This window comes from Clavibacter sp. AC415, from assembly GCF_979252985.1.
The window spans coordinates 1-115343 of the sequence record NZ_CEEDAR010000019.1 but is presented as its reverse complement, the minus strand read 5'-3'; the positions used below and the strand labels follow the sequence as shown (position 1 = coordinate 115343).

At 73.6% G+C, this 115343-nt stretch carries 78 protein-coding genes, 3 tRNA genes, 1 other RNA gene, 25 pseudogenes and 1 riboswitch (1 of these 108 running past the window's edge); of the genes and pseudogenes, 64 read left to right on the top strand and 43 right to left on the bottom strand.

Annotated features, from left to right (window positions below; translation table 11 throughout):
* From ACZ411_RS13460 to ACZ411_RS13450, 3 genes and pseudogenes are all read left to right on the top strand, one after another.
* Positions 1 to 793: pseudogene (locus ACZ411_RS13460) on the top strand (aminotransferase class V-fold PLP-dependent enzyme) (it extends 301 nt beyond the left edge of the window).
* A gap of 128 nt (positions 794 to 921) precedes the next feature.
* Positions 922 to 2157, top strand: a complete 1236-nt coding sequence (locus ACZ411_RS13455) for a multidrug effflux MFS transporter (RefSeq protein ID WP_094115289.1) — start codon at positions 922 to 924, stop codon at positions 2155 to 2157.
* Between the two features lie 40 nt (positions 2158 to 2197).
* Positions 2198 to 2722, top strand: a pseudogene (locus ACZ411_RS13450) (heparan-alpha-glucosaminide N-acetyltransferase domain-containing protein); the annotation flags it as partial.
* Between the two features lie 555 nt (positions 2723 to 3277).
* On the opposite strand, the gene ACZ411_RS13445 reads toward ACZ411_RS13450, so the two are convergent.
* The 6 genes from ACZ411_RS13445 to ACZ411_RS13420 all read right to left on the bottom strand — a co-directional run bounded on the left by ACZ411_RS13445 (position 3278) and on the right by ACZ411_RS13420 (position 9220).
* Positions 3278 to 4108: an aminoglycoside phosphotransferase family protein gene (locus tag ACZ411_RS13445; RefSeq protein ID WP_464171228.1), complete on the bottom strand. Its 831-nt coding sequence runs from the start codon at positions 4106 to 4108 to the stop codon at positions 3278 to 3280.
* Between the two features lie 133 nt (positions 4109 to 4241).
* Positions 4242 to 4913 (bottom strand): hypothetical protein, encoded by a 672-nt coding sequence (locus tag ACZ411_RS13440; protein WP_464171211.1) that lies wholly within the window; start codon positions 4911 to 4913, stop codon positions 4242 to 4244.
* Between the two features lie 272 nt (positions 4914 to 5185).
* Positions 5186 to 5273 (bottom strand) — tRNA-Ser (locus ACZ411_RS13435).
* Positions 5274 to 5321: 48 nt separating this feature from the next.
* Positions 5322 to 6278, bottom strand: coding sequence for a helix-turn-helix transcriptional regulator (locus ACZ411_RS13430; protein WP_464171210.1), 957 nt, complete (start codon positions 6276 to 6278; stop codon positions 5322 to 5324).
* Positions 6167 to 7534, bottom strand: a complete 1368-nt coding sequence (locus tag ACZ411_RS13425) for a hypothetical protein (protein ID WP_464171209.1) — start codon at positions 7532 to 7534, stop codon at positions 6167 to 6169. The genes ACZ411_RS13430 and ACZ411_RS13425 overlap by 112 nt, the downstream gene beginning before the upstream one ends.
* Before the next feature lie 576 nt (positions 7535 to 8110).
* Complete coding sequence (locus ACZ411_RS13420) at positions 8111 to 9220, bottom strand: SDR family oxidoreductase (RefSeq protein ID WP_464171208.1); 1110 nt, start codon at positions 9218 to 9220, stop codon at positions 8111 to 8113.
* Between the two features lie 43 nt (positions 9221 to 9263).
* On the opposite strand from ACZ411_RS13420, the gene ffs reads away from it, so the two are divergent.
* The 21 genes and pseudogenes from ffs (at position 9264) to ACZ411_RS13315 (ending at position 36876) form a co-directional block, all read left to right on the top strand.
* Positions 9264 to 9360: signal recognition particle sRNA small type (ffs, locus tag ACZ411_RS13415), an RNA gene on the top strand.
* Between the two features lie 89 nt (positions 9361 to 9449).
* Positions 9450 to 11566, top strand: a pseudogene (gene pta / locus ACZ411_RS13410) (phosphate acetyltransferase).
* Positions 11567 to 11634: 68 nt separating this feature from the next.
* Positions 11635 to 12825, top strand: a complete 1191-nt coding sequence (locus ACZ411_RS13405) for an acetate/propionate family kinase (protein ID WP_104290669.1) — start codon at positions 11635 to 11637, stop codon at positions 12823 to 12825.
* 203 nt (positions 12826 to 13028) lie between these two features.
* A pseudogene (locus tag ACZ411_RS13400) lies at positions 13029 to 14665 on the top strand (choice-of-anchor G family protein).
* A 257-nt stretch (positions 14666 to 14922) separates the two neighbouring features.
* Entirely contained in the window at positions 14923 to 15621 is a 699-nt protein-coding gene (locus tag ACZ411_RS13395) for a hypothetical protein (protein ID WP_464171207.1), read from the top strand.
* Positions 15545 to 18259, top strand: a complete 2715-nt coding sequence (locus ACZ411_RS13390; protein WP_464171206.1) for a hypothetical protein — start codon at positions 15545 to 15547, stop codon at positions 18257 to 18259. Before ACZ411_RS13395 ends, ACZ411_RS13390 begins: the two co-directional genes overlap by 77 nt.
* Positions 18260 to 18601: 342 nt before the next feature.
* Positions 18602 to 18910 (top strand): DUF5819 family protein, encoded by a 309-nt coding sequence (locus ACZ411_RS13385; protein WP_464171205.1) that lies wholly within the window; start codon positions 18602 to 18604, stop codon positions 18908 to 18910.
* Positions 18868 to 20577, top strand: coding sequence for an HTTM domain-containing protein (locus tag ACZ411_RS13380; protein WP_464171204.1), 1710 nt, complete (start codon positions 18868 to 18870; stop codon positions 20575 to 20577). Before ACZ411_RS13385 ends, ACZ411_RS13380 begins: the two co-directional genes overlap by 43 nt.
* 102 nt (positions 20578 to 20679) lie before the next feature.
* The gene (locus ACZ411_RS13375) at positions 20680 to 23094 is read left to right on the top strand and encodes a DNA polymerase III subunit gamma and tau (protein ID WP_464171203.1); all 2415 of its coding nucleotides are present in this window, start codon (positions 20680 to 20682) and stop codon (positions 23092 to 23094) included.
* A 6-nt stretch (positions 23095 to 23100) separates the two neighbouring features.
* Positions 23101 to 23700, top strand: coding sequence for a recombination mediator RecR (recR, locus tag ACZ411_RS13370; RefSeq protein WP_012297640.1), 600 nt, complete (start codon positions 23101 to 23103; stop codon positions 23698 to 23700).
* A 122-nt stretch (positions 23701 to 23822) separates the two neighbouring features.
* The gene (locus tag ACZ411_RS13365; RefSeq protein WP_464171202.1) at positions 23823 to 25088 is read left to right on the top strand and encodes an aspartate kinase; all 1266 of its coding nucleotides are present in this window, start codon (positions 23823 to 23825) and stop codon (positions 25086 to 25088) included.
* A 34-nt stretch (positions 25089 to 25122) separates the two neighbouring features.
* Entirely contained in the window at positions 25123 to 26217 is a 1095-nt protein-coding gene (locus tag ACZ411_RS13360) for an aspartate-semialdehyde dehydrogenase (protein ID WP_104290659.1), read from the top strand.
* Positions 26218 to 26303: 86 nt separating this feature from the next.
* Positions 26304 to 27782, top strand: a complete 1479-nt coding sequence (locus ACZ411_RS13355; RefSeq protein WP_094115297.1) for a malate:quinone oxidoreductase — start codon at positions 26304 to 26306, stop codon at positions 27780 to 27782.
* Positions 27783 to 27862: 80 nt separating this feature from the next.
* Positions 27863 to 29045 (top strand): annotated as a pseudogene (locus ACZ411_RS13350) (Rv2578c family radical SAM protein); the annotation flags it as partial.
* Between the two features lie 231 nt (positions 29046 to 29276).
* Positions 29277 to 29819, top strand: coding sequence for a helix-turn-helix transcriptional regulator (locus ACZ411_RS13345; protein ID WP_464171201.1), 543 nt, complete (start codon positions 29277 to 29279; stop codon positions 29817 to 29819).
* Complete coding sequence (locus ACZ411_RS13340) at positions 29820 to 30494, top strand: thymidine kinase (RefSeq protein WP_464171200.1); 675 nt, start codon at positions 29820 to 29822, stop codon at positions 30492 to 30494. It abuts the gene before it with no gap.
* 350 nt (positions 30495 to 30844) lie between these two features.
* Entirely contained in the window at positions 30845 to 32239 is a 1395-nt protein-coding gene (locus ACZ411_RS13335) for a tyrosine-protein kinase domain-containing protein (protein WP_464171199.1), read from the top strand.
* Between the two features lie 359 nt (positions 32240 to 32598).
* Complete coding sequence (locus ACZ411_RS13330; protein ID WP_464171198.1) at positions 32599 to 33549, top strand: hypothetical protein; 951 nt, start codon at positions 32599 to 32601, stop codon at positions 33547 to 33549.
* Positions 33432 to 35359: pseudogene (locus tag ACZ411_RS13325) on the top strand (DUF4012 domain-containing protein). The gene ACZ411_RS13330 and the pseudogene ACZ411_RS13325 overlap by 118 nt, the downstream one beginning before the upstream one ends.
* Before the next feature lie 87 nt (positions 35360 to 35446).
* A complete protein-coding gene (locus ACZ411_RS13320) occupies positions 35447 to 36028 on the top strand; it encodes a sortase (protein WP_464171197.1) in 582 nt (193 codons plus the stop codon).
* Positions 36029 to 36333: 305 nt separating this feature from the next.
* The gene (locus tag ACZ411_RS13315; protein WP_094115304.1) at positions 36334 to 36876 is read left to right on the top strand and encodes a sortase; all 543 of its coding nucleotides are present in this window, start codon (positions 36334 to 36336) and stop codon (positions 36874 to 36876) included.
* 39 nt (positions 36877 to 36915) lie between these two features.
* Here ACZ411_RS13315 and ACZ411_RS13310 read toward each other — a convergent pair whose 3' ends face one another.
* Positions 36916 to 37455, bottom strand: coding sequence for a VanZ family protein (locus tag ACZ411_RS13310; RefSeq protein ID WP_464171196.1), 540 nt, complete (start codon positions 37453 to 37455; stop codon positions 36916 to 36918).
* A gap of 234 nt (positions 37456 to 37689) precedes the next feature.
* Here ACZ411_RS13310 and ACZ411_RS13305 point away from each other — a divergent pair, with 234 nt between their 5' ends.
* Both ACZ411_RS13305 and ACZ411_RS13300 read left to right on the top strand, forming a co-directional pair.
* Positions 37690 to 40017 carry a transglycosylase domain-containing protein gene (locus tag ACZ411_RS13305; RefSeq protein WP_464171195.1) on the top strand — a complete coding sequence of 776 codons (2328 nt, stop codon included), beginning with the start codon at positions 37690 to 37692 and terminating at the stop codon, positions 40015 to 40017.
* Positions 40018 to 40056: 39 nt separating this feature from the next.
* Positions 40057 to 41262: an acyltransferase family protein gene (locus ACZ411_RS13300; protein ID WP_464171194.1), complete on the top strand. Its 1206-nt coding sequence runs from the start codon at positions 40057 to 40059 to the stop codon at positions 41260 to 41262.
* A gap of 184 nt (positions 41263 to 41446) precedes the next feature.
* On the opposite strand, the gene ACZ411_RS13295 is transcribed toward ACZ411_RS13300, so the two are convergent.
* From ACZ411_RS13295 to ACZ411_RS13285, 3 genes are all read right to left on the bottom strand, one after another.
* Positions 41447 to 41520, bottom strand: a tRNA-Pro gene (locus tag ACZ411_RS13295).
* Between the two features lie 62 nt (positions 41521 to 41582).
* A complete protein-coding gene (locus tag ACZ411_RS13290) occupies positions 41583 to 42527 on the bottom strand; it encodes a metallophosphoesterase (protein ID WP_094115309.1) in 945 nt (314 codons plus the stop codon).
* Positions 42527 to 45067, bottom strand: coding sequence for a transglycosylase domain-containing protein (locus tag ACZ411_RS13285; protein ID WP_464171193.1), 2541 nt, complete (start codon positions 45065 to 45067; stop codon positions 42527 to 42529). The genes ACZ411_RS13290 and ACZ411_RS13285 overlap by 1 nt, the downstream gene beginning before the upstream one ends.
* A 105-nt stretch (positions 45068 to 45172) precedes the next feature.
* Here ACZ411_RS13285 and ACZ411_RS13280 point away from each other — a divergent pair, with 105 nt between their 5' ends.
* Positions 45173 to 45355 carry a DUF4177 domain-containing protein gene (locus ACZ411_RS13280; RefSeq protein WP_094115311.1) on the top strand — a complete coding sequence of 61 codons (183 nt, stop codon included), beginning with the start codon at positions 45173 to 45175 and terminating at the stop codon, positions 45353 to 45355.
* Positions 45355 to 45819 (top strand): RidA family protein, encoded by a 465-nt coding sequence (locus tag ACZ411_RS13275; protein WP_104290647.1) that lies wholly within the window; start codon positions 45355 to 45357, stop codon positions 45817 to 45819. Before ACZ411_RS13280 ends, ACZ411_RS13275 begins: the two co-directional genes overlap by 1 nt.
* A gap of 78 nt (positions 45820 to 45897) precedes the next feature.
* Here ACZ411_RS13275 and acs read toward each other — a convergent pair whose 3' ends face one another.
* Positions 45898 to 47937 (bottom strand): acetate--CoA ligase, encoded by a 2040-nt coding sequence (gene acs, locus ACZ411_RS13270; protein WP_464171192.1) that lies wholly within the window; start codon positions 47935 to 47937, stop codon positions 45898 to 45900.
* Positions 47938 to 48577: 640 nt separating this feature from the next.
* Here acs and ACZ411_RS13265 point away from each other — a divergent pair.
* The 17 genes and pseudogenes from ACZ411_RS13265 (at position 48578) to ACZ411_RS13185 (ending at position 63973) form a co-directional block, all read left to right on the top strand.
* Entirely contained in the window at positions 48578 to 49654 is a 1077-nt protein-coding gene (locus ACZ411_RS13265) for a TadA family conjugal transfer-associated ATPase (protein WP_464171227.1), read from the top strand.
* Positions 49651 to 50673, top strand: a complete 1023-nt coding sequence (locus tag ACZ411_RS13260; RefSeq protein WP_464171191.1) for a type II secretion system F family protein — start codon at positions 49651 to 49653, stop codon at positions 50671 to 50673. Before ACZ411_RS13265 ends, ACZ411_RS13260 begins: the two co-directional genes overlap by 4 nt.
* A 410-nt stretch (positions 50674 to 51083) precedes the next feature.
* On the top strand, positions 51084 to 51272 hold the full coding sequence (locus ACZ411_RS13255) for a DUF4244 domain-containing protein (RefSeq protein WP_094115313.1): 189 nt from the start codon (positions 51084 to 51086) through the stop codon (positions 51270 to 51272).
* A 17-nt stretch (positions 51273 to 51289) separates the two neighbouring features.
* Positions 51290 to 51670, top strand: coding sequence for a TadE family type IV pilus minor pilin (locus ACZ411_RS13250; RefSeq protein ID WP_464171190.1), 381 nt, complete (start codon positions 51290 to 51292; stop codon positions 51668 to 51670).
* Complete coding sequence (locus tag ACZ411_RS13245; protein WP_104290644.1) at positions 51660 to 52010, top strand: Rv3654c family TadE-like protein; 351 nt, start codon at positions 51660 to 51662, stop codon at positions 52008 to 52010. The genes ACZ411_RS13250 and ACZ411_RS13245 overlap by 11 nt, the downstream gene beginning before the upstream one ends.
* Positions 52011 to 52257: 247 nt before the next feature.
* Complete coding sequence (gene topA, locus ACZ411_RS13240) at positions 52258 to 55215, top strand: type I DNA topoisomerase (protein ID WP_464171189.1); 2958 nt, start codon at positions 52258 to 52260, stop codon at positions 55213 to 55215.
* Positions 55212 to 55846 (top strand): annotated as a pseudogene (gene tmk, locus ACZ411_RS13235) (dTMP kinase). The gene topA and the pseudogene tmk overlap by 4 nt, the downstream one beginning before the upstream one ends.
* Positions 55847 to 55860: 14 nt before the next feature.
* A pseudogene (locus tag ACZ411_RS13230) lies at positions 55861 to 57074 on the top strand (DNA polymerase III subunit delta').
* 103 nt (positions 57075 to 57177) lie between these two features.
* Positions 57178 to 57453 (top strand): hypothetical protein, encoded by a 276-nt coding sequence (locus tag ACZ411_RS13225; RefSeq protein ID WP_464171188.1) that lies wholly within the window; start codon positions 57178 to 57180, stop codon positions 57451 to 57453.
* Positions 57450 to 58505 (top strand): annotated as a pseudogene (locus tag ACZ411_RS13220) (alpha/beta fold hydrolase); the annotation flags it as partial. The gene ACZ411_RS13225 and the pseudogene ACZ411_RS13220, both read left to right, overlap by 4 nt.
* A gap of 94 nt (positions 58506 to 58599) precedes the next feature.
* On the top strand, positions 58600 to 58665 hold the full coding sequence (locus ACZ411_RS13215) for a hypothetical protein (RefSeq protein ID WP_464171226.1): 66 nt from the start codon (positions 58600 to 58602) through the stop codon (positions 58663 to 58665).
* A gap of 76 nt (positions 58666 to 58741) precedes the next feature.
* Positions 58742 to 58817 (top strand) — tRNA-Thr (locus ACZ411_RS13210).
* Positions 58818 to 58956: 139 nt separating this feature from the next.
* Complete coding sequence (gene dacB, locus ACZ411_RS13205) at positions 58957 to 60441, top strand: D-alanyl-D-alanine carboxypeptidase/D-alanyl-D-alanine endopeptidase (protein WP_464171187.1); 1485 nt, start codon at positions 58957 to 58959, stop codon at positions 60439 to 60441.
* 64 nt (positions 60442 to 60505) lie between these two features.
* Complete coding sequence (locus ACZ411_RS13200; protein ID WP_464171186.1) at positions 60506 to 61096, top strand: isochorismatase family protein; 591 nt, start codon at positions 60506 to 60508, stop codon at positions 61094 to 61096.
* Between the two features lie 116 nt (positions 61097 to 61212).
* Entirely contained in the window at positions 61213 to 62694 is a 1482-nt protein-coding gene (locus tag ACZ411_RS13195) for an NAD-dependent succinate-semialdehyde dehydrogenase (RefSeq protein WP_464171185.1), read from the top strand.
* Complete coding sequence (locus tag ACZ411_RS13190; RefSeq protein WP_464171184.1) at positions 62694 to 63506, top strand: TrmH family RNA methyltransferase; 813 nt, start codon at positions 62694 to 62696, stop codon at positions 63504 to 63506. Before ACZ411_RS13195 ends, ACZ411_RS13190 begins: the two co-directional genes overlap by 1 nt.
* A gap of 98 nt (positions 63507 to 63604) precedes the next feature.
* Complete coding sequence (locus ACZ411_RS13185) at positions 63605 to 63973, top strand: DUF2834 domain-containing protein (protein ID WP_104344353.1); 369 nt, start codon at positions 63605 to 63607, stop codon at positions 63971 to 63973.
* Positions 63974 to 64033: 60 nt separating this feature from the next.
* Here ACZ411_RS13185 and ACZ411_RS13180 read toward each other — a convergent pair whose 3' ends face one another.
* Complete coding sequence (locus ACZ411_RS13180; RefSeq protein ID WP_464171183.1) at positions 64034 to 65959, bottom strand: ABC transporter ATP-binding protein; 1926 nt, start codon at positions 65957 to 65959, stop codon at positions 64034 to 64036.
* A 272-nt stretch (positions 65960 to 66231) separates the two neighbouring features.
* Between ACZ411_RS13180 and ACZ411_RS13175 the strand changes: the two genes are divergently transcribed.
* From ACZ411_RS13175 to ACZ411_RS13150, 6 genes are all read left to right on the top strand, one after another.
* Entirely contained in the window at positions 66232 to 67158 is a 927-nt protein-coding gene (locus tag ACZ411_RS13175) for an ABC transporter ATP-binding protein (protein ID WP_464171182.1), read from the top strand.
* Complete coding sequence (locus ACZ411_RS13170) at positions 67155 to 68015, top strand: ABC transporter permease (RefSeq protein ID WP_464171181.1); 861 nt, start codon at positions 67155 to 67157, stop codon at positions 68013 to 68015. The genes ACZ411_RS13175 and ACZ411_RS13170 overlap by 4 nt, the downstream gene beginning before the upstream one ends.
* A gap of 74 nt (positions 68016 to 68089) precedes the next feature.
* Entirely contained in the window at positions 68090 to 68860 is a 771-nt protein-coding gene (locus tag ACZ411_RS13165; protein WP_094116929.1) for an ABC transporter permease, read from the top strand.
* Positions 68861 to 68991: 131 nt separating this feature from the next.
* A complete protein-coding gene (locus ACZ411_RS13160) occupies positions 68992 to 69993 on the top strand; it encodes a trypsin-like serine peptidase (protein WP_104344349.1) in 1002 nt (333 codons plus the stop codon).
* Positions 69994 to 70114: 121 nt separating this feature from the next.
* Positions 70115 to 70945, top strand: a complete 831-nt coding sequence (locus ACZ411_RS13155) for a PfkB family carbohydrate kinase (RefSeq protein ID WP_464171180.1) — start codon at positions 70115 to 70117, stop codon at positions 70943 to 70945.
* Positions 70946 to 71006: 61 nt separating this feature from the next.
* Positions 71007 to 71342 carry a hypothetical protein gene (locus ACZ411_RS13150; RefSeq protein WP_464171179.1) on the top strand — a complete coding sequence of 112 codons (336 nt, stop codon included), beginning with the start codon at positions 71007 to 71009 and terminating at the stop codon, positions 71340 to 71342.
* 11 nt (positions 71343 to 71353) lie between these two features.
* Here the strand turns inward: ACZ411_RS13150 and ACZ411_RS13145 are convergent, their stop codons facing one another.
* From ACZ411_RS13145 to ACZ411_RS13070, 16 genes and pseudogenes are all read right to left on the bottom strand, one after another.
* Positions 71354 to 71908: an MOSC domain-containing protein gene (locus ACZ411_RS13145; RefSeq protein WP_094115326.1), complete on the bottom strand. Its 555-nt coding sequence runs from the start codon at positions 71906 to 71908 to the stop codon at positions 71354 to 71356.
* 110 nt (positions 71909 to 72018) lie between these two features.
* Positions 72019 to 73434 carry an MFS transporter gene (locus ACZ411_RS13140; RefSeq protein ID WP_464171178.1) on the bottom strand — a complete coding sequence of 472 codons (1416 nt, stop codon included), beginning with the start codon at positions 73432 to 73434 and terminating at the stop codon, positions 72019 to 72021.
* Between the two features lie 202 nt (positions 73435 to 73636).
* Positions 73637 to 75437: pseudogene (locus ACZ411_RS13135) on the bottom strand (ABC transporter permease subunit).
* On the bottom strand, positions 75437 to 77029 hold the full coding sequence (locus ACZ411_RS13130) for an ABC transporter substrate-binding protein (protein WP_464171177.1): 1593 nt from the start codon (positions 77027 to 77029) through the stop codon (positions 75437 to 75439). Before ACZ411_RS13130 ends, ACZ411_RS13135 begins: the two are co-directional and overlap by 1 nt.
* On the bottom strand, positions 77019 to 78338 hold the full coding sequence (locus ACZ411_RS13125; protein ID WP_464171176.1) for an MFS transporter: 1320 nt from the start codon (positions 78336 to 78338) through the stop codon (positions 77019 to 77021). Before ACZ411_RS13125 ends, ACZ411_RS13130 begins: the two co-directional genes overlap by 11 nt.
* Before the next feature lie 186 nt (positions 78339 to 78524).
* Complete coding sequence (locus tag ACZ411_RS13120) at positions 78525 to 79427, bottom strand: ABC transporter ATP-binding protein (protein WP_464171175.1); 903 nt, start codon at positions 79425 to 79427, stop codon at positions 78525 to 78527.
* Entirely contained in the window at positions 79424 to 80299 is an 876-nt protein-coding gene (locus tag ACZ411_RS13115) for an ATP-binding cassette domain-containing protein (protein ID WP_464171174.1), read from the bottom strand. Before ACZ411_RS13115 ends, ACZ411_RS13120 begins: the two co-directional genes overlap by 4 nt.
* 116 nt (positions 80300 to 80415) lie before the next feature.
* Complete coding sequence (ribH, locus tag ACZ411_RS13110; RefSeq protein WP_094115330.1) at positions 80416 to 80895, bottom strand: 6,7-dimethyl-8-ribityllumazine synthase; 480 nt, start codon at positions 80893 to 80895, stop codon at positions 80416 to 80418.
* On the bottom strand, positions 80892 to 82307 hold the full coding sequence (ribA, locus tag ACZ411_RS13105) for a GTP cyclohydrolase II (protein WP_464171173.1): 1416 nt from the start codon (positions 82305 to 82307) through the stop codon (positions 80892 to 80894). The genes ribH and ribA overlap by 4 nt, the downstream gene beginning before the upstream one ends.
* Complete coding sequence (locus tag ACZ411_RS13100) at positions 82304 to 82981, bottom strand: riboflavin synthase (protein WP_464171172.1); 678 nt, start codon at positions 82979 to 82981, stop codon at positions 82304 to 82306. The genes ribA and ACZ411_RS13100 overlap by 4 nt, the downstream gene beginning before the upstream one ends.
* A pseudogene (ribD, locus tag ACZ411_RS13095) lies at positions 82981 to 84021 on the bottom strand (bifunctional diaminohydroxyphosphoribosylaminopyrimidine deaminase/5-amino-6-(5-phosphoribosylamino)uracil reductase RibD). The gene ACZ411_RS13100 and the pseudogene ribD overlap by 1 nt, the downstream one beginning before the upstream one ends.
* 70 nt (positions 84022 to 84091) lie before the next feature.
* A riboswitch (FMN riboswitch) is annotated at positions 84092 to 84235 on the bottom strand.
* 375 nt (positions 84236 to 84610) lie between these two features.
* Positions 84611 to 85057: an HAD family hydrolase gene (locus ACZ411_RS13090; RefSeq protein ID WP_464171171.1), complete on the bottom strand. Its 447-nt coding sequence runs from the start codon at positions 85055 to 85057 to the stop codon at positions 84611 to 84613.
* Between the two features lie 142 nt (positions 85058 to 85199).
* Positions 85200 to 86213: a tryptophan--tRNA ligase gene (trpS, locus tag ACZ411_RS13085; RefSeq protein WP_464171170.1), complete on the bottom strand. Its 1014-nt coding sequence runs from the start codon at positions 86211 to 86213 to the stop codon at positions 85200 to 85202.
* 136 nt (positions 86214 to 86349) lie between these two features.
* Positions 86350 to 87024 (bottom strand): annotated as a pseudogene (locus ACZ411_RS13080) (endonuclease/exonuclease/phosphatase family protein); the annotation flags it as partial.
* A 131-nt stretch (positions 87025 to 87155) separates the two neighbouring features.
* Positions 87156 to 87518 (bottom strand): annotated as a pseudogene (locus tag ACZ411_RS13075) (YihY/virulence factor BrkB family protein); the annotation flags it as partial.
* A 103-nt stretch (positions 87519 to 87621) separates the two neighbouring features.
* Positions 87622 to 88089 (bottom strand): annotated as a pseudogene (locus tag ACZ411_RS13070) (YhjD/YihY/BrkB family envelope integrity protein); the annotation flags it as partial.
* A 313-nt stretch (positions 88090 to 88402) separates the two neighbouring features.
* Between ACZ411_RS13070 and ptsP the strand changes: the two are divergent.
* Positions 88403 to 90058, top strand: a pseudogene (gene ptsP / locus ACZ411_RS13065) (phosphoenolpyruvate--protein phosphotransferase).
* A gap of 126 nt (positions 90059 to 90184) precedes the next feature.
* Here the strand turns inward: ptsP and ACZ411_RS13060 are convergent.
* The 9 genes and pseudogenes from ACZ411_RS13060 to ACZ411_RS13020 all read right to left on the bottom strand — a co-directional run.
* Positions 90185 to 90950, bottom strand: a pseudogene (locus ACZ411_RS13060) (succinate dehydrogenase iron-sulfur subunit).
* 55 nt (positions 90951 to 91005) lie between these two features.
* Positions 91006 to 91805: pseudogene (locus ACZ411_RS13055) on the bottom strand (FAD-binding protein).
* A gap of 124 nt (positions 91806 to 91929) precedes the next feature.
* Positions 91930 to 92391, bottom strand: coding sequence for an FAD-binding protein (locus tag ACZ411_RS13050; protein WP_464171233.1), 462 nt, complete (start codon positions 92389 to 92391; stop codon positions 91930 to 91932).
* Positions 92354 to 92716, bottom strand: a pseudogene (locus ACZ411_RS13045) (FAD-binding protein); the annotation flags it as partial. The gene ACZ411_RS13050 and the pseudogene ACZ411_RS13045, both read right to left, overlap by 38 nt.
* Before the next feature lie 107 nt (positions 92717 to 92823).
* Entirely contained in the window at positions 92824 to 93324 is a 501-nt protein-coding gene (locus tag ACZ411_RS13040; RefSeq protein ID WP_464171169.1) for a succinate dehydrogenase hydrophobic membrane anchor subunit, read from the bottom strand.
* Between the two features lie 2 nt (positions 93325 to 93326).
* Positions 93327 to 93677 (bottom strand): annotated as a pseudogene (gene sdhC / locus ACZ411_RS13035) (succinate dehydrogenase, cytochrome b556 subunit).
* 230 nt (positions 93678 to 93907) lie between these two features.
* Positions 93908 to 94141: a hypothetical protein gene (locus ACZ411_RS13030; RefSeq protein ID WP_464171168.1), complete on the bottom strand. Its 234-nt coding sequence runs from the start codon at positions 94139 to 94141 to the stop codon at positions 93908 to 93910.
* Positions 94138 to 94335, bottom strand: coding sequence for a hypothetical protein (locus tag ACZ411_RS13025; protein ID WP_464171167.1), 198 nt, complete (start codon positions 94333 to 94335; stop codon positions 94138 to 94140). The genes ACZ411_RS13030 and ACZ411_RS13025 overlap by 4 nt, the downstream gene beginning before the upstream one ends.
* A 311-nt stretch (positions 94336 to 94646) precedes the next feature.
* Positions 94647 to 95084, bottom strand: a pseudogene (locus tag ACZ411_RS13020) (glycosyltransferase); the annotation flags it as partial.
* A 117-nt stretch (positions 95085 to 95201) separates the two neighbouring features.
* Here ACZ411_RS13020 and ACZ411_RS13015 point away from each other — a divergent pair.
* The 8 genes and pseudogenes from ACZ411_RS13015 to ACZ411_RS12980 all read left to right on the top strand — a co-directional run bounded on the left by ACZ411_RS13015 (position 95202) and on the right by ACZ411_RS12980 (position 104767).
* On the top strand, positions 95202 to 96323 hold the full coding sequence (locus ACZ411_RS13015; protein ID WP_464171166.1) for a mannose-1-phosphate guanylyltransferase: 1122 nt from the start codon (positions 95202 to 95204) through the stop codon (positions 96321 to 96323).
* Positions 96324 to 96397: 74 nt separating this feature from the next.
* On the top strand, positions 96398 to 97474 hold the full coding sequence (locus ACZ411_RS13010) for a BMP family lipoprotein (RefSeq protein ID WP_104290563.1): 1077 nt from the start codon (positions 96398 to 96400) through the stop codon (positions 97472 to 97474).
* 150 nt (positions 97475 to 97624) lie between these two features.
* Positions 97625 to 98719, top strand: a complete 1095-nt coding sequence (locus tag ACZ411_RS13005) for a BMP family lipoprotein (protein WP_104290562.1) — start codon at positions 97625 to 97627, stop codon at positions 98717 to 98719.
* A 101-nt stretch (positions 98720 to 98820) separates the two neighbouring features.
* Entirely contained in the window at positions 98821 to 100362 is a 1542-nt protein-coding gene (locus ACZ411_RS13000) for an ABC transporter ATP-binding protein (RefSeq protein WP_464171165.1), read from the top strand.
* A pseudogene (locus ACZ411_RS12995) lies at positions 100359 to 101743 on the top strand (ABC transporter permease). Before ACZ411_RS13000 ends, ACZ411_RS12995 begins: the two are co-directional and overlap by 4 nt.
* Positions 101740 to 103044: an ABC transporter permease gene (locus ACZ411_RS12990; protein WP_094115346.1), complete on the top strand. Its 1305-nt coding sequence runs from the start codon at positions 101740 to 101742 to the stop codon at positions 103042 to 103044. The pseudogene ACZ411_RS12995 and the gene ACZ411_RS12990 overlap by 4 nt, the downstream one beginning before the upstream one ends.
* Positions 103041 to 103472 (top strand): cytidine deaminase, encoded by a 432-nt coding sequence (locus ACZ411_RS12985; RefSeq protein WP_094115347.1) that lies wholly within the window; start codon positions 103041 to 103043, stop codon positions 103470 to 103472. The genes ACZ411_RS12990 and ACZ411_RS12985 overlap by 4 nt, the downstream gene beginning before the upstream one ends.
* Positions 103469 to 104767 (top strand): thymidine phosphorylase, encoded by a 1299-nt coding sequence (locus ACZ411_RS12980; RefSeq protein WP_464171164.1) that lies wholly within the window; start codon positions 103469 to 103471, stop codon positions 104765 to 104767. Before ACZ411_RS12985 ends, ACZ411_RS12980 begins: the two co-directional genes overlap by 4 nt.
* Positions 104768 to 104845: 78 nt before the next feature.
* Here ACZ411_RS12980 and uriH read toward each other — a convergent pair whose 3' ends face one another.
* Positions 104846 to 105781, bottom strand: a complete 936-nt coding sequence (gene uriH, locus ACZ411_RS12975; RefSeq protein WP_464171163.1) for a uridine-preferring nucleoside hydrolase UriH — start codon at positions 105779 to 105781, stop codon at positions 104846 to 104848.
* A 104-nt stretch (positions 105782 to 105885) separates the two neighbouring features.
* Here uriH and ACZ411_RS12970 point away from each other — a divergent pair, with 104 nt between their 5' ends.
* The 3 genes from ACZ411_RS12970 to ACZ411_RS12960 are packed head-to-tail and all read left to right on the top strand — an operon-like array spanning position 105886 to position 107780.
* Positions 105886 to 107004 (top strand): adenosine deaminase, encoded by a 1119-nt coding sequence (locus tag ACZ411_RS12970; protein WP_464171162.1) that lies wholly within the window; start codon positions 105886 to 105888, stop codon positions 107002 to 107004.
* Positions 107005 to 107061: 57 nt separating this feature from the next.
* Positions 107062 to 107511: a PTS sugar transporter subunit IIA gene (locus ACZ411_RS12965; RefSeq protein WP_104290557.1), complete on the top strand. Its 450-nt coding sequence runs from the start codon at positions 107062 to 107064 to the stop codon at positions 107509 to 107511.
* Positions 107508 to 107780: a PTS sugar transporter subunit IIB gene (locus tag ACZ411_RS12960; RefSeq protein WP_094115352.1), complete on the top strand. Its 273-nt coding sequence runs from the start codon at positions 107508 to 107510 to the stop codon at positions 107778 to 107780. Before ACZ411_RS12965 ends, ACZ411_RS12960 begins: the two co-directional genes overlap by 4 nt.
* Here the strand turns inward: ACZ411_RS12960 and ACZ411_RS12955 are convergent.
* The 4 genes and pseudogenes from ACZ411_RS12955 to ACZ411_RS12940 all read right to left on the bottom strand — a co-directional run bounded on the left by ACZ411_RS12955 (position 107729) and on the right by ACZ411_RS12940 (position 112021).
* Positions 107729 to 108727, bottom strand: a complete 999-nt coding sequence (locus ACZ411_RS12955) for a hypothetical protein (protein ID WP_464171161.1) — start codon at positions 108725 to 108727, stop codon at positions 107729 to 107731. The two genes, ACZ411_RS12960 and ACZ411_RS12955, sit on opposite strands and share 52 nt — an antisense overlap.
* Before the next feature lie 32 nt (positions 108728 to 108759).
* Complete coding sequence (locus ACZ411_RS12950) at positions 108760 to 109401, bottom strand: MerR family transcriptional regulator (protein WP_094115354.1); 642 nt, start codon at positions 109399 to 109401, stop codon at positions 108760 to 108762.
* A gap of 87 nt (positions 109402 to 109488) precedes the next feature.
* A pseudogene (locus ACZ411_RS12945) lies at positions 109489 to 111193 on the bottom strand (phospho-sugar mutase).
* Positions 111190 to 112021 (bottom strand): annotated as a pseudogene (locus tag ACZ411_RS12940) (purine-nucleoside phosphorylase). The pseudogenes ACZ411_RS12945 and ACZ411_RS12940 overlap by 4 nt, the downstream one beginning before the upstream one ends.
* A gap of 71 nt (positions 112022 to 112092) precedes the next feature.
* Between ACZ411_RS12940 and ACZ411_RS12935 the strand changes: the two are divergent.
* Positions 112093 to 113542, top strand: a pseudogene (locus ACZ411_RS12935) (NAD(P)H-quinone dehydrogenase).
* Positions 113543 to 113671: 129 nt separating this feature from the next.
* Here ACZ411_RS12935 and ACZ411_RS12930 read toward each other — a convergent pair.
* A pseudogene (locus ACZ411_RS12930) lies at positions 113672 to 115343 on the bottom strand (acetyl/propionyl/methylcrotonyl-CoA carboxylase subunit alpha); the annotation flags it as partial.

Genomic DNA, 115343 nt, shown 5'->3' with positions numbered 1-115343 from the left:
GCGTGCTCGCCGCCGCCGTGCCCGCGGGCGCCGAGGTGCTCTGCGTCACCGGCGACTTCAGCTCGCTCACCTACCCGTTCGTCGTCGCCGAGGCGCGCGGCGTCGTCGTCCGGCACGTGCCGCTCGAGGAGCTGGCGACGAGCATCGGCCCGCGCACGCACCTGGTCGCGTTCTCGCTCGTGCAGTCGGCGGACGGCCGGGTCGCCGACGTCGCCGCGATCCGGGAGGCGGCCCGGGTGAACGGCGCCTTCACGCTCTGCGACACCACGCAGGCCGCGGGTGCCATGCCCGTCGACGCGAGCCTCTTCGACGCGACCGCCTGCCACGCCTACAAGTGGCTGTGCGCACCCCGGGCGCGGCCTTCCTCACGCTGTCCGACCGCTACCGCCGCACCCTCGTCCCCGTCCAGGCCAACTGGTACGCGGGAGCCGACGTGTGGGCGTCCTGCTACGGGCCGGCGATGGCGCTCGCCGAGGACGCGCGCGCGTTCGACGTGTCGCCCGCCTTCGGCGCCTGGGTGGGTGCCGCCCCGGCCATCGCGCTCTTCGCCCGCCTCGACCTCGACGCGGTCCACCGTCGCAACGCCGAGCTGGGCGACCTGGTGAGCCGGGGCCTCGGCATCGAGGAGCGCGGCCAGGCGATCGTCACCTGGCCCGACGCGGACGGCGCCGACCTGGCGCGCCTGGGCGGCCTGGATCGTCGCGTCCGGCGGGCGGGGCGCGCGCGCATCGCCTTCCACGTCTGGAACGATGAGGACGACGTGGAGCGCGTGGTCGCGGCCCTCCGCGGCTGAGGAACGAAATTCTTCCACCTGGGAATAAGCCGGGGGAGCGGAAGTTGGACCTCCAGGCGGCTCGTGTCCGCCCCCGCACACCGCCCTCCGGCGAGGAGTGCACCACGCCCCATCGAAGGAACGCCTCCGTGTCGTCTGCCGTCATCCACCCCGGCGACGCGCTCTCCCGCCGGGAGCGCATCGTCTACATCCTCGTGCTCGGCGCCCTCGTGGGCCTCGGGCCGTTCACGATCGACCTGTACCTGCCGGCGTTCCCGGTGCTCAAAGACGAGTTCGGCGTCTCGGACGCGGCGATCCAGCTGACCCTCACCGGCACGACTGTGGGCTTCGCGCTCGGCCAGCTCGTCGTCGGCCCGTGGAGCGACCGCGTGGGCCGCCGCCTGCCCCTCATCGTCGCCTCGAGCGGCCACATCCTCGCGTCGCTCGGCGCAGCGCTCTCCACGGACGTGACCATGCTCCTCGTCTTCCGCGTGCTGCAGGGCGCGGGCGCCGCGGCCGGCGCCGTGGTCGCCATGGCGATGGTGCGCGACCTCTTCGGCGGCCGGCCCCTCGTCCGGATGCTCTCGCGCCTCGCCCTCGTCACCGGGCTCGCGCCGATCCTCGCCCCGGTCATCGGCTCGCAGCTGCTCCGCATCGTCGACTGGCGGGGCGTGTTCTACGCGCTCGCCGCGTACGGCGTGCTGGTCGTCGTCGCCGTGGTCTTCCTCATCGTGGAGACGCTGCCCCGCGAGGAGGTCGTGAAGGAGGAGAAGGGCGCGCTGCTGCGCCGCTACCGGAACGTGCTCCGCGACCGCGTGTTCGTCGGCGTCGCCATCATCGGCGGCATGCAGTTCGCGGGCCTGTTCTCCTACCTCTCCAGCTCGTCGTTCCTGTTCCAGGACGTCTACGGGTTCGACGCGCAGCAGTTCGGCATCCTCTTCGGCGTGAACTCGCTGGGCATCGTCATCGGCAACCAGGTCGCCGCGCGCATGACGAAGCTCGTCGGCCCGCAGTGGATCCTGGCGGGCGTCGTCGTCGTGCAGTTCGCGGCGAGCGCCGCCATCGTCCTGCTCGGGACCTTCACCGACGCCGGCCTCCTCGGCACGCTCATCCCGCTGTTCTTCTTCATCCTCGCCTGCGGCTTCGGCTTCCCCTGCGTGCAGGTCCTCGGGCTCGTGAACCACGGCCACGAGGCCGGCACGGCGGCGTCGCTGCTCGGCGCGGTGAACTTCGGCCTGGCGGGCGCGATCTCGCCCATCGTCGGCGTCCTCGGCATCACCTCGGGCGTGCCGATGGCGTCCGTCATGGGCGCCTGCGCGGTCGTGTCGATCCTCGCGATGTGGCTCATCGTGCAGCCGCGGACGGTGCCGGCGCTCACCAGCTGACGCCGTCGGGGCCCCCGGACGCGCTGGGTAGGGTGAGGCCATGAGCCCCGTCCGCGACCCGGCCCGACTCCGCGGCATCGACGCGGCCCGGGGGCTCGCGGTCCTCGGGATGATGGCGGCGCACGTCGCGCTGCCGCGCACGCTCGACCTGGCGGATCCCGCGTCCTGGCTCGCCGTCACCGACGGCCGGTCGTCCATCCTCTTCGCGACGCTCGCGGGCGTGTCCATCGCGCTCATGTCGGGACGGGAGCGGCCGGCGTCGGGCGGCGACCTCGCGCGCGTGCGGCTGCGGATCCTGGTGCGCGCGGCGTGCCTGTTCCTCCTCGGCGGCCTGCTCGCGTCCCTGCAGACGTACGTGGCCGTCATCCTCGAGGTCTACGCCGTCCTCTTCGTCGCGGTGCTGCCGCTTTTACGGTGGCGCGCGTCGCGGCTGCTGGCGCTCGCCGCCGCCGGCGCCGTGGCGCTGCCGGTGCTCACGACCGCTCTCACCATCCACTTCGACGGCTCGCTCATGCGGCCGGACCCGTTCGTGCTGCTGGTCGTCACGGGCCACTACCCGGCGCTCACGTGGGTGGTGTTCGCCGTCGCGGGCCTCGGCATCGGGCGGCTCGCGCTCGGGTCGGCCCGCGTGCAGCTGCTGCTCGTGACGGTCGGGGCGGGCCTCGCCGTGCTCGCGTACGGCGGCTCCGCGCTCCTCGAGGCGGCCGTGCCCGCGCCGCCCCCGGGCTGGGAGTACATCCTCTCGACGACGCCGCACGAGGGGTCGCCGTTCGAGGTGGTGGGCTCCGGCGGGACCGCGATCGCGGTCATCGGCCTGTGCCTCCGCATCGCCGCCCTCCTGCCCGTCGTGCTGGTGCCGCTCGAGGCGGTGGGGCAGCTCGCGCTGACCGTGTACGCCGTGCACATCGTCGCCATCGACCTGCTCGCTCCCGAGGGCGACCTCATCGCGGACGACGGCGCCTACCTCGCGTTCGTCGCGGTCACGGTCGTGCTGTGCCTGCTCTGGACGCGGATCCTCGGGCGCGGCCCGTTCGAGCGCGCGCTGGGGGCCGTGGCGGGCGCACGGCGGACGCCGGCGGCCGCGGTCGCCGTGACCGGGAGCCCGAGGTCGAGCCCGTCGTCAGGCCGACGGCGGGACGCCGGCGGCCGTGCCGTCCGTTGCGCGCCCGCGTCCGCGGCGTGCGCTCCGGGCCGCGGCGCCGATGAGGCCCAGCGCCTCCACCCGGGCGGCCTGCGCGGGCGAGGCCGCGTCCCAGGCGGCGCTGAGGGCGCACCACGCCTCCGTCCACGCGAGCACGGCGTCGAGGTCCGCCGTCTCCTCCGCCACCACACGGGCGCGACGGGCGAGCCGGCCCGGACGCAGGGCGATCCCGGGGGTCGGGTTGCAGAGGATGTTCGCCGTGTCGAAGCCGGGGTCGCCGAGGAGCGCCTTGGGGTCGATCGCGCGCCACGATCCTGCGTCGCCGTCCGCGGAATCCGCGCCGTCCCCGGTGTCCGCGCCCTCCCCGGGGAACCGCAGCACGTTGCCGTGGTGCACGTCGCCGTGCAGCACCGCCCGGGGGTGGGAGCCGGATCCGGCGAGGAGCTCCCGGGCGATCCCGGCGCCGCGGTCCAGGGACCGCGGCAGCGGGCGGACCGGGGCGAGGAGCGCGCGGAACCAGACGTCGAGCGGCACGGCGTCGGCGACGGTCCGCGCATCGAGCGGGATCCCGTGGAGCCGCACGGCGGCGCGTGCGAGGATCCGCGTCGCCCGGTCGTCGCGCGCGTCCGCGCCCGCCCCGCTCGCGTCCGGACCGCTCGCGGACGCCTCGCGCACGAGGATCCCGGGGTCGTCCGAGCGCGCCATGAGCAGGGTGCCGTCGGGGTCCGCCTCCCGCACCGGCGCGGCACCGCGCCCGGCCCAGGCGGCCATGAGGCGGCCGCCCCGGCGCTCCTCCTCGACCGAGGGCACCTTGAGCACCAGGCGGACGCCGTCGCGGCGGACGGGGCGATCACGCTGCTGGGCGTCCGGAGGACGGGGCCGTCCTCCACGAGCCGCCAGCGCGCCAGGATCGACGCGAGCTCCGGGTCCTCAGCGGGACGCATCAGAGGCGGATGGAGAGCGGGACGCCCGTGAGCGCCATGATGCCCACGACGGCGCCGATCGCGCCGACGCCGAGGAGCACGAGCACCGCGGCGAGCGAGATGCGGGACCGCTCGTACCAGGGCAGGATCCCGCGTCGGCTGCCGCGCAGCTCCGCCATCGTCAGCACCTTCGCCTGCTCGATGAGCGGGATGTCGAGCCCGGCCGCCATCGAGCGCATGGTCAGGAGGTCGTACACGTGGCCGCTGAGGCGGAGGAGGAGGCGTCCGTCGACGTCGGTGACGAACAGGCGCGGCTGCGTGTCGAGGGTCAGGCCCTGGTAGACGTGCACCACGAGGAGGCCGTGCACGGCGGTGCGGGCCACGCGCGTGCGGCGCCCCAGGAAGCGCGACTCCACGTCGCCCGTGGCGAGGGTGATGCGCACGTAGGAGGTGAGGTAGAGCACGGCGAGGAGGGATCCGAGCAGCACGACAACGGCGACGCCGAGGATCACCGCCGCCGCGTTGCCGGTCGGGATCGCGAGCACCAGGAGGGCGGCGCCGAGCGGCACGACGAGCGCCAGCGTCGCGAGGCCGACCTGGCGCAGGAGGGCGCGGCGGGGGCGGATGAGGGTGCTGACGCCGTCGGACGGGAGCAGGAGGGGCGGAGGGGCCGGATCGCCGTCGTGGTGCACGTCGCCTCCGGTCGTCGTCCGGCGCCGTCCTCGCGCCCGTGGCCGCCCGGCACGCCGCCCGTCGCGGGCGGTGGCGCCCGCGACGCGGGAGGGACGACCCATCCAGCCTAGGTGCGCGCGCCTCGACGCGCCGTGGGCGCGATGGGGACAGCTGCGCCCGGTCGGGGTACAACCGGGCGCGATCCGCGCAGGGACGGGCCTCGCGGTCGTCTCGCGCCCCGCGACGACGAGAGCCCCGCCGGACCGGGGTCCGTCGGGGCTCTCATCTCGTCTGGCGGAGGATAGGGGATTCGAACCCCTGAGGGCTTTCACCCAACACGCTTTCCAAGCGTGCGCCATAGGCCACTAGGCGAATCCTCCATGACGCGTGCCGTCGGCGTCAGGAACGCGCGGCGGCACCCGTCGATACTACCTGCCCGAGAGCAGCCTCGATGCACCCGGTGTGTCGAGGAGCCCCGCGAGGGCGCGACGCGAGGGCGCGCCGAGCTTCGCGCGCGCCTGGTAGAGGTGCGACTCGACGGTGCGGACGGAGAGGAACAGCCGTCCGGCGATCTCCCGGTTGCTGAGGCCCTGCGCCGCGAGGACGCCGATCTCGAGCTCCCGCCGCGTCAGCATGCTCACGTCGAGGGTGGGGGTCGCGGACGCCGTCGCGGCGGCCGGCGTGCCGCGGTCGATGCGGGCCTGGATCCGCGCGAGCGCCGCCCGCGCGGCGGCGAGGGCCGGTCCGGACTCCTCGCTCGCGAGCATGCGCAGCAGCTCCTCGCCGGCGGTGCGGGCCTCCTGGTGCAGGCCCGCCTCCTCGAGCGTGCGGAGCCCCTGCTCGACGAGTGCGGCGTCGCCCGTGCGGGATCCCTCCACGACCTCGGCCATCCCGTGCAGCGCGGGCACGTCCGTGCGGTCCCGCACCCGGCGGGCGCCGTCGAGGAGCCGCGGTTCGGTGGATCCGAGCATCCAGGCCCGGAACAGGATGCCGGCGCGCAGCGCGTACGCGTCCCCGCTCAGCTCGCCCAGGTCGAGGAGCAGGGCGGCGGCCTCGTCGGGCCGGCCGCGCGCGGCGATGATCTCCACCCGCACGCCCTCGGCGAGCAGCCGCTGGTACGGGTACCGCGGATCGGCTCGGTGGGCGATGTCCGCGGCGATGCGCTCGGCCTCGTCGGTGCGGCCGCGCAACGCCAGCACGCGGGCGCGCTGCATGCCGATCCACAGCCGCCACGTGCCCGTGTCGGGGCCGATGAGCCGGTCGTCGGCGATGCTCAGCTCGGCCTCGGCGCGGTCCAGCCGCCCGAGGTCGAGGGCGACGCCGCCCGTGATGGCCCCGAGGACGGGGATGAACCACTGCGCGTCCTGCGCGATCGCCGACTCCACCCACGTGTCGAGCTCCCGCTCGAGGTCGGGGAGGTCGAGGCGGCACAGGCGCCGGCTGAACGCGCTCGCCGAGAGCAGCTCGAGGCGCGCCTCCTCGAGCAGGATGTCGTCGTAGGTGCCGGCGGCAGGCGGACCGGGTGGACACGAGCCGGAGGCCCGCGTCGATCTCCTCGCCGAGCTCCGCCCCGCGGCCGAGGTGGCCGAGCGCCAGGACGACCGCGCGCTGCGCGCGGATGCGGACGCGCGGGTTCGCGGCGAGCGCTCCGGCCGTCCGTCCGGCCGTCAGCGCCGCCTCCCACTCCATGGTGCCGAGCGACATGACGGCACCGATCACCGCGGCCTGGGCGCGCACGTCGTCGTCGTCCTGGGGGTCCTGACCGTGGGCGAGGCCCTCCAGCACGCGGCGCATGCGCTCGGTGCCCGGGAGGGCGGCGCGGGTGGTGAGCACGCGCCACCGGGAGCACCTCGACGCGCTCGGCGGGCGTGAGCCCCGTCTGGTCCAGCGCCTCGAGGAGGTCCATGGCGCGTCCGGGGTTGCCGAGGACCACGAGCGCGCGCGCGGTCTCGCAGGCCGCGTACGCGGGCGATCCCCCCTCGGCGGCGATGTCCGCGAACGCGAGCGCGTCGTGGGTCATGCCCACGTCGTTCGCGAGCCGGGCCGCCACCAGGTGCACGGCGGCGAGGAGCGGGGCGCCGAAGCGGTCCGCCGCCTCGCGCCGTCCGGACTCGGTGAGCGTGCGCGCGATCAGCAGGCTCTCCTTGGGGCTGAGCGGCACGCCGTTGGCCGCCTCCTGCATGAGCGCGCGGACGACTCGGCAGGTGAGCACGTCGACGGCGTCGGGATCGGTGCGGGCGAGGGCCGCCTCGGCCTCCAGCAGGTCGGCGCGGAGGATCATGTCGCCCTGTCCCTGGACCCGCGCGAGGCCGCGCGCGCCGAGCACCCGGAGCACGGTCTCGCCGAACAGGCGGGCGGCCCGCTGGTAGGGCACGCCGTCCAGCCGGGCCAGCAGGATGAGCGTGCTGCGCTCGTCGTCGCCGAGCATCGACACGCGCGACGACACCAGCTCGAGGATGCGGGCGCGCGGCGCGTGCGGGCTCGGGAACGCGTAGCCGGTGACGGTGCGGGCGCTGCCGTCCGCCTCCAGCGCCTCGAAGGTCAGCTCGCGGACGAGGAACGGGCGGCCGGCGCTGCGGCGCTGGATCTGCACCCGCGTGGCCTTGTCGAGCGCGACCGAGCCCGCGAGGGAGTCGACCATGGCGTCGACCTCGGCCGTGTCGAGCGGGGCGAGGTCGAGGCGCTCGGCGTACCCGTTCCGCCAGAGCCCGAGGACCTCGGCGGCGGCCTGGGCGGTGCGCGTGGCGGCGTCCCCGCCGGCCTCGGCGTCGCGGCTGCGGGCGGCGGGCGTCGCTGCCCGTGTCGTCGACGGTGACGAGGAGGGTGCAGCGCTCGCGCGCGCGTGCGTCCACGAGCGCGGCGCGGAGGTCGGCGGGCATGAGGTGGGCGTCGTCGATCACGACGACGGGGCGGGCGGCCGGCAGCGGACGCGGTGCGCGGATGCCGGGGACCTGGTCGATGACCCGGCGGAGGACCTCCGCGAGGTCGGGCGTGGACGCGTGGGCGCGGATCACGGTGAGGCCCGCCCGGGTGAGGGCGTCGGCGACGCGGCCGGCGACGTGGCTCCGACCCGAGCCGACGCTGCCGGTGACGACGGCGCTGGTGCCCGCGACGAGCCAGCGCTCGAGGGTCTCCAGGTCGCGCGCGCGACTGCCCCGTCCGGCGGAGGTGCTGGCCGGTCGTGCGCTCGCCCGTGGGTAGGTGTGCGTCATCTGCTTCATGTGACCCCCGTCGCGGAAGAGCGGTGGAACGCGCCGCATCCCCCGAGGCTGCGCGGACCCTGAGTTCCCATACTCGCCGGAATACGGGGATCAGGCCAGGCGGACCGACGCTTACTGATCGGATGCGTCACGGAAATAAGTAGTCCGCACTGTGGGGGACATGGGATGCCGCTCCGAGCGTGTTCCACATGTCCGGGCATGGGGATGCTCCGGACGGTGCGCTCCGGCGCACTCGTGCGGCGACGCGCGGGCCGACGACGGCTTCGGGTGCCGTCGGGCCGGCGAGGTCGACCGCGGCACGACCCGGGTGCCTCAGCAGCCCGGAAGCGGATGACGGCCCCCTCCGGGGAGGAGGGGACCGCCATCCGGACGGGCGCTGGTGCGCCGGTCGCGACCGCTAGTAGCGGAGGCCCGCGATGGCCTCGGCGACGGGCTCCTCGCCCGAGACCGCCTCGAACTGCACGCGCACGCCCGTGCCGTCGATGAGGGCGGTCGCCACGATCTCCGCGACGTCGGCGCGGGGGATGGTGCCCCGGCCCGCTGGAGGTGCCGACCTGGATCAGGCCGGTGCCGGGGTCGTCGGTGAGGCCGCCGGGGCGGACGATGGTCCAGTCGAGGTCCCGGGCGCGGAGGTCGGCGTCCGCCTCCGACTTGGCGCGCTGGTAGATCTCGTAGGTGTCGTCGCTGTCGGGGTCGAACCCGTCGACCGCCATGGCCGAGATCATCACGTAGCGGCCGACCCCGGCGCGCTCGGCGGCGTCGGCGAGCAGGATCGCGCCGTCCCGGTCGATGGTGAGCTTCCGCTCGGGGCCCGAGTCGGTCTCGCCGCCCGCGGCGAAGACCACGGCGTCGGCACCCTGGAGCGCCTCCGCGACCGCCTCGACGCCGCTCTCCTCCAGGTCGAGCACGAGGGCCTCCGCGCCGGCCTCGGCGAGGTCGGCGGAGTGGTCGGGGTTGCGGACGATGCCGACGGGCTGGTGGCCCGCGTCGGCGAGGCGTCGTTCGAGCAGGCGGGCGATCTGGCCGTGTCCGCCGTTGCGATGACTATGCGCATGGGTCCACGGTACGCTGCTCCGTGACCGGCCGCTGGGCGCGGCGGGGACCACGGCACGCTCGACCGGAGGGCCCGCCCGGTCGGGTACACTCGGTGTCGGCTCCTCGCGTGGTGCCATCCAGGTGAACTCCCCCAGGGCGGAGACGCAGCAAGGGCAGCCGGGCTCTGGCAGGTGCGCGAGGGGTCTTCTTCCTTTAACGCTCCCTGATGCGTTCCGCAGGTCGCGCGCGGCCCAGGATCCGTCCGGCCGCCGTGCAGGCGACGCCCATAGGCTTGCGGGCATGGCTCGGAGCATCTACATCACGTCCGCCGAAGGGCACTCGGGCAAGTCGACGGTCGCGCTGGGCGTGCTCGACACCCTCACCCACCAGATCCAGCGGGTGGGCGTGTTCCGGCCCATCGCCCGCTCCATCGTGGAGCGCGACTACGTGCTCGAGGCGCTTCTCTCGCACGACGGGGTCGACCTCGACTACGACGAGTGCGTGGGCGTCACCTACGACGACGTGCACGCGGACCCCGAGGCCGCCCTCTCCCGCATCGTCGAGCGCTACAAGGCCGTCGAGGCGAAGTGCGACGCGGTCGTCATCGTCGGCAGCGACTACACCGACGTCGGCAGCCCCACCGAGCTGTCGTTCAACGCGCGGATCGCCGCGAACCTCGGCGCGCCCGTGCTGCTGGTGCTCACCGGGCGCCGCTCCGACGAGTCCGGCGGCCGCAGCCCCGACGAGATGCGCCAGATCGCCGACCTCGCCGTCCCGGAGCTCGTCACCGCGCACGCGGGACTCCTCGGGATCGTCGTCAACCGCGCCGACCCGGACCAGCTCGACGCCATCACGGCCGCCATCCCCGCCGCGATCCCCGCCTCCCTCCAGGCGCGCACCCCGCACGTGCCCGTGTGGGCGATCCCGGAGGACGCCTTCCTCGTGGCCCCGACGGTCGCGGAGCTCCTCGACGCGGTCGACGGCACGCTGGTGAAGGGCGACGCGGCCCTCCTCAGCCGCGAGGCGCTCGGCGTCGTGGTGTCCGCCATGTCGATGGAGAACGTGCTCGCCCGCCTCACCGAGGGCGCGATCGTCGTGATCCCCGGCGACCGCAGCGAGGTGCTCCTCGGCGTCCTCACCGCGCACGCCTCGGAGACCTTCCCCACGGTGGCGGGGATCGTCCTCAACGGCGGCTTCGCCCTGTCGCCCACCATCGAGACCCTCGTCTCGGGCCTCGACCAGACCCTGCCCATCATCTCCACCGAGCTCGGCACCTACGAGACGGCCAAGCGCATCACGCAGACCCGCGGCCGGCTCTCGCCCGAGTCCGCCCGGAAGATGGACATCGCGCTCGCCGCGTTCGAGCAGCACGTGGACACCTCGCGCCTTCTCGAGCTCCTCGACGTCAGCCGCTCCGACGTGGTCACTCCGCTCATGTTCGAGTTCGGCCTCATCGAGCGCGCGCGGAAGGCGGGCAAGCGCATCGTGCTGCCCGAGGGCACCGACGACCGGGTCCTCCGCGCCGCGGGCACCATCCTCAGCCGCGGCATCGCCGACGTGACGATCCTCGGCGAGGAGATCGAGGTGCGCTCGCGGGCCATCGGGCTCGGCATCGACATCGGCCGCGCCACCGTCCTCAGCCCGTTCGACGCCGTCCTCCGCGAGCGCTTCGCCGAGGAGTACGTGCGCCTGCGCGCCCACAAGGGCATGGTGCTCGACATCGCGCGCGAGACCGTCACCGACGTCTCCTACTTCGGCACGATGATGGTGCAGCTCGGCCTCGCCGACGGCATGGTCTCGGGTGCCGCGCACACCACCGCGCACACCATCCGCCCGGGCTTCGAGATCATCAAGACCACCGACGGCGTCTCCGTCGTCTCGAGCGTGTTCCTCATGGCGCTCGCCGACCGCGTCCTCGTCTACGGCGACTGCGCCGTGAACCCGGACCCGACGGCCGACCAGCTCGCCGACATCGCCATCTCCTCCGCCGCGACCGCCGCCCAGTTCGGCATCGAGCCGCGGATCGCGATGCTCTCCTACTCGACGGGGAGTCCGGCGCCGGCGCCGACGTGGAGAAGGTCCGCCAGGCCACCGCCCGGGTGCGGGAGCTGCGGCCCGACCTCGCGGTCGAGGGGCCCATCCAGTACGACGCGGCGGCGGACGCGGCCGTCGCGGCCACGAAGATGCCCGACTCCCAGGTCGCCGGCCGGGCGACGGTGTTCATCTTCCCGGACCTCAACACCGGCAACAACACGTACAAGGCGGTGCAGCGGTCCGCCGGCGCCGTCGCGATCGGACCCGTGCTGCAGGGCCTCCGGAAGCCCATCAACGACCTGTCCCGCGGGGCGCTCGTGCAGGACATCGTCAACACCGTCGCCATCACCGCCATCCAGGCCGAGGGGATCGACGCGGGCTGAGCGCCCGTCCGCCCCGTCCCCGCTCGCCCCGTCCGCCCCGCATCCGCCGCCCCCGTCAGGAGAACACCGTGCCCGTCGTCCTCGTCGTCAACTCCGGTTCGTCGTCCTTCAAGTACCAGCTCATCGAGATGGGCACGGAGACCGTGCTCGCCTCGGGACTCGTCGAGCGCATCGGCGAGGACGCCGGGTCCACCCGGCACCGGGCCGGCGGCGGCTCCTGGGAGCGCGAGCTGCCCATCGCCGACCACACGGCCGGGTTCCAGGCCATGCTCGACGCCTTCGCGGAGCACGGACCGTCGCTCGACGAGGAGCCGCCGGTCGCGGTCGGCCACCGGGTCGTGCACGGCGGGGACGTGTTCGTGGAGCCGACCGTGGTCACCGACCGGGTGAAGGCCGACATCGACGACCTCTCCGCGCTGGCACCGCTGCACAACCCGGGCGCGCTGCAGGGGATCGAGGCGGCGCAGACCGCCTTCCCCGACGTCCCGCACGTGGCCGTGTTCGACACCGCCTTCCACCAGACCCTGCCGGCCGAGGCGTACACGTACGCGATCGACCGGGAGCTCGCGGCCGCGCACCGCATCCGCCGCTACGGGTTCCACGGCACGAGCCACAAGTACGTCTCCGAGGCCGCCGCCCGACTCCTCGGGAAGCCGCTCGAGGAGACGCGGATCATCGTGCTGCACCTCGGGAACGGCGCCTCGGCGGCCGCCGTGCAGGGCGGCCGCTCCATCGACACCTCCATGGGCCTCACGCCGCTCGAGGGCCTCGTGATGGGGACCCGCTCCGGCGACATCGACCCCGCGATCCTGTTCCACCTCGCCCGGCACACCGACCTCGGCCTCGACGAGCTCGAGACCCTGCTCAACCGGAGGAGCGGGCTGCTCGGCCTCACGGGCCTCGGCGACATGCGCGACGTGCAGCGCGCCGCCGCGGACGGCGACGAGGCAGCGCAGACGGCCCTCGGCGTGTACCGGCACCGGATCCGCCACTACGTGGGCGCGTACGCGGCGCAGCTCGGCGGCGTCGACGCGGTCGTGTTCACGGCCGGCGTCGGCGAGAACAACCCGCTCGTCCGCCGCCGGTCGCTGGCGGGACTGGAGTTCATGGGCATCGCGATCGACGACGACCGCAACGAGCTCATCTCCTCCGAGCCCCGGTACGTGAGCCCCGAGGGGTCGCCCGTCGCGGTGCTCGTGATCCCCACGGACGAGGAGCTGGAGATCGCCCGGCAGTCGCTCGCGGCGACGGCGGGCTGAGCCGCAGCTCCTTCCCCCACGCCGCGCCGGCGCAGCTTCCCGAGGCCCGTGATCCACCCGGATCACGGGCCTCCGCCTCGTCCGCCGGACATCCCGGACCGGTAGCGCCACTGGCTCGACTACTGGTTCCACCACGCAGTACCCATCCCCGGCAGACCAGTGCCCCGCAGGGTTGTCGGCCCAGGAGGGCGGATGACACGCTCATGGGGTCCGGGGGGACTGGTGGGGGCCACCTCTCGGTGATGACGCACGGCCGCGCGCCCTTCGGGCGATGCCGGCCGGCCATGCAATCGAGGGGATCCAACATGGCACTACACATGCCCAGCCGCAGAAGCAGGCTGGCGACCGCGACGGCCTTCGGGCTGGCCGCGGCCATCGTCGCGTTCGGGGGCACCGTGCCCGCGAACGCCGCGGTGGGCGACACGGCGGAGGCGGAAGGCCGCCTGCTCACGCTCTCCGGTGAGCCGGACCTGTCCGCCATCGCCCAGCTCTCGGGCGCCTACACGGGCTTCCGACCGGGTGACGCCGTGGATCCGCAGAGGGAGTCGGGCGTCATCGACGCCACCGTCCTCAGCGGGCTCCTGCAGGCGCAGATCGCGGCCGACATCCAGCTCGGCGACATCCTCACCCTCGATCAGGCGGTCGCCGGTGGCGCTGCCAACCAGTACGCGTCGTCAGGAAGCGTCGGCGCGACCGGTGCCGCCGGTGCCGTGACCGACACGGGCGCCATCAACGTCAACGCGGGCTCGGGCGACGTGATCCAGCTGGACCTCGCACCCCTGCTCGGTGAGCTCGATGCGACGGGCACCGTCTCCGACCTCTCCCTCGGGCTGGGGGCGCTCTCCGCCACGGCGACCGACCCCGGAGCCGGCCAGGTGACGTCCGGGTACAACATCGCATCGGCCGATGCGAACATCACCAGTCCGCTGGTGGGTGCCCTGGGAACGTCCGTGAACAATGGTGTGGGACACTCGCCCCGAGCTTGAACACCACCCTGCAACTCCAGCCGCAACTGGCAACGAGCCTGGACAACCTCCTCACGGATCTGCTCGGTCCTCTCCTCGGACGCGCTCTGAGCGTGCAGACCCCGACTGGCACGATCGCGTTGTCGGTGAACACGCAGGCGGCTGTGAACGCTGTGCTCGCGGAGCCGCTCACCAGCGGTGCGGTCACGATCAACGTCGCCCAGGGAACCATCTCGGTCGACCTGGGGCAGATCCTCGACGATCAGCCGGCGAACGCTCCGATCGTGCTGGCAGACACCATCGCGCTCGCCGTCGACGACATCCTCACGAACCTGCTTCCTGCAGCCGTGTTGGAGGAGGTTCTGGACTCGACCCGCGTGGTCGTGAACGTCAATGCCGGGGTGAACATCCTCGGTGGCATCCTGCCCAGCAGCGTCGCCATCAGGATCGACGCCGCTCTCGCGGATCTGCTCGACCCCGCCGCTGTCCTGCCCATCGACGTGTCGGGCACGAGGATCCTCGGCCTTCCCGTGGGTGCCAACATCCTCCAGCCCCTGACCGACCTGGTTGTGAGCGGAGTGCTGCCCTCTCTGCCAACCTCGCTCGGCGAAGTGCTCCAGCTCGAGGACGTCACGGCGATCACTACCCCGCTCATCGGTTCTCTTTCACCGGTGCTCGACGTGGTCGGCGAGATCGTGCAGCTCACCGTCAACCGCCAGACGACGACGACCGCGCCTGGCGGCCCGAATGGATTCCAGGATCCAGAAGGGACCTCGACGGCCGGCATCTTCACGGTGACCGCGCTCCCGCGTCTCCCTCCTCCCGCTCGTGAATGGGCCCGTGATCGACCTCGCATCCGCCTCCGTGCGGGCTGAGGCCGTCGTCGCACCGGCCACCCCCGTCGACATCACGTCGCCGACTCCCGACCAGAACTTCGCATTCGTGGGTGACGCCACGACGGCGGATGTTCCCGTGTCGGGCACGGCCGATGAATCGGCGCCCGTCACCGTCACCATCGCCGGTCAGCCATCCCACGACGTCTCCTGTCGCCGCAGGTGGCGGGTTCTCGGTCGAGTTCCCTGGACTCGTCGCGGGCGCCTACACGGCGACCGCCTCCCAGACCGTCGGTGGGGTGACGACCACCGACACGGTGACGTTCACCGTCGGTCCGGTCGCGCCGGATGTCGCCCCGGTGACGATCCTCGAGCCCGATGAGGACGAGGTCATCCCGGGCGGCACGCAGGACGTGATCGTGAGCGGCACGGCTGAGCCGGGCGCCACCGTGACGGTGTCGATCCCGGGTGAGACCGACCAGATCGTGACCGCAGACGATGTGACGGGCGCCTTCGAGGCGACGTTCCCGGCGCTCCCGGCTGACACGTACACGGCGACGGCGACCCAGGTGGTCGGCGGCGTGGAGTCGAGCGACACGGTGACCTTCACCGTGAGCGCTGCGGTCGTGGTCGCTCCGGTGGCGATCCTCGAGCCCGACCAGGACGAGGTGATCGCGGGCGGCACTCAGGACGTGATCGTGAGCGGTACGGCTGAGCCGAACGCCACGGTGACGGTCTCCATCTTCGGCCAGGACGACGAGGTTGCCACGGCGGACGCGACGACGGGTGCCTTCTCGGTGACCTTCCCGCAGCTGCCTGCCGGTGAGTACACGGCGACCGCGGTGCAGACGGTCGGGCGTCGCCTCCGGCACGGATGCGGTCGACTTCACCATCGCTCCGGTGGTTGCGCCGGTCGCTCCGGTGGCGATCCTCGAGCCCGACCAGGACGAGGTGATCGCGGGCGGCACTCAGGACGTGATCGTGAGCGGTACGGCTGAGCCGAACGCCACGGTGACGGTCTCCATCTTCGGCCAGGACGACGAGGTTGCCACGGCGGACGCGACGACGGGTGCCTTCTCGGTGACCTTCCCGCAGCTGCCTGCCGGTGAGTACACGGCGACCGCGGTGCAGACGGTCGGGGGCGTCGCCTCCGGCACGGATGCGGTCGACTTCACCATCGCTGCCGCTGACGCGGTGGACCCGGTAGTGATCCTCGAGCCCGATGCGGGCGAGATCCTCCCGGGCGGTACCCAGAACGTGACCGTCAGCGGCACGGCCGAGCCGGGCTCGGTGGTCACGGTGACCATCGACGGCGAGGCCACGCAGACGGCCACGGCGGCTCCGTTCGGACCCACCGCAGGCTCGTTCTCCGTCGTGTTCCCGGGCCTCGAGCCCGGTGCCTACACCGCGGTGGCGACTCAGGCCGCGGGCGGCACCGACTCCGTCTCCTTCACAGTGGCGCCGGTCATCGCCGACGTGATCATCACCGAGCCGGCGCAGGGGGAGGTGATCCCCGGTGGTCCGCAGGACGTGACCATCCGCGGGACCGCCGAGCCCGGCGCGTCGGTCGCGGTCGCCATCCCCGGCCAGGAGACGCAGACGACGACGGCGGACCCGGTCACGGGTGCCTTCGATGTCGTGTTCGTCGACCTGCCGGTCGGTCCCTACACCGCGACCGCCACCCAGACGGTGGACGACGCGGAGGCGGGCTCGGACTCGGTGACCTTCACGGTCGACGCGGCTGCCGCGGACGGCGCCGCTGATGTCGACGGAGATGCCGATGCCGACATCGATGGTGGCGCTGATGTGGACGCTGCTGCGGACGTAGATGCCGCCGCTGATGTGGACGCTGCTGCGGATGTCGATGCCGCAGCCGATGTGGATGCTGCTGCTGACGTGGATGCTGCTGCTGACACCGACGCTGCTGCGGATGTCGATGCCGCCGCTGATGTGGACGCTGCTGCGGATGTCGATGCCGCCGCTGATGTCGATGCCGCAGCCGATGTGGATGCTGCTGCTGATGTGGACGCTGCTGCTGACGTGGATGCTGCTGCTGACGACACCGACGCTGCTGCGGATGTCGATGCCGCCGCTGATGTGCACGCTGCTGCGGATGTAGATGCCGCCGCTGATGTCGATGCCGCAGCCGATGTGGATGCTGCTGCTGACGTGGACGCTGCTGCCGACACCGACACTGACGCTGCCGCGGACGTAGACGCCGCCGCTGATGTGGACGCTGCTGCGGATGTCGATGCCGCAGCTGACACCGACGCTGCTGCCGATGTAGATGCTGCTGCTGATGTGGACGCTGCTGCGGATGTGGATGCTGCTGCTGACACCGACGCTGCTGCGGACGTAGACGCCGCCGCTGATGTGGACGCCGCAGCTGATGTCGATGCCGCAGCTGATGTGGATGCCGCTGCGGATGTGGATGCTGCTGCTGACACCGACGCTGCTGCGGATGTGGATGCTGCTGCTGACACGGACGCTGCTGCCGATGTGGATGCTGCTGCTGACACCGACGCTGCCGCCGACGTAGACGCCGCTGCGGATGTGGATGCTGCTGCTGACACCGACGCTGCTGCGGACGTGGATGCTGCTGCGGATGTGGATGCTGCTGCTGACACCGACGCTGCTGCGGATGTGGATGCTGCCGCTGACACCGACGCTGCTGCGGACGTGGATGCTGCCGCTGACACCGATGCTGCTGCTGACGTGGATGCTGCTGCTGACGTGGATGCTGCTGCTGACGTGGATGCTGCTGCTGACGTGGATGCTGCTGCTGACGTGGATGCTGCTGCGGATGTGGATGCTGCTGCTGACACCGATGCTGCCGCCGACGTAGACGCTGCTGCGGATGTGGATGCTGCTGCTGACACCGATGCTGCCGCCGACGTAGACGCTGCTGCGGATGTGGATGCTGCTGCTGACACCGACGCTGCTGCGGATGTGGATGCTGCTGCTGACGTGGATGCTGCTGCTGACGTGGATGCTGCTGCTGACACCGACGCCGCCGCGGACATGGACGCTGCTGCTGACACCGACGCTGCTGCAGACGTGGACGCCGCTGCTGACACCGACGCTGCTGCAGACGTGGATGCTGCTGCTGACACCGACGCTGCTGCTGACGTGGACGCCGACGCGACGGACGGCACGGACGCCGATGGCTCCGACGAGCTGACCCGCACGACGGTCGCGTTCTCCAGCGTCGTCCGCGGCACCGGAGTGATCCAGCAGGTGACGGGCACCGGGTTCACCCCCGGCGAGACCGTCTCCGCCACGGTGAACTCCACGCCGATGCCGCTCACCGCGCAGACGGCCGGACCGGACGGACGGGTGGTCTTCACCTTCCCGATCGGCGCCGACTTCGAGCTCGGTGCGCACTCGGTGACGGTGACGGGCAGCGAGTCCGGCCCGACCGATCTTCCGGACACCGACTTCACGGTGGTCGCGAAGACGGTCCCCGCCGGCCAGCCCGGAACGCCGATCCGTGGAGGGAACGGCGGCTACGGCGGCGGGATCCTCCCGGTCACCGGTGGCGGCTCCGACGGTCTGTTCCTGCTCGGCGGCATCGCGCTCCTGATGCTGCTGACCGGCGCGGGTGCACTGCACCAGAGCCGTCGTCGACAGGCCTGATGGGCTCGAGACGACGACGTTGACGGGCGGGTGGCCCACGGCATGAACGCCGTGGGCCACCCCGCCCCGAGTCGTCTCCCGCACGAGCGGCACGACCCGCACGACCAGCACGACCAGCACGACCAGCACGACCAGCACGACACACCCGATACGTGCTCTCTCAGCACCCGACGCACCAGGGGGACGGCGCTCATGACCCACACGACGCACGACCGCACTCGACCGGCAGACGCTGCGAGCGGATCCGATCGCCTCGACCCTGAGGCTGCCCCACGCGACGGGGCCGACGGCCCGAGACGTCCGCGTCCCAGCGATCTTCCGGCGCTGACGCGAGGAGCCCGGGTGAGCGCACTCGTCGCGGTCGGGGTCGTCATCGTCTACATCGCGACGACGATCCTCATGGCCGTCCCGCAGAACGGCGCCACCCGAGCGCTCACGGCCCCGGCCCGTCCCTTCTTCTCCCAGCAGTGGAACGTCTTCGCTCCCTCCATCCAGAAGGCGAGCCGCTTCCTCGAGGTCCAGTCGCAGTGGCGCGACGAGTCGGGAGCCCTGGTCAAGAGCGACTGGATCCCGGTGACGAGTCCGAGTACGGGGCCAGCGAGGGGCGGTTGCAGGGCTCGCGCACCAACAAGCAGAGCGCCAACCTCGTGAAGACGTACATGACCCGCTACCAGGCGCTGTCGACCGAGCAGCAGGAGGTGGTGCGCGACACCTTCATCCGGCGCACCGATACGGGCTACGCGGCGAAGACCGCGGACTCGCTCATCGAGCAGCTCTCCGGGCTCGAGGACGGCACGCGGGGCCGCGTGATCTCCTTCCTCCGGCACGAGTACGTGGTGAAGGAGTTCGCGACGTACTGGAGCACGGCCTACTTCGGCCGCGACGTCGAGCGCGTCCGGTGGCGCGTGGTGACCACCCGGCCGAACGACTTCGACCGCCGCCTCGACGACGCACGGCAGTACGAGCCGTCCGTGCGGACGTTCGGGGTGGCGTCACGTCGACGACGTCATCGATCCCCAGGCGCTCAGCGTCTACCAGTCCGTCGTCGAGAGGTACGCACGATGAAGACGAGCACGCGCGACGAGCGTCCGACCCCCGCGGCCGGCTCCTGGGCGGGGCGCGCGCGCTCGGCACGGAGTCGTGCGGCCGCCCAGGACGCGACCCTCCTCCGGTCACTCCGGACACCCGCGACCTGGCCCCGCGCCGCTGTGCGCTGGCTCACGGAGCGCGAGCACGCCACGTACAGCTTCGCGGCGCTCCGCATCACCCTGGGCCTCGTGATGATCGGCGTCCTGGTGACGAGCTTCGCCGACCGCCACTACCTGTGGGGCGTCGGCTCGCGCTTCGTCGACCCGCTCGTGCGGCTCCGCGACTGGCCCGACCTCTTCGGGAAGCTGTTCTCCAAGACCGATGCCACCCTGTTCGACCTGGCCTACCTCGTGCTCGCCGCCCTCGCCGTGCTGTTCACGCTCGGACTGCGCACGCGGATCGTCACGCCGTTCCTGCTGCTGTTCTGGGTGGGCCTGTCGACGAACAGCACGCTGCTCACCAACGGCGGTGACGTCGTCATGCGGCTCACCCTCTTCTTCGCTCTGTTCGCGGACCTGTCGCGGCACTTCTCGCTCGATGCCGTCCGGCGGCGCCGCGGTCCGGCGCGGCAGCCGGCTGCCACCCTGGCGGGGATCCGCGCTCTGCTCGCGCGCGTCCCGCGCTTCGTGCCCGTGCTGCTGCACAACACGGCCCTGGTGCTCAGCGCGTACCAGATCATGCTCATCTACGTGAACTCCGCGATCCTCAAGCTGATGGGCGAGGAGTGGCGCGACGGGAGCGCCACCTACTACTCCCTCATGCTCGACGGCTACCGCCCGTGGCCCGCGCTCAACGACCTGCTCGTGCAGATGAGCCTCGGGGTGGTGCTCGCGAGCTTCATGGCCGTGGCGTTCCAGGGGCTGTTCCCGGTGCTGATCCTGTGGCGGCCGTCGCGCATCGTCGCCCTCGTCGTCATCACGGGCATGCACCTGATGATCGGCCTCCTCCTCGGCCTCTGGCCGTTCTCGCTGGCGATGATCGCCCTCGACTTCCTGTTCGTCCGCGATGCCACGTGGCGCCAGGGGATGGCGCTCGCCTCCCGGGTCCGCAGCAGCGCGCCCGGGTGGATCCGCGAGCGGATGCGCCCGGGAGACGAGCGGTCCTCGGCCACTGCCGCTGGCGGTGACGGGTCCGGATCCGCCGCGCCCGCCGACGAGCGCACGACGGGGGTCATCGCCCCCGAGGGCGAGGGCGAGGACGCCCCGGGCCGGGTCGCGGCCGATCGCTGATCTTTCTGGCCGCCGTGCCCTCCCCGCCGGAGGACGCGGCGGCCGTCCTCCGCGCCGACCGGCGCGGCCGGACGGTCGGGGGTGCCCGGTATCCTCGGGACCGTGGTCACCGCCCTGTATCGCCGTTACCGGCCAGAGAACTTCGCCGAGCTCATCGGCCAGACGCAGGTGACGGATCCGCTGCGCACGGCACTCCGCACCAACCGCGTCAACCACGCCTACCTGTTCAGCGGTCCGCGCGGCTGCGGCAAGACCACCTCCGCCCGCATCCTCGCGCGCTGCCTCAACTGCGCGGAGGGTCCCACCGACACCCCGTGCGGCGTCTGCCCGAGCTGCGTCGAGCTGAGCCGCGACGGCAGCGGGTCGCTCGACGTGGTCGAGATCGACGCGGCGAGCCACAACGGCGTCGACGACGCGCGCGACATCCGCGAGCGTGCCGTCTTCGCCCCCGCCCGCGACCGCTACAAGATCTTCATCCTCGACGAGGCGCACATGGTCACGCCGCAGGGCTTCAACGCGCTGCTGAAGATCGTGGAGGAGCCGCCGGAGCACGTGAAGTTCATCTTCGCCACCACCGAGCCCGACAAGGTCATCGGAACCATCCGCTCCCGCACGCACCACTACCCGTTCCGGCTCGTGCCGCCCGCCCAGATGCTCGACTACGTGGAGCACCTGTCGAAGGAGGAGCACGTGCAGGTCGCCCCGGGCGTCCTGCCGCTCGTCGTGCGGGCCGGCGGGGGATCGGTGCGCGACGCGCTCTCCCTGCTCGACCAGCTCATCGCCGGGTCGGAGGACGAGAGCGTGGAGTACGAGCGCGCCGTCGCCCTCCTCGGCTACACGCACGCGGCCCTCCTCGACGAGGTCATCGACGCCGTCGCCCGGCACGACGCGGCAGCCGCCTTCGCAGGCGTCGACCGGGTCATCCAGACCGGCCAGGATCCCCGCCGCTTCGTGGAGGACCTGCTCGAGCGCCTCCGCGACCTCATCATCGTCGGCGCCACCTCCGTCGAGGGCGCCGCCGCCGTGCTCCGCGGCACCCCGGAGGACGAGCTCGAGCGCATGCGCGCCCAGGCCGTCGCGTTCGGCGCCGTCGAGCTCTCGCGCGCCGCCGACGTCGTCAACGCCGCCCTCACGGAGATGACCGGGGCCACGTCCCCGCGCCTCCACCTCGAGCTCCTCGTGGCCCGCGTCCTCGTGCCCGCCAGCGACGACACGCACCGCGGCGCCCTCGCCCGCGTCGAGCGCCTCGAGCGCCGGGTCGGGGTGGCGGATGCGTCGGCGGACCCGACGACCGCGGCCGCACCGGCTGCCACCGCCGCGCCGCCTGCCACCGCCGCGACGCCTGCCACTGCCGCCGTGACCGCGCCTCCCGCGGCGGCACCCGCAGCGTCACCGGCCCGGGCAGCGGCACCCGATCCCGTCACCGCGGCGACTCCGACACCGGACGCGACCGCCACGCCGGCTCCGAACGCCGCGACTCCGGCCGCGAGCGCCCCGCCGGCCCCGGCCGCGACCGCCGCGGCCGCTCCCGTGGGTCCGGTCACGTTCGAGCAGCTCCGCGACGCGTGGCCCTCCGTCGTGGAGGCCGTGGAGAAGGCGAAGCGGAGCGCATGGCTCGTCGCCGTCACCGCGACCCCCCGCGCACTGGCGGGCGACGTGCTCACGCTGTCCTTCGTCAGCGCCGACGACGCCGAGAAGTTCAAGGAGCGCGGTGCGCCCGGGCAGGGCGTCAGCGACATCCTGCGCACCGCCATCCTCGACGTTCTCGGCCTCCGCGTGAAGTTCATCGCGCGCGTCGAGCCGCACGGCGGGTCCGCGCCGTCCGGCGGCGCCCCGACGTCCCCGACGCCCGCAGCCGCCCCGCCCGCTTCCCGCCCGGCGTCGTCCGGCCCTGCCTCGACCCGGGAGGACCCCGCCGCCGCGCGGTCGGCCGCTCCGACCTCCCCGGCCGCCTCCCCCAAGGCGGTGCAGCGCTCTGCGCCCGCCGCCAAGGTCGCACCCGCCGGCGGTGGATGGGCCACCGTGGCCATCCCCACGTCCGACCCCGGCGCCGCGGCGGCGCCGTCCGCACGGCCCGAGCGCTCGGCGCTGGCGTCGACCGGTCCATCCGCCCCCGCGGCCCCGGCCGTCACGCCGAGGTCGTCCGCGCCGGCCCCGCCGACGCGAGGTCCGTCCGTGGTCCCCGACTCCCAGGTCCCAGACTTCGAGGAGCCCGACCCCGACGAGTTCGGCCCCGCGGAGCCCGGCTGGGCCACCGGTGGCGCATCGCCCGATGAGGCGCCTCCCGCCGCGCGGCCCTCGTCGGCGCCGCGGCAGCAGTCGGCACCGACCGCGAAGGCCGCACCAGCGTCGGCGACGGCGGCGAAGAGGGCCCCGGAGGCCAACCCGAGTCCGGCTGCCGCCCCGCAGCGCTACGGCGAGTCCGTCGTCCGCGAGATCCTGCAGGCGAGCTTCATCGAGGAGAAGCCCGTCGAGCGGAAGGCCCGCCCCACCATCCGCCCCACAGGTCAGGACTAGCGCCGCATGTACGAGGGAATCGTCCAGGAGCTCATCGACGAGCTCGGCCGCCTGCCGGGCATCGGCCCGAAGTCGGCGCAGCGCATCGCGTTCCACATCCTGCAGACGGAGACGTTCGACGTCTCGCGTCTCGCCGAGGTGCTCACCGTCGTCCGCGACAAGGTGCGGTTCTGCGCCATCTGCGGCAACGTGAGCGAGGAGGAGACCTGCGGCATCTGCCGGGATCCCCGCCGCAGCCCCGCCACCATCTGCGTGGTCGAGGAGGCCAAGGACGTCGTCGCCATCGAGCGCACGCGCGAGTTCCGCGGGCTCTACCATGTCCTCGGCGGGGCCATCAGCCCCATCGACGGCATCGGACCGGACGACCTCCGCATCCGCCAGCTCATGCAGCGCCTCGCCGACGCCACGGTCACCGAGGTCATCATCGCCACGGACCCGAACCTGGAGGGAGAGGCGACCGCGACCTACCTCTCGCGTCTGCTCTCCACCTTCGACATCCGCGTCACGCGCCTCGCCTCCGGCCTCCCCGTCGGCGGCGACCTCGAGTACGCCGACGAGGTCACCCTCGGCCGCGCCTTCGAGGGCCGGCGCCTCGTGGGGGAGTGACCGGGCACCACCGCCGCGGCCTGGGTCCCGCCCCGCGCCGTCACACGCCGGATCCCCGGGCGCCCCCGCCCTAGAATCGTCATCCGGGCCGCCCACGCCCACCCGAACCCCAGGAGTCGCCCGTGAGCCTCATCGTGCAGAAGTTCGGCGGATCGTCGGTGGCCGATGCCGAGAGCATCAAGCGGGTCGCGAAGCGCATCGTCGCGACGCGCAAGGCCGGGAACGACGTGGTCGTCGCCGTGTCCGCCATGGGCGACTCCACCGACGAGCTGCTCGACCTGGCGCACGAGGTCACGCCCATCCCCGCGCCGCGCGAGCTCGACATGCTCCTCACCGCGGGGGAGCGCATCTCCATGGCCCTGCTCGCCATGGCCATCAAGAGCATGGGCTACGACGCGCGCTCCTTCACCGGCAGCCAGGCCGGCATGATCACCGACGCCCAGCACGGCGCCGCCCGCATCGTCGACGTCACGCCGGGCCGCGTCCGCGACGCGCTCGGCGAGGGCGCCATCGCCATCGTGGCCGGCTTCCAGGGCTTCAACCGCGGCACGGGCGACATCACCACACTCGGCCGCGGCGGATCCGACACCACGGCCGTCGCCCTCGCCGCGGCGCTCGGCGCCGACGTCTGCGAGATCTACACCGACGTCGACGGCATCTTCACGGCCGACCCGCGCGTCGTCCCGCTGGCGCGCAAGATCGACCGCATCACGAGCGAGGAGATGCTCGAGCTCGCGGCGTCCGGCGCCAAGGTGCTCTACATCCGCGCCGTCGAGTACGCCCGCCGGCACGGCGTCCTGCTGCACGTCCGCTCCTCGTTCACGCACAACGAGGGCACCATCGTCTACAACCCCACGGATGGAGAGAATGTGGAAGAGCCCGTCATCGTCGGCGTCGCCGCCGACCTCAGCGAGGCCAAGGTCACGATCGTCGGCGTCCCCGACGTCCCGGGCAAGGCCGCGCAGATCTTCACCATCGTCGCCAAGACCGGCGCGAACATCGACATGATCGTGCAGAACGTGTCCGCGGCGGCGACGAGCCTCACCGACATCTCCTTCACACTGCCGAAGTCGGACGCCCAGCGCGTGCTCACCGTGCTCGCCGCGGAGAAGGACGCCGTCGGCTTCGCGGGCCTCCAGCACGACGACCAGATCGGCAAGCTCGCGCTCGTCGGCGCGGGCATGCGCACCAACGCGGGCGTCTCGGCGCAGCTGTTCACCGCGCTGTCCGACGCGGGCATCAACATCGAGATGATCTCCACGAGCGAGATCCGCATCTCGGTCGTGACGCGCGCCGACACCATCGACGAGGCCGTGCGCGTCGTCCACCACGCCTTCGGCCTCGACGCGGACGACGTGGCCGTCGTCCACGCCGGCACCGGCCGCTGACCCGCACGATCCCGCACCGCAGGAGGAGACACCCGTGACCGACACCGCACCCGCCGGATCCGCCGCCCCCGCCCCCGAGACCGCCGGACTCCGCGTCGGCGTCGTCGGCGCCACCGGGCAGGTCGGCGCGGTCATGCGCCGCCTGCTCGAGGAGCGCGCCTTCCCCCTCGCGGAGATCCGCTTCTTCGCGTCGGCCCGCTCGGCCGGCACGACGCTGCCGTTCGCCGGCCGCGACGTGATCGTGGAGGATGCCGCGACGGCGGATCCCACGGGACTCGACATCGCGCTCTTCTCCGCGGGCGCGACCACGTCCCGCGCGCAGGCGCCGCGCTTCGCTGAGGCCGGTGTCCTCGTCATCGACAACTCCAGCGCCTGGCGCATGGATCCCGACGTCCCGCTCGTCGTGTCCGAGGTCAACCCGGAGGCCATCGACGACGCCCGCCGCGGCATCATCGCGAACCCGAACTGCACCACCATGGCCGCGATGCCGGTCCTCAAGGTCCTGCACGAGGAGGCCGGCCTCACGCGCCTCGTGGTCAGCACGTACCAGGCGGTCTCCGGTTCCGGCCTGGTCGGCGCCGAGGAGCTGGCAGGCCAGGCCGAGGCCGCCGTCGCGGCGGGTCCGGAGGCGCTCCGCCGCCTCGTCCACGACGGACGCGCCGTCGAGCTGCCCGCCCCCGCCGTGTACCAGCGCCCCATCGCGTTCGACGTCATCCCGCTCGCCGGCAGCATCGTCGACGACGGCCTCTTCGAGACCGACGAGGAGAAGAAGCTCCGCAACGAGAGCCGCAAGATCCTCGGCCTGCCGGAGCTCCTCGTCAGCGGCACCTGCGTGCGCGTGCCCGTGTTCACCGGCCACTCGCTGTCCGTGAACGCCGAGTTCGCCGCTCCGCTGAGCGTCGCGCGCGCGATCGAGCTGCTGTCCACGGCGCCGGGCGTGGAGCTGTCCGACATCCCCACCCCGCTCCAGGCCGCCGGCACCGACCCGAGCTACGTCGGCCGCATCCGGGCCGACGAGGGTGCGCCGGAGGGTCGGGGCCTCGCCCTCTTCATCAGCAACGACAACCTGCGGAAGGGCGCGGCGCTCAACGCCGTCCAGATCGCCGAGGTCGTCGCCGCGCGTCGCTGATCCCGCCCGGGCGGCCGTCGTCAGCGCCCCCTTACCCGCGGCTCCGGTCCCGAGGGCGGCCGGAGGCGCGGGCGTACACTGATCCGGTGAGTGAATCAGCGGAACCGGTAGACGTCGTCCTCGTCGGCGGCGGGATCATGAGCGCGACGCTCGGCACCCTCATCAAGCAGCTCGAACCCGACTGGACCATCCAGATCTTCGAGCGGCTCGGCGAGGTCGCCATGGAGAGCAGCAACCCGTGGAACAACGCGGGCACCGGTCACGCAGCACTCTGCGAGCTGAACTACACGCCGGAGAAGGACGGGAAGATCGAGATCGGGTCGGCGACCCGCATCAACGAGCAGTTCCAGCTCTCCCGCCAGTTCTGGGCGCACCTCGTCACCGCGGGCGCGGTGCCGGAGCCCAAGGAGTTCATCAACCCCACCCCGCACATGACCTTCGTGCGCGGGGAGGAGAACGCCCGGTACCTGCGCCGTCGCTTCGACGCGCTGCGCGCCCACCCGCTGTTCTCCGACATGGAGTACTCGGAGGACCCGGCGGTCATCCACTCCTGGGCCCCGCTCCTGGTCCTCCAGCGGGACAAGTCGGAGGTCATCGCCGCCACGCGCTTCGAGGGCGGCACCGACGTCGACTTCGGCGCCCTCACGAACAAGCTGGTCGACTACCTCACGGAGCACGGCGCCGCCCTGCACCTCAACCACGACGTCCGCCGCATCTCCCGGAACGGCGACGGCACCTGGCGCCTCGACGTGCGCAAGGAGGTCGGCCGCTCCACCGTGCGGGTGGACGCCAAGTTCGTCTTCATCGGTGCGGGCGGCGGTGCGTTGCACCTCCTCCAGAAGGCCGGCATTCCCGAGATCGAGGGCTTCGGCGGCTTCCCCATCAGCGGCGAGTTCCTCCGCACCGACGACCCGACCATCGTCGCCCAGCACCAGGCCAAGGTGTACGGCAAGGCGGCCGTGGGCTCGCCGCCCATGTCCGTCCCGCACCTCGACACGCGCGTGGTCGACGGGCAGGCGTCGCTGCTGTTCGGCCCCTACGCCGGGTTCAGCCCGCGCTTCCTCAAGAAGGGCTCGCTCCTCGACCTCTTCACCTCCATCCGCCCGCACAACATCGTCCCGATGCTCGCGGTCGCGAAGGACAACCTGAGCCTCATCAAGTACCTCGTGAGCCAGCTCCTCGCCTCGAAGGAGACGAAGTTCGACGCGCTCCGCGAGTTCATGCCCACCGCGGACCCGAAGGACTGGTACCCGATCACGGCGGGCCAGCGCGTGCAGGTCATGAAGAAGGACGCGAAGAAGGGCGGGGTGCTGCAGTTCGGCACCGAGGTCGTCGCCGCGGCCGATGGCAGCATCGCGGGCCTCCTCGGCGCATCGCCCGGGGCCTCGACGGCCGTGCCGATCATGCTCGACGTGCTCGAGCGGTGCTTCCCCGAGCGCATGGACGGCTGGCGGAAGCCGCTGAAGCGGATGATCCCGAACTACGGCACGCTGGTCGCCTCCGACCCGAGGAAGACCCCGCGGATCGTGGCCGAGACGTCCGAGGTCCTCGAGCTGCAGCCCTGAACCTGCGGGGGCCGCCCGCCGCGACCCCCGCAGCGCCCGCTCCAAGTGCAGCGCGTTCGAAAGTGTGTTCGAATGGGCGCATGAGATGGAGCTCCCAGAAGCTGTCGGACGCGAGCACCGACGCGCTGCCCGGCCTCGCGCGCCTGAGCAACCTGGTGCAGAGCGTGCGCACGCCCGAGTTCCAGGGCGTGACGTTCCACGAGGTGCTGGCGAAGTCTGCCCTCAACCGGGTGCCGGGGGAGTCGAAGGCCATGCCGTACGGCTGGACCATCAACCCGTATCGCGGGTGCACGCACGCGTGCGTCTACTGCTTCGCGCGCCCCACCCACGAGTACCTCGACCTCGACGGCGGCCGGGACTTCGACGACCAGATCGTGGTCAAGGTCAACGTGGCGGAGGTGCTCGCGCGCGAGCTGGCCAAGCCCACGTGGACGCGCGACAGCGTCGCCCTGGGCACCAACACCGACCCGTACCAGCGCGCGGAGGGCCGCTACGCGCTCATGCCGGGGATCATCGCCGCGCTGGCATCGTCCGGCACGCCGCTCTCCATCCTCACCAAGGGGACGCTGCTCCGACGTGACCTCCCGCTGCTCCAGGAGGCGTCGCGCAGCGTCCCGGTCGACCTGGCGATGAGCATCGCGGTGCTCGACGACGACCTCCAGCAGTCCGTCGAGCCGGGCACCCCCACTACCGCCGCCCGGCTCGCGACGGTCACGGCCATCCGGGAGGCGGGCCTGGACTGCACCGTCTTCATGATGCCGATCCTGCCCATGCTCACCGACTCCGTGGAGCACCTCGACCACGCGCTCACCCGGATCCGCGAGGCGGGCGGCACGCGCGTGCTGTACTCCGCCCTCTACCTGAAGCCCGGCGTGAAGGAGTGGTACCTCGAGTGGCTGGAGCGGGAGCGGCCGGACCTCGTGGGCCGCTACCTCGACCTGTACGCGCGCGGCGCCTACGCGCCGCAGGCGTACTCGCACGTGGTTGACGGCGCGCATGGGCCCGCTGGTCCGGCGTCACGGGCTGGGCGGCGGCCGCGTGGATCCGCGCACGGGCGGCGTCCTGTCCCGTGCCGACCTGCCGGGCCTCGAGGGCGCACGCACCCCCACCCCCTCCCGGCCGCGTCCCGGATGGAGCCAGGAGGGAGCGGACTCCCGGGCGACGTCCGCGCGGGGACGCGGCAGCTGGACGCCGGCACCCGCGCCGGGACCGCTCGTCGCCGCCGCGCTCCCGGCCGCCGCCGCGACCCAGGCGACCCTGTTCTTGATCCCGCGCGGCAGGTGTCCGTCCACGCACGGTGGCCCCGGCGGGGCGGAGGGCCTGGCTAAGGTTCTGGCATGACGACCCTGCGCGAGCCCGGTGCGGGGACGCGCGACGCCATCGGCCGGGCGGCGCCCGTGCCCGTCCGCATCGGCGTGCTCATGGGCCACGAGTCGGCCCTCGACGAGGTGTGCGCCATCTTCCGCCGCCGCGCCCCCGGAGGTCGACGTGGTCGTGAGCACGACCGCCTGGCTCCAGCTGGTGCGGTCGCCCCGGTTCCCCACGGACGTCGTCGTCGTGGACTACGACCTCGCGGACGCCGTCAGCCTCGAGGGCCGGGTCCGCTCCTGCCGTGCGGCCGGAGCGGCGGTCGTCGTGCTGTCGCGGTCGGGCTCCGACGAGGTCCGACGCCGGGTGCTCGAGGCGGGCGCCGCGGCCCTGCTCACCGGTCCGGTCCCCGCGGGCGACATCGTCGCCGCCGTGCGCGCTGTCGCCGCGGGTGCCCGAGCCGGCCGGGTGCGCCGCGAGGACGAGGAGTACGCGCTGGCGACCCGCGCCTTCGCGAGCCCGCGCCTCAGCCAGGGGGAGGAGCAGGCGCTGCGCCTCTACGTCACGGGATGCTCGACCCAGGACGTCGCCGCGGCCATGAACGTGCAGTACGAGACGGCCAAGACCTACCTCCGCCGCGTGCGCGCGAAGTACCGCCTGGTGGGACGCGTCGCGGGCCGGCGGGCCGACCTGATCGAACGCGCCACCGAGGACGGCTACCTTCGGTAGATGGCCAAGCTCTACTTCCGTTTCGGTGCGATGAACAGCGGCAAGAGCACCTCGATGCTCCAGGCCGCCTACAACTACGAGGAGCGCGGGCAGCACGTCCTGCTCACGAAGCCCGTGATCGACACGAAGGGCGACCGCGACATCGTGTCGCGCCTCGGTGTCCGCCGACCGGTGGACTTCCTGCTCGAACCCGACGCGGACGTGTGGCAGGAGTTCGGGATCCACCGCGAGCGGGTGCTGCAGGAGAAGGGCGGGCCGACCGCGTGCCTGCTCGTCGACGAGGCGCAGTTCCTCCGGGAGTCCCAGGTCGACGACCTGCTCCGCATCGCGATCCTCCAGGACGTGCCGGTGATCGCGTACGGCATCCGCACCGACTTCCAGACGGTGGCGTTCCCCGGGAGCCGGCGCCTGCTCGAGATCGCGCACAGCCTCGAGGAGATGAAGACGATCTGCCGTTGCGGCCGCAAGGCCGTGTTCAACGCCCGGCAGGTGGGGGAGCGCTTCATCTTCGACGGCGACCAGGTCGCCATCGACGGCGAGGACGTGACGTACATGTCGCTGTGCGGCGCCTGCTACCTCGCGGAGAGCGGGGGAGTGCTCACGAGCGGGCGACCCGTCGAGTCGAGCGCCTCGGCCTTCAGCTACCCCGTGGGACCGGACGCGGACTTCTCCTGAGACGGGCCCCGTACGGCCCTCCAGCCGGTCAGTCGCGGAGCGAGCGGAGCCCGGCGGCGGTGAGCGCCCCGGTGATGACCAGGGTCGCGAGGGGCAGGAGGGCAGCGCAGACGTCGGGCATGGGGGTCCGGATCTTCTCTTCGGGTGAGCGTTCGGCGGAGGGGAGGTGGGTGGCCTGATCCCTCCCGCCACGTTAGCGGGCCTCGCGCGACGCTCCGCCGCCCCAGATGCTGGGGCGCCTCGGCACCGTGGTCCCGAGAGCGTCGCCGCGTCCGACGGCGGGTCGCGCCTGTGGGAGCATGGCAGCGGACGCCGTTGGGGGGCGTTCCATCGACGAGGGGGAATCGCCTGTGGAACTGCGTGAGTACATCCGGATCCTGCGACGCTCGTGGATCCTGATCCTCCTCGTCCTCCTCCTCGGCGTCGGGGCGGCAGCGGGCTACTCGCTCGTCCAGACGCCGGAGTACCGGGCCACGTCCAAGGTCTTCGTGTCCACGCAGTCCGCGGGGACCGTGCAGGACCTCAGCCAGGGCAGCACGTTCACGCAGGGGGCGGTGAAGAGCTACGCCGACGTGGTCTCCACCCCGGTCGTGCTCGAGCCGGTCATCGCCCAGCTCGGCCTCAGCGCCACGGCGGAGACGCTCGAACCGAAGATCACGGCCACGGCGGCGCTCGACACGGTCATCATCGAGATCGCCGTGGAGGACGAGCAGGCCGACTCCGCCGCCACCATCGCCAACGCGGTGGCCGCGAGCTTCACCGACGTCGTCGCGGAGCTCACGCCCCTCGACGCGAACGGGCAGCCGCAGGTGAAGATCACGACCCTGCAGGAGGCCCGCATCCCGGCCGCACCCGTATCGCCCAAGGTGCCGCTCAACCTGGCGCTGGGCGCGCTCATCGGCCTCGCCATGGGCGTCGCGGTGTCCGTGCTCCGCTCCACGCTCGACACGCGCATCCGCGGCGAGCGCGACCTGCGGCTCGTCACGCACGCGCCCATCCTCGGCGGCATCGCGTTCGACCCGAAGGCGAAGGAGCGCCCGCTCATCGTCCAGTCCGACCCGCGCAGCCCGCGCGCGGAGTCGTTCCGCAGCCTCCGCACGAACCTCCAGTTCCTCGACTTCGGCGGCCGTGCCCGCAGCTTCGTCATCACCAGCGCCGTCGAGTCCGAGGGCAAGTCCACCACCAGCGCCAACCTCGCGATCGCGCTGAGCGACGCGGGCGCCCGGGTCGCCATCATCGACGCCGACCTCCGCCGCCCGAAGCTCGCCTCGTACCTCGGCCTCGAGGGCGCCGTCGGCCTCACCGACGTGCTCATCGGCCGCGCGCAGCTGAAGGACGTGCTCCAGCCGTGGGGCAACCGCAACATGTTCGTGCTGCCGGCCGGCCAGATCCCGCCCAACCCGAGCGAGCTGCTCGGGTCGCGGACCATGGTCATGCTGCTGAAGGAGCTGGAGGCCGAGTTCGACACCGTGCTCATCGACGCACCCCCGCTCCTGCCCGTCACGGACAGCGCGGTCCTGTCCAAGAGCGCGGGCGGGGCGATCCTCGTGGTCTCCGCCGGCCGGGCGCACCGCGGGCAGGTCCACGCCGCCATCGAGTCGCTGCACAGTGTCGGCGCCGAGGTCCTGGGCGTCGTCCTCACGATGCTCCCGACCAAGGGCCCGGACGCCTACGGCTACGGGCAGTACGGCTACTCCTACGTGCGCCCCGAGGGCGTCGACGGCGCCAGCCCCACCCCGGCCTGACGCCGTCCGCCGCCGGTAGGGGCGCGCCCGCGGGTCCCGTGTCGTCCCGGGCAGTCGAGCGGGGCCCTGTACCATCCGGATGACACCACCGCTCCATCCTGCATCTCCCCGCTGCTCGGACCACGGGCCCGTCCTCCCACCGGAGCGGGCCCCGGAACGTCGTGGGAACGCGTCCCGGACACCCCGCCGCCCGATCGGGCGGCGTGCCGGCCGCGAGATGCCCGCCACACCGGGAGACACCATGTCGGCTCACGCCGAGGCGCGCACGCGCCGCACCGGAGGACGCCCCTCCGCCCTCCGCACGCACCGGGCCGCGGGAGCCGATCGTGGCTAGGACCGCGCCAGACGGCCGGAAGCCCATGGCCGTCACGGGTCGCGCCCGGCGCAAGCGCCCGTCGCTCGCCCGGCTCATCCCCGGGGTCGGCGTCACGGCCGTCGTGGCCTTCCTGGTGATCGACCTGATCCTCGTCTCCGCGGCCGTCACGCGCACCGACGCCGACAAATCCGAGGGGGCGGCACCGGCCCCGACGAGCACCGCGACCGCGGAGGCCTCGCCCACCGCCGAGCCGAGCGCGAGCCCGAGCGCCGGCACCACCGCCGTCGCCGCGCCGACCGTGTTCCTCGCGGCCGGTGACGCGGAGGTCGCCTGGCGCACCACCGCCGGCTCCTGCACGGGCGAGGCGGCGCGCATCGAGACCACCATCGACGAGGGCCGGACGTGGGACGCCCGCACCACCGACTCGTTCGACGCCCGTCGCGTGCTGGCGCTCACCGTCGAGAGCCCGGACGTGGGCAGCATCGTCGCCGACGTCACGGCCGCGTGCTCCCGCACCGCGCTGCAGAGCTTCACGGGCGGGGAGTTCTGGCGCGACTCGCCGGCCCTCGCCTCCACGACGGCGTACGTCGATCCCGAGGAGCCGGGCACGATCCAGCTCGTCCAGGGTGAGCAGGACGCCCCCTGCGACGATGCCGTGCAGGTGGTCGACAGCGGTCAGGCGGCGGCGGTGCTCTGCGCGTCCGGCGCACTGCACGTCCGCTCCGGCAGCGGGGACTTCCGCCAGGTGGACGCCCCCGGCGCCCTCGCGCTCGCGCTCGGCCCCGACGGCATCCTGACGGCGGGCACGGCGGAGTCGTGCGCCGGCACGACCATCGGCCGCATCGTCCCCGCCTCGGGCGACATCAGCACCGTCGGATGCGCTCCCGCCGTGCCCACCAGCGGCCAGGTCGCCGTGTCCGCCGCGGGTCGCGACGTGTGGCTCCTCACGGGCGACGCCGTCAGCATCTCCACCGACGGAGGGGCCACCTGGTGACCTCCTCCACGATCCGCTCCCGTCGCGTGCGTCGCGGGCGACGGCCGTGGACGCGACGGAGGGTGGTCGGGACCGCGGCCGCGGTCGTCGCCCTGCTCCTCGTGCTGTGGATCGCCTGGGTCTCCGCCCGTGCGCTCCTCGCCCGGGCGGAGCTCGAGCAGGCCGTGCCGCTCGCCTCGTCCGTCCAGCGCGACCTCCTCGGAGGCGACTCCCCGGGGGCCGCCGCCGGGGTCGCGCAGCTGCGCGAGCACTCCTCCCGAGCCGTGTCCCTCACGGGCGACCCGGTGTGGGCGGCCACGGAGGCCGTCCCGCTCGTCGGCCCGAACCTCCGCGCGTTCCGCGAGATCGCGGGCGTGGTCGACCGCATCGGTGCCGACGCCCTGGAGCCCGTCGTCGGCATCGCGGGGACGCTCGACGTCGGCAGCCTCACGCCCAAGGACGGGCGGATCGACCTCGATCCGATCATCGCGGCGCAGGAGCCCGTCCGCCAGGCGGACGACGCCCTCGACACCGCCCTCGACGACGTCACGGCCATCGACACGGCCGCGACGCTCAGCCCGGTCACGGACGCCGTCACCCGGCTCCGCGAGACCGTCGGCTCCGCGGCGGACACCCTCGCGATCGTGCGACGCGTCGCCGACCTGGCACCGGCCATGCTCGGGGCGGACGGCGACCGCGAGTACCTGCTCATGTTCCAGAACAACGCGGAGGTGCGCTCCACCGGCGGCATCCCGGGGCGCTCGCGCTCGTCCGCACGGGCGGCGGGTCGTTCTCCCTCGCCCAGCAGGACTCCGCCCGCGCCTTCCCGCGGCTCGCCGAGCCGGCGCTGCCGCTCGATCCCCAGACGGCGGGCCTCTACGGCACCATCACCGGCCGGTACATGCAGGACGTGACGCTGACCCCGGAGTTCCCCGAGGCGGCGCCGCTCGCCGCCGAGATGTGGCGCCTCAAGCACGCGGACGACATCGACGGCGTCATCAGCATCGATCCCGTGGCGCTGTCGTACCTGCTCGAGGCGACCGGTCCCATCACGCTGTCGACGGGCGACGTGCTCCGCTCCGACGACGCCGTCGACCTGCTGCTCCACGACGTCTACCTGCGCTACCCCGACCCGGACGTGCAGGACGCCGTGTTCGCGAGCGTCGCCGACTCCGTCTTCTCGAAGGTCTCCTCCGGGGACGTGGACCCCGCCGCGCTGGTGAAGGCCCTGTCGCGCGCTGCCGAGGAGAGGCGGATCCTGATGTGGAACGCGCGGCCCGACGAGCAGGCGACGCTCGCGGGCACCACGTTCCAGGGCTCGCTGCCGACGGACAACAGCGAGTCGACGCAGTTCGGCGTCTTCCTCAACGACGCCACCGGCGCGAAGATGGACTACTTCCTGACGCTCGAGACCACGCAGGCCATGGCCATGTGCCGCGACGACGGCCGGCCGAACTACCGCACCGAGGTGACCCTCGGATCGACGGCCCCGGCGGACGCGGCGTCGCTCCCGCTCGTGGTGACCGGGGGAGGGGTCTACGGCGTCGCGCCCGGGGACATCAAGACCCGGGTGGCGGTCTACGGTCCCCCCGGCACGGTGCCGCTGAGCGTCCGCATCGACGACGAGGTCGTCGACTTCCAGCCGGAGATCGTCGGCGGGCGCGCGGTGGCCCAGGTCGAGGTGACGCTCAGCCCCGGCCAGCGCGTCAGCATTTCCGTGGACACGCTGGGGGACAAAAGGACCGACACCCCCCTGTCGATCGTCACCACCCCCGTGATTAACGCGATCGAAACACGATTCCGCTCCCTGTCCTGCGACGCATCCCAGTAGTGTCCTCGGTGGGGAAATCGATCGACGACGGACCCGAGTCCGTCGAGGCACCCCTGTGCACCAGCAATCACATCCAGGGGGAACCACATGCTCAAGAAGATCCTCGCCGGGGCGGCCATCGCCCTCGCCGCGACGTTCACCGTCTCGACCGCCGCCATGGCGGACCCGTACACGCCCGAGGGCGGCGTCACCGTCAGCGACCCGACCGTCGCGCCCGGCCAGAGCACGGTCCTGTCCTTCGCGGACGGCTCCTTCGCTCCCGTCGTGCCCGTCACGGTCACCATCACCGGTGAGGACGCGGCCAACGCCACGCTCGCCTCGTTCCGCACGGCTCCCATGGCCGTCACGAGCAACTCCATCACCAAGACGTCGACCAACGCCGGCGGCCTCCGCGTCACCGTCACGCTGCCCGCCGGTTCCGCCTCGGGCTCCTACGCCCTGACCGGCACCGACACGCAGGGCAACACCGTCTCCACGACGATCTCCGTCGTCGCGGCTGCCGGCACCGGCACCGCCACGGGCTCCGGTTCGGACGGCGCCGCGGGCCTGCCGGTCACCGGCGGCCAGCTGCCCGTCGTCCTCATCTGGACCGGCGGCGGCCTGCTGCTCCTCGGTGCCGCCCTCGTCGCGGTCCTCGCGACGGTCCGTCGCCAGCGCACCACGGTCTGACCCGCATCAGATCCCGCGTCGCCTGACTCCCTCCGGAGCGGTGCGACGGAAGGCCCCGAGGCATCGCCTCGGGGCCTTCCGCCGTCTCCGGGGTGCCCCATGGCCCCAGTCCGGGGTCCATCTCGCCCCCGTCCCGCCTTCGGGGAGCCGGTCGCGTATAGCATCGCGACCGTGGGTTTACCCGACCCGCTGTCTGCCCTATGGCGTCGACCCGAAATCGCGCGCCGCGGACACCACCGCCCCGAGGCGATACCCGTCGTGCCCCGCACGTCCGTCTCGGGCGTATCAGTGAAGGCACACCCGAGATGCTCGCCAAGACCCTGGCGGGCGCGTTCGTCGCGCTCGCGCTCACCGCTTCCGCCCCTCTCGCCGCCCAGGCGGAGGACTACGTCCCCACGGACTCCGGCCTCTCCTGCGCCGGCATGTCCGTGACCCCCGCGGCCGTCGCGCCCGGGCAGTCCGTCACCCTCACGGGTGCGGCCGGTGCGTTCACGCCGGGCGAGACCGTCGCCCTGCGCCTCTCCGCCGCGGCCGGCGCGCCCGCCGCCGCCGGCGACCCGGCCGCGTCCGTCGTCGCCGCCGCGGACGGCTCCGTCTCCGGCACGCTCGTCGTCCCGACCACGGCCACCGGCACCTGGCGCGCCAACGAGACCGCCGCGTCGGGCGACCACTGGTGCGGCCTCGTCTCCGTCGTGCCGGCCAGCTCGAGCACCGCGGCCGCGTCCGGATCGCTCCCCATCACCGGCGGCACGTTGCCGACCGGCCTCGCGATCACCGGCGGCGGCCTGCTCCTCGCCGGCGCCGCCGCCGCGGGCATCGCCACGGCCCGTCGCCGTCGGGCCTCCTGACCCGCGACATCGCATGACCCCCGACGCGAGCGGATCCGATCACGACCGGATCCGCCCGCGTCGTCGCGTGCGGGCGGCGAGCAGGGAGGCCGCGCCGGCGCCCAGGAGCGCGCCGAGCCCGTTGGCCGCCACGTCCGCGAGGGAGGCCACGCGCGCCGGCAGGAACGCGCCCTGCGCCAGCTCGACCGCGATCGACAGCACGGTGCCCGCTACCCCGACCACGAGCCAGCGACGGCTCCCCAGGGCGAGGACGCCGAGCATCCCCAGGGGCGCGAACAGGACCACGTTCGCCGCCGACTCGATCATCGCGTAGCGGAAGCCCGGCAGGCCGTGGTGCTGCAGGAAGCGGACGCCGCGCATCAGCGTCGGGTACGCACCGCGGTCGACGCTGTCCGGGGCGAGCGTGACCAGGGCCACGATCCCGACGTAGGCGAGCAGGAGGAGGGCCGCCTGACGGTGCCGCCGGCGCCGCCGCTCCCGATCCCGCACGGCGCCCCAGGTCGAGCGGTCCGGCATCGCGTCCCGCTCCCCGCGCGGACACGGCGCGCGCCGTCGGGGATCGGGGGCGAGGGGGTCCATGAGGGCGGCAGCCTAGCAACGCGGACCCGCCCCGGGACGGCGTGCCGGACAGCCCGCTCGGGCTCCGCGAGCTCCTCGACTCCCGCCTCCGGACCCCGTCGCCGTTCGCGGAACGGCTACACGCCGGGCCCGCGCCGACCGATGATGAGGGCACTCATCACATTTCGGCCACGGGCAGCTGGGACCATCCCCGGGGCGGATGCCCGACCTCCGAGCGCGGGTTAGATTCGTACCATGAGGAAAACTGACCTGACCATCTCGACCCGGTTGGGCGCGTTCCTCGGACTCGTCGGCATGAGCACGATCGCCGGCGTGCTCGTCGCCGCCATGGTGACCCCCGCCATCGCCGTCTCCGGCATCGCGGCCAACAGCACCATCGGCGTGTTCGAGGACATCCCGGACAACCTGCAGATCGACAACCTCGCGCAGAAGACCGTGCTGTTCGCCAAGCAGGGCGACAGCCAAGTGCCCTTCGCCGAGTTCTTCTCGCAGGACCGCGAGGAGGTCCCGTGGGAGGCCGTCTCGCAGTTCGCGAAGGACGCCGCGATCGCCACCGAGGACCCCCGGTACTACGAGCACGGCGGCGTCGACGTGCTGTCGGCCGCCCGCGCGCTCGCGCAGAACGTGCTCAACGACGAGGTGCAGTCCGGCGCCTCGACCATCACGATGCAGTACGTCCGGAACGTCCTGGTCCAGAAGGCGCAGAACATGGTCGACTCCACGGACGAGGAGCAGCAGGCCGCCGGCCGGAAGGCCTTCCAGGAGGCCACGCAGCCCGACATGCCCCGCAAGCTCAAGGAGATGCGGATGGCGATCGGGGTGGAGAAGAAGTACTCCAAGAACGAGATCCTCCTCGCCTACCTCAACATCGCGAACTTCGGCAGCCGGGTCTACGGCATCGAGTCGGCCGCGCGGTACTACTTCAACGTCTCCGCCGCGGACCTCAACCTGGAGCAGGCCGCGAGCCTCATCGCGACGGTCAACGCTCCCGAGATCTACAAGATCGACAACCCGGAGAACCTCGAGCGCAACAAGGCCCGCCGCGACCTCCTGCTGAGCAACATGCTCAAGGAGCAGAAGATCACGCAGGAGCAGTACGACGTGGCCGCCGCCGCGGAGATCACGCCGACGATCACGCCCTCCACGAGCGGCTGCATCCAGGCGAACCCGATCTCGGCCGCGTACTTCTGCGACTACGTGAAGAACGAGATCCTCACCAACCCCGAGTTCGGGGAGACCGCCTCCGACCGCGACGCGCTGCTGAAGCGCGGTGGCCTGCAGGTCTACACGACCCTCGACCTCGACATCCAGGCCAACGCGGCCGACCAGATGCGCAAGCAGGTGCCGACCACGGCGCGCTTCACGCAGATCGGCGGATCCGTGGTCTCCCGCGAGGTGAAGACGGGCCGAGTGATCGCGATGGCGCAGAACACCGACTACGGCGTCGCGACCGACCAGCCGGGCGTGACCGAGATCAACTACTCCGCTGACAAGGCGCACGGCGGGAGCGCCGGGTTCCAGGTCGGCTCGACGTACAAGATCTTCACGCTCGTCGACTGGCTCAAGGCCGGGAAGTCCATCTACCAGACGGTCAACGCCTCCAAGACCACGTGGTCGGCCAGCGAGTTCACCCGGTGCGGCGACAACCTCGCCGGCTCCCCGGACTACAAGGTGACCAACGACACCAACACCGGCGGCACCTCGAACCAGAACGTCCTCGCCGCGACCGTCGCCTCAGTCAACTCGGCCTTCGTCGCGATGGCGAGCCAGCTGGACCTCTGCGACATCAGCAAGACCGCCACGGACATGGGTGCCTACAACGCGGACAAGCGCGACCTGTCGAGCTTCCCGTCCGACGTGGTCGGCTCGGGCGGCAACACCGTCGCCCCGCTGCAGATGGCCACCGCCTTCGCCTCCGTCGCGAACCAGGGCACCATGTGCCCGCCCATCGCGATCGACAAGGTCGTCCTCCCGGACGACAGCGAGCTGGTCACGCCGAAGAGCGCGTGCGCGCAGGCGATGAGCCCCGAGGTCGCCAACACGGCCGCCTTCGCCCTCAAGGCCGTCATGGGCGGCACGGGAGCGGCGTCCAACCCCCGCGACGGGACGCAGATCATGGGCAAGACGGGCACGACCGACCGCTCGAAGGACACCTGGTTCGTCGGATCCTCCACCGAGGTCACCACCGCGGTGTGGGTGGGCAACGTCGAGGGCTTCGCGTCCATGCGCCGCAACGTGCTCAACGGGTCCGCCGCGGACAGCGCGCGTCACCGCATCTTCAAGCCGCTGCAGACCTTCATCGACGACCGGTATCCCGCCGAGGACTTCCCGGCGCCCGCCAGCACGCTGACGAAGCGACCGTACGTGGCCCCCGCGCCGAAGCCGACGCAGTCCGCCGCCCCGACGGCACCCAGGCGCCGGCCGCTCCGGCGCCGGCGGAGCCCGCACCTCCCGCGGAGGGATGAGCCCGCGCTCGATGGGGAGCGCGCGCCGACGGCCGTCGCCTCCGGGCGGCGGCCGTCGTGCTGTCCGCCCTCCGGCCCTCGAGGACGGGCCTCGTAGACTGGACGACCGCCGTACCACCGAGCCGGGAAGGCCATCATGACCGGGACCCCGACGTCCGCTCCCGCCCGCGTGCGCACGCTGCTGCCCGGCATCGAGGGCCTCCGGGGCGTGGCGGCCATCGCCGTCCTCCTGTACCACGTGCAGCGCCAGCTCGCCCGCCCCACGACCGACGTCCCGCTCGTCGGCGAGGTCGCGTTCTTCAGCCACGGAGTGACGCTCTTCTTCGTGCTCAGCGGCTTCCTGCTGTTCCTGCCCTTCGCGCGGAGCCTCATCGACGGCGGGCCCCTGCCGCGGCTGTCGCGCTACGCCGCGAACCGGGCGCTGCGGGTGTTCCCGGGCTACATCGTCGTGCTGCTCCTCGTGAGCCTCGTCCTCCGCGTCGCGATCCTGCCCCGCGACACCCGCGACGCCGGCCTGGAGATCGGCACCCTCGGACCCGTCGACACCGTCCTCAACGCGCTGCTGCTGCAGGGCTACGCACCTCGCACGCTGCGGAGCGGCATCGAGGTCGCGTGGACCCTGGCGGTGGAGGTCTGCTTCTACGTGCTGCTGCCCATCGTCGCCGTCCTCGCCGCGCGGCTGCTGCGGGGCAGGGGCACGTGGGTCCGCGCCCTGGCTCCGGCCGTCGTGCTGCTCGTGATCGGCATGGCCGGCAAGGTGTGGTCCATGATGGCGCAGGCGCCGCTCGGGCATCAGGGGCGCCTGGCGAGCGAGTGGGGCGCCACCGGGGAGGCCGTCGCGAACCGCAGCATCCTGACCCACGCCGACCTCTTCGCCTACGGCATGGCCGCCGCCGTGGTCCTGCTCACCCTGTCCGCGGACGAGAGCCTCCGCGACCGCCTCGCAGCCTGGCGCGTGCCCGTCGGCATCGCCGCCGCGGTGATCATCGTCGTCGCCTCCGAAGCGCCCGTCGAGGCGTTCGAGGAGAGCCTCGTGGCGGCCTCCTGCGCCGCCCTCCTGCTCATCGTCGCGCTGCCGCGCCGCGGTGGCTCCCTCGGCCCGGTCACGCGCTTCCTGGAGCTCCGGTGGATCGCCTGGCTCGGCACGATCTCGTTCAGCGTCTACCTGTGGCACCTGCCGGTGATCCGCTTCCTCCGCCGGGCGGGCCTCGTGCTGCCCGACACGGTCGCGGGCTTCGCGCTGAACACGCTCGTGGTCGGCGCCGTCACCCTCGCGCTCTCCGCGGCCACGTACTACGCGATCGAGCGCCCGGCGCTGCGGCTCAAGCCCGGGTCACGCTAGGAGGCCCCCGTGCATGCCGCTCGCGCCTGTGCGTGCGCAGTGCGCGTGTCCGATGTCACGGGGCGGTCGCCGGACACGGTCCCCGAGCCCGGACGGTGCCCCGTACGACGACGAAGGGCCGCTCCCTGGGGGAGCGGCCCTTCGTCATGATGCTGGTCGTGCTGTGCCTCTGCGAGGCGGTGTGTCGGGGTAACAGGATTTGAACCTGCGACCTCTTCGTCCCGAACGAAGCGCGCTACCAAACTGCGCCACACCCCGATGGCCCGAGGGCCGGGCTCTACGATACCCGATGTTCCGGGGTCCCGCGTACGCCGCGGGCGTCAGACGGCCGTGAGCGTCACGAGCGTCGCCTCGGGGTAGCAGGCGAAGCGCACCGGAGCGTAGATCGAGGTGCCGAGGCCGGCGCTCACGTGCAGGTAGGAGGCCCTGTCGGCGTGCGGCCAGACGCTGAGCCCCTTGACCTGGCGGCGCGGGATGTCGCAGTTGGTGACCAGGGCGCCGTACCCGGGGACGCAGACCTGGCCGCCGTGGGTGTGCCCGGCGAAGATCATCCGGGCGCCGTTGGTGACGAAGGAGTCGAGCACGCGGCGGTAGGGCGCATGCGCGACGCCGACGGAGACCACGGGGGCGCCGGACGACTCCTGGTAGGCGTCGTCGTCCTCGCGCAGCGCGTCGAGGGCACCGGGGAGCGCCTCGAGCCGGTCGAAGTCCCGGTGCGGGTCGTCGACGCCGAAGAGCTCCAGCAGTGTGCCGTTGACCTCGATGGCGCCCGCGGCGTTGTTGAGGTCGAGCCAGCCGAGCGACGCGTAGAGCCGTTCGAGCCGGGGGAGGTCGAGGTCCGCCGGGCGCTGCGTCGCGTGCGTGTTCGCGGTGAAGTACTTGAACGGGTTCTTCATCATCGGCCCGTAGTAGTCGTTCGAGCCGTGCACGAAGACGCCCGGGATGCCGCGGAACGCCTCGAGGGTCTCCTCGACCGCGACGATGCCCTGCTCGTGGCCGGTGTTGTCGCCCGTGTCGACCACCAGATCCGGACGCAGGTCCGCGAGCTCGCGCACCCACCGCTGCTTCTTGTGCTGCCATGGCGCCATGTGCATGTCGGAGAGGTGGAGCACGCGGATGGGGTCGGAGCCCACGGGGAGCACCGGCACGGTCACCTCGCGGAGCGTGAAGCGGCGCCGCTCGTAGAAGGAGGCGTACGCGAAGACGGCCGCGCCGGCGGCCGCGAGACCGCCGGCGGTGCGCGCGAGGGCGCCGATCACGCCCATCAGCTGCGTCCCACGTAGAGCGTCACGGGACCGCTGCTCTGCTCACCGGCGGCGGGCTCGGTGCGCGTCACCCGGCCGATCTGGGAGTTGTCCTGCACCTGCTCCTGCGCGATGGTCACGTCGAAGCCGGCCGCACGCAGCGCCTGGCGGGCGCCCGTGAGGTCCTGGCCGCCGACGTCCGGGACGGTGCCGGGCGTGCCCTGCTGCGCGCCCTGGTCGGGGCCGCTGCTGGTGAACACGGTGACGGTCGATCCGCGCGCGGCGTTCGCGCCGGCGCCCGGATCGGACCCGGAGACCTGCCCGGCGGGGACGCTCGAGGAGGCGCGGGCGCCACCCTGGGCGAAGCTCAGACCCGCGCCCTCGATGGCCGACTGCGCGTTCGCGAGCGACATGCCCGACACGTCCGGCACCTGGACGGTGGGGGTGCGGGTGAGCTCGGATGCCGGGCCGGGGAACGACTGGCCCCCGTACGCGGCGTTGACGGACTGCATGAACGGCTTCCACACGGCGAAGCGCGCCGTGGACATGAGCTGCCCGCTCGGGAGCCGGGTGGTGCGCTGGCGGATGTCCTGGCCCGTGGAGCTGCCCACCCAGATGGCGGTGGTCACCTCGGTGCTGGAGCCCACGAACCAGGTGTCCTTCGCCCGGTCCGTGGTTCCGGTCTTGCCGATGAGGGGCGTGCCGTCGTTCGTGTTCGCCGCGGCGCCGGTGGCGCTCATGACGCCCGCGAGGGCGTAGGCCGCGGTGCGCGCGACGTCGGCGCTCACGGCCTCACGGCAGTTCGCGGACGGCGGCGTGATCTCGGTCTCGTCGGGGAGCACGACCTTGTCGATGAGGATCGGGTCGCACGTGGTGCCGTTGTTCGCGACCGTCGCGTAGGCCTGCGCCATGGTGAGGGGCGCGATGTTGTTGCCGCCCGAGCCGATGATGTCGGAGACGTAGTTGGAGAGCTCCGTGTCGGGCACGGCCTGGTGGATGCCGATGGCCTTCGCCGTCTTCCCGATGCCGCACATGTCGAGCTCCGAGGCCATGGCCATGAACGCCGTGTTGGTGGAGTTCGCGGTGCCCGACATGACCGTGCGGTTGGCGCCCGGAGCCGCGCCGTCGTTGGTCACCCGGAGGACGTCGGACCCGAGGTTGCCCCCGGTGCACGAGTCCTGGAAGTCGCGTCCGCTCCACGTGCCGTTGGAGGAGCGCACGACCTCGTTGACCGAGTGCCCCTCGTTCAGCCACTCGAGCAGGGTCACGAGCTTGTACGTGGATCCCACCTGGAACCCGCGCGATCCGCCGTAGTCCTGGTCGGTGTTGTAGTTGACGCTGGTGACGCCGGCCCCGCCGCCGTTCCCGTAGTCGGTGTTCTGCACCATCGCGATGACGCGACCGGTCTTCGCCTCGACGCTCGTCATGGCGGATCCGACGGCGATGCTGTTCATCGTGGTGGGGATCTGCGCGCGCATGTCGTCCGTGGCCTTGGCCTGCAGGTCGAGGTTGAGCGTGGTGTAGATCTTGTAGCCGTTGCGGTTCAGGTTGTTGGTGCGCTCGGTCTCGTCCTTGCCGAACTCGTCCGAGTTCTCGACCGTGTACTTCACGGCGTCGCAGAAGTACGCGGCGCTGGCGGGCTGGGCCGCATTGCAGCCGCTCACAGACGGCGTGATGGCCGGCGTCACGGGGGTGGCGATCGCCTCGTCGCGCTGCTCCTGCGTGATGCTGTGGTGCTTCAGCATGTTGTCGATGAGGATGTCGCGCCGCTCCTGGTTGGCGGGGATGTTGCCCGGCTCGTCGATGCGGAGCGCGACGGGGTAGTTGACGGTGGCGACGAGGCTGGCGGCCTGCGCGATGCTGAGGTCCTTCGCGTCGACGCCGTAGTAGTACCGGGCGGCCGACTGGATGCCGTAGACGCTGCCGCCGTAGTTCGCGATGTTGAGGTAGCCCAGGAGGATGTCGTTCTTGGAGAACTTCTTCTCCAGGCCGATCGCGAGGCGCATCTCCTTGAGCTTGCGGGCGGTCGACTCCTGCGTCGCCTCCTCGTAGGCCTTCTTGCCCGCCTCCTGGTCGGTCGCCGCGAGGGTCTCCGCCTTCTGCACGAGCACGTTCTTGACGTACTGCATGGTGATGGTGCTGGCGCCGGACTGCACGCCGCCGCCGATCACGTTCTGGGCGAGGGCGCGGAACGTGGACTGCACGTCGACGCCGCCGTGCTCGTAGAAGCGGGGGTCCTCCGTGTCGACGGCCGCGGCCTTCGCGTTGTCGGAGACCTCGTCCCACCCGACCTCCTCGCGGTTCTGCGCGTAGAACTCGGCGAACTTCACGGGCTGGCCGCCCTGCGTGGCGTACAGCTCGGTCTTCTGGGCGAGGTTGTCGATCTGCAGGTAGTCGGGCAGGTCCTCGAAGAGCCCGATCGTGTTGTTGGCAGCCAGGCTCGTGACGGCGATGGCCGGGGTGACCATCGCGGCGACGAGCACGCCGGCGACGGCGCTCATGCCGAGGACGCCCGTGAGCGCGGCGGCGACGCGGCCGGGCGTGTTCTTCGAAGCAGACATAGACTCCAGAGTACGGGAAGGGTGTATGGGAACCCGTGAGACCTGTGCGCCGGCCGCCCGCGCCCGTCCCGTCATGCATCCAGACCCGACCGGCAAGGAGCCGAGATGACCGCAACGCCCGGGCAGTGGGAGTACCTCACCACGCCGCTGATGATCCACAACACCGCCGCCATCCTCAACACGTGGGGTTCGCAGGGCTGGGAGCTCGTGCAGGTCGTCACCGGCCCCGAGGGCGGGCTCGTCGCGTACATGAAGCGCCCCGTCGCCGACGCCGAGCACGGCGCCTGATGCGCGCGATCTCCGACCGGCTCGCCGAGCTCGGCATCGAGCTGCCGGCGGTCGCCGCGCCCGTCGCCGCCTACGTCCCCGCCGTCGTCCACGGCGGCCTCGTCTACACGAGCGGGCAGCTGCCGTTCGTCGACGGCGCGCTCGCCGCGACCGGCAAGGTCGGCGCCGAGGTGTCCGCCGAGGACGCGAAGGCGCACGCCCGCACCTGCGCGCTCAACGGGCTCGCGGCGGCCGCGGATGCCGCGGGCGGCGTCGACCGCATCGCGCGCGTGGTCAAGGTCACGGGCTTCGTCGCCTCGGCCGAGGGCTTCACCGGGCAGCCCGGCGTGATCAACGGCGCCAGCGAGGTGCTGGGGGAGATCCTCGGCGACGCCGGGATCCACGCCCGCTCCGCCGTCGGCGTGGCGGAGCTGCCGCTCGGCTCGCCCGTCGAGGTCGAGCTCGTGGTGGCGCTCGTCGAGTAGCCGCGGGCGCCTCGAGGGCGGACGTGCAGGAGGGCCGGGTGCACGCGCCAGGCCCTCCTGCACGTCCGCGAGAGCCGGTCAGCCGGCGTTCATCCGCTCGCTGATGACCTGCATTACCTGCGAGTCGGCCAGCGTCGTGGTGTCGCCGATCGCCCGGCCCTCCGCCACGTCCCGCAGCAGCCGGCGCATGATCTTGCCCGAGCGCGTCTTCGGCAGCTCCTGCACCACGAACACGCGGCGCGGCTTCGCGATGGCGCCGATCTGGTCGGCGACGTGCTTCCGCAGCAGCTCGTTCGGGTCCTCGTCGCCGAGCGCGCTCGCCTCGGCCGAGCGGAGGATCACGAACGCCACGACGGCCTGCCCGGTCGCCTCGTCGGACGCGCCGACCACGGCCGCCTCGGCCACGTACGGGTGCGCGACGAGGGAGGACTCGATCTCCGCGGTCGACAGCCGGTGGCCGGAGACGTTCATCACGTCGTCCACCCGTCCGAGGAGCCAGATGTCGCCGTCCTCGTCGAGCCGGGCCCCGTCGCCGGCGAAGTAGCGGTCCCCGAAGCGGTCCCAGTACGTCTCGCGGTACCGCTCCGGGTCGCCCCAGATGCCGCGCAGCATGCCCGGCCAGGGCTCGGTGACGACCAGGAGGCCGCTCTCGCCGCGTGCCACGGGCTCGCCCTGGTCGTCGACCACGGCGACCTCGATGCCCGGGATGGGCGTCTGCGCCGACCCCGGCTTGGTCGCGGTGATGCCGGGGAGCGCCGAGATCATGATCCCGCCCGTCTCCGTCTGCCACCACGTGTCGACCACGGGCACGTCGCCGCCGCCGATGACGTCGCGGTACCAGCGCCACGCCTCCGGGTTGATGGGCTCGCCGACCGAGCCGAGGAGTCGCAGGGAGGAGAGGTCGCGCCCGTCGGGGATCTCGCGGCCCGTCTTCATGAAGGAGCGGATCGCCGTGGGCGCCGCGTAGAGGATCGTCACGCCGTGCTTCTCGACGATGTCCCACCAGCGGCCGGGCGCGGGGGTGTCGGGCGTGCCCTCGTAGATCACCTGCGTGGCGCCGTTGGCCAGCGGGCCGTAGACGACGTAGCTGTGACCGGTGACCCAGCCGACGTCCGCCGTGCACCAGTACACGTCGGTCTCCGGGTGCAGGTCGAAGACGTTGCGGTGCGTGTACGCGGCCTGCGTGAGGTAGCCGCCCGAGGTGTGCAGGATGCCCTTCGGCTTCCCGGTGGTGCCGCTCGTGTACAGGATGAAGAGGGGGTGCTCGGCCTCGAACGACTCCGCCTCGTGCTCCGCCGACGCCTCGGCGAGGCGCTCGTGCCACCAGAGGTCGCGGGAGTCGTCCCAGTCGACCTCGTTCTCGCCCCGGCGCACGACCAGGACGTGCTCGACGGATCCGGCGGAGCCGACCAGGGCCGCGTCGACCGCAGGCTTCAGCGGGAAGACCTTGCCCTTGCGCCAGCCGCCGTCCGCGGTGATGACCACGCGCGCCGCGGCGTCGTCGATCCGGGCGCGGAGGCTCTCGGCGCTGAAGCCGCCGAAGACGACGGAGTGGACGGCGCCGATGCGCGCGACGGCCAGCATCGCGATGACGGCCTCGGGGACCATCGGCAGGTAGATCGCGACGCGGTCGCCGGCGACGACGCCCAGCTCGAGCAGCGCGTTGGCGGCGCGCTTCACCTCGGCGGTGAGCTCGGCGTAGGTGAGGTCGCGGGTGTCGCCCGGCTCGCCCTCCCAGTGCAGCGCGACGCGCTCGCCGTTCCCGGCGGCCACGTGACGGTCGAGGCAGTTGTAGGCGACGTTCAGCCGGCCCTCGGGGAACCAGCGGGCCACGGGGGCGTCCGACCAGTCGAGGACCGTCTCGAACGGGGTCTCCCACGTGACGAGCTCGCGGGCGCGGTCGGCCCAGAATCCGAGGCGGTCGGCCGCCGCGGACTCGGCGAGGGACTCGTCGGCGACGCGGGTGGCGCGGAAGGCGTCCGACGGCGGATGCACGGGTCCTGCGTGGGGCGGTCCCGGTGGCGTGGAGGCGGACGTCGTCCCCTCCTCGTCCTCGTCGCGCAGGGCGGTGCCGGATGCTCCGGGCTCGGTCGATTCGGGGTTCGTGGACATCGTCATCCTCTCCGCGACCCACGTTAGCGGGTGCCCGGGGCGGCGCCCGGAGGCTCCGACAGTGGGATGGCGGGCGTCCGTTGCCGGGAGTCCGATGAATGATCGGCCAGAACACGCTCAACCCTCCCGTAGCGGGAGGAGTGCGGCGTATGCTCGACCCGTCGAGCCGAGCTCGACGTGTGGCGAATTCTGGATTCCCCCGATCCGTCGTCACGTGGCGGCGCCTGTTCCCCCGATGGGCGCCGCCCCTCTCTTCTTGCGACCAGCAGCCGGGCCGATGCCGCCGTCGACGTCCTCCCCAGCTCGTTCGTCCCTGTGGACCCCACGGCCGTCGGCCGTCATGATCCCGTCCTGCGCTCGGCACCTAGCCTCCCCGCATGAGCGAGTGGCACGCATCCGCCGACCGTGGCGGCACCGTCCCCGGATCGGCGCCGGGGTCAGGGTACGGGGCGCACGGACCACCCGATGCGGATGCTCCCCACGGCGATGACGCACGACCCCGTGCCGCGGTGCGCTCCCGGTCATCTGCGACGGCGACGTTCGTCCCGCGCGTCCGCGTGCCCGCTCGGACGCCGTCGGGCCGTGACGGTCGCGAGGGAGGTGCTGCCGGCGTGGGGGGACTGGGCGGAGAGGTGGTCCTCCGCGGATCGGCGATGTCAGCGCGCGCCGGGCAGTCCTCGCTGTCCGCGGCGGATGGCCGGCCCAGTCACCGGCGCGCCACGTCCCTTCGGCCCTCGGGCCCCTCGCGGCCCTTGCCCGGGACCCCGCGGCGACCGACGTGTTCGTCAACGGCGACGGCGAGGTCTGGGTGGACCGGGGTCGCGGCCCCGAGCGCCGTGCCGACGTCGACCTCGGCGGGGAGCCTGCGGTGCGCGCCCTCGCCGTGCGCCTCGCCGCCGAGGGCGGGCGGCACCTCGACGAGGCGGCGCCCTGCGTGGACGTGCGCCTCGGCGAGGGGATGCGGGTGCATGCGGTGCTGCCGCCCGTGTCGACCCGCGGCACCCTGCTCTCCATCCGGCTGCCGTCCCGGGCCCGGCCCACCCTCGACGCGCTCGACGCCGCCGGCGCCTTCCCGCCGGGCTGCCGGGCGCTCCTCGAGGAGGCGGTGCGCCGACGCACCAACCTGCTCATCACGGGCGCGGGCGGCAGCGGGAAGACGACCCTCCTCGGCGCGCTCCTCGCCCGAGCCGATCCGCGGGAGCGCATCGTGGTCGTCGAGGACGTGGCGGAGCTCCGGGTCCGGCATCCGCACGTCGTCTGCCTCGAGGCGCGGCAGGCCAACATCGAGGGGGCGGGGGAGCTGCCGCTCCCACGGCTGGTGCGCGAGGCCCTCCGGATGCGCCCCGACCGGCTGGTGGTGGGCGAGTGCCGCGGGAGCGAGATCCGGGAGCTGCTCGGAGCGCTCAACACCGGCCATGACGGCGGGGCCGGCACCCTGCACGCCAACGGCGTGGCCGACGTCCCGGCGCGGCTCGAGGCGCTGGGTGCGCTCGCCGGGATGGACGCGGTCACGACCGCGCGCCAGGCCGTCAGCGCGATCGGCCTGGTCGTGCACCTCGCGCGGACCGAGCGGGGCCGTCGCGTCACGGAGGCCGGGCGCCTCGTCGCGGACGGGGGAGGGCGCCTCCGAGTGGTGCCCGTGCGCTGGTCGTCGGGCCCGGGTGCCCGCGAGCGGCCCGCGGTGACGGGAACCGTGACGGCGGCCGACATGGATCGGCCGTGACGGTGCGTGCGCTCGCCGGGCGCCTGCCGGCGACCCTCGCGCCGTCGCGCGCCGGAGCCGTCGTGGCGGAGGCGGAGGAGGCGGCAGCGTTCGTTCGGCGCCTCGCGGTGCTGCTCGGCGCGGGACTCCCACCGGAACGCGCGTGGCGGCAGCTCGCGCCGCCGGGCGGAAGGGCGCGACGGGGGGACGGTGCGGCGGCATCGGTCATCCGGTGCGTCGCCTCGGGCTCGGGCTCCGGCTCGGATCCCCTGTCCGCGCGCGTGGCCCACGCGGTGGGGCGCGGCCGGAGCGCGGGCGGGGGAGATGCCGCCGACACCGCGCCCTGGAGCGCCCTCGCCGCGGTGCTCGAGATCTCCGACCGCACGGGGGCGCCGATGGCGGCGGCGCTCGTGCGTCTCGCCGAGACGCTCGTCGACGTCGCCCGCGTCCGACGGGACGCAGGGACCGCGCTCGCCGGTCCGGTGGCCACGAGCCGCACCGTGCTCCTCATGCCCGGGGCCGGGATCGTGCTGGCCGCCGGGCTCGGCTTCGACCCGCTCCGCATCCTCGCCACCACCGTGCCCGGAGCCGCCTGCCTGGTGGTCGGCGGCTCGCTCGTGGCGGTCGGCTGGCGCTGGAACCGGAGCCTCGTCCGCCGGGCCCTGCCCCGTGACGCCGCACCCGGGCTCGTCCTCGACCTCGTCGCGACCGCGATGTCGAGCGGCGCGTCCGTGCCGCGCGCCGTCGCTGTCGTCGGGCGCGCCTGCGAGCGCTCGGGCATCCCCGTCCGCGGCGAGCTGACGGCCGTCGCCTCCGTCGTGGAGGTCGCGACCCGGACGGGCGCGCCCGTCGTCGACCTCCTCCGCGGCGAGGCGGAGAGGGCGCGGCGCGATGCGCGCACCGGGGCTGAGCGGGCAGCCGCGCGTCTCGCCGCGCGGCTGATGCTGCCGCTCGGGGTCTGCGTCCTGCCGGCCTTCCTGGTGGTCGGCGTCGTGCCGATGCTCCTGGCCGTCGTGTCCTCAACACTCGGGCGGGGATGAGGGCGTCCACCGGTGGTCGGGCACGCGCGATCCGTCGATGCCGCGCCGGGCATGGTGATGACCTGCCGACGGGCGGCAGGCACAGACGGCGGGCGATGCCCGCCAGGGGAGAGGACGAGGACATGGGACGAGTCGAGGAGCCGGCATCGGCGACGGCGGACCGCGGGGCGGTGGCGGGATCGCGCGGCGGGGCCTCCCGCGGGTCCGAGGCGGCATCGCGCGCCGCTCCCGACGCGGCGGCGTCGAGAGCATCGGGGTGCCGCTCCGACTGGCCGCTCGCGGCGGTGGCAGCGGTGCCTCCTCCGGCGACGAGCAGCGGGGGCCGTGAGGTGTCCTCGGGTCGCGCGTCGAGCTGCGCCGACGGTGGAGGGACGTGCGCGCGGCCCGGGCCCACGAGGGTCGCCCTCGCCGTGCGGATAGCAGGCCGGGCCGTCCTCGACCGGGCGTCGAGCGACCGCGGCGCCGCCACGGCGGAGTACGCCATCGCGACCATGGCGGCCGTCGCGTTCGCCGGCCTGCTCGTGGTGATCCTCCAGAGCGACGAGGTGCGGGGCATGCTGCTCGACCTCGTACGGCGTGCGCTGACCTACGACCGCTGATGCGGGCGGGGCACCCCATGCCCGTTGACCCGTCCTCCCGGGCTGCGGCGGGGGACCGCGGGGCGGCGGCGGCGGAGCTCGCGGTCGTCCTGCCGGCGGTCGTCCTCGTCCTCGGGTTGTGCATGGGCGCGGTGCAGACCGTGGGGCAGCAGGTCGAGATGACCTCGGCCGCGCAGGAGGCCGCGAGGAGCCTCGGCCGTGGGGAGGACGAGAGCAGGGCGGGCGAGCGCATCGACGGCGCCGCTCGAGGAGCGTCCATGGCGGTGGACCGCCAGGGGCACGCCGTCTGCATCCGGCTCACCGCGCGGAGCCGCTTCCTCCCGGCGGGGGCGGCCGGGATGCGCATCACGGCCCGCGGCTGCGCCTGGCAGGAGGAGGCGGACGCGGATGCCGGGTGATCGTGGATCGGGCACGGTGGTCGCGGTGGGGGTGCTCGGGGCGGTCGCCTCGCTCGCGATGGCCTCAGTCGCCGTGTCCACGGTCCTCGTCGAGCGGGCCGTCGTGGCGGGTGCTGCCGACTCCGGCGCGCTCGCGGCGGCCGACGTCGCGGCGGGGTTCTCCACGGGCCCGCCCTGCGCCGCGGCGGGCGAGGTGGTGAAGGCGGTGGGGGTCTCGCTGACGACGTGCGAGGTGAACGGCACCACCGTCGTGGTGGAGGTCACGGGCAGCGGCGACGCCGTCGGCCTGGCGGTGACGGCACGCGCACGGGCCGGACAGCCTCCCGGCACCGGGCCGTGAGGGCCCGAGCGCGAGCTCGTGACGGTGTCGCGGGACGGCCTCGCGACGACGCTGGCGGAGTCGTCCCGGGGGGGGCGACCGAGGCCGTCCGGGCCGCGCCGCGATTAGGTCCCCGGTCGGTGCGCGTGTGTATGGTGTGCCTTGTCGGGGACCCCGCCGAACGTCGCCCCGGAGCGCATCCGAGCGGGCACGCACCCGGACACCGGGCCGGATGCCGGCCCCCATGAACGCATATATAAGGAGTCACGTGCCCGGCACGAAGAAGTTGGTCATCGTCGAGTCGCCGGCCAAGGCCAAGACGATCGCCCAGTACCTGGGCGACGGCTACGAGGTGCAGGCGTCGGTCGGCCACATCCGCGACCTGATCGAGCCGAAGAACCTGCCGCCGGAGCTCAAGAAGGGCACGCTGGGGAAGTTCTCGGTCGACGTCGAGAACGGCTTCGAGCCCTACTACGTCGTGAGCGACCAGAAGAAGAAGACGGTCGCCGATCTCAAGCGGGCGCTCAAGGACGCCGACGAGCTCTTCCTCGCGACGGATGAGGACCGCGAGGGTGAGGCCATCGCGTGGCACCTGCTCCAGGTGCTGAAGCCCAAGGTGCCGGTCAAGCGCATGGTCTTCCACGAGATCACCAAGGAGGCCATCGAGCGGGCGCGCGACAGCACCCGCGACATCGACACCGCCCTCGTCGACGCCCAGGAGACTCGCCGCATCCTCGACCGCCTGTACGGCTACGAGGTGTCGCCCGTGCTGTGGCGCAAGGTCGGCCCCGGCCTGTCCGCCGGCCGCGTCCAGTCCGCCGCGACGCGGCTCGTGGTGGATCGCGAGCGCGAGCGCCTGGCCTTCGTCACCGCCTCCTACTGGGACCTCACCGCCTCGCTGTCGCCGATCGACCAGGAGCTGCCCTTCGATGCGCGCCTCGTCCGCATCGACGGGGCCCGCATCGCGACGGGTCGCGACTTCGACGACAAGGGCGCCCTCAAGAACGACTCGCGTCCCCTCGACGCGACGAGCGCGGAGGCGCTCGCCGAGGCGCTGCGCGACCCGTCCGTGCCGCTGAGGGTGCAGAGCGTCGAGTCCAAGCCCTACACGCGTCGGCCGGCTGCCCCCTTCACGACGTCCACGCTCCAGCAGGAGGCCGCGCGCAAGCTGCGGTTCTCGGCCCGGCAGACCATGAGCGTCGCGCAGTCGCTGTACGAGAACGGCTACATCACCTACATGCGCACCGACTCGCCGTCGCTCTCGCAGCAGGCGATCACCGCGGCGCGCAAGCAGGCGGCGGAGCTCTACGGATCCGAGACCGTGCCGGACAAGCCGCGCCTCTACGCCGGCAAGAGCAAGAACGCCCAGGAGGCCCACGAGGCCGTCCGCCCCGCGGGGGAGACGTTCCGCACTCCGCAGCAGCTGGCCTCCACCCTGCGCGGGAACGACCACAAGCTGTACGACCTCATCTGGAAGCGCACCATCGCCTCGCAGATGGCGGACGCGAAGGGGTCCACCGCCTCGGTCGTCATCGCCGCCGGTCCGACATCCGCCGGAGAGGTCGCCGAGTTCGCGGCCTCGGGCACGGTCATCACCTTCCGCGGCTTCCTGGCCGCGTACGAGGAGAGCCGCGACGAGGAGCGCCACGGCGCCGCCGAGCCGCGTGAGGCCAAGCTCCCCGACCTGAAGAAGGGCCAGGACCTGCGCCTGGTCGACGTCGACGCCAAGGGCCACGAGACCAGCCCGCCGCCGCGCTACACGGAGGCGAGCCTCGTGAAGACGCTCGAGGAGCTCGGCATCGGGCGCCCGTCCACCTACGCGGCCATCATCTCGACCATCGTCGACCGCGGATACGTCACGCCCCGCGGCACGGCGCTCGTGCCCAACTGGATCGCGTTCTCCGTCGTGCGGCTGCTGGAGGAGTTCTTCACGGAGCTCGTGCAGTACGACTTCACCGCCGGCATGGAGGACGACCTCGACCGCATCGCCGAGGGCTCGGCCGAGCGGGTCGACTGGCTGAAGGGCTTCTACTACGGCAACGACGCCCACAAGGGCCTCCGCCCGACCATCGACAACCTCGGGGAGATCGACGCGCGGCAGATCAACTCGCTGCGCATCGCCGACGACATCACCCTGCGCATCGGCAAGTACGGGCCCTACCTCGAGGTCCACGAGGAGGGCGCGGCGGAGGACGCGACGCCTCGTCGCGTCAACCTCCCCGAGGACCTGGCACCCGACGAGCTGACGGCGGCGAAGGCCCGCGAGCTCATCGACGCCCCCGTCGTCACGGACCGCGTCATCGGCATCAACCCGGAGAACGGCAAGCAGATCGTCGCGAAGGACGGCCGGTACGGCCCGTACGTGACCGAGCTCGACCCGGAGCCCGAGGAGGCGCCGGCCGCCACCGCGGACGGGGTCGACCCGGCGACGGGAGAGGTGCTCGAGGCAGCGGCGACGGCGACGGCGACGCCGGCGAAGAAGGCGCCCGCCAAGAAGCCCGCGGCGAAGAAGGCGGCGGCCGTGAAGCCGCGGACCGCCTCCATCTTCAAGACGATGGACCTCGCGACCGTCGACCTCGAGACCGCGCTCCGACTGCTGGACCTCCCGCGGGTCGTGGGCGAGGACCCGGAGACGGCGACCCCCATCACGGCGCAGAACGGCAAGTACGGCCCGTACCTGAAGAAGGGCACGGACTCGCGATCGCTCACCAGCGAGGAGCAGATCTTCGAGATCGACCTCGCGGGGGCACTCGAGGTGTTCGCGCAGCCCAAGTACGGCGCGCGTCGACCCTCGAGCGCGCTCAAGGAGTTCGACGCCGACCCGGTGAGCGGCAAGGGCATCAAGGTCAAGGACGGCCGGTTCGGTCCCTACGTGACCGACGGCGAGACGAACGCCACGATCCCGAAGAGCGAGTCCGTCGAGGACATCGACTTCGATCGGGCCGTGGAGCTGCTCGCCGACAAGCGAGCCAAGGGGCCGGCGAAGCCCAAGGCCAAGGCCCCCGCCAAGGCGAAGGCCAAGGCGCCGGCCAAGGCGAAGGCTCCGGCCAAGCCCCGCGCCGCCGCCGCCAAGACGACCACGGCCGCGAAGACGAGCGCGGCGAAGACCACGGCGGCGAAGACCACAGCGGCGAAGACCACGGCCGCCAAGACCTCGACCGCGAGGACGACGGCCGCGGCCGCGAAGAAGGCGTCCGCCGCGGCGACGGCGTCCGACGCCACGTGACCGGCGTCTTCATCACGCTCGAGGGCGGCGACGGCGTGGGCAAGTCCACTCAGTCGTCGCTCCTGCGGGAGTGGCTGGAGCGGCAGGGCCAGAGGTCGTCGTGACCCGCGAGCCGGGCGGCAGCGAGCTCGGCGTCGAGATCCGCGAGATCGTGCTGCACCGTCGCGGCCACATCGCGCCCCGAGCCGAGGCGCTCCTGTACGCGGCCGACCGCGCGCACCACGTGGAGACGGTCGTGCGCCCCGCGCTCGCTCGCGGCGCGGTCGTGCTGCAGGACAGGTACCTCGACTCGTCGGTGGCCTACCAGGGAGCCGGACGCGTGCTCGACGCGGGGGAGATCCGCGACCTGTCGCTGTGGGCGGCGCAGGGGCTCCTGCCCGATCTCACCGTGCTCCTCGACCTCGACCAGGCGGCCGCCCGCGTGCGCCTCGATGCCGCGCGCACGCGCTTCGACCGCCTCGAGGCCGAGCACGGCGAGTTCCACGAGCGCGTCCGCCAGGCGTTCCTCGGGCTCGCCGAGGCCGAGCCGGAGCGCTTCCTCGTGGTCGATGCGGGTCTGCCCCGCGACGAGATCGCCGACCTCATCCGCTCCCGGACCTCCGCCCTCATCGAGGCGGGAGCCCGCGCGTGAGCGACGCCGCGGCCGTGCGAGGCGCGGACGGGCCGGCGTCGCCGGACGGCCGGCGCATCTGGGACGAGCTCACCGGGCAGTCCGAGGCGGTCGCCCTGCTCGCCGCCGCGAGCAGCCCCCGCGCCACCGCCCGCGACGCGTCGGGCACCGCCCTCGCGCACTCGTGGCTCATCACCGGGCCGCCCGGATCCGGCCGCTCCAACCTCGCGTACGCCTTCGCTACGGCGCTGCTGAGCGACGGCACGCCCGAGGGCGATGCCGCCACCGCACGGCAGGTGGCGGCGCGCGGCCGCCCCGACCTCGGCGTGCTCGCCACGGAGCGGGTCATCATCGCCATCGACGAGGTCCGCGCGCTCGTCACCTCGTCGCAGTACTCGCCCTCGGTCGGGCGGTACCGGGGTCATGGTCGTCGAGGACGCCGACCGCATGACCGAGCGCACGTCGAACCTGCTTCTGAAGGCGCTCGAGGAGCCGCCGGAGCGCACCATCTGGATCCTCTGCGCCCCCAGCGAGGCCGACCTGATCCCCACCATCCGCTCCCGGGTCCGCAGCGTCCGCCTGCGCATCCCGTCCGTCGAGGACGTGGCGGCGCTCATCCAGCGCCGCGACGGGGTCGACCAGGCGACCGCCACGCGCGCCGCCCGGGAGGCGCAGAGCCACATCGGCATGGCGCACCGTCTCGCCACGGACGCCGAGGCCCGCGAGCGCCGCAGCCGCACGCTGGAGCTCGCGCTCGGGATCCGCACGGTGGGCGACGCCGTGCGCGCCGCCGCCGCGCTGCTCGAGCTCGCCGGCCAGGACGCGAAGGCCTTCACCGTGCAGCGCGACGCGGACGAGCGCGAGCGCGCGCTGCGCTCGCTCGGCGTGCAGGAGGCCGGCGTCGATCCCGCCGCAGCTGCGGTCGCAGATCCGGCAGCTCGAGGAGGACCAGAAGCGCCGAGCGACGCGGAGCCTCCGCGACGGCATCGACCGCATCCTCGTGGACCTCATGTCCCTCCATCGGGACGTGCTCCTGCGCCAGCTCGGCGCCGACCTCCCGCAGGTCAACGAGGCGATCGCCCCGCGCATCGCCGAGGCCGCGGAGGCCGGATCGGCGGCCGCCTCGCTCGCGGTGCTCGACGCGGTCGGGGTCGCCCGTCGCCGCATCGACGGGAACGTCAGCCCCGCCCTCGCCCTCGAGGCCATGCTCGTGTCCCTCACCCGCACCCACGCGTCGGGCCGCGTGTGACCCGGCGGGGGACGCGGACGTCCCCCTCCTGTCCCGCGTCGCGTCCCGCGCGGGCGTCCTGCTCGTCGCAGCCGTCGCTCTGAGTGGCTGCGGCCTCATCCCCGTGCCCGAGCCGCGCAGCTCGACCTCGAGCCCCACCACGGAGGACGTGGCGCCCGACCTCGCGCGGTACTACGAGCAGGTCCTCGCCTGGTCGCCCTGCGAGGACGGTGCGCAGTGCGCCACCGCCACGGCGCCGCTCGACTGGTCGGCGCCGGACCCGGCCACCGACATCCAGCTCGCCCTCACCCGCCACGCGGCCCGCGGATCGGACGGTCCGCGGGGGTCGCTCTTCGTCAACCCCTGGCGGCCCGGGCGCCTCCGGCGTCGACTTTCGTGAGGTCCAGCGTCGACTACGCGGTGTCCCGCGACCTGCAGGACGCGTACGACGTCGTCGGCTGGGATCCCCGCGGCGTCGGGGCCTCGACGGCCGTCGACTGCGTCGACGACGCCCAGCTCGACTCCTTCCTCTACGGCGAGACCGAGGCGCGCCCGGGCACCCCGGAGCACGACCAGGAGCTCATCGACGCCGCGCGGTCGTTCGCGCAGTCGTGCGCCGCCCGGTCCGGCCCGCTGCTGCAGTTCATCGACACGCAGAGCACCGTGCGGGACCTCGACATGCTCCGGGCGCTGGTCGGGGATCCGGCGCTGAACTACCTCGGCTACTCGTACGGGACCGGCATCGGCGCCGAGTACGCGCAGGCGTTCCCCGCGCACGTCGGCCGCATGGTGCTGCTCGACGGCGCGACGGATCCGTCCGCGAGCTCCTTCGACGTGGTGCTCGCCCAGACCGCGGGGTTCCGCACCTCCTTCGAGTCGTACATGGCGGCCTGCCTCCAGGGGCAGGCGTGCCCGTTCCGCGGATCCGTCGAGGACGGCGTGGGGATGGCCGCCGACCTCCTCGACCGGCTACGACCAGAGCCCGCTGCGGGCCGTCGACGGCCGCGAGCTCGGCGCACGGGCAGGTCATGCGCAGCGCCATCGACTCCGCCCTCTACAGCGAGCAGCAGTGGCCCGCCCTCACCACCGCGTTCACGGAGGCCCTCGGCGGCGTTGCGCCGCCACCGCCTTCGCCCCTCGCCGACTCGTACTTCGGCCGCGCCCCCGACGGCACGTACACCGGCAACTTCTACGAGGCCTTCCTCGCGATCCAGTGCATCGACTACCCCGTGGAGCGCGACCCGGTCGGTGCTGGCCCGGCAGGCCGCGGAGCTCCGGTCCGCCGCTGGCGAGCTGGCCGACGACGACACCTCGCGCGACGACGAGCCCGATCCCCTCTGCGGCGACTGGCCGTACCCGGCTCGGGTCGCGCCGGCGCCGGTGTCGGCGGAAGGCGCCGCGCCCATCGTCGTGGTGGGCACCACCGGCGACCCGGCGACCCCCGACTCCTGGGCCGAGGCCCTCGCCGGAACAGCTCGACTCGGGCGTCCTGCTGACGTACGAGGGGCAGGGGCGCGTCGCCTACGACGAACGGGACCCGTGCATCGTGGCCGCCGTGGACGGGTACCTGCTCGGCGGGGACCCGCCGGAGTCGGGGACGACCTGCGGCTGACCCGCGTGTGCGAGAGGACCCTCCCGCATCCGGTATGCTCTCTACTCGTGCCCGGTACTCGCTGAGTCCGGGCCGGGCCGCCTTAGCTCAGTCGGTAGAGCATCTCACTCGTAATGAGAAGGTCGTCAGTTCGATTCTGACAGGCGGCTCCACCACCCCATCCGCGCGTCGCGCTCCCGGCATCCGCACCGGCTGCGCTGACCGGCGTCCCTCTTCCGCCGTCGCCCGCGGACCCGACCCGGCGAACCTCCCGCCGAGGATCCGCTCGGCCTCGGCGTCTAACATGGCCCCATGCGATCCCCTGCCGACGGCCCCGACCGCGCCGGCCGCATCGCCCCGGAGGAGTCCGGTCGAGGCACACGGAAGAGGACGGCGGCCGCACGCCGCACGCGCACCGTCACGGCCGCGGTCGCCGTCGTCGCCCTGCTCGCCGCCGGGTCCGTGGGTGCGGGGGCCCTCACGGGCCGCGCGGGCAGCGCCTCGGCGAGCGTCACGTCCTCCGCGGAGGCCCCTCCGACGCCGAGCCCCACGCCCACCGCGGATCCCGCGCGCTCGGCGCCCGCCGACGCATCCGCCGCCCGCGACCTCCGCATGTGCTCCATCTCCGCGCTCGCGCAGGATCCGCGGCTGGCGACGTTCGAGGGCCAGGTCCGCGACGCGGCCACCGGGCGCGTCCTGTTCGACCGGAACGGCAGCACCCCGGAGCGCACGGCGAGCGTCATGAAGGTCGTCACGTCGGCCGCCGCCCTCGCCGCGCTCGGTCCCGACCGTCGCATCGCCACCACGGTCGTCCGCGGTGCGGAGCCCGGCACCGTGGTGCTCGTCGGCGGCGGCGACCCGACCCTCTCCCGGCTCACGTCGGGCAGCTCCGTCTACCCGGGCGCTCCCCGCCTCAGCGACCTCGCGCAGCAGGTCCGCACTGCCTGGGCCGCAGACCCCTCCACGGCCGGCACGCCCATCAGCCGCATCGTTCTCGACACCTCGCTGTTCTCCGGGGAGACCTGGGCGCCGTCATGGGCGGCGACCGAGCGCCGCGCCGGGTACTCGAGCTACATGACCGCGCTGCAGCTGGACGCCGACCGCGCGGATCCCGGCGCCGTCGTCTCCGCGCGCAGCGAGGACCCCCTGGCGCGCGTCGGCAGCACGTTCCGCTCCATGCTCGGCGCATCGGCCGAGGTCACGCAGGGCACCGCCCCCGCGGGCGCCCCCGTCCTCGGGAAGGTGGAGTCGCAGCCCGTCTCCTCCCTCATCCAGACGGCGCTCATCAACTCCGACAACGTGCTCGCGGAGTCGCTCGCGCGGCTCGTCAGCATCCAGGTCGGGGCGGGGAGCACGCAGCAGTCGCTGGCCGCGGGCATCCCGAAGGCACTCGAGGCGTACGGCCTCGACACCTCCGACCTGACCATCGTCGACGGACAGGGCCTCAGCCCCGACAACCGCGTCCCGCCGTCGTTCCTGGCCCAGCTGATGATCCAGGTCGACCAGCGCCAGCAGGCTCTCGGCTACCTGCACGACGGCCTCCCGGTCGCGGGACGCACCGGCACGCTGGCGAGCCGGTTCACGGGCGACAGCTCGATCGCCCGCGGGCACGTCGTCGCGAAGACCGGGTGGATCGACACCGGGTACACGCTCGCCGGCATCGTCGACGCGGCCGACGGCAGCACGCTGACCTTCGCCTTCTATGCCATCGGGAACGTGACGGGCGATGCGAAGATCGCCCTCGACGCACTCGCCGCGGGGACCTACCGCTGCGGCGCGGACCTGGGCGACGAGTGACCCGCCTCCCGATCCCGGGCGGCGGACCCACGGCACCGGGCACGGCCCGGGGAAGGAGCGGCGCATGAGCAGGGCCCTGTTCATCATCGACGTGCAGAACGACTTCACCGAGGGCGGGGCGCTCGGCGTCACGGGAGGCGGCGACGTCGCGCGCGGCATCACCCGGCTCCTCGCGGCTGAGCCCTACCGCTACGACCATGTCCTCGCGTCCCGGGACTGGCACGAGGCGACCGGGGACAACGGCGGGCACTTCGCCCCGGCCGGCACCGTGCCCGACTACTCGACCACCTGGCCGGAGCACTGCGTGCAGGGCACGCCGGGTGCCGAGTACCACCCCGACCTCGACGTCACCGCGGTCGACTTCCACCTCCGCAAGGGCCAGGGCGCATCCGCGTACTCGATCTTCGAGGGGACGACGGAGGACGGCGTGCCGCTCGCCGACCTCCTGGTCCTCCACGACATCACGGACGTGGACGTCGTCGGCATCGCCACCGACTACTGCGTGCTCGCCTCGGCGCTGGACGCCGTCCACCAGGGCAAGCGCGTGCGGGTTCTCGCCGACCTGGTCGCCGGTGTCGCCCCCGCTACCAGCACCGCCGCGCTGGAGCGCCTGCGCGATGCCGGCGCGGAGATCGTCGAGGGCCCCGCCGTCTGACGGACCCCCGTCCGCGGCGGGCGCACCACGACGTCGACGGCGTCCCGGACGACGACGAGCACGACCCGGCGCACGAGCACCGGCACGAGCACGAGCACGGAAGAAGCGAGGAGACCATGAGCGCATCCACCGAGACCGACCTCCTGTCGGGAACGCCCACCACCCTGCTCATCGGCGGCGAGCGGGTCGACGCGGAGGGCGGAGCGGCCTTCGACGTCCGCGACCCGGCCACCGACGACGTCATCGCCCGGGTGGCCGACGCGAGCCCGGCGGACGGCGCCCGCGCCCTCGACGCCGCGGTCGACGCCGCGGCGGGCTGGGCGGCGACGGCGCCGCGCGTCCGCGGGGAGATCCTCCGTCGCGCGTTCGACCTGCTGCAGGAGCGCCGGGACGAGTTCGCGCTGCTCATGACGCTGGAGATGGGCAAGCCGATCGCGGAGTCGCTCGGCGAGGTCGCCTACGGCGGCGAGTTCCTCCGCTGGTTCTCGGAGGAGGCCGTGCGCATCACCGGCCGGTACGGCACCAACCCGGAGGGAACCGGGCGCATGATCGTGTCGCAGCATCCCGTCGGACCCGTCCTGCTCATCACCCCGTGGAACTTCCCGCTCGCCATGGCCACGCGCAAGATCGCGCCGGCGCTCGCCGCGGGCTGCACCGTGGTCATCAAGCCGGCCGACCTCACGCCCCTCACCACGCTGCGCTTCGCCGAGCTCCTGGCCGAGGCGGGGCTGCCGGCGGGCGTGCTCAACGTGATCCCCACGACCTCCGCCGCCGAGGTCGCGGGGCCGCTCATCGCGGACCCGCGTCTGCGCAAGCTGAGCTTCACCGGCTCCACGCCCGTCGGCCGCCGGCTCGGGGCGCAGGCGGCCGAGAACGTCCTCCGCGTCTCGCTCGAGCTGGGCGGCAACGCGCCGTTCGTGGTGTTCGCGGACGCCGACCTCGACAGGGCCGTCGACGGCGCCATGGCGGCGAAGTTCCGGAACGTCGGTCAGGCGTGCACGGCCGCCAACCGGTTCATCGTCGAGGCGTCGGTCGCCGAGGCCTTCGCGGACCGCCTGCAGGAGCGCATCGGCGCCATGCGGCTCGGGCGCGGCACCGAGGAGGGGGTGACGGTCGGCCCGCTCATCGACGGACGGGCGGTCGAGAAGGCCGACCGCCTCGTGCGCGATGCCGTGGAGCGCGGCGCCCGCGTCCGCGCAGGCGGGCAGCCCCGCGAGGGCGCCGGCCACTTCTACCCGCCGACGCTCATCACGGGCGTCGCCGAGGGCAGCGACATCCTCCGCGAGGAGATCTTCGGCCCGGTGGTGGCCGTCGTCCCGTTCGCCGACGGGGACGAGGACGAGGCCGTGCGCCTCGCCAACGACACCGAGTTCGGGCTCGTCTCGTACGTCTTCACCCGGGACCTCGCCCGGGGCCAGCGGATGATCGAGCGGCTCGAGACGGGCATGACCGGGCTCAACATGGGCGTCGTCTCGAACGCGGCGGCGCCCTTCGGCGGCGTCAAGCAGTCCGGCCTCGGCCGGGAGGGCGGGCTCGAGGGCATCCACGAGTACCTGAACACGAAGTACACGCTGACGCCCGACCCGTTCGCCGCGTAGTGGCGCACGTCGTCCCGGTCGAGGACCTGCGGGATCCGCGGCTCGCCGACTACAGCCACCGCACCGACGTGGCGCTCCGCAAGGACGCGGGAGCGGGGCACGGGATCTACCTGGCCGAGTCCGCGCTCGTGCTGGAGCGGGCGCTCCGTGCCGGGCACGTCCCGCGGTCGGTGCTCGCGCTCGGCGGCACGGTCGACGAGGCGCTCGCGCTGGTCGGCGACCGCGACGTGCCCGTGTTCACGGGGCCGGGCGAGCTGCTGGCGGAGCTGACCGGGTACGTCCTCCACCGCGGGGTCGTCGCGTCGCTCGACCGGCCCGCGCTGCCGTCCGTGGCGTCGCTCCTCGCCGGTGCCCGCCGGGTCGTGGTGCTCGAGGACGTGGTGGACCCCACCAACGTGGGGGCGATCTCCCGCTCCGTCGGGGCGATCGGCGCCGACGCCGTGCTCGTCACGCCGCGGTGCACGGACCCGCTGTACCGCCGGGCCATCCGCGTGAGCATGGGCACGGTGCTCCAGGTGCCGTGGACGCGCACGGGGGAGTGGCCGGAGACGCGGGCGACGCTCGCGGCCGCGGGCTTCCACGTGGCCGCGCTGGCGCTCACGCCGGACGCCGTCTCCCTCCGCGACTTCCCCGCCGCGGAGCACGCGCGGCTCGCGATCGTGCTCGGGTCGGAGGGGCCGGGGCTCTCCGAGGAGGCGATCCGGTCCGCCGACACCGTCGTGCGAATCCCCATGGCGCACGGCATCGACTCGCTCAACGTCGCCGCGGCCAGCGCGGTGGCGCTGTACGCGCTCACGGCGCCGGCCGGCTGAGGCCCCGGGCGGCGGTCCCCTCCGCCACGCACGGCGCGCCCGACGACCGCCCCGCGCGCCGGCACCTAGCCTGGCGGCATCCGCGAGAAGGGGTCCCCATGCGCACGCGTCCCGCCCGTCGGCGTCCCACGCCCCTGACCGTCGTGTACCTCGTCCTCGCGCTGGCGGGGCTCGTCCTCACGTGGACCGCCAACATCCAGGTCGTCGTGTCCGGGCGCGACTTCCTCGCCGACCTGTCCGCGGGCGGCCCCGCCGTGTCGTCGCTGTCGTGGGACCTGCTGATAGCGGCCGTCGCGAGCGTGGCGTTCATCGTCGCGGAGGGGCGGCGGCTCCGGATGCGGCGCGTCTGGGTCTACCTGCTCCTCGTCCCGCTCGTGGCGTTCGCGGTGGCCCTGCCGCTGTTCCTCGCGGCGCGGGAGATGCGGATCACCGCGCCGGAGCCCGCGACCCCGCCTGCGGTCGGCTGAGCCCGGCCCAGCCCGTCTCCGGGGGAGGGGCGTCGGCGACCGGCCTGCGAGCGCCGCGCGCTAGACCAGGAGCTGGTGCTTCGCGAGGTCGCGGTAGAGCGGCGTCGAGACGACGAGCTCGGCGTGCGTGCCCGTGCCGACGACGCGACCCTTCTCGACGACCACGATGAGGTCGCTGTCGACGACGGTCGACAGGCGGTGCGCGATGACGATGAGTGTGCGGTGCTCGGCCACCGCGTCGATGGCCTTGCGGAGCAGCTGCTCGTTGAGGCCGTCGAGGCTCGAGGTGGACTCGTCGAGCAGGAGGATCGGGGGCGCCGACAGCAGCGTGCGCGCGATGGCGAGACGCTGGCGCTCGCCGCCGGAGAGCATGATGCCGTCCTCGCCCACGGGGGCGTCGAGCCCGAGCTCGTTGCGCGCGAGCACCTCGGTGAGGTTCACCGCGTGGAGCACCTGGACGCAGTCCTCGTCGGTGGCGTCGAACGCGGTGAGGGTGAGGTTCTCGCGCAGGGTGCCGGCGAGCACGGGCGCGTCCTGCTCGACGTAGCCGATCTGGCGGCGGAGCTCCTCGCGGTCGAGGGTGCGGATGTCGCGGCCGCCGATGCGCACGATGCCGGAGGTCGGGTCGTAGAAGCGCTCGATGAGGGCGAGGATGGTGCTCTTGCCCGCGCCCGAGGGACCGACGAGGGCGATCCGGGTGCCCCGGTCGGCACGGAAGCTGACGCCCTGGAGCACGCCGCCGCCCGTGCGGTCGGCGCCCGGGGCGGAGTCCGTCGCCGGCTCCGCATGACGGAGGGACTCGCCCGCGCCATCGCCCGCATCCGCCTCGGCCCGATCCGCCGGCGCCGGGACCGGGTAGGCGAAGCGCACGTCCACCAGCTCGAAGGCGGGCGCGTCCGTGCGGTCGTCGGCGCTCGGGCCGTCGTCGCGCAGGCGGCCGGCGAGGGCCTCGTCGCCGTCGGTCTCGCCCGGCAGCTTCACGATCTCCTGGATGCGGCCGAGCGCCCCGAGCGCCTGGTTGACCGCGGTGACGGCGCCGAACGCCTGGCCGAGCGGCATGATCATGAGGAAGAGGAACAGGATGAAGGCCACCAGGTCGCCGACGCCGATGGCGCCCGACGCGACGCGGAAGCCGCCCACGCCGACCACCACGAGGAACGACGCCTGCAGCGCGATGCCCGCGATCGGCACCACCACGGCGGACGCCTTCGCGACCTTGATGCCCATCTCCCAGGCGCCCTCGGCGTCGGCCTCGATGGTGCGGATCTCGCGGTCGGTGGCGTTGCTGGCGCGGACGGTGCGGATCGCGCCGATGGCCCGCTCCACGCTCGCGGCGAGGTCGCCGACCTTCCGCTGCGCGCGCTGGCTGGCCACGCGGATGCGGCCGGAGAGCCCCACGACGGCGACCACGGACACGGCGACGACCAGCACGGTGAGGCCGAGGAGCACCGGGTCGATGATCAGCATCGCGATGACGGCGCCGAGGAAGGTGACCGCGCCGCCGATCGCCTCCACGAGGCCCTGCGTGAGCACGGCGCGGAGGAGCGTGGTGTCGGATCCGACGCGGGAGACGAGGTCGCCGGTGCGCCGCGTGTCGAACTCGGAGATGGGGAGGCGCAGGATGCGCCGGACGAGGGTGCGTCGCGACGAGAGGACGATGCCCTCGCCCATCCGCTGCAGCAGGTAGTGCTGGTAGCCGGAGAGGAGGCCGGAGACGACCACGAGGCCGACGAGCGCCCAGACCAGCGCGCCGAGCGCGCCGCCGTCCTGCACGACGCCGACCACGCGCTGCACGAGCAGGGGCTGGCCGAGGCTCGCGGCCGCGCCGAGGACGCTGAGCACGATGACGAAGGCCATGAGTCCGCGCTGCTCGAGGATGTAGGGGAGCAGCTCCGAGAAGCGGGCGCGGGGGCCGTCGTCGGCCGAGTCGCGGCGGGCGAACGGGTTGCGGGACCGGGCGCGCGGGGCGGTGGTGGCTTCGGTCATGGGGTGCTCCCGGGCTCGTCGGTCGGCGTCGTGCGGCGGCGCGGACGGCGTCGCGGGCGGTCGGGGCAGGACCCCGCGGGGACGGGGCGCGGACGTCGCTGCTGCGTGCAGCGGTGCCGGCGTGCCGTGATCCGCCCTGCGACTCTACGCGCCGCACGCCGGGCGTCCGCCGCGCGCGGGGCGTCGGCCGGGGGACCTCAGCTGGGACCCGCCCGGATCCCCGCGTCCGGAACCGTGGTCGATCCGCCCGCGGCTCCCTAGGCTGAGGTCCCGTGCCCACTCCCGTCATCACCGCCGACCGCCTCGTGAAGAGGTACGGCGACCACGTCGCCGTCGACGGACTCTCCTTCGAGGTCGCGCCCGGCGAGTCCTTCGGCCTCCTCGGCCCGAACGGCGCCGGCAAGTCCACCACCATGCGCATGATCGGCGCGGTCTCCTCGCGGACGGGCGGGACGCTCGACATCCTCGGGCTCGACCCCGACACGCACGGGCCGGAGATCCGGTCGCAGCTCGGCGTCGTGCCCCAGGCTGACAACCTCGACCTCGAGCTCCGGGCACGCGACAACCTCATCGTCTACGGCCGCTACTTCGGGCTGCCGCGCAAGCAGGTCGCGGCGCGCGCCGACGAGCTCCTCGAGTTCGCGCAGCTGAGCGACCGCGCGGGCGCCAAGGCCGACGACCTCTCCGGCGGCATGAAGCGCCGTCTCACCATCGCGCGGGCCCTCATCAGCGATCCGCGGATCCTCCTGCTCGACGAGCCGACGACGGGCCTCGATCCGCAGGCCCGGCACATCCTCTGGGACCGCCTGTTCCGGCTCAAGGAGCAGGGCACCACGCTCGTGCTCACCACGCACTACATGGACGAGGCCGAGCAGCTGTGCGACCGGATCATCGTGGTCGACGAGGGCCGGATCATGGCCGAGGGCTCGCCCGCGTCCCTCATCCGCGACCACTCGAGCCGCGAGGTGCTCGAGGTGCGCTTCGGCTCCGACCGCAACGAGGAGGCGTCGCGCGAGATCGCCGGGTTCGGCGACCGCGTCGAGGTCCTGCCCGACCGCGTGCTCGTCTACGCCTCCGACGGGGAGGCCGTGCTCCGCCGCATCCTCGAGCGGGGCCTGGAGCCGATCACGACCCTCGTCCGCCGCTCCAGCCTGGAGGACGTCTTCCTCCGGCTCACCGGCCGCAGCCTCGTCGAATGAGCGTCGACGCCCCGCGCACCCCGCGCTCCACCGCCACCGCCCGCGACCGCGCCCTCGCGGCCGGCGTCCGTCCCCGCCGCCACGGGGCCTGGTACGCGGCCGAGCACCGGCTGCTCGGGATCCGCGCCTACGCCGGCACGGTCATCGCGACCGGCATCGCGAGCCCCTACGTGTACCTCTACGCGCTCGGCGTGGGGCTGGCCACCGTGGTCGACCAGGGGACCGGCGCGAACCAGGCGCTCGGGATCAGCTTCCTCGTCTTCGTGGCGCCCGCGCTCCTCGCCACGAGCGCCATGACGGTCGCGAGCGAGGAGTTCACCTACCCGATCCTCGGCGCCTTCAAGTGGAACCCGGTCTTCCAGGCGATGAACGCATCCCCGCTGACGCCCGCCCAGATCGTGGACGGGCAGGTGATCGGCGTCGCCATCCGCATGGCCCCGACGGCGATCGCGTACTTCGCCTTCATGCTGCTGTTCGGCGCCGTGCCCCTCGGCACGGGCTTCCTCGCGATCGGCGCCGCGCTCCTCACGGGCATGGCCATCGGCGTCGTGATCATGGCCTACGTCGCCACCCTCGAGCAGGACACGGGCCAGATCGCGATGGTGCTGCGCTTCGTCATCACGCCGCTGTCGCTCTTCTCGGGCACGTTCTTCCCGCTCACGCAGCTGCCCGTCTGGCTGCAGTGGGTCGGGTGGGTGTCCCCGCTCTGGCACGGCACCGAGCTCGGCCGCGTGGCGACCTACGGGCTCGACGAGCCGCTCTGGCTCACGGTCGCGCACGTCGCGTACCTGCTGCTGTGGCTGGTCGTCGGGTGGTCGCTGGCCCGGCGGATCACGACGAGGAGGCTCCGCAGGTGACCGCTCCGACCACGGGCGCGCCGTCCGCCCCTCCGCCGTCGGCCCCGCCCGTCCGCCGCCGCGGGACCAGCGCGCTGTACGCCGGCAACGCGCGCTCCGTCCTGTCGCGGGGGCTCCTCGCGACCCGCAGCACCAACTGGACCGTCGTCGTCTCCGGCTTCTTCGAGCCCGTGTTCTACCTGCTCGCGATGGGGATCGGGCTCGGCTCGCTCGTCGGGGACGTGACGACGAGCACCGGGCAGCCCGTGCCGTACGCCGCGTACATCGCGCCCGCGCTCCTCGCCGTCTCGGCCATGAACGGGGCCGTGTACGACTCCACCTGGAACGTCTTCTTCAAGATGAACCACTCCAAGCTGTACCAGGGCATGCTCGCGACCTCGCTCGGCCCCCTGGACGTGGCGTTCGGGGAGATCTCGCTGGCGCTGCTCCGCGGCGTCGTGTACTCGTCGGGCTTCCTCATCGTGATGCAGGTGCTCGGCCTCAACCTGTCGTGGTGGGCGATCCTCGCGCTGCCGTCGGTCGTGCTCGTCGCCCTCGCCTTCGCGAGCTTCGGCATGGCCGTCACGAGCTACATGAGGACGTTCCAGCAGATGGACTGGATCAACTTCATCCTGCTGCCGATGTTCCTGTTCTCCGCGACCTTCTACCCGCTGTCGGTCTACCCGCCGTGGATCCAGACCGTGATCCAGGCGCTGCCGCTCTGGCACGCCGTGGAGCTGGTGCGCGGCTTCACGACCGGTGCGCTCTCGATCGCGGTCGTCGGGCACGTCCTCTACTTCGCGGTGATGACGGCGATCGGCCTGGTCTTCACGACGCGGCGGCTGCGGGTCCTCTTCCTCGACTGAGGCGCGATCGCCCCGCTCCGCGACCCGAGCCTGTGGAGGTGGGCGGCGGGGGAAGCGTGATTCCGGGGATCGTCGTGGCCGCACCGCTCGGGCGACCCCGCCCGGCGGGTCCCACGACCGCGAGGAGCACCATGCACGCACGCGCCCTGTCCGACCGACGGCACCCGGGGGACGGAGGCGCGCCGGATCCCGGGCGCGGGCGTCGCGGACGCGTCCTGCGGGCGGCCGTGGGAGCCGCGGTCGCGCTCGCCGTCGGGTGCGGCGGGGCGGCCGGCGTCCCCGTCGCGGCCGAGGCGCACGCGCGCCCGGACGCGCAGCCCGCGGCCCCGTCGTCCATCCACCAGGACGCGGACGACGCGGTGGCGTACTGGACGCCCGAGCGCATCCGCGCCGCCGTCCCCGACGACGGCGGGGTCACCGCAGGGCGCACCGCTCCCGTGGCGGACGCGGAGCTGGTGCACAGCGCTCCAGGCAGGCTGGGCGCCCAGTCCAGCATCGGGATCCTCACGTTCCTCCGCGGCGGGCAGGAGAAGTCGTGCACCGCGTCGGCGATCCGCTCCGGCTCCGGTCTCATGGTGGCCACCGCCGGCCACTGCCTGTTGCGCGGCGGCGAGTCCGCGACGCGCATCGCCTTCACACCCGGGTGGGACGGCGCCAACCGCCCGTACGGCACGTGGGGCGGGGACGAGTACCAGGTGCCCGACGCCTGGCGCTCCCGGGGGGACGCCGGCCACGATGCGGCCTTCGTCCGAATGCTCAAGCGGCCGTCCGGCCCGCTCCTCGCGGATGCCGTGAAGGCGCTCACCCCGGACTTCGGCCTCGCCAAGGCGGGCCTGCACTACCTGACCCTCGGGTACCCCGGCTCCCCGTCCAACCTCGTGTCCAAGCCCCTCTCGACATGCGTCGGGCCGGCCTACCCCACGGGCGACGGACGGCTGGCGATGGTCGGGTGCGCTGCCGAGGGCGGGATGTCAGGCGGTCCCCTGATCCACGTGTCGACGGCGGCGGCCCGGGGGACCCAGACCGGCGTCATCTCCACGTCGTACGACGGGCTGTTCGGCGTGGGGACCGCCGTCACCCCGTGGGGCGCGACGGAGCGACGGGTCTTCGACGACGTCGACTCCTTCGGCTGACGTGCATCGCCCGGCCCGACCCGACCGCGACCGGGTCGGGGTCGCCCTCGGGTCCTCGGTACCCTGGCGGGGAGCGCCACCCGGGCGCGGCCGGCATCGTGCCGGGGGGAGGCAGGTGCCCATGGGCCGCGTCGTGGTGCTCGGATCGCTCAACGTCGACCAGGTGGTCCGCGTCCCCCGGCACCCGCAGCCGGGGGAGACGCTCATCGGCTCCGATCCGGAACGGCTGTGGGGCGGCAAGGGCGCGAACCAGGCCGTCGCCGCGGCCGCCGCGGATGACGGCGCGACCGTCGCGATGGTGGGCGCCGTGGGCGACGACGCGGACGGATCCGCCTACCGTGCGCGGCTCGCGGGGCGCGGCATCGACGTCGCCGGGCTCGTCGCCGTCGCGGGCTCCACGACGGGCCTCGCCGTCATCGCGGTCGCCGACGACGGCGAGAACACGATCATCGTCGCGCCCGGCGCCAACGCGCGAGTGACGGGCGACCACCTGGATCCCCTCGACGCGCTCGGCAGCGGTGACGTGATGCTGGCCTCGCTGGAGCTGCCCCTCGACACGGTGGCGGAGGGCGTCCGGCGCGCGCACGCCGCGGGTGCGCGCGTCGTCCTGAACCTCGCGCCCTTCGCGCAGCTGCCCGACGATGTGCTCGTCCTCGCGGATCCCGTCGTGGTCAACGAGCACGAGGCCGGGCTCCTCCGCGCGTCGGGCACCCCCGCTCCCGCATCGCTGCTCGTCACGCTCGGCGCCGAGGGCGCGATTTGGGGCGACGTCGAGGTGCCCGCGTCGCGTGTCGACCGGGTCGTCGACACGACGGGGGCCGGCGACGCGTTCTGCGGCGCGCTCGCGGCCGCGCTCGCCGGCGGTGCCGACCGGGCCGCCGCGATGGGCCGGGCCGCGGACGCCGCCGCGGTCGTGGTGCAGCGGCAGGGTGCGCAGCCGGCGGACGGCTGAGCCCCGCGCCGGTGCGGTGGCGCACCCCCGCACAACACGCGTCGACATGGGAGGGTGGGGCATGACCCTCCGCGCGCCCGCCACGTTCCGCGAGCAGGCCGAGGCTGCGCTCAGCGGCTTCGCCGGGTTCGCGGCGTACCTGCTGTGGCAGGTCGCTCGCGGCACCGAGGTGCGGACCGAGGGCGATCGCGTGCTCGTCGTCGTGTGCGCGATCGGCGCGATCGTCCTCGGCGCCGCGTTCCTCCTGCTGGTCGTGCGCGGCGGGATCCGGCGTCGGCGGGCGCGTCGCGCGCAGGCGGACGGGGCGGACCGCGTCCCCGCGGCGGACGCGGGCGGTCGGGCGGCGGCGGACGCGGGTCCGTCGGCGCACCCCGGTGACCACCGCGAGCGCACCTAGCGGTCCCGCGCTCAGACGGGCTGCAGCGCCTCGTGGGCGCCCGCGGGCAGCTCGACGCGGACGGCGTCGTCGGGGCGGACCTCGCCGCCCGTGATCACGACGCCCATGACGCCGGACTTCCGCACGACGTTCCCGTCGGCGTCGCGGCCGAGGACGGCCTTCATGGCGCCCTTCGCGAGGCCGTCGATCTGGCTGCAGGGGTTCCGGAGGCCCGTGATCTCCACCACGGCCGCGTCGCCCAGGTGCAGGCGCGTCCCCGTCGGCAGGTCGAGGAGCGGGACGCCGGACGTGGTCACGTTCTCGCCGAGGTCGCCGGGGCCGATGTCGAAGCCCTGCTCCGCGAGCTCCGCGTGCAGCTCGGCGTGGACGAGGTGCACCTGGCGGAGGTTCGGGGCGTCCGGGTCCCGGCGCTTCCGCGACAGGTGCTGGACGGTGGTGCCGAGGTGCGCGTCGCCCTCCACGCCGAGGCCGGCGAGGAGCGTGATGGACGGGCGGACGGGCTTGGAGAACCGGTGGGCGTCGTCGCGCGCGACCGCGACGATGCGAGGGGAGGCGGACGGCTGCATGGATGCGACGATAGCGGCGCCGCGCGGACCGGTCGACCCCGGGGGCGCCGGGGACGCGGAGGGCCGCCCGTCGCAGTGCGACGGGCGGCCCGGCGGGTCGTGCGGGCGGGTCAGCTGACGTTGCCCGCGTAGTCCGCGTCGCGGGTCTCGCGGCTGATGATGAGCGCGACCAGCGTGATCGCCGCCATCGCGCTCAGGTACACGCCGACGAGGAGCACGTTGCCGTCGAGCAGCTGCCAGAGGGCCACCGCGATGAACGGCGCGACCGCGGCGCCCAGGATGCTGGCGACGTTGTAGCTGATCGCGGATCCCGTGTAGCGGACGTTGGTCGGGAAGAGCTCCGGCAGCACCGCGCCCATGGGGCCGAAGGTGAGGCCCATCAGGGTGAACCCGATGATGAGCAGCGCCATGGTGCCGACGAAGCCGGCCGAGAACAGCGGGACGAAGAGCAGCCCGAAGACGAGGATCCCGACGGTGGTCGCGATGAGCATCTTGCGTCGGCCGTGCTTCTCCGCGAGCGGGCCGGAGACCATCGTGAAGATGCCGAAGAAGACGACGCCGACGATGAGCATCAGCAGGAAGTCGTTCCGCGCGTATCCGAGGCCCGCCGCGAACGTGTCCGGGTTGAACGGCTTGCCGGCGGCGGTCGCGGCCGCCTCGGCGGTGGCGGCGTCACGGGCGGTGGTGCCGTACGTGAGCGTGAACGTGGTCATCAGGTAGAAGAGCGTGTAGGTCGCCAGCATGATGAACGTGCCGAGGATCAGCGGGCGCCAGCTCGTCACGAACACGCGCGCGACGGGCAGCTTCGCGACCTCGCCGGAGTCGACGACCTTCTGGAAGGCGGGCGTCTCGATGAGCTTCAGGCGCACGTAGAGGCCGACGATCACCAGCACGGCGCTCGCGAGGAACGGCACGCGCCAGCCCCACGCCTGGAACTGCTCCGGCGAGAGGCCGAGGCTCAGCGCGAGGAACACGCCGTTGGCGACGATGAAGCCGATGGGCGCCCCGAGCTGCGGGAACGTGCCGTAGATGGCGCGCTTGCCGACGGGGGCGTTCTCGGTCGCGAGGAGCGCGGCGCCGCTCCACTCGCCCCCGAGGCCGAGGCCCTGGCCGAAGCGCATGACCACGAGGAGGGCGGGGGCCGCGACCTCCCATCCGGGCGTGAGCGCGGTCGGCAGGCAGCCGATCAGCACGGTCGCGATGCCCATGGTGAGCAGCGACGCGACGAGCGTGCCCTTGCGGCCCACGCGGTCGCCGAAGTGGCCGAAGAGGATCGACCCGATCGGGCGGGCGATGAACGCGACGCCGAAGACGGCGAAGGAGGCGAGCTGCGCGACCGTCGGGTCGTCGTTCGCGAAGAAGAGCGCGGGGAAGACGAGCACCGCCGCGGTCGCGTAGACGTAGAAGTCGTAGAACTCGATCGACGTGCCGATGAGGCTCGCGATGATGACGCGCGAGCGCGAGTTGCCGGCGGGCGGGGTGGCGGTGGACGAGGCGGCGGCGCTGGCCGCGCGGGTGGAGGACATGGTGCGGGAGACGGCTTTCGGCTGATGCGGCGTGAGCGGCAGGGGCGCGCGGAGGGGCGGGCGCGCCGGTCGGGCGCGGGCGCCGGATGCGGCGGAGTCGAGGGGGCCACTCGTGATGGCCGTCATGAGCCTACGCCCCGCGGGGAGTCGGCTGGGAATCCGGGGGCGGGGGTTGCGGCAGGCCGTCCCGGCTGTCCGATCCCTAGGACTGCGTTCGGGCGCGGGCGCCGACCGGGACGGCGTCCGGGGGCCGGATCGGCGCGGTCCGGCGTCGACGGACGAGGCCCGTGAGGTCGTGCGACGACAGCGACACCGCGAGCACCGCGGCGAGCACGAGGGCGAGGGCGGGCGCGGCGACCGCCCACGGGGCGCGCTCCGCGTAGGCGATGCCCTCGCTGAGGATCAGGCCCCACTCGGGCGTCGGCCGGGCGCTGCCGAGGCCGAGGAAGCCGAGCGCCGCGAGCGTGAGGGCGACGCCCGGCAGCCGCAGCATCGCGTTCCGCACGACCGGGCCGACCACCGCGGGGAGGAGGTGGCCGAGGAGGATGCGCGCGCGGCCGACGCCCAGCACCGGCAGGATCCGCACGTGCGGCTGGGCCCGGGCCTCCTGCATGAGCGCGCCCGCGTGGGCCGCGAGCGGCGCCCAGCTCACGGCGGCCACGGCGATCGCGGCGCCCGCCGTCGAGGGTCCCTGGATGGCGGAGACCACGATGCCCGCGAGGATCGGCGGAGCGGCGTTCGCGACCTCGACGGGCCCGACGGCGGCGTCCGGCAGCAGCCCGAGCGCGAGGCCGACGACGCAGCAGACGAGCACCACGGCCAGCGCGGTGCCCAGCGTCGTGACGGCGCCGTGGCCGACGCGGCCGAGGAGGTCGCGGCCGCTCGCGTCGGCGCCGAAGGGGAGCGCCCACGAGGGCGGGGCGAGGCGGCCGGACGCGGTGGCGAAGGGATCCCGCGCGAGCCCGGCGACCACGATGAGCCCGAGCAGGCCGGCGGCGACGGCGGGCACCACGGCGTCGCGGCGGCGGGCGGGGACGCGCGCGTCGGGCACGGGCAGGGAGCCGAGGCGGAGCGCCGGGCCGAGGAGCGCCCGGCGGAGGAGCCCCGCCAGGGCACCCGCGGCGACCGCGACCACGAGGAGCGCGAGCACGCCCGCCTGGAGCGCCGGGACGTCCTGGCTGCTCGCCGCGCCGAGGGTCGCGCGGCCGATCCCGGGGATCGCGAACACCTGCTCGACCGCCACCGCGCCGCCCGTGAGGCCCACGAGCACCAGCCCGACCTGCCCGAGCACGGAGGGCAGCGCGCGGCGCAGCACCGCGAGGACCGTGCGCGTGCGCGGCAGCCCGGCCATGGCCCACGTGGCGACCCAGCGCTCCGCCGACGCGGCCTGGATGGCGTCGACGAGCAGGCGGCCCACCAGCCCGCCCCCGGGGATGCCGAGGGCGAGGGCCGGCAGCACGGCGTTCGCGGGCCCGTCCCAGCCGGAGGGCGGCGCCCAGCGCAGCCCGACGGCGACCACCACGAGGAGCGCGGTCGCCAGGAGGAACTCGGGCAGGGCCGTGAGGGCGGCGGCGAGGGCGCCGGATCCGCCGGCTGCGGCGGCCGCGCGCCGCGTCGACCAGCGCGGGCACGCAGAGGAGCGCCGCGACCGCGAGCGCGACGGCCACCGCGAACGCCATGAGCGTGAGCGAGACGCCGAGCGCGTCGAGGGTGCCGGGCAGCACCGGGCGACCCGATATCCACGACGTGCCGAGGTCGCCGCGGACGACGCCCGCCAGCCAGTCGAGGGAGACCGCCAGCGGCCCGCGGTCGAGCCCGAGCTCGGCGCGCACCGAGGCGAGCGCCTCCGGGGTCGCCTCGAGGTCGGCGTAGCGCGCGCGGAGGATCGTGTACTCGGGCGAGCGTCCGGACAGCCACGGCAGGGCGCCGACGAGCGCGACGACCCCGCCGATCGCGACGACCCGGGACGCCCCGACGACGAGCCCGTCGCGCGCGCCGCCCATCAACCGTCGACGCGCGTGTCGACCGTGATGAGCGCGCGCTCGCGTGGATCCCGCACGGCACCCGACACCCCGGGGGCCTCGCCCTGGATCACGCGCTCGTGCAGCAGCGGCACCGCGGCGTCGTCGGCCAGGACGAGCGCCTCCACGCGCATGATCGCCGCGCGGCGGTCGGGTCCGGCCGGGAGCGCGGAGGCGGTGGCGAGGGCCTCGTCGACGGCCGGGTCGCACTCCTGCGAGATGTTGAACGAGCCCGCGCAGGCGAAGTCGCTGAAGAGGTAGGCGGCGGGGTCGCCCGAGTCGAGCACCGTGGCGCGCGACAGGATGAACGCGTCGAACCGGCCGGCCAGGGCGTCGGCCTCGATGTACTGGTACTCGCGCACGTCCTGGGTCACCTGGAAGCCGGCCGCCTCGAGCTGCTGCTCGAGCTGCACGGCGACCTCGGGGAGCTCGGCCCGGTCGGTGAAGGTGCCGAGCGTGATGGGGACGCCGTCGACCTGCGCGGGCGTGGCGCGGGCGGCCACCGCGTCCCGGTAGGAGGAGTCGTCGCGGAGGTCGGCGGCCCAGGGGAGCGCCGGGCCGAGGAGCCCCTCGGCGGCGTCGGCGCGCCCCTCGTAGACGCCCTGGACGAGGGCGGCGCGGTCGACGGCGGCCTGCGCGGCGGCGCGGACGGCGGGGTCGGCGAACGGGCCCGTGCGGGTGTTCAGGTACAGCGTGTTCGTGCGCGGCATCGCGACCTCGTGGAGGAGCTCCGGGTCGACCTGGGCGGCCTGCCCGACGGGGATCGCCTCGACCACGTCGGCCGTCCCGGTGCGGAGCGCGGCCGCGCGGGCGGTGCCGTCGGGGACGAAGCGCACGTCGATGCCGGCGGCGGCGGCCCGGCCGCCCCAGTACCCGTCGAACCGGTCGAGGGTGGCGGACGACGTGCCGTCGACCGCGGTCAGCCGGAAGGGACCGGTGCCGGTGCCGACGGGCGAGACGGTCCCGTCGGCGGCGTAGGCCGAGGCCGCGAGGATCGCGAGCTGGGGGCTCGAGAGCCGCTGCGGCACGAGCGGGTCGGGGGTCGCCGTGCGGACCACGACGCGGTCGCCGTCCGCGGTCGCCGTGAGGTCCACGCCGTCGAGGATCCGCGGCTTCGGGCTCGCCGTGGCGGCGGTCGTCAGCGAGGCGGCGGCCTGCGCGGCCGTGAGGGTCGTGCCGTCGTGGAAGGGGACGTCGGGCCGGACGTCGAAGGACCAGGTCAGGTCGTCGGTCCGCGTCCAGCCGGTGGCGAGGAGCGGCTGCGCGTCGCCCAGGTCGTCGAGGGTCACGAGGGTCTCGGCCGTGCTCCAGCGGGCCAGCTTGAAGGCGTCGTCGCTGAGGGGCGTGAGGCCGGACCGGGGCGGCTGCAGCATCGCGAGGCGGATGCGGCCGTCGCCGTCCGCCGACGCCGCCGTGGTGCCCGGGCTCGCGGCGAAGCAGCCGCTGAGGGCGAGCGTCGACGCGAGGGCGAGGGCGGCCAGCGCGGCGGAGCGGGCCGGGCGGTCCGGGCGGGCGGAACGGGCCGATCCGCGGGGGCGGGCGGGACGGGAGGAGCGGGGGCGGCTAGCGGGCATGGTGTCCTTCGGCGGGGATGCGCAGGGCATCGGCGGGGATGCGCGGGGCATCTCGGGGGGTGGTCGGGGGAGCGCCGGCGCCCGTCGCGGGAGCGGGAGCCGCGCATGCGGTGGCGGAGGCAGGCGAGGCAGCAGCAGGAGCCGCGGCGGGAGCGGGAGCGGGAGCGGCGGGAGCGGGAGCGGCGGGGGCGGCCGCGGCGACGGGCAGCAGGCGGGGCAGGCCCGCGGCGGCGGCGACGGCGGCCGCGGCGAGGATCCCCCAGGCGAGGACGGGGGCGGCATCCAGCAGGGATCCGACCACCCCGCCGGCCACGAGCACGGCGACCCCGCCGCAGCTGGCGAGCAGCCCGTACGAGGACGCGGTGGGCCGACCCGCGGCGAACGCCGGCACGAGCTCCATGGCCACGGGGCCCACGGTCATGTGGCCGAGCGTCAGGCACACCACGAGCACGGCCGCCGGCGCGAGCTCGGCGCCTGCCGGCAGCGGTACGACCGAGGAGAGGGCCAGCGCGACGAAGCCCGCGGCCGTCAGGGCGAACCCGGTGGCGAGCGCCCGGCCGGGCCCGAGGCGACGTGCCACGAGGGCGACCGGCCACTGCAGCGCGATCGTGAGGAGCGAGACGACCAGGAACGCGGATCCGATGCCGGCCATGCCCGCTCCCGCCCGCTCGAGCTCCAGCGGCAGCCCGAGGTAGAGCTGGTTGTAGGCCACGAGGTCGACGGCGAACAGGCTGGAGAAGGCCAGGAGGCGGCGGTCGCGGACCGCGGCCCAGCGGTCGGCGGCGGGGCGGGGAGCGGGGGATCCGCGCAGTGCCGGTGCCGCGGCCGAGCCGGTCCGGCCGGCCGGTACGTCGGCACCCGCCGGGATCAGGCACCACAGCACCACCCCGACGACCCCGAAGAGCCCCGCGCCGACGAGGACGGTCGCGGAGAACCCGAAGCCCAGCAGCGCCGCGCCGACGAGCGGGCCCACGGCCGCGCCGACCTCGCCGACCAGCACGAGCGCCGCGAACAGCGACGGCCGGCCGCGGCCCCGGGTGGGGCGTCCGCGGACGTCGGCCGCCGCGACGAGGCTCTGCAGGGCCGGGCTGAACAGCGCGCCGCCCATGCCCGTGAGGACGGCGCCGACGAGGAAGCCGGGCAGGTCCGCGGCGAGCGCGAGGCCCAGGTACCCGGCGACCCGCACCGCGCATCCGGCCGCGATGAGGGTGCGGGGGCCGAAGCGGTCGGCGAGCATCCCGCCGAGGAGGAACAGGCCCTGCTGGCTGAAGGTGCGGGCGCCTGAGCACGAGGCCGATGGCGAGCGCACCGAGCCCCAGGTCGTCGCGCATCACGACGGCGAGGAACGGGACGACCGCGTAGAAGCCGAGGTTGAACGCGAGCTGGCTGGAGAGGAGCAGGCCGGCGGGGACGGTCGAGGGCGGACCGGCCGACCGCGGGAGGCGGCCCGGCGGCACGGCGGCGGGGCCCGCGACGCGGGCGGGATCGGGCGCGGTCATGCGGTGACGGCTCCCGGCAGCCTCGGGACGGCGTCGGCGAGCTCGCGCGTGGCCGGATGCGCAGGGTGCGCGAGGAGGCGGTCGGTCGGCCCCTCCTCCACGATGCGCCCGCCCGCGAGCACGACGCTCCGGCCGCACAGCCGCGCGACGGCGTCGAGGTCGTGGGAGACGAGCACCAGCCCGAGGCCGCGGTCGCGCACGAGGCCGTCGAGCAGCTCGATGATGCGGTCCCGCAGCGGGAGGTCGACCCCGCTCACGGGCTCGTCGGCGAGGAGGATCCCGGGGGATGCCGCGATGGCCCGGGCGAGGGCCACGCGCTGCGCCTGCCCGCCGGACAGCTCGCCGGGCCGCCGGTCGGCCAGGGAGGCGGCGAGGCCCACGTCGTCGAGCGCGCGGGCGACGATGCGCGCGTGGTCGCCGGGCACGTCGAGCCGACGGAGCGGCTCGCGGACGAGCTGCCGCACGGTCATCCGCGGCTCGAGGCTCGCGCCCGGGTCCTGCGGCACCAGCTGCACCCGACGCCGGTACCAGCGGAGGGCCGACGCGCGGCCGGGGACCACGGCGCGGTCGCCGAGTGAGACGACGCCCGCGGCGGGCGTCTCGAGGGCGAGGAGCACGCGGAGGAGCGTCGACTTCCCGGACCCCGAGCGCCCCACGATGCCGACGGTCTCGCCGGGCACGACGCGGAAGGACACCTCGTCGAGCGCGGGCGCGGGACCACGGAGATGGGAGGCGCCGGACGACCGGGTCGCGCGGGCGGCGCGGCGTGCGGCCGGGTCGCGGCGGGGCGGGTACCGGTGCGTGACGCCGGTGGCGGTCAGCGCGCCCGTCCCGGGGCCGGCCAGGACGCGCGTGCCGACCGGGGTCGGGGCGGACGCGTCGCGACGGGCGCCCGTCACGGGGCGGCCACCGCGGCGAGCGGGGCCGACGCGGACGCGTGGGCCCCGTCCGCGGCGCCGCCCCCCGCGAGCGCGCGCCGCGTGGCCGCCTGGACGAGGGCCCGGCTGTAGGCGTGGCGCGGCCGACGGACGAGCCCGCGCATCGACCCGGCCTCGACCACGCGGCCGGCCTCGAGCACGACGACCCGGTCGCACAGCGCGGCGGCCACCGCGAGGTCGTGGGTGATGAACAGGAGGGCCTGGCCGGTGGCGTCCAGGCGGCGCCGGATCACGTCGACGACGCGCGCCTGCGTCACGACGTCGAGCGCGGTCGTGGGCTCGTCGGCGAGCAGCAGGTCGGCCCGGCAGAGGAGCGCGAGCGCGAGGCACACCCGCTGGCGCTGGCCGCCCGAGAGCTCGGCGGCGAAGGCCGGGAGGACGCCGTCGGGATCCTCGATGCCCACCTCCGCGAGGAGCGCCGCCACCTCGCGTCGCGCGTCGCGGCGGGTGAGGAGCCCGGCGTCGGCGGCGGATCCGCGGGCGCGGGCGGCGCGGACCGCCGCCACGAGCTGGGCGCCGACCGTCGCGAGCGGGTTCAGCGCCGCGAGGGAGTCCTGCTGCACGGCGGCGACGCGGCCGAGGCGCTGCCGCGGCGCGGACGGGCGGAGCGCCCGGCCGCCGAGCGCGACGGCGCCGCGCACCCGAGCGCCGGGCGGCAGGGTCCCGAGCACGGCCTGCGCGGTGAGCGACTTCCCGGATCCGGACGCCCCGACCAGCGCCACGCGCTCGCCGGGGTCGATGCGGAGGTCGACGTCGTGCACGAGGGCGGTGCCGTCGAGGGAGACCGACAGGGAGCGGACGTCGAGGGCGGGATGCGCCGGGCCTCCGTCCACGGGCGCCCGGGGCCGGACGATCCGGGGGCGCTGCTGACGACCCTACTGATACCCGTTCTCGATATCAAAAGCGCCACGCGGGCCGACGAGCCGAGCGACGCGGCTCGTGCCCGGCGTCAGCCGCGGATGCCGCGCAGGAGCAGGGCGGTCGTGACCGCCGCCTCGGCCGCCTCGGCGCCCTTGTCCTCCTTCGAGCCGGGGAGCCCCGCGCGGTCGAGGCCCTGCTGCTCGTCGTCGAGGGTGAGGAGGCCGAAGCCGATCGGCTTGCCCGTGAGCAGCGACGCCTGCGTGAGGCCCGACGTCGCCGCGTCCGAGACGTACTCGAAGTGCGGCGTGCCCCCGCGGATGATCACGCCGAGCGCGACGACCGCGTCCGCTCCCGCGTCGAGCGCCGCCCGCGCGACCACGGGCAGCTCGAAGCTGCCGGGCACGCGGATGACGGTGGTGGTGACGCCGGCCGCGTCGAGGACGCGTCGCGCGCCCGCGAGGAGGCCCGCGCTGATCTCGTCATGCCAGCGGCCGGCGACGACCGTGACGGCCAGCCCCGATCCGTCGAGCGCGTCGGGGTCGATCTCGGGTGCTCCGTGTCCGCTCATGCGGTCTCCTCCTCGGGGGCCGCGGGCGCGGCGGGTCGTGCGCCGGCGGGGCCGGTCGCGGTCGCGGTGGTGGTGGCGGTGGTGGTCGTGAGCCCGTCGGGCGCCTGCGCGTCCGGGTAGGCGTCGGATCCGATGCGCATGTCCGTGTCGACGACGACGGCCGCCGGCTCCTCGGCGAGGGTCAGGCGGTGCCCCATCCGGTCGCGCTTGGTGGCGAGGTACCCGGCGTTCGCGGCGGTGACGCCGACGACGAGCGGCACGCGCTCCGTCACCCGCACGCCGTGGGCCTCGAGCTGCCGGACCTTCTCGGGGTTGTTGGTGAGCAGTCGAACGTCCTCGATCCCCATGTCCTGCAGGATCGCCGACGCCGCGCCGTAGTCGCGGGCGTCCGCGGGCAGCCCGAGGGCGATGTTGGCGTCGAGCGTGTCGAACCCGTCCTCCTGCAGCCGGTACGCGCGCAGCTTGTTGACGAGTCCGATCCCGCGCCCCTCGTGCCCGCGCAGGTACACGACCACTCCGCCGGCCTCCTGGATCTCGTCGAGCGCCGCGTCGAGCTGCGGCCCGCACTCGCACTTGAGGGACCCGAGGGCCTCGCCCGTCAGGCACTCGGAGTGCACGCGCACGAGCGTGCCGTGCGCGCTCGGGTCGCCCGACACGACGGCGACGTGGTCGGCGCCCGTGGTGCGGTCGCGGTACGCCCGCAGCCGGAAGGTGCCGTGCGTGGTCGGGACGGTCGTCTCGACCTCGAAGATGACGCGCGACGCCTCGGGGATCTCCACCGCCGGCTCGAGCGCCCGGTCGCAGTGGAACTCCTCCAGGTGGGCCTTCAGCGCCTCGATGGTGACGACCAGCACGCCCTCCGCCTCGCCGAGGGCGAGGAGCCCGGGCAGTCGCATCATCTCGCCGTCGTCCTGCACGATCTCGCTGATCGCGCCGACGGGCGTGAGGCCCGCGAGCGTGAGGAGGTCGACCGCCGCCTCGGTGTGGCCGTCGCGCTCGCGCACGCCGCCCTCCACCGCCCGCAGCGGCAGGATGTGGCCCGGCCGGTGCAGGCTCGCGGGCACGCTCTCGAGGTCCGCCAGCACGCGGAGGGTGTGCGCGCGGTCGGAGGCGCTGATGCCCGTGGAGAGCCGGTCGGCCGCGTCCACGGACACCGTGTACGCGGTGCCGCGCGGGTCGCGGTTGTCGGCCACCATGAGCGGCAGCTCCAGCCGGTCGGCGATCTCGTTCGTCATGGGTGCGCAGATGAAGCCGGAGGAGTGCCTCACGAGCCACGCCACCCACTCGGGCGAGGCGGACTCGGCGGCGAGCAGCACGTCGCCCTCGTTCTCGCGGCCCTCGTCGTCGACGACGATCACCGGGCGGCCCGCGCGCAGCTCCTGGAGGGCGGCGGGGATGCCGGCGAGGCTCACGAGCGGACCCCCGCGCGGTCGTCGCGGGCGAGGTCGTCGCGGCCGCGGTCGTCGCGGCCGCGCGCGTCGAGCGCGAGCATGCGCTGCACGTGGCGGGCGAGCACGTCGGTCTCGAGGTTGACCTCGTCGCCGACCTCCAGGGCACCGAGCGTCGTCGCCGTGAGCGTCTCGGGGATGAGCGACACCTCGAACCAGGCGTCGGCGTCGGCCGTGTCGGTCGGGCTGACCGCGCTGACGGTGAGGCTCACGCCCTGGACCGTGATGGAACCGCGGTCGACGACGAGCGGCGACAGGTCGGCCGGCAGCGAGAACCGGAGGATCCGCCAGGCCTCGCCGGGGGTGGTCGCGAGGAGGCGGCCCGTGCCGTCGACGTGGCCCTGGACGATGTGGCCGCCGAGCCGGTCGCCGACGCGCGCGGCGCGCTCGAGGTTGACGTGCCCGCCGACGGCGAGCCGCCCGAGCGAGCTCATCATGAGCGTCTGCCGCATGACGTCGGCGGTGAAGCCCTCCGGCGTCTGCGCGACGACCGTGAGGCAGACGCCGTCGACGCTGATGGAGTCGCCGTGCCGGGCGTCGGACACCGCGAGCGGCGCCTCCACCGTGATCCGGGCGGAGTCGCCCTCGGCGTCGAGCGCGAGGACGCGTCCGCGCTCCTCGATGATCCCGGCGAACATCACTGGCCTTCCGTGGTGGGTCGCGCGGTCGCGAGGAGGTCGTCCCCGAGCCGTGTCGTGCTGATGAGGGTGAGTCGGCTGGGCGGCCGGCACGCTCGGCACGCCGAGGTCGCCGGTCGCGGTGCGGGGGCCGCCGAGGAGCACGGGCGCGAGGTAGGCGACCACCTCGTCCACGAGCCCGGCGGCGACGAGGGCGGAGACGATCGTGCGACCGCCCTCCACGAAGACGTGCCGGATCCCTCGGCGGCCGAGCTCCGCGATGGCCGCGGCGGGGTCGTGGCCGGCGATCCGGACGAGGCGGCGCGGGTGCCGGTGCACGGCCGCGTCGTCGGGGACGGCGCGGTCGCCGAGCACGACGGGCGCGCGGGCTGGTGCGGGTAGGGGGTCCCGTCGGGCCGGCGGGCGGTGAGCGCGGGATCGTCGGCGAGGACGGTGCCGGTGCCCACGAGGATGGCGTCGGCCTCGGCGCGGCGCCGGTGCACGTCCTCGCGGGCGGCGGGGCCGGTGATCCAGCGGCTGGTGCCGTCCGCGGCGGCGATGCGCCCGTCGAGGCTGGAGGCCCACTTCGCGGTGACGAAGGGGCGGCCGAGCCGGGCGGACCCCAGCCAGACGCGGAGGAACTCCCCGGCCTCCGTGGCGAGCACGTCGGGCACGACCTCGACGCCGGCGGCGCGCAGCCGAGCGGCGCCGCCGGACGACGCGGCGCCCGGGTCGGCCACGGCGTAGGCGACGCGCGCCACGCCCGCCTCGACGAGCGCCCGGGCGCAGGGCCCCGTCCGCCCCGTGTGGTTGCAGGGCTCGAGCGTGACGACGGCCGTGGACCCGCGGGCGGCCCCGGCGGGCAGCTGCCGCAGCGCGTCGACCTCGGCGTGCGCGCTGCCGGCGCCGCGGTGGCGGCCCTCGGCGAGGACGCGTCCGGAGGGGTCGAGGATCACGCAGCCGACGCGCGGGTTCGGCCCCCAGGCGGGACCCTCGGCCGCGAGCTCGAGGCCGCGGCGCATCGCGCGCCGCAGGTCGACTGCAGTGGGGTCGTCGTGCATGGTGTCCTCGTCCGTGGACGGACTCCGGGCGCGGTCGACGAGACCTCGACGCCGGCAGGGTCGCTGGCGCCGCGTGCGCCTCCCATCCGGACTCTCACCGTCGGTCCCGGAATCCCACCGGATCGGCGGACGAGGCTCCCGGGACCCGGTCGCGCATCGTCCGTTCGCGGACTGTCACCGCCGGCTCGGATTTCCACCGACCCCGGAGCACGTGTATCCCCCGAGGGTAGCCCACGAGGCTGGGAGCGCCGGGAGCGTGACGCCGCATTGCGTCGAGCGGGCGTCCGGCGCGCGTCGATCGCGCGTGGAGACGGCGTCGAGCCCGCCGTCAGGCGCGGGTCGCCGCGTCCACGGCATCGGGGAGACGGTCGAGCGACGTGATCCGCACGACGTCCGCCCGCTCGGCCCGCGCCCGGTCCTCCGCGGGCACGTCCTCCGGCCAGCCGCGCTCGGGGTCGCCGGCGGGATCGCGGGCCGGATCGGACGAAGGCGGAGCCCGTCGCGTCGGCGCCGTCGGCGTCGAACCAGACGCCGCCGAGGCCCGCGTCGGAGCCGCCCAGCGCGTCGGTGCGCAGCCGGTCGCCGACCATCACCGCGTCAGCCGCGTCCACGCCGGCCTCGGCGCACGCGAGGAGGAGATCTGCGGGTCGGGCTTCGCGAAGCCCAGATCGCCCGAGCAGACCACGGGGTCGAGGCGGCCGGCGAGCCCGGCCGCGGCGATCTTCGGCTCCTGCTGGCGCCGCTCGCCGTTCGTCACCACCCCGAACCGCACCGCCGGGTGCCGGCGCGCGATCTCGTCGAGGGCCTCGTGCGCGCCGGGCAGGGTGCGCCACGACGCCTCGTACCCGTCCAGGTAGCCGCGGAACCAGGCGTCCGTCGCCCGGTCGTCGTCGGCGTAGGCACCGGCGAGCGCGGCCGCGTCTGGGGCGACGGCCAGGCCGCGAGGAACCCGCGCGCCCGTGCCCGCCGCTGCCCCTCGTAGTCCAGCTCGCCCGCGAGGTAGCGGTGGTAGTGCTCCTCCTCCAGCGCGCGCCACAGCGCGACGGCCCGGGCGACCGCCGCGGGGTCGGCCGCGTCCAGCAGCCCGCGCGCGACCAGGTGCGCGGCGATCCCGTCGGCCACGGCGCCGCGGTGGTCGACCAGCGTGTCGTCGAGGTCGAGGAGGACCAGCCGGAGCGTCACCGTCCGACGCGGCGCACGAGGCCCACGGCGTCGTACACGCGGGCGAGCATGGCGTCGGCCCGCTCCTCGGCGCGTGCCGCGTTGCCGGCGAGCACCCGGTCGAGCTCGGCCGGGTCGTCGAGCAGCTCCAGCGTGCGGGCGCGGATCGGCTCGAAGGCGCCCGTGACGACCTCGGCCACGTCCTTCTTGAGGTCGCCGTAGCCGCGGCCCGCGTAGCGCTCCTCGAGCGCCGGCACCGCGGTGCCCTCGAACGCCGACAGGATCGTGAGCAGGTTGGAGACGCCGGGCTTCTCGCCGCGGTCGAACCGGATCTCGCGCTCGGTGTCGGTGACGGCCGAGCGGATCTTCTTGGCCGTCCTCGCCGGCTCGTCCAGCAGCCACACCACGCCCGCGTCGCTGGCGGCGGACTTGCTCATCTTCGACGTCGGGTCCTGCAGGTCGTAGATGCTGGCCGTGTCCTTCTGGATCATCGGCTCCGGGATCGTGAACGTGTCGCCGAAGCGGGTGTTGAAGCGCTTGGCGAGGTCGCGCGTGAGCTCCACGTGCTGCTTCTGGTCGTCGCCGACGGGCACGACCTCGGTGCCGTAGAGCAGGATGTCGGCGGCCATGAGGGTCGGGTACGCGAACAGGCCGAGCGTCGTCGCGTCGGCACCCTGCTTCTGCGACTTGTCCTTGAACTGCGTCATGCGGCTGGCCTCGCCGAACCCGGTGAGCGTGTTGAGGATCCACGCGAGCTCCGTGTGCGCCAACACGTGCGACTGCACGAAGAGCGTGGAGACGGCCGGGTCGATGCCCGCCGCGATGTACTGCGCGGCCGTCCGGCGGGTGCTCGCGCGGAGCGCCGCGGGATCCTGCGGGACGGTGATGGCGTGCAGGTCGACGACGCAGAACACGGCGTCGTGCGTGGTCTGCAGCTCCCTCCACTGCAGGAGAGCGCCGATGTAGTTGCCGATCTGCAGGGAGTCGGCGGACGGCTGCATGCCGGAGAAGAGGACGGGACGAGCGGTCATGGCGATGCCTTCGGCTGGGGAGCGCGGGGCGCTCGAGGGGCGCCGGCGGGGCGCGGGAGGAGGGGATCAGCACGGCGTAGTCGACGACGACGGGCGTGTGGTCCGACCAGCGCTGGTCGTACGCCGCGGCGCGGTCGACCGCGTAGCCCGTGACCTTCGCGGCGAGGGCCGGGGTCGCGAGCTGGTAGTCGATGCGCCAGCCCGTGTCGTTGTCGAACGCCTTGCCGCGCCAGCTCCACCACGTGTACGGGCCGTCGACCTCGCCGGCCTGCTGCCGGCCGACGTCGACCCAGCCGAGGCCGGGCCCCGTGGAGCCGTCGACGCCCGTGACCTGCTCGCCGGCCGGTCCGAGGATGCGGTCGAGGTAGGCGCGCTCCTGCGGCAGGAAGCCGGCGCGCTTCACGTTGCCCTTCCAGTTGCGGGATGTCGAGTCCGCGCGCCTGACGTTGAGGTCGCCCACGACTACCGCGAGCTCGGAGTGCCGGGCGATCTGGGGCAGGCGTCGCTCCATGCCGTCGAGGAAGCGCCACTTCTCGTCCTGCTTGGGCGTGCCGACCTCGCCGGAGTGCACGTAAAGCGCTGACGACGGTGACGATGGTGCCGTCGACGTCGTAGTCGCCTCGAGCCAGCGTCCCGCGCTGTCGAAGTCCTCCTCGCCGATGGCGACGCGGTGGATCTCGGCGCGGCGACGGCTGGCGATGGCGACGCCCGCGCGGCCCTTGGCGGTCGCGGCGTCGTGCAGCACGTTCCACTCGGGGCCGAGGAGGTCCTCGATGTCCGCCGTCTCGGCGCGCACCTCCTGGATCGCGAGGACGTCGACGTCGCGCGTGGCCAGCCAGTCGCCCATGCCCTTGCGGAAACGCTGCCTGGATGCCGTTCGCGTCGATGGACGCGACGCGGAGGTTCGAGGGCATGGGATCGATCCTACGGTGGCCCCTGCGCCTAGCCGCGGCCCTTCCGGCGCAGCCGGAGCAGCACGCGCGAGGCCGCGCTGATGGGCGTACCGCTCCCGCTCCCGGGCGCGCTCCTCCTCCTCGAGGATCCGGCGGGCCTCGTCGAGCCGCTCGACGCGCTCCCGCTCCAGCTGCTCGGGGTGAGCGAGCGGGCGTCGATGCCCTTGTCGGCCATGCTCGTCGCGATCCACGACGCGCAGATCAGGATGACCTGGCAGATGAGGTTGAACCAGATCAGGAGGCCGATGATCACGGCGAACGACGCGAGCAGCGGGTTCCGGCTCGCGCCGCCGAGGAGCGCCGTGCCGAGCACCTTCAGCACGCCCATCGCGATGCCGCCGAGGAGCGCCCCCTGGAGGAGCTGCGGTCGGGGATCCGCATGCCGAAGAGGATCCTCGGTACGCGCCCGCCAGCACGGCCGTGTCGAGCGCGAGCACGAGGACCAGTCCCACGGTGCGGCCGACCACGACCGCCAGCAGCGAGTCCTCGCCCACCTGCAGCAGGCGGAACACGAACCCGAGGAGCCCGGTGCTGACGACGGAGAGGCCGGCTGACAGCACCATGGCGAGCGCGAAGCACAGCGCCAGCCCGAGGTCCTTGACCTTCAGGAGCAGGAAGAACGTGGTGGGCGGCGGCAGCTCGAAGATGCGGCGCACCGAGTCGCGCGTGGACGCCAGCCAGCCGAGCGCGGTGACGAGGAGGCCGACGGAGCCGATGAAGCCCGTGATGGTGACCGCGCTCGAGGCGAGGAGCGCCTGCGGGTCCTCGATCGCGCCGCCCTCGCCGAACAGCCCCGGTACCGCGCGCTGGACTAGGTCGAGCAGCGAGTCGAGGAGCGCCGGGTTGCCGGCGAGCACGGATCCGGCCACGGAGAAGCCGACCGCGAGGGCCGCGAACACGGCGAAGACCGCCTGGTAGGACATGCCGGCCGCGAGGATGGGCCCGCCCGCGGCGCCGTAGGCGAGGAACACGCGAACGGGCTTCAGCGCCATGACGCGGGCGACGAGCGCCGGGATCCCGGCGGGAGCCGCAGGACCGCCGGCCGGTGCGGAGCCGGACGCGGGGGAGGCGGGCGGGTGCTCGGCCGGCCTCGGCCGTCGGGGGCGGTCATCCCCCGAGGATACGGGCCGGTGCGCCCCTGATAGCGTGGGCGGGCCGTTCCGGCACCCGACCGGACAGCCACCCGCGCGGACGGAGCCCGTCCCCGCGGCACGCACCCTGAGCGAGGGAGTCCCTGTGCGCATCACCGGAATCGGCGTCGGTCACGGAGTGGCCACGGGGCCCGTCATGCGGATGCCCGACCCGCTCCCCAGCCCGGCACGGAGGCCTTCACGGGCGACGCCGCCGCCGAGGTCGCGCGCGTGGCTGACGCCCTGTCCGCCACCGCGGACGACCTGGCGGAGCGCGGCGCCCGCGCGGGCGGCGACGCGAAGGACGTGCTCGATGCGCAGTCGCTCATGGCCCGCGACCCCGCGCTCCTCGACTCGGTCGGCCGCCTCGTCGGCCAGGGCCGCTCGGGGAGCGTGCCGTGTTCGATCTGTTCGCCACCTTCCAGGAGCTCCTCACCGGCATGGGCGGCTACATGGCCGAGCGCGCGGCCGACCTCGCCGACGTCGCCCAGCGGGTCATCGCGCGGCTCCGCGGCGTGCCCGCGCCGGGGATCCCCACGGCCGACGCCCCGTTCGTCCTCGTCGCGCGCGACCTCGCGCCCGCCGACACGGCGCTCCTCGAGCTCGACCGCGTGCTCGCCCTCGTCACCACCGACGGCGGCCCGACCAGCCACACCGCGATCCTCGCCCGCAGCCGGTCCATCCCCGCCATCGTCGGCGGTCGGCGCCGCGGAGCTCACCGACGGCGACGAGGTCGTCGTCGACGCGGCCGCGGGCCTCGTGATCGTGCGCCCCGACGACGCGGAGCGGGAGGATGCGCTCCGCCGCATCCGCGCCCGCGAGGAGGCGCTCGCCGCCCCCGTCACCGACGGCGCCCTGGCCGACGGCACCGCCGTCCCGCTGCTGGCGAACCTCGGATCCCCGGCGGAGGCCGCCCGCGCCGTGGAGCTCGGCGCCGAGGGCGTCGGCCTCTTCCGCACCGAGTTCCTCTTCCTGCACGCCGCCACGGCGCCGTCCGTCGCCGCGCAGACCGCGCAGTACACCGCGCTCCTCGAGGCCTTCCCCGGTCGGAAGGTCGTGGTCCGGGCGCTGGACGCCGGCGCGGACAAGCCGCTCGCGTTCCTCACCGACGCCGACGAGGAGAACCCGGCCCTCGGTCTCCGCGGGCTCCGGGCCCTCCGGCTCAATCCCTGAGGAGGTCCTCCGCGACCAGCTGACCGCACTCGCCGCGGCGGACGCCGCGACCGACGCGGACCTCTGGGTCATGGCGCCCATGGTCGGCGATGCCGAGGAGACCGCCTACTTCGTCGAGCTCGGCCGCGAGCTCGGCCTCACCACGGTCGGGGTGATGGCCGAGGTGCCGTCGCTCGCGATCCTCGCCGACCAGGTCGTCGAGGTGGCCGACTTCGTGAGCATCGGCACGAACGACCTCACGCAGTACACGATGGCCGCCGACCGCCTGCTCGGCTCGGTCGCCGCCTACCAGGACCCGTGGCACCCCGCGGTCCTCCGCCTGGTGCGGACGCTCGGCGACGCCGGCGCGGCGTCCGGCACCCCGGTCGGCATCTGCGGCGAGGCGGCGGCGGATCCGCTCCTCGCCGTGGTCCTCGTCGGCCTCGGCGCCACGAGCCTCTCCATGACGCCCGCCGCCCTGGCGGACGTCCGCCTCGAGCTCTCGCGTCGCACGCTCGACGACGCCCGCGCCGCGGCTGCGGCCGTCCTCACCGCCCGCACGGCCGCCGGCGCCCGCGCCGCCGCCGAGCAGGCGCTTGCCGCCCGCTGATCCGATCTGACGCATCACGGATCTCAGACGCCGGGGGTCTCCTTCTACGATCAGCATCCGGGGATGCACGACGACGGCCGCAGCTCCGAGGAGCTGCGGGGCCGTCCGTCTGCGGGAGGTGCGGTGCTACGCCCTGCCGCGCATGATCGCCTGCTCGACCTCGGCGATGGCCTGCGTCACCTGGATGCCGCGGGGGCACGCCTCGAGCAGTTGTAGGTCGTGCGGCAGCGCCACACGCCCTCCTTGTCGTTGAGGATGTCGAGGCGCACGTTCGACTCGTCGCGCGAGTCGAAGATGAAGCGGTGCGCGTTGACGATGGCGGCGGGGCCGAAGCACTGGCCGTCCGTCCAGAAGACGGGGCAGGACGACGTGCACGCGGCGCAGAGGATGCACTTGGTGGTGTCGTCGAAGCGGGCGCGCTCGGCGGCGGACTGGCAATCCCGCTCCTTGCCCTTCTCCGGCTTCGTGTTGGAGATGAGGAAGGGCTGCACGTCGCGGAACGACTCGAAGAACGGCTCCATGTCGACGACCAGGTCCTTCTCCAGCGGCAGGCCCTTGATGGCCTCCACGTAGATGGGCTGGTTGATGTCGAGGTCCTTGATGAGCGTCTTGCAGGCCAGGCGGTTGCGGCCGTTGATGCCGATCGCGTCGGACCCGCAGACGCCGTGCGCGCAGGAGCGGCGGAAGGTCAGCGACCCGTCCTGCTCCCACTTGATCTTGTGCAGGGCGTCGAGGATGCGGTTGGTCGGGTAGACCTCGACGTCGAAGTCCTCCCACCGCGGCTCGGCGTCCTGGCCGGGGAGGTAGCGGCGGATGATGAGGGTGACCGTGAAGGTCGGGATGGCGGATGCCTCGCCCCCGTGGGAGGTGCGTCCAGGGTTGCGGTGCTCACGATTCGAGTCCTTTTCCGATCGGTGCTGCGGTGACGGGCGGGCGCTGACCTGAGGTCAGTACTTCCGCTCCATCGGCTGGTAGTTCGTGATGACCACGGGCTTGGTGCTCAGCTTGATGTGGTCGCCGGCGTCCGTGCTGTGGGCGTCGCCGGTGAGGTACGCCATGGTGTGGACCATGTAGTTCTCGTCGTCGCGCTTGGGGAAGTCCTCGCGGAAGTGACCGCCGCGGCTCTCCTTGCGGTACATCGCCGAGTACACGACGACCTCCGCGAGGTCGAGGAGAATCCGAGCTCGATGGCCTCGAGCAGGTCGGTGTTGAAGCGCTGGCCCTTGTCCTGGACCTGGATGTTCGTGATCCGCTCGCGCAGGTCCGCGATCACCTTGGTGACCTCGATGAGCGTGTCCTCGGTGCGGAAAACCTGGGCGTTGCGGTCCATGGACTCCTGCAGCTCGCGGCGGAGCGTCGAGATCCGCTCGGTGCCGTTCGAGTTCCGCGCGCCCTCGACGAGGCCCTTCACGAACTCGGCGGCATCCGCGGGCAGCGGGGTGAAGTCGACGGTCTTCACGTACTCGGCGGCGTAGTTGCCCGCGCGCTTGCCGAAGACGTTGATGTCGAGGAGCGAGTTGGTGCCGAGGCGGTTGGACCCGTGGACCGAGACGCACGCGCACTCGCCGGCGGCGTACAGGCCGGGCACCACGGTGGTGTTGTCGGACAGCACCTCCGCCTTGATGTTCGTGGGGATGCCGCCCATCGCGTAGTGCGCGGTCGGCAGAACGGGCACGGGCTCCGTGTACGGCTCGACGCCGAGGTAGGTGCGCGCGAACTCGGTGATGTCGGGGAGCTTCGCGTCGATGACGGCGGGCTCGAGGTGCGTGATGTCGAGGTAGACGTAGTCCTTGTTCGGGCCGGCGCCCCGTCCTTGTGCAGATCCCCTGGGTCGCCATGCACCGCGCCACGATGTCGCGGGGGCGAGGTCCTCATGGTGGGGGCGTAGCGCTCCATGAACCGCTCGCCCTCGCTGTTGCGGAGGATCGCGCCCTCGCCGCGGGCCGCCTCCGACAGGAGGATGCCGAGGCCGGCGAGCCCGGTTGGGTGAACTGGAAGAACTCCATGTCCTCCAGCGGCAGGCCCTTGCGCCAGATGACGCCGACGCCGTCGCCCGTGAGGGTGTGGGCGTTCGAGGTCGTCTTGTAGATCTTGCCGAAGCTGCTGGTGGCGAAGATGACGGCCTTGGCCTGGAAGACGTGGATCTCGCCGGTGGAGAGCTCGAGGGCCACGACGCCCGCGGGCTGCTGCTTGCCGTCGACCTCGGCCATGACGAGGTCCAGCACGTAGAACTCGTTGTAGAAGTTGATGCCGAACTTGACGCAGTTCTGGTACAGCGTCTGCAGGATCATTGTGGCCTGGTGCCGGTCGGCCGCGTAGCAGGAGCGGCGCACCGGGCTCTTGCCGTGGTCGGCCGGTGTGGCCGCCGAAGCGGCGCTGGTCGATCTTGCCGTCGGCGTGCGGGTCGAAGGGGAGGCCCATGTTCTCGAGGTCGATGACCGCGTCGATGGCCTCCTTGGCGAGGATCTCGGCCGCGTCCTGGTCGACCAGGTAGTCGCCGCCCTTGACGGTGTCGAAGGTGTGCCACTCCCAGCTGTCCTGACGTTGGCGAGCGCCGCGGCCATGCCGCCCTGCGCCGCGCCCGTGTGGGAGCGGGTGGGAGAGCTTCGAGATGACGGCCGTGTTGCTGGCGGCTGCTCTGCTGATCGCCGCGCGCATGCCGGCGCCGCCGGCGCCCACGATGACGATGTCGAACTGGTGGTAGTGGACGCCGTCCACGATGGTGCTCGCGGAGGGCTCGGAACCGGGGGTGGTGGAGTCGGTGGTCACAGGGCTCTTTCTCGAGACGTAGGGGAGCGGCTACAGGTCGCCGCAGAAGGCGGGCAGGAGGTCCGCGGGCTGGCCGGCGGGGCACGGGTCGAAGGTGAAGACGACGAGGGTGCCGAGCACGAGCAGGACCACGGTGGACGCCATGAGCGCGCCCTTGAGGATCGGTGCGGGTGCGCGCGGGACGCGGCGTAGTCGTTCACGAGGGTGCGCATGCCGTTGGCGCCGTGGATGACCGCGAGCCAGAGCAGCGCGATGTCCCACACCTTCCAGAACGGGTCCGACAGCTTGCCGCCGACGAACGCGAAGTCGATGGCCTTGATGCCCTCGCCCTGGATGAGGTTGACGTAGAGGTGGCCGAAGATGAGCACGACGAGCACGACGCCCGATGCGCGCATGTACATCCAGCCCCACTTCTCCCAGTTCACGCCGCCCTGCTTGCGGGGCTGGCGCGCCTGGCGGGGCTTCTCGATGCTGACCTGCTGTGCGATGTCGCTCATGATCAGATCCATCCCGCTTCGCTGAAGACGTTGAGGAGGTGGCGCGGGACGAAGCCCGCCATGAGCACTACCGAGAGGCCGATGACAAGACGACGTAGAACATCAGGCGCTGGTGCTTGGCGCCGAACTTCCAGAAGTCGATGAGGATGATGCGCAGCCCGTTGAGCGCGTGGAACCCGATGGCTCCGACGAGGGCGACCTCGCCGATGCCCATGACGGGGTTCTTGTACGTGCCGATGACGGCGTTGTACGCCTCGGGGCTCACCCGGATGAGGCTCGTGTCGAGCACGTGCACCAGGAGGAAGAAGAAGATGGACACGCCGGTGATGCTGATGCAGCACCCACGACCACATGCCCTCACGGCCCCGGTAGAGCGTCCCGGCGGGGACCTTCGGTGCTCGTGAGACCTGCTGCGGTTCCCGGGTTCCTGCCGTCTTGATGGACACGGAACGACCCTCCTGATGCTGGTGCCCCGTGGGCGGAGCGCCTTCGCGCCGACATTGCGCGTCCCCTGAGTCTACGGCCCGCCCCCGGCGGTCACCCGTTAGGGACCCTAAGCGCTGAGGCCCCGTGAGCCCCGTCGTCAGGCGCCGACGGGCACCTGTCCCGCACCCGCCGGATCCGCGGTGGGGAGCGCCGATCGACGGGCCGAGACGGCACGTCCGTAGTGGTCGATGAGCTCGTCGCCGACGGTCGCCCAGGAGCGCCCGAGCACCGCCCGCCGCCCGGCCTCGCCCATGCGCAGGCGCAGGGGCGCGCTTGCCGCGAGCTCGTCCACGAGGCGGCGCAGGTGCGCGTCCCGGGTGACGCCGGTCAAGAGGAACCCGTCGGTCCCGTGGTCGACCAGGTCGATGGACCGCCCGCGCGGCGCGACCACCGGGAGCCCGGAGACGCGTGCGCCTCCTGCACCGTCTGGCCGAAGGTCTCCTCGGCTCCCGTGTGCACGAAGACGTCCATGGCGGCGTAGGCGGCGGCGAGCTCGCGGCCGCTGACCCGTTCGAGCCACGTCACGGGCATGCCCGCCAGCGCGCGCCGCGCGCAGGCGCTGCCCCGGGCCGTCGCCCGCGACGAGGAAGCGCACGCCGGGCATCCCGCGGAGGGCGGACAGGCGCTCGAGCTGCTTCTCCGGGGCGATGCGGCCGACGTCCCCGACGACCGTCTCGCCGCCCGGCGCGGCGCGGCGGCGGAGGGCGACGGCGTCCTCCATGGCGCGGTTGCGCGGGTCGTACCGGTCGAGGTCGACGCCCCGGCCCCAGCGGGCGACGCGCTGCCCGCACGCCCGCCGCGGCCAGGTCCGCCGCGGCGGCGCTCGAGGGCGCCAGGGCGAGGTCGGCGCCCTGGTGGATCCAGCGGACGAGCCGCCACACGCAGGGCGCCGTCGCCGCCAGCCCGTTCCGGGCGCGCGTAGCCCGCGACGTCCGTCTGGAAGACGGCGACGGAGGGCGTCTCGATGCGCGTCGCGGCCGCGATGGCCTGGGCGCCGAGGAAGAGGGGGGACGCCGCGTGCAGCACGTCGGGCGCGAAGTCGGCGAGCAGGCGGAGCACGCGCGGCTCGGGATCCCGACGGGGAACTGCCGGTACGCGATGGCGGGGACGCCGTGCACGCGGAACCCGGCGAACTCGGCCGGTGCGCCGGCGTCGGGCGCGATGACGAGCACCTCGTGGCCGCGGTCCCGCAGGTGCTCGAGCGCCCGGCAGACGCTCGTGGTGACGCCGTTGACGGTGGGGAGGAAGCTCTCGCTGACGACGGCTACTCGCATGCCTGCGACGCTAGGCACGGGCGCCGTCCCGGCCGCCGCGCGGCCGTGAACGCCCCGTTGCGGGTGCGTGAACTCGCCGCATCCGGGTGGCTCCCAGGCTGCCGATAGGGTGGGCCCATGACCGAGCAGACGAGCGCGATCTCCCGTTTCTACAGCGTGATCCCCGCGGGGGGCGTGGGCTCCCGGCTCTGGCCGCTCTCCCCTGCGGACGCCCCGAAGTTCCTCCACGACCTCACCGGCTCCGGCCGCACCCTGCTGCGCGACACGTGGGAGCGGCTCGCCCCGCTCTCCGGCGCCGACCGGATCATGGTCGTCACGGGCCGGGCGCACCGCGCCGCCGTGGAGGCCCAGCTGCCCGAGCTCGCCGACCCGAACGTGGTCCTGGAGAGCGAGGGGCGCGACAGCACCGCGGCCATCGCGCTGGCCGCCGCGATCCTGGAGCGCCGGGAGCCCGGCGTAATCATCGGCTCCTTCGCCGCCGACCACGTCATCGCCGACCCGGACCGCTTCCGGGACACCGTGCGCGAGGCCGTCATCGCCGCCGACGCCGGCTACATCACCACCATCGGCATCACGCCCACCGAGCCCGCGACGGGCTTCGGCTACATCCACACCGGGAAGGCGCTGAGCATCCCCGACGCGCCGCACGCCCTGGAGGTCGCGTCCTTCGTGGAGAAGCCGAGCATCGGCGTCGCGCGCGGCTACGTGAAGGGCGGCACGCACCTCTGGAACGCCGGCATGTTCATCGCCCGCGCCGACCGGCTCCTCGAGGAGCTCGGCCGCACCGAGCCCGAGCTGCTGAAGGGCGTGCTGGAGCTCGCCGAGGCGTGGGACACCGCCGACCGCGGCGTGGTCGTCGACCGGGTCTGGCCGAACCTCAAGAAGATCGCCATCGACTACGCCGTCGCGGAGCCGGCCGCCGCGCGCGGTGCGCTCGCCGTGATCCCCGGCACGTTCACGTGGGACGACGTGGGCGACTTCGCCTCCGTCGCGAAGATGCACTCCAGCGGACGGAAGTCCGACCTCGTCATCCTCGGCGAGGACGCCCGGGTGCTCTCGGACGCCTCCAGCGGCATCGTCGTGGCCAACAGCAAGCGCGTGATCAGCCTCATCGGCGTGCGCGACATCGTCGTGGTCGACACCCCCGACGCGCTGCTGGTCACCACGAAGGAGAACGCCCAGCGGGTGAAGAGCGTGGTGGACGCGCTCAAGCTCAGCGGCGGGACGGACGTCCTGTAACGAAGGGGCAGACGATCCCCCCGGGCCGTCTCCCGGGCCTCCGGGGCGGCGGATCCCGCCGTTAGATTCCGGGGATGCCCCGCACCCGCCGCGCCGTCCGCGCCGCCAGCCTGCCCACCGCCCTCCTCGCCGCCGCGGCCCTCGCCGGCTGCGGCGCGGCGCCCGATCCCGCCGCCAGCGGCACCGCGTCCGCGAGCGACTACTGCGCCCGCATGGTCACCAACTCCGGCGGCCTCCAGGACCGGTCCTTCAACCAGTCGAGCTGGGAGGGCCTGGAGCGCGCGGAGCAGGAGCTCGGCATCGAGGCCGACGTCCTCGTGTCCACCTCCGAGACCGACCTCGGGCCGAACGTCGAGCAGGCGGTCGGCACCGGATGCGGCTTCATCCTCACCGTCGGCTACGAGCTCGCGGAGGCGACCGCGTCCGCGGCGGCCGAGAACCCCGACGTCCACTTCTCCATCGTCGACGAGGTCGTCGACGCCCCCAACGTCAAGCCGCTCGTGTTCGACACCGCGCAGGCCTCCTACCTCGCGGGCTACCTCGCGGCCGGCGTGAGCGAGACCGGCAAGGTCGGCACGTTCGGCGGCGGCAACCAGCCCCCGGTCACCCTCTTCATGGACGGCTTCGTCGACGGCGTCGCCGCCTACAACCAGGCGCACGGCACGCAGGTCGTCGCGCTCGGGTGGGACGCCGCGGCGCAGGACGGCACCTTCACGGGCGACTTCGAGGACGTCGCCAAGGGCCAGACCACCACGCAGAACCTGCTCGACCAGGGCGCGGACGTCATCATGCCCGTCGCCGGCCAGGTGGGGGAGGGCGCCGCGTCGGCGATCCTCCAGCACGGCAGCGGCAAGCTCATCTGGGTCGACAACGACGGCTACGACACCCTCCCGGCCGAGTACCGCCCGCTCCTCCTGACGAGCGTGCTCAAGGACACGGGCCAGGCGGTCGTCGACATCGTCGGCGACGACGCCGAGGGCACCTTCTCCTCCGAGCCGTACGTGGGCACGCTCGAGAACGGCGGCGTCGGCCTCGCCGAGTACCACGACCTCGCGGCGTCGGTCCCGGCCGAGCTGCAGGCGGAGCTCGACGCGCTGGAGGCGCGGATCGTCTCCGGCGAGGTCGAGGTGCGGTCCGTCTCGACCCCGTAGCAGAGGCCGCGTTTCGGCGGGGTTTCGGCCTCGTCGCGGATCGGTAACGCTTGCGCCACGGAGGCCGCCGAGGGCCTCGGGGGCATTCCCGCGCATGGGTAACATGAAGCCACATCGCCCGGCGGACCCGGGCTGCAACTGGAGGCCACAGTGACCATCACCACCCGAAAGGCCGCCTTGGGCGGTCTCGCCGCCGTCGGCATCACCGCGCTCCTCGCGGGCTGCGGCGCCGCCCCGGAGTCCACGAGCGGGGGTGCGAGCGGGGAGACGGACAGCGACCTCCTCACCTGCATGGTCTCCGACTCCGGCGGATTCGACGACAAGTCGTTCAACCAGCTCGGCTTCGAGGGCCTCAACACGGCCGTCGACGACCTGGGCCTGCCGGCGCCGAAGCCGGTCGAGTCCGCCGCGGAGACCGACTTCGCGCCGAACCTCACCAACCTCGCCGACCAGGGCTGCGGCCTCATAGTCACGGTCGGCTTCCTGCTGGCCGACGCGACCAAGGAGGCGGCCGCGGCCAACTCCGACATCGAGTACGCGATCATCGACGACGCGTCCATCGACGCGCCGAACGTGAAGCCCATCACCTTCAACACCAGCGAGGCCGCGTTCCTCGCGGGCTACGCGGCGGCGGCCTACTCGAAGACCGGCACCGTCGGCACCTTCGGCGGCCTGCAGATCCCGACCGTCACGATCTTCATGGACGGCTTCGTGGACGGCGTCGCCTACTTCAACGAGCAGAAGGGCGCGGACGTCAAGGCCATCGGCTGGGACGTCGCCAGCCAGAGCGGCTCGTTCACCGGCGAGTTCGTCGCGAACCAGACGGCCAAGACGGCCGCGCAGACGCTCATCGACCAGGGCGCGGACGTCATCATGCCCGTCGGCGGCCCGATCTTCCTGAGCGCCGGCGAGGCCATCCGCGACTCCAGCGACAAGCAGGTCGTCATGGTGGGCGTCGACTCCGACGCGTACGAGACCGCGCCCGACCTCAAGGACCTCTTCCTCACGTCGGTGCTCAAGGGCATCGACGCGGGCGTCGAGGACGTCGTGAAGACCGCCGCCGACGGCGCGTTCGACGCGACGCCGTACGTCGGCACGCTCGAGAACGGCGGCGTGGACATCGCCCCGTTCCACGACTACGAGTCCGAGGTCCCCGCGGAGCTCTCCGGCGAGCTGGACGCCATCAAGGCCGGCATCGTCGACGGCTCCATCACCGTCGAGTCGCCGTCGTCGCTCACGGAGTAGCGACGCCGCCGACGAAGTAGCATCGAACGCACCGCGGGGGGATCGGCAGTCGCCGGTCCCCCCGCCGCGTGCTCACCCGTCCCACCGAACAGATTGATCCGATGAAGCTCGAACTGCGGGGCATCACCAAGCGCTTCGGCGCGCTGGTGGCCAACGACCACATCGACCTCGTCGTCCACCCGGGCGAGATCCACTGCCTCCTGGGTGAGAACGGCGCGGGCAAGTCCACGCTGATGAACGTGCTCTACGGCCTGTACCAGGCCGAGGAGGGCGACATCCTCCTCGACGACCGGGTGGCGCGCTTCGCCGGGCCCGGCGACGCCATGGCCGCCGGCATCGGCATGGTGCACCAGCACTTCATGCTGATCCCCGTGTTCACGGTCGCGGAGAACGTCATGCTCGGGCACGAGGAGACGAAGCTCGGCGGCCGGCTCGACCTGGCCGGAGCCCGCGCGAAGGTGCGCAAGATCTCAGCGCGGTTCGGCTTCGACGTCGACCCGGACGCGCTCGTCGCGGACCTGCCCGTCGGCGTCCAGCAGCGCGTGGAGATCATCAAGGCGCTGTCGCGCGACGCGGAGGTGCTCGTGTTCGACGAGCCCACCGCCGTGCTCACGCCGCAGGAGACCGACGAGCTCATGGTCATCATGAAGCAGCTCCGGGACGCCGGCACCGGCATCGTCTTCATCACGCACAAGCTGCGCGAGGTGCGCGAGGTCGCGGACCGCATCACCGTCATCCGGCTCGGGAAGGTGGTCGGCGAGGCCGAGCCCACCGCGAGCAACGCGGAGCTCGCGTCCCTCATGGTGGGCCGCAGCGTGTCGCTCACGGTCGCCAAGGAGCCCGCGACGCCCGGCGCCGCCGCCCTCGTCGTGCGCGACCTGACCGTCATCGACGCGTCCGGCCAGGTCGTCGTCGACGGCGTGAGCTTCGAGGTGCACGCGGGGGAGATCCTCGCCATCGCGGGCGTGCAGGGCAACGGCCAGACCGAGCTGACCGAGGCGATCCTCGGGCTGCAGCCGCGCGTGTCCGGCACCATCGACCTCGACGGCACCCGGCTCACCGGCCGGTCCGTCCGCCGCGTGCTCGACGCGGGCGTGGGCTTCGTGCCCGAGGACCGCAACGAGGACGGGCTCGTCGCCGAGTTCACCATCGCCGAGAACCTCATGCTCGACCGGTCCGACAGCCCGCCCTTCGTGGTCGCCGGATCCCTGAAGCTCGGGTACCTCGACGAGTTCGCGCGCGACCGCGTGCGCGAGTTCGACATCCGGACGCAGGGCATCGACACCCACGTCGGCCGCCTCTCCGGCGGCAACGCGCAGAAGGTGGTCCTCGCGCGCGAGCTCAGCCGCGACCTGCGCCTCTTCGTCGCCGCCCAGCCCACGCGCGGGCTCGACGTCGGGTCGATCGAGTTCGTGCACACCCGCGTCGTCGAGACGCGCGACCGCGGCCTGCCCGTCATCGTCGTCTCCACGGAGCTCGACGAGGTGGCCGCCCTCGCCGACCGCATCGCGGTGATGTACCGCGGCGGCATCGTCGGGATCGTGCCCGGCGACACCCCGCGCGACGTGCTCGGCCTCATGATGGCCGGCGAGGTCCCGGCATCCGTCTCCACCACCACGACCGCCGGAGGGCGCACCGCATGACCGACGACACCCGACGTCCCGAGGGCCACGGCCCGGCGGACCCGTCCGCGGGGCAGCTGCCCGCCTCCGGTCGCGAGGCCGGAACGGTCGGCGACCCCACGCGCGCGGAGGCGCCGGCCGGCGTCCCCGCCGCGGCGACCGCCGCGCCCGCCGACGCGAGCCCGGGGAGGGCCCCGAGGGCTCGCGCGCCGGACAGGTCCTCCGCGAGATCGCGAGCGGCAGCGCCCTGCTGTCCGTCCTGGCGGTGGTGCTCTCCCTCGTGGTGGGCGCGCTCCTCATCGCCGTCACCGACGAGGCGACGCAGGAGGCGGCCGGGTACTTCTTCAGCCGCCCGCTCGACACGCTCCGCGCCGGATGGGACGCCGCGTCCGGCGCCTACTCCGCCCTCTTCCAGGGCTCGGTGTACAACTTCCGCCGTCCCGGCTTCGCGAACGGCATCAAGCCGCTCACCGAGACGCTCACCTTCGCGACGCCGCTGATCGCGGCCGGCCTCGGCGTGGCGATCGCGTTCCGCGTCGGCCTGTTCAACATCGGCGCCCGCGGCCAGATGCTCATCGCCGCGGCGTGCGCCGGCTGGGTGGGCTTCAGCTTCGACCTGCCGCCCGTCGTCCACCTGGTGCTCGCGGTCGCCGCGGGCATCGCGGGCGGCGCGCTCTGGGGCGGGATCGTGGGGCTCCTGAAGGCCCGCACCGGCGCGCACGAGGTGATCGTCACGATCATGCTCAACTACGTCGCGTTCTACCTCATCTCCTACCTGCTCCGGACGCCCGGGCTCCTGCAGGCGCCCGGGTCCAACAACCCCAAGACGCCGGCGATGCTCGACACGGCCGTGTTCCCGCCGCTCCTCGGGGACCAGTACTCGCTGCACGCGGGCTTCCTCGTGGTCGTCGTCGCGACGGTCGTCATCTGGTACCTGCTCAACCGCTCGGGCCTCGGCTTCCGCTTCCGCGCGGTCGGCGAGAACCCGAGCGCGGCGCGGGTCGCCGGCATCGACGTCAAGAACTCCTACCTCTACGCCATGCTCATCTCGGGCGGGCTCGCGGGCCTCGCCGGAGCGAGCCAGGTGCTCGGAACGGTGACCACGGGCTTCAGCTCGGGCATCGACGCGGGCATCGGCTTCGACGCCATCACCGTGGCGCTGCTCGGCCGCAGCCGGCCGTGGGGCGTCTTCGTCGCGGGGATCCTGTTCGGCGCCTTCAAGGCCGGCGGCTTCTCCATGCAGGCGGCCGAGGGCGTGCCCATCGACATCGTCGTGGTCGTCCAGTCGCTCATCGTCCTGTTCATCGCGGCGCCCCCGCTCGTGCGGGCGGTCTTCCGCCTCCCCGCGCCGGGCCAGGCCAGGCGCACCACCCGGACCCGGAAGGCGGCGACGGCATCGTGACCGCGACCACCCCCACCACGGCGTCGTCCCCTGCGCCCCACGACCCCGCGGCGACCGCGCTCGAGCGCACCGTCGCCACGAGCTGGAAGGCGCCCGTCGCCTTCGGGTTCTTCACCGCGGTCTCGCTCGTCCTGTTCGTGCTCCTCGGGCGCGAGGGCTCGAGCACGTTCGGGCTCTCGACCGGGACGGACCTCATCCAGCTGGCGCCCGTGGTGCTGCCGACCGCCGCCACCGGCGTGGTCGTCACCGTGCTGCTCGCGGCGCTCACCGCGGTGTCCGTGCTGCTCGTGCGCCGCTCCGCGCGGACGCCGCTGTGGTTCACGGCCGTCTTCGCGGTCCTCTTCCTCGTCGCGTTCCTCACCTGGGCGTCGGCGGGCCAGACGATCCCGGTGCCCGGCCTCCTCGTCGGCACCGTGAGCCTCTCGGTGCCGCTCATCTTCGGCGCCCTCGGCGGCGTCCTCTCGGAGCGCGTCGGCGTCGTCAACGTCGCCATCGAGGGCCAGCTCCTGGCCGGCGCGTTCGTGTCCGCCGTGGTCGCGTCGATCACGGGCCAGCCGCTGATCGGGCTCGCCGCCGCGATGGTGGCCGGCATGCTCGTGTCGTTCGTGCTCGCCGCGTTCGCCATCAGGTACCTGGTCGACCAGGTCATCGTCGGCGTCGTGCTCAACGTGCTGGTCACGGGCCTGACGAGCTTCCTGTTCTCGCAGGTGCTCTCCGCGGACCCCGGCACGCTCAACTCGCCGCCGCGCTTCGACCGCATCGACATCCCGGTACTCGGCCAGATCCCCGTCATCGGCCCGGTCCTGTTCCGGCAGACGATCATCGTCTACCTCATGTACGTGGCCGTGTTCCTCGTCTGGTTCTGCCTGTTCCACACGCGCTGGGGGCTCCGCCTCCGCGCGGTCGGCGAGCACCCGCAGGCCGCCGACACCGTGGGCATCAAGGTCGCCGCGACCCGGTTCTGGAACGTGTCCCTCGCGGGCGCGATCGCCGGGCTCGGCGGGGCCTTCTTCACCCTCGGCTCCGTCGGCGCGTTCAACAAGGAGATGACGGCGGGCGCCGGGTTCATCGCGCTGGCCGCGGTCATCTTCGGCAGGTGGGATCCGCTGCGTGCCACGCTCGCCGCCCTCCTGTTCGGCTTCGCGAGCAACCTGCAGAACGTCCTCGGCGTCATCGGGTCGCCCGTGCCGAGCGAGTTCATGCTGATGCTGCCGTACGTCGTGACCATCGCCGCGGTCGCCGGACTGGTGGGGCAGGTGCGCGGTCCCGCCGCGGCCGGCAAGCCCTACGTGAAGTCGTGAGCGGCGTCGAGCCCGTGGAGTCGGGCGGCATCGACTGGGGCTCCCTCCGCGAGGCGGCCCATGACGCCATGCAGCGCGCGTACGTGCCGTACTCCCGCTTCCCCGTGGGGGTCGCGGCCATCGCCACCGACGGCCGCGTCATCACCGGCTGCAACGTGGAGAACGCGTCCTACGGGCTCACCCTCTGCGCCGAGTGCGCCCTCGTCTCCGTCCTGCACCTCACGGGCGGCGGCCAGCTGGTCGCGTTCACGTGCGTGGACGGCGACGGCAACATCCTCATGCCGTGCGGGCGCTGCCGCCAGCTGCTGTTCGAGCACGCGGTGCCGGGCATGCTGCTGGAGACCGTCTCGGGCGTCCGCACCATCGACGAGGTCCTGCCCGACGCCTTCGGGCCGCGGACGCTGGACGCGTACGGGGACCGGGCATGAGCGCCGCGTTCGACGTCGTCGACCTCATCCGCGCCAAGCGCGACGGGGGCCGGCTCTCGACCGCCGAGATCGACTGGCTGGTCGAGGCGTACACCGACCGCTACGTGGCCGACGAGCAGATGGCCGCGCTCGCGATGGCGATCCTCCTGCGCGGCATGGACCGCACCGAGATCCGCGACCTCACCCTCGCCATGATCGCGAGCGGCGAGACCCTCGACTTCTCCGGGCTCGGCAAGCCCACGGTGGACAAGCACTCCACGGGCGGGGTGGGCGACAAGATCACGCTCCCGCTCATGCCGCTGGTCGCCTCCTACGGGGTCGCCGTCCCGCAGCTCTCCGGCCGGGGTCTCGGCCACACCGGCGGCACGCTCGACAAGCTCGAGTCGATCCCGGGCTGGCGCGCCGACCTCAGCACCGAGGAGATGGTGCAGCAGATGAAGGACCACGGCGGCGTGATCTGCGCCGCGGGCAGCGGTCTCGCACCCGCCGACAAGCGGCTCTACGCGCTCCGCGACACCACGGGAACGGTCGAGGCCATCCCGCTCATCGCGTCGAGCATCATGAGCAAGAAGATCGCCGAGGGCACGGGCGCCCTCGTGCTCGACGTGAAGTTCGGGTCCGGTGCCTTCATGACCGACATCGACCGGTCGCGCGAGCTGGCGCGCACCATGGTGGAGCTCGGCACGGACGCGGGCGTGCGGACCACCGCGCTCCTCACCGACATGGACGTGCCGCTCGGCCTCGCCATCGGCAACGCCAACGAGGTGCGCGAGTCCGTCGAGGTGCTCGCGGGCGGCGGCCCCGCCGACGTCGTGGAGCTGACGCTCGCGCTCGCGCGGGAGATGCTCGCGGCCGTCGGCATGCCCGACGCCGACGTGGAGGACGCCCTCCGCGACGGCCGCGCCATGGACTCCTGGCGCGCCACCGTGCGCGCGCAGGGCGGGGACCCGGACGCCGCGATGCCCGTGGCGCGCGAGACCCACGTCGTCGTGGCCGAGCGCGACGGCGTGCTCGTCCAGCAGGACGCCCTGCCGTTCGGCATCGCGGCCTGGCGCCTGGGTGCGGGACGCGCCCGCCAGGGGGACGCCGTGCAGCACGCCGCGGGCGTCGACCTGCACGCGAAGCCGGGGGACACGGTCCGCCGCGGCGACCCGCTCTTCACGCTGTCGACGGACGAGCCGGAGCGCTTCGCCCGGGCTCTCGAGTCGCTGGAGGGCGCCTACCGCGTCGGCGACCCCGACGAGCACGTCGCGCGCGGTCCCCTCGTGCGCGAGCGCATCACCGCCGAGGGCTGAGCCGGTCCGTCCGGTCGCTCCACGCAGGCGGCCGGACAGCCGGACGGACCCGGGCGCCGCCGTCCTCGGGTGGGCGGGTCAGCCGATCCGCTCGAGGGCGTCGACGACCACGTCCCAGAAGCCCGCGTGGTCGAGCTCCACGGCCACCTGCGTCGTGCAGTCGGCGGGGGCGGGGCGGCGGAGGTCGGTCACCGTCATGCCGGTGGTGTGCGTGCCGGCCAGCTCCACCGTCACGGGCGCCCGACGGACGGACACCAGGCGCGGGTCGATGACGCGCGCCACCGCGCACGGGTCGTGCACGGGCGGGCTCGGGAAGTCCTGCCGGTCGTGGTACGCGCGTCCGTACGACTCCAGGGAGTCGACGACGAAGCGTGCCGCCGGGGTCCCGAGGGCGGCGATGCGTGCCATGACCTCCGGGGTCGCGGTGGCCTGGTAGGTGAGGTCGAGGCCGACCATGGTCACGGGCCAGGACTCGCCGAAGACGATGTGCGCCGCCTCGGGGTCGACCGCGACGTTGAACTCGGCGACGGCGGTGCTGTTGCCCGCGTGGTAGCCGCCGCCCATGAGCACGACCTCCTTCACGCGATCCACGATGCGCGGCTCCCGGCGCACCGCCAGGGCGATGTTGGTGAGCGCCCCGAGCGGCACGAGGGTGATCTCGCCCGGGCCGTGCGCCATGACGGTCTCGATGATGAGGTCCACCGCGTGCCGCGGGTCGAGCGCCACGGTCGGCTCCGGCAGCTCGGGCCCGTCGAGGCCGGAGTCGCCGTGGATCTCGGGGGCGGTCATGACCGGGCGCACCAGGGGGCGCGCGCACCCGGCGGCGACGGGGACGCCGTGGATGCCGGCGACGGTCGCGACCGCGAGCGCATTGCGCGTCACCTTGTCGAGGGTCTGGTTGCCGGCCACGGTGGTGATGCCGACGAGCTCCACCTCGGGGCTGCCGTGAGCGAGCATCAGGGCCAGGGCGTCGTCGTGCCCGGGATCGCAGTCGATCAGGATCTTGGTGCGCACGGGTCCTCCGGGTTCGATGGGGACCCGCCATCTGCGTCGCGCACCGATGATCAGTGCGCTCACGAACTCGGCGCGGGCCCCGTCGAGGCTAGTAGATTCGACCCATGACGATCGCTCCCGAGGACTCCACGCTGCCCGGCGGAGGGTCGTACCGCGACCTCCCCAAGGTCTCCCTGCACGACCACCTCGACGGCGGGCTCCGCCCCGCGACCATCCTCGAGCTCGGCGCCGCCGCCGGCATCGAGCTGCCCGCCGAGGACGCGGACGCGCTCGGCGAGTGGTTCCGCACCAGCGCCGACTCGGGCTCGCTCGTCGACTACCTGAAGACCTTCGACGTCACCATCGCCGTGATGCAGACCGAGGAGCACCTCGCCCGCGTCGCCCGCGAGTTCGTCGAGGACCTCGCGGAGGACGGCGTGGTCTACGGCGAGGTCCGCTGGGCCCCCGAGCAGCACCTCACCGGCGGCCTGTCGCTCGACGCGGTCGTCGAGGCCGTGCAGGCGGGCATCGAGGAGGGCGTCCGCGGCGTCGAGGAGGCGGGCGGCTCCATCCGCGTCGGCCAGCTCGTCAGCGCCATGCGCCACCTCGACCGCGGCACGGAGATCGCCGAGCTCGCCGTCCGGCACCGCGACCGCGGCGTCGTCGGCTTCGACATCGCCGGCCCCGAGGCGGGCTTCCCGCCGTCCCGCATGCAGGGCGCGTTCGACCTCCTCGCGCGTGAGTGGATGCCCCGCACGATCCACGCGGGCGAGGCCGATGGCCTCGAGTCCATCCGGGGCGCACTCCTCGACGGACGCGCGCTGCGCCTCGGCCACGGGGTCCGCATCGCCGAGGACATCGAGATCGACAGCGAGGAGGGCGAGGACGTGTTCGTCACCCTCGGCACGCTCGCCCAGTGGGTCAAGGACCGCGGCATCCCGCTGGAGCTCAGCCCGTCGTCGAACCTGCAGACCGGCGCCATCGCGGCGTGGGGCGACGCGATGCGCGACCACCCGTTCGACCTGCTCTACCAGCTGGGCTTCGCCGTCACGGTGAACACCGACAACCGCCTGATGAGCGGCACGTCCCTCAGCCGGGAGCTCGCCCTGCTCACCGACGCCTTCGCCTACGACCTCGACGACCTCGAGGCCTTCCAGCTGAACGCGGCCGCGGCCGCCTTCCTCCCGCTCGAGGAGCGCGAGGCGCTCGCCGACATCGTCTCCGACGGGTTCGCCCGCCTGTAGCCGCGCGGCCGCACGGCCCGCATCCCGTCCACCCGTCAGGCAGAGAGGCCGCCCCCCGTGCTCCCACCGCTCCCGGACGACGCCGTCACCATCGGCGCCGCGGCCGACGACTGGCGCGCCGCCGTGCGCCTCGCCGGCGACGCGCTGGTGCGCTCCGGCGCGGCCACGGCCGACTACGCCGACGCCATGATCCGGGTGATCGAGGAGTTCGGCGCCTACGTGGTCATCGCGCCCGGCCTCGCGCTCGCGCACGCGCGTCCCGGGCCGGAGACTCTGGAGGACGGCCTGGCGGTGGTCGTCCTGCGCGATGCCGTGCCCTTCGGCCACGCGCACAACGACCCGGTCGACGTGATCGTCGGGCTGTCGGTCACCACGGTCGACCGGCACGTGTCGTCCGTCGCGGACCTCGCCAACATCTTCAACGACGCCACCGCCATCCCGCGGCTGCGCGCCGCCACCACCACCGACGAGGTCCGGCGCATCATGGCCGGCGAGGAGAGCGCATGAAGGTCGTCACCATCTGCGGCGTGGGGATCGGCACGTCCGGGATCCTCAAGGTCAACGCCGAGCGGGCGCTCGCCCGCCTGGGCATCGAGGCCGACGTCACGGCGGCCGACCTCGCGAGCGTCGCGGCCGTCGCGGAGGACGCGCAGGTCATCCTCACGTCGCCCGAGCTCGTCGACCGCATCGGCGCCACCTACGCGGACGTCGTCGTGATCGACAACTACTTCGACCTCGAGGAGATCTCGGGGAAGCTCGACGCCGCGTTGGGCTGATCCGCGTCTGCCGGCGCGGTCGGCCCCACCGGCTCGTCCCCGTCCGTCTCCGGGACGGCCGTCGGCGCCCGGGAGCCTCCGAGCCGGACGGCCACGAGGGCGCCCACCAGCGCCGCCGCCACGATGCCGGCGGCCGCCGCCAGCGTCGAGGAGGACGGCGACGTGACGGGCTCGGCGCGCAGCGCCTGCACGGCCACCAGCGCGACCACGGCGAGGTACGCGGCGGCGGCGACCGCCGTCAGCCGCACGCGCACGCGGTCCGGGGCGAGCGCGGGGATCCGCCGCCCGGCCGCGCCGATCAGGAGCGCCGCGACCGGCAGGAGCTGCAGCGCGTGCATGCCGACGAAGTGGGGGATCCGCAGGTCGCCCCCGGTCGTGCTCCAGCCGAGGACCGCGAGGCCCGCGCCGCCGTCGGGCCCGCCGACCGTGTGCGCGCCCGACACCCCGTGGAAGTCCGCGAGCTGCGCCGCGGTCGGCGACGTCATCAGGTAAGCGAGCCCCATGCCGACGAGCGCGATGGCGGCACCGGCCCGGATGCCCAGGGTGAGGGCGGGATCGGGGAGCTGGAGCCGGAGCACGGCGAGGGTCGTGAGGAACGTGCAGAGGTACAGCACGGTGATCGAGACGGCCATCACGGCCCACAGCGCAGTGGCGAGGGGGGTGGCGACGAGGAAGTGGCTCGTGGTGCCGGCCGCGGCGGCGCCGACGATCACGGCCTGCTCGACGAGGAGCGCGATCGCGACGACCGTGCCGAGCCGGTGGGCGGCGACGCGGTGCCGGGGGAGGCGCGCGATGAGCCACGCCCAGGAGACGGCGTAGACGAGGATCGACAGGGAGAACTTCGCCGGCTTGTCCCACACGGGCGCCCCTGTGACGATGCGGTCGTCCACCAGCCGCCCGACGACGCAGACGGCGGCGAGCACGAGCATGACGGCGGCCACGGTCATCAGCGGCCGGTGCCAGGCGTACGCCCGGCGGATCATGCCGCACCGCCCGTCGCGCCGGCGCGGCCGGGCATCGAGACGGTCGCCTGGGCGACGCGGCGGAGCCCGGCGGCGAGCTGGTCGCCGAGGACCGTGCCGACGACCATCAGCTCGGCCATGGCGGTCCGGTCGGCCCGTTGCCGCACGGCGTCGAGGTCGGCGTCGGCCTGGATGCCGGCGGCCTCGGCGTAGCGCGCGAGGTAGCCGTCGTCCATCCGGTGCCCCGAGCGCTCGAAGGCGTCGACGGCGCGCGCCGCCTGCGCGCGTCCCGCGTGGCCCTCGAGCACGCACCAGCCGGCGTCCTCGGTGACGGCGTCGACCCGGGCGAGCGCCTCGGCCGGGGGAGCCTCGGTCGGCGGGGGGCCCGGGGTGAGCGCGTCCTGCGCGACGGCGAAGACGTCCTGCACCTGCCGGGCGTCGTCGTCGAGCACGGCGAGGACCTCGCGGGCCCGTGCGACGGGCAGCCGGCCGACGTCGATGAGGGCCCGGATCAGCCGGACGCGGCGGGCGTGCTCGTCGTCGTAGTCGGTGCGGTTGTCGCTGATGCGGGTGCCCGGGGGCAGCAGGCCCTCGCGCACGTAGTACTTGACGGTGGCGGGGGCCACTCCCGTCGCGGTGGCGAGCTCGGTGATGCGCATGCCGCGAGGCTAGCGTACTGATAGCGTCACTACCAGCGCGAACCGCGACGGATCCGCGGGCCCGGCGCAGCCCGCGGATCCGTGCGCTCAGAGCTCGAGCAGCCCGGGGACGGCCTGGGCGAGGTCCGCGACGATGGCGCGCGCCGCGTCCCGGCGCTCCGCGACGGTGCCGACGGTGCTCTGCGCGTCGAGGTAGACCTTGATCTTCGGCTCCGTGCCGCTCGGGCGCACGATGAGGCGCGCCCCGTCGCCCAGGTGGAAGCGGAGCACGTCGCTCGGCGGCAGGTCGGCGGAGCCCTCCGCCAGGTCGTCCATGCGCTCGACCCGACGCGACCCGATCGAGGCCGGCGGCGACTGCCGCAGCTTCGCCATGATGCGGGGGATGACCGCGAGGTCGGTGACGCGCACCGAGATCTGGTCGCTCGCGAAGGAGCCGAAGCGCTCGGCGAACGCGCGGTCGTAGTCGTCGATGGTCTGGCCGCGGGACTTCAGCAGCAGGACGCCGTGCAGCACCGCGACGGCGGCGGAGATGCCGTCCTTGTCGCTCGTGATCCACGGCGCCACCAGGTACCCCAGGGCCTCCTCGTAGCCGTAGACGAGGTCGGGGACGCGGCTGATCCACTTGAACCCCGTGAGCGTCTCGCGGTACCCGAAGCCAAGCTCGCGCGCGACGACCGCGAGGGCGGGCGAGGAGACCAGGGACGACGCGAACGTGCCGGTGCCGCCGTCGGCCGCGTAGCGCTCCGCGATGCCGAGCCCGAGCAGCATGCCCACCTCGTTGCCGGAGAGGCGGCGCCAGGCGCCGTGCTCGTCGGCGATCGCGACGGCCAGCCGGTCCGCGTCGGGGTCGTTGGCGATGATGAGCTCGGCGTCCGACTCGACGGCGGCCTGGAACGCCAGGTCGAGCGCGCCCGGCTCCTCCGGGTTCGGGAAGTCGACGGTGGGGAAGTCGGGGTCGGGGTCGGCCTGGGCCGCGACGAGCACCGGCCGGTCGACGCCGACGGCGTCGAAGACGCGCGCCGCGGTCTCCCATCCGACGCCGTGCAGCGGCGTGTAGACCCAGGTGAGCGGCGCGAGCGGGGCGGCGAACAGGGCCGCGGTCTCCTCCACGTAGGAGTCGACCAGCGACTCCGGTGCGAGGGAGTAGTCGTCGGCCACGGGCAGCTGCTGCACGGTGCGCTCGCCGGCGGCCTTGTGGATGAAGGCGGCGATGTCGCGGTCGGCGGGGCTGACGATCTGCGCGCCGTGGTCCTCGTCCCCGAGGTAGACCTTGTAGCCGTTGTCGCGCGCCGGGTCGCGCGACGCCGCGACCATCACCCCGGCGCTCACCGCGAGGTGCTTGACGGCGTACGCGAGCACGGGCGTCGGCAGCGCGCGGGGGAGCAGCACCGTGCGCACGCCCGCGCCGGCCATGATCCGCGCCGTGTCCTCGGCGAAGACGCGGGAGTCTGCGCCGGCCGTCGTAGCCGATGACGATGCTCGGGCGGGGGCTGCGGCTCCGCAGGTAGTCGGCGAAGCCCGCCGCCGCCTGCGCGACGAGCACGCGGTTCATGCGGTTCGGTCCCGCTCCCAGCTCTCCGCGGAGGCCCGCGGTGCCGAACTGGAGCCGGGTCTGGAACCGGTCGCGGAGGCCGGCCGCGGCCTGCTCCCGATCGGCCGCGGAGATCCCCGGGGTCGATCCGTCGAGGGCGGCGAGCAGCCCGTCGACCTCGGCCCGCGTGACCGGATCCGGATCCTGGGCCTGCCAGGCGCGTGCGGCGGCGACCAGCGCCTGCGTCTCCTCGCCGCTCACAGGGCGCCCACGATGCGGGCGAGCATCCCGCCGATGCGGCCCTCGGCGGCGCGTCCGGCCTCGATGACCTCCTCGTGGCTGAGCGGCGTCTCCTGATCCCCGCCGGCGAGGTTCGTGATGAGCGACATGCCGAGCACCTCCATGCCGGCCTCACGGGCTGCGATGGCCTCGAGCGCGGTGGACATGCCCACGATGTGGCCGCCGATGGCCTCCGCCATGCGCACCTCCGCGGGCGTCTCGTAGTGCGGGCCGCGGAACTGGGCAGTACACGCCCTCGTCGAGGTCGGGCTCGACCTCGTGCGCGACGGCCCGGAGCCGCGCGGAGTAGAGGTCGGTGAGGTCGACGAAGGTGGCGCCCTCGAGCGGCGAGTCCGCGGTGAGGTTGATGTGGTCGCTGATGAGCACGGGCGTGCCGGGCGTCCAGTGGCGCTTGATGCCGCCCGCGCCGTTCGTGAGGATCATCGTGGTCGCGCCGGTCGCCGCCGCGGTGCGGACGCTGTGCACGACCCGCCGGACGCCGTGGCCCTCGTAGTAGTGCGTGCGCGCGCCGATGACGAGGGCGCGCCGGCCGGACGGCAGGAGGATGCTCCGCAGCGAGCCGACGTGCCCCTCGAGGGCCGGCTTGGAGAAGCCCACGACCTCCGTGGCGGGGATGGTGGCGGTGGTCTCGCCGAGGAGGTCCGCCGCCCACCCCCACCCGCTGCCGAGCGTGAGGGCGATGTCGTGGCGCTCGACGCCCGTGAGCTCGGCGATCTGCCGGGCCGCCTCGCGCGCGATCTCCTGGGGGTCGGCGTCGGGCGACTCGAGGTTGCTCGGTCCCGTCCCGATCCTAAATGCGCGCCCGGCGCCGTCCGGGCCGCCGCGGGCCCGGTTCGCGCGCGGGGCGCGGCCTGGGGATGATGTGCGCATCGATCGAGTTCGAGGCCACGCAGAGGATCGTCGTGCTCGGAGGCGGCCCCGGGGGATACGAGGCCGCGATCGCCGGCGCGCAGCTCGGCGCGGAGGTGACGCTCGTGGAGCGCGTCGGCGTCGGCGGCTCCGCCGTCATGACCGACGTGGTCCCCTCGAAGACCCTCATCGCCACGGCCGAGGCCACGAACGCGCTCGGAGAGGCGGCCGACCTCGGCGTCCAGTTCTTCTCCCGGGGCGAGCAGAGCCGCCGCCCGTCCGCCCCGAGGTGGCCGTCAACCTCCAGGCCGTGAACGACCGGCTCCTGCGCCTCGCGCGCCAGCAGTCCGAGGACATGAAGTCGAGCCTCATCCGCGCGGGCGTCCGCATCGTCCAGGGCGAGGGGCGGCTCGACGGCCCGAACCGCGTGGTCGTTCTCCACGGGACGGGGCGGCGGCGGCACCGACTTCGACGAGATCGACGCCGACACCACGGTCATCTCCACGGGCGCGAGCCCCCGCATCCTCGACACCGCGCGGCCCGACGGCGAGCGGATCCTGACCTGGACGCAGCTGTACACGATGGCCTCGGTGCCCGAGCACCTCATCGTCGTCGGATCCGGCGTCACCGGGGCCGAGTTCGCCTCCGCCTACACGGCGCTCGGCGCGAAGGTCACGCTCATCTCCTCCCGCGACCAGGTCCTGCCCGGCGAGGACGCCGACGCGGCCCGCGTCATCGAGGACGTCTTCACCCGCAACGGCATGACCGTGCTCTCGAAGTCGCGGGCCGAGTCCGTCGTGCGCGACGGCGACCGCGTGGTCGCGACGCTCACCGACGGCCGCGTGGTCGAGGGCAGCCACTGCCTCATGGCGGTCGGGTCGGTGCCGAACACGGCCGGCATCGGCCTCGAGGAGGCGGGCGTCCACTGCTGAGCGACTCCGGCCACATCCGCGTCAACCGCGTGGCGCGCGCCTCGTGCCGAGCGTGTACGCGGCCGGCGACTGCACCACGTTCCTGCTGCCGCTCGCGTCCGTGGCGTCCATGCAGGGCCGCACGGCGGTCTACCACGCGATGGGCGACGCGGTGAGCCCACCGAGCTCCGCAACGTGACGTCGAACATCTTCACCCAGCCGGAGATCGCCACGGTCGGCTGGTCCCAGAAGCAGATCGAGGAGGGGCTCGCGCAGGGCGACATCTACAAGCTGCCGCTCGCCTCGAATCCTCGCGCGAGAAGATGCAGAACGTCAAGGACGGCTTCGTGAAGCTGTTCGCGCGCACCGGCTCGGGCACGTCATCGGCGGCGTGATCGTGGCGCCCAAGGCGAGCGAGCTGATCTTCCCGCTCGCGCTCGCGGTCGAGCACCGCCTCACGGTCGACGACGTCGCCCGGGCGTTCACGGTCTACCCGTCGCTGTCGGGGAGCATCTCCGACGCCGCGCGCGCCATGCACATCGTGCTCTGACGCTCTGACGCTCTGACGCTCTGACGCTCTGGCGCTCTGGCGCTCTGACGCTCTGGCGCTCCGCGGCCCGCGCGGCCCGCATGCGACGACGGCCGGCCCCCGCGGGGACCGGCCGTGGTCATCGCGGGATCAGACGATGTCGAGCAGCCGGTGCCCGGACGGCACGGTCTGGCCCACCTCGGCGGCGAGGCCCTGGACGGTGCCGTCGCGGTGCGCCGTGAGGGGCTGCTCCATCTTCATGGCCTCGAGGACGACGAGCAGGTCGCCCTTGACGACCTGCTGGCCCTGCCCCTGGACGGCGAGCTTGACGACGGTGGCCTGCATGGGCGAGGTCACGGATCCGCCGCCCGAGGTGTCGACCGCGCCGCCCTGCTTGCGCCGGGCGGGAGCCGCGGCACCCCGCCGCGAGGTCGCGGCGCCGGCCGCGGGGGCGAGGTCCTCGGGGAGGCTCACCTCGATGCGCTTGCCGCCCACCTCGACGACGACGGTGCGGCGCGCGGGCGCCTCCTGGGCGTCCGCGAGGGCGCCGGACCAGGGCTCGATGGTGTTGTCGAAGTCGGTCTCGATCCAGCGCGTGTAGACCGAGAAGGGCGCGCCGTCGGCCGGGGCGAAGGCGGGGTCGCGGACGATGGCGCGGTGGAACGGCAGCACGGTCGGCAGGCCCTGCACCTCGAACTCGTCGAGGGCGCGGCGCGAGCGCTCGAGGGCGTCCTCGCGGCTGGATCCGGTGACGATGAGCTTCGCGAGCAGCGAGTCGAACGCGCCGGAGACCTCGTCGCCCGCGCGGACGCCCGAGTCGACGCGGACGCCGGGGCCGCCGGGCGCCTGGAACACGTGCACGGGGCCGGGGGCGGGAAGAAGCCGGCGGCCCGGGTCCTCGCCGTTGACGCGGAACTCGAAGGAGTGCCCGCGCGGCGCCGGGTCGTCGTAGTCGATGAGGCCACCAGCGGCGATGCAGGAACTGCTCGCGCACGAGGTCGATGCCCGTCACCTCCTCGGAGACGGGGTGCTCGACCTGGAGTCGCGTGTTGACCTCGAGGAAGGAGATCGTGCCGTCCTGGGCCACGAGGAACTCGCACGTGCCGGCGCCGACGTACCCGACCTCGCGGAGGATCGCCTTCGAGGCGGCGTAGAGCTGCGCGTTCTGCTCGTCCGTGAGGAAGGGGGCGGGCGCCTCCTCCACGAGCTTCTGGTGGCGGCGCTGCAGCGAGCAGTCGCGGGTGGAGATCACGACGACGGTACCCGCGGAATCCGCCAGGCACTGCGTCTCCACGTGGCGCGGGCGGTCGAGGTACTTCTCGACGAAGCACTCGCCGCGGCCGAAGGCGGCGACGGCCTCGCGGGTGGCGGATTCGAACAGCTCCGGCACCTCCTCGCGGGTGCGGGCCACCTTGAGGCCGCGGCCGCCGCCGCCGAACGCCGCCTTGATGGCGACGGGAAGGCCGTGCACGTCGACGAAGTCGAGCACCTCGTCGGCGCCGGACACGGGGTTGAGCGTCCCGGGCGCCAGCGGGGCGCCGACCCCGCTCGGCGACGTGGCGGGCCGTGACCTTGTCGCCGAGCTGCTCGATGGCGCTCGGGGACGGGCCGATCCAGATGAGCCCGGCGTCGATGACCTGCTGGGCGAAGTCGGCGTTCTCGGCGAGGAAGCCGTAGCCGGGGTGCACGGCGTCGGCGCCGGAGCGGCGGGCGATGGAGAGGATCTTGGCGATGACGAGGTAGGTGTCGGCGCTCGTCTGCCCGTCGAGGGCGTACGCCTCGTCGGCGAGCGTCACGTGCAGGGCGTCGCGGTCCTGGTCGT

Coding starts and splice junctions, on each gene's coding strand:
- ACZ411_RS13425 (WP_464171209.1), bottom strand. CDS start 7,534: ATGGTCGACTCCCTCGCGGGCTCGGTCGCGCTCGACAAGGCCACGCGG.
- recR (WP_012297640.1), top strand. CDS start 23,101: ATGTACGAGGGAATCGTCCAGGAGCTCATCGACGAGCTCGGCCGCCTG.
- ACZ411_RS13340 (WP_464171200.1), top strand. CDS start 29,820: ATGGCCAAGCTCTACTTCCGTTTCGGTGCGATGAACAGCGGCAAGAGC.
- ACZ411_RS13330 (WP_464171198.1), top strand. CDS start 32,599: ATGGCCGTCACGGGTCGCGCCCGGCGCAAGCGCCCGTCGCTCGCCCGG.
- ACZ411_RS13320 (WP_464171197.1), top strand. CDS start 35,447: ATGCTCAAGAAGATCCTCGCCGGGGCGGCCATCGCCCTCGCCGCGACG.
- ACZ411_RS13315 (WP_094115304.1), top strand. CDS start 36,334: ATGCTCGCCAAGACCCTGGCGGGCGCGTTCGTCGCGCTCGCGCTCACC.
- ACZ411_RS13310 (WP_464171196.1), bottom strand. CDS start 37,455: ATGGACCCCCTCGCCCCCGATCCCCGACGGCGCGCGCCGTGTCCGCGC.
- ACZ411_RS13305 (WP_464171195.1), top strand. CDS start 37,690: ATGAGGAAAACTGACCTGACCATCTCGACCCGGTTGGGCGCGTTCCTC.
- ACZ411_RS13300 (WP_464171194.1), top strand. CDS start 40,057: ATGACCGGGACCCCGACGTCCGCTCCCGCCCGCGTGCGCACGCTGCTG.
- ACZ411_RS13290 (WP_094115309.1), bottom strand. CDS start 42,527: ATGGGCGTGATCGGCGCCCTCGCGCGCACCGCCGGCGGTCTCGCGGCC.
- ACZ411_RS13285 (WP_464171193.1), bottom strand. CDS start 45,067: ATGTCTGCTTCGAAGAACACGCCCGGCCGCGTCGCCGCCGCGCTCACG.
- ACZ411_RS13280 (WP_094115311.1), top strand. CDS start 45,173: ATGACCGCAACGCCCGGGCAGTGGGAGTACCTCACCACGCCGCTGATG.
- ACZ411_RS13275 (WP_104290647.1), top strand. CDS start 45,355: ATGCGCGCGATCTCCGACCGGCTCGCCGAGCTCGGCATCGAGCTGCCG.
- acs (WP_464171192.1), bottom strand. CDS start 47,937: ATGACGATGTCCACGAACCCCGAATCGACCGAGCCCGGAGCATCCGGC.
- ACZ411_RS13250 (WP_464171190.1), top strand. CDS start 51,290: ATGCCCGTTGACCCGTCCTCCCGGGCTGCGGCGGGGGACCGCGGGGCG.
- ACZ411_RS13245 (WP_104290644.1), top strand. CDS start 51,660: ATGCCGGGTGATCGTGGATCGGGCACGGTGGTCGCGGTGGGGGTGCTC.
- dacB (WP_464171187.1), top strand. CDS start 58,957: ATGCGATCCCCTGCCGACGGCCCCGACCGCGCCGGCCGCATCGCCCCG.
- ACZ411_RS13200 (WP_464171186.1), top strand. CDS start 60,506: ATGAGCAGGGCCCTGTTCATCATCGACGTGCAGAACGACTTCACCGAG.
- ACZ411_RS13195 (WP_464171185.1), top strand. CDS start 61,213: ATGAGCGCATCCACCGAGACCGACCTCCTGTCGGGAACGCCCACCACC.
- ACZ411_RS13185 (WP_104344353.1), top strand. CDS start 63,605: ATGCGCACGCGTCCCGCCCGTCGGCGTCCCACGCCCCTGACCGTCGTG.
- ACZ411_RS13180 (WP_464171183.1), bottom strand. CDS start 65,959: ATGACCGAAGCCACCACCGCCCCGCGCGCCCGGTCCCGCAACCCGTTC.
- ACZ411_RS13170 (WP_464171181.1), top strand. CDS start 67,155: ATGAGCGTCGACGCCCCGCGCACCCCGCGCTCCACCGCCACCGCCCGC.
- ACZ411_RS13160 (WP_104344349.1), top strand. CDS start 68,992: ATGCACGCACGCGCCCTGTCCGACCGACGGCACCCGGGGGACGGAGGC.
- ACZ411_RS13155 (WP_464171180.1), top strand. CDS start 70,115: ATGGGCCGCGTCGTGGTGCTCGGATCGCTCAACGTCGACCAGGTGGTC.
- ACZ411_RS13150 (WP_464171179.1), top strand. CDS start 71,007: ATGACCCTCCGCGCGCCCGCCACGTTCCGCGAGCAGGCCGAGGCTGCG.
- ACZ411_RS13145 (WP_094115326.1), bottom strand. CDS start 71,908: ATGCAGCCGTCCGCCTCCCCTCGCATCGTCGCGGTCGCGCGCGACGAC.
- ACZ411_RS13140 (WP_464171178.1), bottom strand. CDS start 73,434: ATGTCCTCCACCCGCGCGGCCAGCGCCGCCGCCTCGTCCACCGCCACC.
- ACZ411_RS13130 (WP_464171177.1), bottom strand. CDS start 77,029: ATGCCCGCTAGCCGCCCCCGCTCCTCCCGTCCCGCCCGCCCCCGCGGA.
- ribH (WP_094115330.1), bottom strand. CDS start 80,895: ATGAGCGGACACGGAGCACCCGAGATCGACCCCGACGCGCTCGACGGA.
- ACZ411_RS13100 (WP_464171172.1), bottom strand. CDS start 82,981: ATGTTCGCCGGGATCATCGAGGAGCGCGGACGCGTCCTCGCGCTCGAC.
- trpS (WP_464171170.1), bottom strand. CDS start 86,213: ATGACCGCTCGTCCCGTCCTCTTCTCCGGCATGCAGCCGTCCGCCGAC.
- ACZ411_RS13040 (WP_464171169.1), bottom strand. CDS start 93,324: ATGAGCGACATCGCACAGCAGGTCAGCATCGAGAAGCCCCGCCAGGCG.
- ACZ411_RS13015 (WP_464171166.1), top strand. CDS start 95,202: ATGACCGAGCAGACGAGCGCGATCTCCCGTTTCTACAGCGTGATCCCC.
- ACZ411_RS13010 (WP_104290563.1), top strand. CDS start 96,398: ATGCCCCGCACCCGCCGCGCCGTCCGCGCCGCCAGCCTGCCCACCGCC.
- ACZ411_RS13000 (WP_464171165.1), top strand. CDS start 98,821: ATGAAGCTCGAACTGCGGGGCATCACCAAGCGCTTCGGCGCGCTGGTG.
- ACZ411_RS12980 (WP_464171164.1), top strand. CDS start 103,469: ATGAGCGCCGCGTTCGACGTCGTCGACCTCATCCGCGCCAAGCGCGAC.
- ACZ411_RS12970 (WP_464171162.1), top strand. CDS start 105,886: ATGACGATCGCTCCCGAGGACTCCACGCTGCCCGGCGGAGGGTCGTAC.
- ACZ411_RS12960 (WP_094115352.1), top strand. CDS start 107,508: ATGAAGGTCGTCACCATCTGCGGCGTGGGGATCGGCACGTCCGGGATC.
- ACZ411_RS12955 (WP_464171161.1), bottom strand. CDS start 108,727: ATGACCGTGGCCGCCGTCATGCTCGTGCTCGCCGCCGTCTGCGTCGTC.
- ACZ411_RS12950 (WP_094115354.1), bottom strand. CDS start 109,401: ATGCGCATCACCGAGCTCGCCACCGCGACGGGAGTGGCCCCCGCCACC.